This is a genomic window from Streptomyces sp. NPDC039736 (genome assembly GCF_055596485.1).
In genome coordinates this window covers 57,459-168,324 of the sequence record NZ_JBVIUQ010000013.1, presented here as the reverse complement: position 1 = coordinate 168,324, position 110,866 = coordinate 57,459, and the positions used below count along the sequence as shown (strand labels likewise).

Below are 110,866 nucleotides of genomic sequence, written 5' to 3'. Positions count from 1 at the left end.
CGTGGCGACCGTCGTCACGCTGGGGGCGGGGCCCGTCTTCATCGCGCTGGGGGCGCGGGTGCTCCTCGGGGAGCGGCTCGGCGGCGGCGGGATCTGCGCCGTCGTGGGGGCGCTGGCCGGGCTCGGCGTGCTGACGCTGGGCGGCGACAGCGGGGCGGTGCGGCCCGGCGGCGTGCTGCTGGCGCTGCTGTCGGCGGGGGCGTACGCGGTGATGACGCTGCTGACGCGCTGGCTCGGGCGGGACGGGGGCGGCGGCGACCCGGTGGCCATGTGCGCCGGGACCTTCGCCGTCGGAACGGTGTGCCTGCTGCCGTTCGCGCTGGGCGAGGGACTGCTGCCGCACGGCACGGAACTCGGCCTCGTCGTCGGCCTGTTGGTGTACGTCGCCGCCGTGCCGACCGCGCTCGCGTACGCGCTGTACTTCGCCGGGGCGGCGGTCGTGCGGTCGGCGACCGTGTCCGTGGTCATGCTGCTCGAACCGGTCAGCGCCGCGGTCATCGCCGTCGTCCTGCTCGGCGAGGAGCTGACGGCGGCCACCCTGTCCGGTACGTCGCTGCTGCTGGCGTCGGTGCTGGGGCTGGCGTACGCGGAGGTGAGGGCGGCGGCCCGGGCGAAGGGGGCGGTGGGTGCGGAACAGTTCGCGGGGCGGTCGACTGCCGTGCGTGCGAAGGGCTTTGATCGGCGCGCGAGGGGCACTAACGTGCGGGAATGACCATTCTGCCGGAAAGCCCCGCGCAGCGGATCGGCGAGGAAGCCCGTGATGCCGCCGTACGACGGCTCCAGGAGGCGTACGCCGACGGGCACGTGACGCACGAGGAGTTGGACGCGGGACTCGACCGGGTGCTGGCCGCGCGCACGCACGGCGAGGTCGCGTCGGCGCTGGCCGGGCTGCCGGCCCAGGACCCGGGCACCGCGACGACCATCGGCGCCGCCGCCGGGAGCATCCGGCGGCGGGGCCGATGGCGGGTGCCGCGACGGCTCACGGTCGAGTCTGCGCTCGGGAAGGTACGGCTCAACCTCTCCCGGGCCGACTTCGAACAGGATCAGGTCGACATCGAGTTGCGGGTCGGCACGGGCAACGCGACCCTCATCGTGCCGCGCGACGCCGTGGTCGACGTCGGCGCGGTGCGGGCCGGGTGGAAGGACACGCACTACCGGCCCCGGACCCCCACCCGGCCCGGCGGGCCGACGATCCGGATCTCCGGGGTGATGGGGTTCGGGCGGCTGAAGATCCGGCACGCGCGCCGCTGAGGGCCGCTGTGGTCCGCTGTGGTCCGCTGTGGAGCGCTCAGGGCCGGTTCGCGGGGCGGCGGCGTGCGTGATGGGCCGCGGCCTGCGCGTCGCGCGGGCCGCCGCGCTCGGCCAGTCCGGCGGCCGTGCGGTCGAGGACGACGGCGGGCTTGTGGCTGCCGTACTTGAACTTCGCCCGCACCGACGTGACGTCGAGCCGCAGACCCCGGATGCCGGAGAGCATGCGGCCGAACGGGGCCTGCCCGGCGGCGGCCCGGGCGGAGGTGCCGTCCGGCTGGAAGCGGGACATCTGCCGGTTCAACAGCTCCGCCTTGGCGTGCGGATCGTCCACCGGGTGGGCGGTGCAGTGGAGTTGGACGGCCGTGTAGAAGCTGGTGGGGGTGCCGTGTTCCGGCGGGGCGCCGTCGGGGGCCTGCCAGGGGCCGGGGACGAAGACGTAGTCGTCGACGACGCTGAGCAGGACCCGGGGGTTCGCGGCGAGGGTCGCCCAGATCGGGTTGGGGCGGGCGAGGTGGGTCAGCACCTCGCCGTACGGGCCGGCTCCGGGCTCGTACGAGAAGTGCAGCGGCTGGACGAACGGCGGTTCGCCGTCGACGCCGTTGACCGCGAGCTGGCCGAAGGAGTGCTCGGCGAGCCACAGCCGCCACTCGGAGTCGTCGGCGGGGGCGTCCCAGGGGTGGATGAGCATGGCGCGGCCCCCGCTCAGAGGGCGTTGAGGTAGGCGGGGAGGGCGATGGCCGGATCGAGGTCGTCGGCGGGTACGGGACGACCGTGACCGCGGGTGAGCGGGACGACTCCGGTCCAGTGCGGGAGCGTCGCGTCCTCGGGCTCGTCGTTGGGGCCGCCGGTGCGCACCTTCGCCGACACCTCGTCGAGGTCCAGGCGCAGTACGGCGGTCGCGGCGAGCTCCTTGGCGTTCGCGGGGCGGCAGTCGCGGGAGCGGCCCGGGACGACGTGGTCCACCAGGGCGTCGAGGGCGATGCGCCGCTCCTCCTCGTCGAGGACCGGGCGGGCGGTGCCCAGGACGACCACCGAGCGGTAGTTGAGGGAGTGGTGGAAGGCGGAGCGGGCCAGCACCAGGCCGTCGACGTGCGTGACGGTCAGGCAGACCTCGATGCCGGGGGCCTGCGCGGTGCGCCCGGCGGCGCGCAGCGGGCGCGATCCGGTCGAGCCGTGCACGTACAGGCGGTCGCCGATCCGGCCGTAGAGCGTCGGGAGGACGACGGGAGAGCCGTCGCGGACGAAGCCGAGGTGGCAGACGTAGGCGTCGTCCAGTATCGAGTGCACCAGTGCGCGGTCGTAGGAGGCGCGTTCGGGGGAGCGGGTGGGGACGGTGCGGTCGGTGGGGGCGTAGTCGGTCGAGGGCGGGGCTTCGTCGGTGCTGGTGCTGGTGCTGGTGCTGGTGCTGGTGCTGGTGTTGGTTTCGGTGCCGGTCCCTGGGGTGGTGTGCCGCATTGCGCTCTCCATTGCACTAGTGCATACTGCGTTTTGTGCTAGTAGAGTATCGGATCAGTGGCAGGCGCGCAGCAGACATTTCCGCGAGTGTGGAGCGGGGGGTGGGTGAGGGCGCCCTGAAACCGGGCCAACTCCTGCCGCCCATGCGGGAGTTGGCGGCCGAGTTGGGGGTCAATCCCAATACGGTCGCCTCCGCGTACCGGATTCTGCGCGAGCGCGGAGTAATCGAGACGGCGGGGCGACGGGGCAGCCGCATCCGGGAGCGGCCCGCCGTGACGGCGCGCGAGTCGATGCGGGCGGACGTCCCCGAGGGCGTACGGGACCTGAGCAAGGGCAATCCGGACGCGGCCCTGCTGCCCCCGCTGCGCGATGCGCTGCTGTGGGCCGTGGAGCGGGCCGACGCGGCGCCCGTGCTGTACGGGGAGCAGGCCGTCGAGCCCGAGCTGGCGCGGCTCGCGCGGGCGGGTTTCGACGCGGCGGGGGTTCCGGCCGGGCCGGTGGCCGTCGCTTCGGGGTCGCTGGACGCGATCGAGCGGGTGCTCGCCGTGCATCTGAAGCCGGGGGACGCGGTCGCCGTGGAGGACCCCGGCTGGGGGGCCCTGCTCGATCTCGTGCCCGCGCTCGGGCTGCGGGCGGTGCCGGTCGCGGTGGACGACGAGGGCCCGCTGCCGGACGAGGTGGAGCGGGCGCTGCGCGGCGGGGCGCGGGCGGTCGTGGTGACGGCGCGCGCGCAGAATCCGACCGGGGCGGCGGTGGGTGCCGGGCGGGCGGCGGAACTGCGGGAGGTGCTGGCGGCGCACCCCTCGGTGCTGCTGGTCGAGGACGACCACGGGCACGGGATCGTGGATCTGCCGGTGCATCCGCTGGCCGGGGCGGGCGCCGGGCCCTGGGTGTTCGTACGGTCGGTCTCCAAGGGGTACGGGCCGGACCTGCGGGTCGCGGTGCTGACCGGGGACGCGGAGACCGTGGACCGGGTGCGGGGGAGGCAGCGGCTGGGGCCCGGGTGGGTGAGCCGGCTGTTGCAGCAGGCGGTCGTACGGCTGTGGACCTCGGGGGCGGTGGACACCGGGGCGGTGGCGCGGTCGTACGGGGAACGCCGGGACGCGCTGGTCGCGGCGCTGGCGGAGCGGGGGGTGCGGGCGCACGGGCGGAGCGGGATGAACGTGTGGGTGCCGGTGGGGGACGAGACGGGGGTGGTGTCGCGGTTGCTCTACGCGGGGTGGGGGGTGGCGCCGGGGGCGCGGTTCCGGATGAGGGCGGGGGCGGGGGTGCGGGTCACCGTGTCGGCGCTGGGGGTGGGGGAGGTGGGAGTCGTGGCGGATGCGGTGGCGGCGGCGATCGGGGAGGTGGGGGTGGGGAGGCGGTACGGGTGAGGGGGACTGTGCGGGGGGCTTATAGGGGCGCGGGGAACTGCGCGACCGGCCACGACGGATCTGCACGGAACCGTTCCCCTTGGCCGCGCGGCGAGCGCTTTAGGTGGAGGGGCGGGTCCGGGGCCTCTTCTGCCCGAGCCGGGCGGGGTTGACGCGTCCGGTACGGGGCTGGGGTTTCGGCCTTGGCGGAGGAGCGTGCCCGGCGCAGGCGCTCACGCAAGGGGCGGCACCCGGGTGGGCCGGGAGCGGGAGGGGCCGCCCCCTTGCCCGCCCGTCCCGCCCCCTTGGGGCGGCCCCGTCGCCCGAGGGGGTTAAGGGGAGAGGGAGGGCGGCCCCGTCGCCCGAGGGTGTGGGGGAGTCAGGGGCGGGGGGTGCGGCGGGGTTGGGTGAGGAAGGCGCCGGTGAGGATGATCAGGGCGCCCGCGGGCGTGTTCCAGGTGAGGTGTTCGTCCAGGAGGAGCACGCCCGCCCCGGTCGCGATGACCGGAATGAAGTAGGTGACCATCTGGGCCGTGGTGGGGCCGACCTCCCGGACCAGGTCGTACTGGAGCAGCATCGCGAAGCCCGTGCCCAGCGCGCCCAGGGCCACGACGGAGAGGAGCGGGAGCAGGGGCACGCGGGTGGGGAGGGTGGTGAAGAGCGGGGTGACGACGGCCAGTTGGGCGGTGGCCAGCAGGAGCTGGGCGCCGGTCATGGAGAGGGCGGAGTCCTTGGCGCCGCCCAGCGTGCGGCGCAGGTAGATCCAGCCGACCGGGTAACTGAGGGAGGCGAGGAGCGCCATCACCGTGCCCGCCGGGTCGACGTCCGAGAAGCCCTGCCAGGCGCCCAGGACGGTCAGTACGCCGAGGAAGCCGAGCCCCAGGCCCGCCACGCGGCGGCGGGTGGGACGGTCCTCGGAGAGCGCGACCAGCGAGAGGACCATGCCCCAGAGGGGTGAGGTGGCGTTGCAGATGCCCGCGAGCGTGGACGGGATCGTCAGCTCCGAGTAGGCGAAGAGGGAGAACGGGAGCGCGTTCAGGAAGAACGCCGCGACCGTGAGATGACCCCAGGTGCGCAGCGAGCGCGGCAGCCGTTCGCGCTTCAGCGCCAGCGCCGCGAGCAGGACGAGCGCCCCGAACAGCAGCCTGCCGAAGGTGACCTGGAAGGGGGCGAAGCCCTGTGTGCCGACCTTGATGAAGAGAAAGCTGAACCCCCAGATCAGTGCGAGCACCGCGAAGCGGACGCGCCAGTCGAGCACCGGGCGGCGGGAACGGGCGGGAAGAGGGGCGGGCGGCGCGGCTGTGCGGCTCCGGGCCGAGGTCGGAGGGGTCATGAACGCAACCTTGGGCCGATCCCACCTCGTAGCACAAGCAACTTTTCGTGGCGGCACCGCTTAGCATTGCTTACATGTTGAATCTGGAGAGGCTACGCACGCTGGACGCCCTCGCCCGGCACGGTTCGGTCAGCGGGGCGGCGGAGGGGCTGCACGTCACCACCTCGGCGGTGTCGCAGCAGATGGCCAAGCTGGAGCGGGAGATCGGCGAACCACTGCTCGCCAAGAACGGGCGGGGGGTGCGGCTGACGGAAGCCGGGCGGTTGCTCGCCGGGCACGCCGCCGCCATCCTGTCGCAGGCGGAGCGCGCGCAGGCCGACATCGAGGCGCAGCGGGGGCGGGTGGTCGGCGAGCTGTCGGTGGCCGCGTTCCCGACCGCGGCCCGCGGGCTCCTGCCGCCCGCGCTGGCCGCGCTGCGCGACCGGCACCCCGGCCTGCGGGTGAAGATGCGGGAGGTGGAGCCGGACGCGGCGGTCCGGGGCGTGGTGCGCGGCGACTACGACGTCGCCGTCGTCCTCGACTGGTACAACAAACCGCTCTCCATGCCGGCCGGGCTGGCCAAGCGTGAACTCCTCGACGACCCGGCGGACGTCGCGATGCCGGTCGGGCATCGGCTTGCCGGGCGTGACGAGGTGGACCTCGCGGAGTTCGCCGGTGACGACTGGGTGACGTGGGCGGAGGGCGAGTTCTGTCACGAGTGGCTGCTGCTGACGCTGCGGGGGGTCGGGGTGGAGCCCCGGCTCGCCCATGTGGCGGAGGAGCACGCCACACAACTCGCGCTGGTGGAGGCGGGGTTGGGGGTGTGCGTCGCGCCCCGCCTCGGACGTGGTCCGGTGCCCGACGGGGTGAGCGTGGTTCCCGTACGGCATGCCATGCGGCGGCATGTGTACGCGGTGTGGCGGGCGGACGCCGACCGGCGGCCCTCGATCAGGGCCGCGGTGGGTGCGCTGGCGGCGGCGGGGGAGCGGGTGGCGAGCTGAGCCCCGGAGCACGGGTCACCGGGCGGCCAGTTTGCGGAAGTCCCAGGAGGCGACGGCGTCCGGGGTCAGGCGCAGCCAGGCGTGGCGGCCGTCGTGCGGCATCTCCGTCAGGCCGAAGTACTTCTGGGTGAACATCCGCTCGGGGGCGTCGAGTTCGGGACAGGGCTCACCCGTGCGGGGGGCCTCGCCGACGAAGACGGCGGTGCCGGAGAGCTCCACGCCGCGCAGGTCCCCGTACTCGACGCCGTCGTCGACGACGACCGCGATGCGGGGGTCCTTGCGGAGCTGGGCCCAGCGGCGGCTGCGGGTGATCGAGTACAGCCACAGCGAGGCGCCGTCCCAGACGAACCACAGGGCGCCGATGTGCGGGGCGCCGTCCGCGGAGACCGTGGCGACCCGGCAGGTGCGCTGCTCGCTGAGGTAGGCGTCGCGTTCGGCGGCGGTCATCATGATGCGGCGGCCGCGGCGCTGGGTGTCGGTGCCGTTGGTCATCGGGGCTCCCTGGGACGGATTCTGATGCGTTGTCAGGTGTGACGTGCGGAAAGCATGCGGGCTCTTCCGCCGGTGCGCAATGGCCGCTAGGGTCGCGCCCCCGCTGCCGGGTGGGGTGCGTCTCGAAGGGGTGCCGTGATGGCGTCGTACGAACAGCTCGTGGCTCAGCTCGGTCCGGGGACGACCGTGCTGCTCACGGTGGAGTGCCAGGAAGGGGTGGTGGGGGAGGGGAGCGCGCTGCCCGAGCTGGCTGTCCAGGCGCGGACGTCAGGGATGCTGGCGAACGTCGCCCGGCTGGTGGACGCGGCGCACGGCGCCGGGGTGCAGGTGGTGCACGCGGTGGCGGAGCGGCGGGCCGACGGGCGGGGGGCGAACCGCAACGCCCGGCTGTTCCGGGCGGCGGAACGGTTGCCGGTGCGGCAGCTCGTGGGGACGCGGGCGGTGCGGGTGGCACGGCCGATCGTGGTCTCGGAGGAGGACCTCGTCGTGCGGCGGCTGCACGGACTGTCGCCGGTCGCGGGGACGGAGGTGGACGCGCTGCTGCGGAACCTGGGGTGCCGGGACGTGGTGGTGGCCGGGGTGTCGGCGAACGTGGCGGTGCCGAACGCCGTCTTCGACCTGGTGAACCTGGGGTACGGGGTGGTGGTGGCGGGGGACGCGGTGGCGGGGGTGCCGGAGGAGTACGTGGAGGCGGTGCTGACGCATTCGGTGGGACTGGTGGCGAGGGTGGTGCGGACGGAGGAGATCTGCGGGGTGTGGGAGGGGCGGTAGGGGTGACGGCGGCAGAGGGAGCTGGGGGCTCCGGCGGAGTCACCCTGGGCGTGCCGCTGTCGTCGGCGTCGCCCTCGCGGCGCTCCCGGCCGGCGTCACAGGGCCGGTCCCGTGTGGTCCGGCGGCTCCGTGGGACGGCCCGGCCACTGCGACGCTCCGCGTGACCGGAGCTGTTGCCAGGGGGAGGGGGTTCCGGCCGGGGGTGCGAGGTGGGCGGTGGCGGTGAGGAACTGCTGCCGGATCTCGCCCAGGTCGGCGGCGGGGCTGTAGACCGTCAGCGCGCCCCGCGACTTCGTCAGCCGCAGCGAGTCCGGGGCGGCGGTCGTCTCGCCGTCGTGGGCGAGCAGGTCGATCTCGGCGAGGCCGTCCAGGGAGAGCTTCTCGACGCGCTGGGTGTGGAAGACGCGGGAGCGGTTCAGCGCCACGCCGAGGGTGGAGATCGCCAGGCGGGTGCGGGCCAGGCGGGCGTCGGCGTCGACCGTACGGATGTCGAGGAGGCCCTCGTCCAGGTGGGGGCGGTGGGAGGGGGCCAGGCCGTCCGGGTAGTAGTGGCCGTTTCCGGCGAACAGGAGCCACAGGGTGCGGGGTTCGCCGTCGATGCGCAGGTGCAGGGGCGTGGCGTCGCGCAGGACGGAGAGCAGGGAGAGCGCGGCCGCCGGCCATTTGCCGATGCGGCCCTCCAGCTTCTCGCGGCGGCGCACCAGCTCCGGGTAGAGGCCGATGCTGAAGGTGTTCACGAAGTCGGTGACCGCGGCGCCCTCGCCGTCGGTGACGTGGGCGAGGTCCACCCGTACCGCCTCGCCGTGCTGGACCGCGTGCGCCGTGTCCTCGAAGGTGGCCGCGCCCGCGTCCAGGGCGAAGTGGTTGAGGGTGCCGGCGGGGAAGACGGCGAGCGCGAGGCCCGCCCCGGCCGCGCGGGAGGCTGCCGCGCTGACCGTGCCGTCGCCGCCGCACACGCCGAGGACACCGGCCGAGCCCTGGGCCCGTACGACGGCCTTGTCGAGGACCTCCATCAGGTCCTCGCCCTGCTCGCGGACGAGGACCTCCGCCTCGGGCAGCAGGATGCGCAGGTGTTCGTCGACGGGGAGGCGACCCGGAACTCCCTTGCCCGAACCGGAGTTGACGACGACGACCAGTCCTGCGCCGCGCGGCAGCGCGGGGGCTTCGACGCGGGTCCGCCCGTCGCGTACGAACGGGGGGCGCGGCGGCCACCAGTAGCAGGTGACGGCCGCGGCGGCCAGTCCCAGCGCGCAGCCCGCCAGGACGTCGCCGGGGTAGTGCACGCCGACGTACACCCGGGAGAAGGCGACGGCTGCGGCGACCGGGGCGAGGATCGCGCCGTAGCGGGGGGCCTCCAGGGCGACTCCGGCGACGAACGCGGCGGCCGACGCGGAGTGGCCGGAGGGGAACGACGAGGTCCAGGGGGCCTTGGTGGGGCGGCGTACGAAGGGGACGAGGTCGTTGGAGGGGCGGTGGCGGCGCACGGCGTACTTGGCGACGACGTTGGTGGTGAGCGAGGCGAGGGCGAGGGAGCCGAGGCCGCGGCGGGCGGCGCGGCGGGCCTTGGGGCCGCCCAGTGCGGTGAGGGCGGCGGCGGCGCCGAGCCAGAGGCGGCTGTGGTCGGCGGCCCTGGAGAGGGCCGGGAGGGCCTGGTCGGCGCCGGGGATGTGGGCGGCGGCGACCCTTTCGAACCAGGCGTGGTCGAGGCGGCTGAGGCGTGAGCGGGGGTGCATGGGCTCCTCTCGGGGGTGGGGGACTGTGCGGATCTGCACGTTTCCCACCGGGGGTGGTGCCCCGTCAGGGGCGCGGGGAACTGCGCGCTCAGCCACGATGCTCCTGCACGGAACCGTGCACTTGGCCGCGCGGCGAGCGCTTTAGGGAAAGGGGCGGGTCCGGGGCCTCTCCTGCCCGAGCCGGGCGGGGCTGAGCGTCCGGTACCGGGGCTGAGCTCACGGCCTTGGCGGAGACCCTTGCCCAGCGCAGGCGCTTGCCCAGGGGCGGCACCCGGGTGGGCCGGGAGCGGGAGGGGCCGCCCCCTTGCCCGCCCTCCCCCAAGCTCTCGGCTTCGCTCGAGCAGGGGGTGCCCCCCTCGCCCCCTTGGGGCGGCCCCGTCGCCCAAGGGGGCTGGGGAAGTGGGAGGGCGGCCCCGTCGCCCGAGGAGGCTAAGGGGAGGGGGAGGGCGGCCCCGCCGCCCAGGGGGACGGGGCGGAGGAAGGAGGCTGCGACGCCCAAGGTCGACGGGGGGAATGCAGCCCCGTCGCCCAAGGAGACGGAGGCGTGGGCCGTTGGGACCCGGGGGGGTCAGGGTTTCGGGGTTCCGCCCGCGGATTGCCATTCCGCGATGTAGTCGTCGAAGATCTTGCGCAGATGGTGCCCGATCTGCAAGTAGTCGAGATCGTCCAGATTGGCGAGCGAGGCCCGCACGGACCATTCCGGTCCGTCGAACCCGCCGCCGTTGAGCAGGACGACGGAGGTCTGCTCCGCCAGCCGGAACAGCGGATCGACCGGCTCGTAGTTCTGCACCAGGAAGTCCGCGAACTCCTTGCCCTGGACGCGCTCCGCCTCCGCGAGCAGGTCCAGCTCGATGTAGTACGCCGCCCGCTTCGGGTCCTCCGCGATCTTCATCTGCGCGCCTTCGAGGAGGAGTTCGAGGCGGCGCCGCACGATCGCGCGGATCCGGTGCTTGTACTCCTGGCCCTCCTCCAGCATGTCGAAGAGCGAGAAGAGGACCATCATCACCTGCTGCGGCAGGGATAGGCCCGCGGTGTGATTGAGCGCGACCTGCCGCGAGTCCGCCACCAGGCGGTCGATGAAGCGGATCTTCTCGGGCTCCAGCGTGAGCGTGCCGTACCGCGCGTGCAGCCGGTCCTTCTGGTCCTGCGGCAGCGCGGCGATCATGTCGTCGATGACGTTGTCGTCGTGCAGGCCGATCACGCCGACGCGCCAGCCCGTCGCCCCGTAGTGCTTTGAGTACGAGTAGACCAGCAGCGTGTTGCGGGGCAGGTCGGCGGCGATCGAGCGGAAGCCCTCGACGAACGTGCCGTACACGTCGTCGGTGACGATGACCAGGTTCGGGTTCGAGGTGGCGACGATCTCCTTGATCTGGTCGGTGACCCGCTGCGAGAGCGCGAGCGACGGCGGGTTGCTCGGGTTCACCAGGCAGACCATCTTGATGGAAGGATCGGCGAGCTTGGCGACCTCCTCGGTCGGGTAGCGCCACTCGCGCACGCCGTTCTCGGCGAAGCTGCTCGCCTCGACGTAGACCACGTCGAAGTCGTACGTGTCCAGCTCGGGGATCTCCAGGTACGGGGTGAACACCGGCACCATCAGCGCGATCCGGTCGCCCTTCTTCAGCACCCCGTTCTTCATCAGGGAGTCGAAGAGGTAGCACATGGCCGCCGTGCCGCCCTCGGTGGCGAAGAGGCTCAGGTTGTCGGCGGGCGGCTCGCCGCCGAACATCTCGTCCTGGAGGTAGCCGCGCACGACCTGCTCGCAGTGCACCAGCATCCGGTCCGGGCTCGGGTAGTTGTCGCCGATCATCGAGTCGGCCATCTCGTGCACGAAGTCGTCCCGCACGAACCCGAAGCGCTCCACCGCCAGGTCGAAGCTCGCCTTGAGCATCTCGACGCCGGGCAGGTCCGGATGCGTACGCACGAAACGCTCGAAGCGTTCGGCGGCGCCCGCCTGCTCCGGCATGCCGCCCAGGTTGTCGGCCGTCCACACCCGGCGGGACTCGCTCAGGGCGAAGTAGCCGAGGGCGTGGAACGCCTCGCGCGGTCCGGTGGCGACCCAGTTGGGGTTGCCGCGGCCCGCGTTGAGCATGGCGCGGGCGGCCTGCCCCTTCTGGCCGGGCTTGTCGGCCTGTTCGGCCTCGGCCAGCTTGATGAACTCGGCCTTCAGCTCGAAGGGACTCAAGGAGGAGAGGCGCTTCATCTCCTCGCGGCTGTACGTGGCCTTGGGCATGGTGCAACTCCTTTGTGGGGAAAGCGCGTTCAGTGGTGGAGGAGGACGACGACCGCGCCCCAGATGGTCAGCAGCACGTTTCCGACGGCGTAGGGAATGGTGTAGCCGAGCGTGGGGATCTGGGACTTGGCGTTCTCGTTGAGGGCGCCGATCGCGGCGGTGGTGGTCTGGCCGCCCGCCAGCACGCCCATCAGGATCGGGAAGCGGATCCGCTGTACGTAATGGCCGAAGAGGAAGCCGACGACCAGCGGGACGACGGTGGCGACCGCGCCGAAGACCAGCAGGCCCCAGCCGGCCGTGGAGAGCCCGCTGGTGAAGCTGGGGCCCGCGTTGATGCCGACGATCGCGACGAACATGCACAGCCCGAGCGTGTCCATCAGCCACTGCGCACCCGGCGGGACGTTGCCGAACGTCGGGTACTTGCCGCGCAGGTAGCCGAAGACCAGGCCCATGATCAGGCCGCCGCCCGAGGTGGAGAGCGAGATCGGCACCCCGCCCGCGGTGAGCGCCGGGATGCCGATGCAGCCGCCGAGGAAGATGCCGAGGCCGACCCAGACCATGTCGGTGGCGAAGGACGTCGGGACCGGCTTGCCGATCTGCCTGCCCGCGGGGTCCACGAGCCGCTTGGGGCCGGTGAGGACCAGGGTGTCGCCCCGCTCCAGCCGCGTGGAGAGGCGGTAGGGGAACTCCGCGCCCGACCGGTACAGCTTGTCGACGTACACGCCGACCATGAACGGCTCGCGGCGCAGGTCCGCGACGGTCTTGCCGAGCTGCGCCTTCTCGGAGGCGACGACGTGCAGGTGCTCGGTCTGGTAGCCGAGGAGTTCCACGTCGTCGGCCTCGCCGCCGATGTGGGTGCGCGCGTCGTACGCCACCAGGTCGCCGCGCAGTGCGCTGACCGCGACGACGTCCCCCTCGGCGAGGACGGTCGACTGGGACTGCGGGAGGATCGCGCCGCCGCGTCTGACCTGGGTGATGTAGACGCGGCGGCCGTTTTCCTTCTGCTGGTTCTCGAAGTCCTCGACGGTGCGGCCCACCAGGTCGGGGCGCTCCACGGTGTACGCCCGCAGCACCACCTCGTAGTAGCCCGCGCCCAGGTCCGGGTTGTCGCTCGGGGCGTCCATCTCCTTGGCGAGCGCGGCGCTCTCGGCGGCCAGGTCGCGGCGGTAGAGGCGGGGGAGGACGTTGGCGAGCAGCATCGCGCACAGGATGGTGCCGAGCGGGTACGTCACCGCGTAGCCGACCGCGACGAGGTTCTCCTCGGTCCTCGCGTCGCCGCCGCTCAGTCCCGGCAGGGTGCCGATGGCGCCCTGGGCGACGCCGATCGCGGCGGACTGGGTGAGCGAGCCGCTCATCAGACCGGCGGTGAGCCCGGGCCCGTACCCCAGCATGGCCGCGAATCCCCAGGCGACCAGCAGGCCGGTCACGCAGACGACGACCGCGTTGAGGACCTGGGGGAGCCCGTCCTTCTTCAGGCCCCGGAAGAACTGGGGGCCGACCTTGTAGCCGAGGGCGAAGAGGAACATGATGAAGAACAGGTCCTTCACCGTGCCGTTCACCGGCACCTTCAACTGCGCGCCGAAGAGCAGGCCCATCACCAGGCAGCCGGTGACGGCGCCCAGCGCGATGGTCTTGTAGTGGATCTTCCCGACCAGGAAACCGAGAGCGACGACCAGGAAGACGAGCAACTCGGGGTGCGGCTTGAAGATGTCCCGCACCAGGAAGTCGATCATGGTTCAGGCCCCCAGGACGCCGACGAGGACGGGCCCCGTGAGCGGGAGAAGGAAGTTGGACAGGGTGTACGTGATCGTGTAGCCCAGCATCGGAACCGAGCTCCGGGCCGTCTGGGTGATGGCGGTGATCGCGGGGGTGGAGCACTGCTGGCCCGCGATGGCGCCGACCAGCAGGGGTTTCTCGATCTTCAGGAGCTTGCGGCCGACGAACAGGGAGAGCGTCGCGGGCACCAGCACCATGGCGATCCCGGCGAAGGGGAGCAGCGCCCCGTACTCCTTGAGCAGCGGCCAGGCCTGCGGGCCCGAGACCAGGCCCGTACAGGCGATGAACAGGGCCAGGCCCATGTCCTTGAGGGTGGTCGCGGCCTGCGGCGGGAACGCGCCGAAGGTCTGCGAGCGGGAGCGGAACCAGCCGAAGAGCAGGCCCGAGATCAGGCAGCCGCCGCCGGTGCCCAGGGAGAGCGGGATGTCGCCGAGCCTGACCACGAGCTGGCCGATGAGTGAGCCGACGACGATGCCCAGGCCCAGGTAGATGAAGTCGGTGGCGTCGTTCTTGACCACCGCGCCGATCTTGGCGACCACCTTGGAGAGCCCGGAGCGCGCGCCGACCAGGGTGAGGACGTCGCCCCGGTGGACGACGGTGTCGCCGTTGGCGGGGAGCTGCTGGTCGCCGCGCAGGACGTCGGTGATGTAGACGCCGTCCTTGATGAACTCCGGGTGCTGGGCCTGGAGCCGGTCGATGGTCAGGCCGTCGGTGGCCTTGTCGGTGAGCGCGATCTGACGGGAGGTGAGCGGGGTGTCGAGGCCGGGGATGCCGGGGGTCTCCGGCCCGACGAGCCGGCCCGCCTCGATGATGTTCGCCCGTCGGCCCACCATCAGGACCAGGTCGGAGAGGGAGAGCCGGAAGTCCGGGGCGGCCGGGTGCACCTTGCTGCCGCGCTTGACGGCTTCGACGGTGACCCGGCCGCCGAGGGCCGACTCCAGGTCGCCGATGGTGCGGCCGTCGGCCTGCGTCACCAGGTACGTACGGCCGACCAGGCCGGGGAGGGCGGCGCGTTCGTCGGCCTCCAGGGAGCCCTTGCCGCTGCCGCCGCGCATCTTCTCCCACAGCTCGCGGGAGGCGTCGGCCAGGTTGATGCGCATCAGCATCGGCATGATCTGACTGGTGTAGAGCACGATCGTGATCAGGCCGAAGAGGTAGCAGACGGTGTACGCGGTCGCCACGTGCCCCTGGTACTGGGTGATCTGGTCCGGCGTCAGGTCGCCCAGCTTGCCGATCGCCTCGGTCGCCGTGCCGACCACCGCGGACTCGGTGGCCGCGCCCGCCAGGATGCCGGAGGCGGTGCCGACGTCGAGGTCGAAGACCTTGGCCAGGCCGTACGCGATGCCCAGCACGCTGACCAGTTCGATGAAGCAGAGCACGAAGAAGCGCAGGCTCTTGCGGTTGAGGTTCGCGAAGAACTGGGGGCCGGCCAGGTAGCCCAGCGAGAAGATGAAGAGGGCGAAGAAGACGTTCTTCACGTCGCCCGACACCTGCACCTCCGCCCACGCGCCCAGCAGCAGGGACACGATCAGGGTGCCGCAGATGCCGCCCAGCGTGATGGGCCCCACCCGGAGCTTGCCGACCAGGTAACCGAGGGCCAGGCAGAGGAAGAGCGCGAGCTCGGGATGGTCCTTGAGAACGCCCATAGTCGTCGAATCCCGTAGGTGAGGGAGAAAACGGAACAAAGCATGACTGGTGACTCAACGTAGCAACGGGGCTGCGGATCGGCATGTCCGGCGGTGCGGTGGGGCTCGCGGACGGTTCTGCCGCACCGGTCCTGGATGTTCCGCGCTCGGCCGGCCGGGTGACGCCCTGGTCGCCGGCGCGGTGCTCCCCGGCGTCCGCCCGGCGGGCGGCGGCGTGCCGCGGCCGGTGTCCACTCGGCGCTCGGCGGCGCGCACGGGCCGGCGGCCGTTCGGTGTTCGCCGGCGTGCCGCGACTGGTCGTCAGGACGGGATTCGGGACAGGTGTTTTCGGCCAAGTTTAGGTTAGGCTAACCTTCAGTCTGTGAATGCCGGTGAAGAACTTCCCCAGGCCGCGGCACTCCGTGGCCACACCCTCAACGCCACGGACGTCACCGTGGCGTACGACGGTGTCGACGTCGTGCACGAGGCGTCCCTGGAGCTTTCGCCGGGCCGCGTCACCGTGCTCGTCGGGCCGAACGGCAGTGGCAAGTCGACACTGCTGCGCACCGTCGCCCGCCTCCAGCAGCCGCGGCACGCGGCGCTCACGCTGGACGCCGGCACCGACGGTTTCGCCCTCAGCCCCCGCGAGTTCTCCCGGTACGTCGCCCTGCTCACCCAGGGGCGGCCCACGCCCAGCGGTCTGTCCGTACGGGATGTCGTGGAGTTCGGGCGCTACCCCTACCGGGGCCGCTGGGGCAAGGCCGACCCGGACGGCCGCGCGGCCGTGGACCGGGCGCTCGCGCTGACCGGCGTCACCGAACTCGCCGAGCGCGGCGTCGAGCACCTGTCCGGCGGCCAGCTCCAGCGGGTGTGGCTCGCCGGGTGCCTGGCGCAGGAGACGGGCGTACTGCTCCTGGACGAGCCGACGACGTATCTCGACCTGCGCTACCAGGTCGAACTGCTCGACCTGATCCGGGACCTGGCCGACGACCACGGCATCGCCGTCGGCGTCGTCCTGCACGACCTCGACCAGACGGCCGCCGTCGCCGACCGCATCGTCCTGCTCAAGGCGGGCCGCGTGATCGCGGACGGCACGCCCGAGGAGGTCCTCACCCCGGAGCGCCTGACCGACACGTACGGCATCCGCATCGAGGTCTCCACCGACCCGCTGACCGGAAGGCTGCGCACCCGCGCCCTCGGCCGGCACCACACCCGGCGCACCCCCGACGGCGTACGCATGCTGGACGGGGACACCGCGCAGCCGGGCGCCGTCACGGCCCAACGGGACGGCGACGCGGCGCAGATCGACGCGCGCGTCTAGTCCTCGGCCCGCCCGTCCGCCGCCCGCCGTTCCGGCCCCCAAGACTTTTCCACCCCGTTCCACTCTCCGCTCGACGCGCACCCCCGCGCACTCCGAAAGGCCAAGTCCCCGTCATGAAGCGACACCTCCTCCTCGCCGCCGCGGCCACCACCACGGCCGTCCTCGCCCTCAGCGCCTGCGGCACCACCGAGCCCGCCGCGGACAAGAAGAAGGAGACGAAGGCCTCCGAGGCCATCACGCTCACCGACGCCGACGGCAAGACGGTCAAGCTCGACGCCCCCGCCAAGAAGGTCGTGGGCACCGAGTGGGACGTCGTCGAGCACCTCGTCTCGCTCGGCGTCGAGCCGGTCGGCGTCGCCGACGTCAAGGGCTACTCCCAGTGGGACAAGTCCGCCCCGCTGACCAAGTCCCCCAAGGACATCGGCACCCGCGGCGAGCCCAGCATGGACACCATCGCCGCCCTCGCGCCCGACCTCATCGTCGCCACCACCGACCTTCCCAAGGCCGCCGTCAAGCAGCTCGAGAAGTACGCCCCGGTCCTGAACCTGAAGTCGGCCGACGCCAAGGACCCGGTCGGCAACATGACCAAGAACCTGGGCCTGATCGGCCAGGCCACCGGCACCAAGGCCAAGGCCGACGAGCTCACCAAGGGCTTCGAGACCAAGCTGGCCGCCGCGAAGGCGGACCTGGAGAAGGCCGGTCACAAGGGCACCAAGTTCGCCTTCGCGGACGGCTACGCCCAGGGCAGCCAGGTCGGCATCCGCCCCTTCACCAGCGGTTCGCTGATCGGCGCGGTCAACGACAGGCTCGGCCTGGCCAACCCGTGGAAGGTCGAGGGCGACCCGGCCTACGGCCTGGGCAAGACCGACGTCGAGGGCCTCACCAAGCTCGACAAGGACACCGAGTTCGCCTACATCTCCAACGACGAGGACAAGAGCAGCACCGTCTTCGACGGCGTCCTCAAGGACGACGCCGTCTACAAGAACCTGCCCTTCGTCAAGGCCGGCAAGACGCACCGCCTGCCCGACGGCGTGTGGATGTTCGGCGGCACCGCTTCGATGGAGAAGTACGTCGACTCCGTCGTCACCGCGCTGAAGAAGTAACGACGGGACGCAAGCGATCACCATGGCCGTCACCACCACCGCATCCGCCGCCCCTCCGGCGGCGGCCTCCCGGAAGGGCGGCGCGGCAGCGGTGACGGCCGGGCTCGTCCTGCTGGTCGCCGTACTCGCCGTCGTCGACATCACCCAGGGCACCGCCCACGTCGGCCCCGCCGACGTCTTCAAGGCGCTCACCGGGCAGGCCGACACCACGGACTCCTCCGTGGTGCTGTCCTCCCGGCTGCCGCGCATGGTGGCCGGAATCCTCGTCGGCGCGGTCCTCGGCATGGCGGGCACCGCCCTGCAGGCCGTCAGCCGCAACGTCCTGGCCTCGCCCGACACCCTCGCCGTCAACGCCGGTTCCTACCTGGCGCTCGGACTCGTCGCCGCGACCGGCGTCACGCTGCCGGTCTTCGCCTCCTCCGGCGTCGCCTTCGTCGGCGGACTCGCCGCCGCGGCGATCGTCCTCGGCATGTCGGGGCTCGGCGCGGGAACCGTCCGCCTGGTCCTCGCCGGCACCGCGCTCACCCTGGGCCTGACCGCCGTCACCGAAGGGCTGCTGCTGCTCTTCCCGCTGGAGACGGACGGCATCCACCAGTGGAACCAGGGCAGCATCGCCCAGCACGGCTTCGGCGGAGTGGTGGCCATGCTGCCGCTGCTGGCCGTCGGACTCCTCGGGCTGATGCTCGTCGCCCGCCGGGTGGACGCCCTCGCGCTCGGCGACGACGCCGCCCGGGGGCTCGGCGTCAACGTGCGCAGCACGCGCGTGGTCACCGTCGTCCTCGCCACGCTGCTGTCCGCCGCCGCCGTCACCCTCGCCGGACCCATCGGCTTCGTCGGCCTGGTCGCCCCGGCCGTCGTGCGCGTGCTGGCCCGCCGCTACCGGGCCTTCACCAAGGTCCGCGGCAGCGTCCTGGCCGCCGCCCTCACCGGCGTCGTCCTGGTGCTCGGCTCGGACGTGCTGCTGCGCACCCTGGTCTCGGCGGACGCCTCGGTGGCCGTGCCGACCGGCGTGGTCACCAGCCTCGTCGGCGCGTTCTTCCTGGTCGGCCTCGCCACCCGGGGCCGCGACCTGGGCGCCGCCTCGCCGCCGGACAAGCTGCGCATCCGCAGCCGTACGGTCTTCCTCACCGTGACCGCCGTGCTGGTCGCGGTCCTCGTCGGCCTGGTCATCGCCTCCGTGCTCCTCGGCGACACCATGCTGCTGCTCGGCGACGTCGTGAACTGGCTGGGGAACAACGCGGGCCGGGCCACCACCTTCGTCCTGGACACCCGGGTCCCGCGCGTTCTGGCCGCCCTCCTCGCGGGCGCGGCCCTGGCCCTGGCGGGCACCCTCATCCAGGCCGTCACCCGCAACCCGCTCGCCGAACCCGGCATCATGGGCGTCTCCGGCGGCGCGGCGCTCGGCGCGGTGATCCTGGTGACCACCGTGCCGCTGGCCGGCCCCGCCGACATGGCGCTCGCCGCCTTCGCGGGCGCGGCGGTCGCCGCCGTCATCGTCTTCGGACTCTCCGCGCGCGGCGGCTTCCAGCAGAACCGCCTGGTCCTGGTCGGCATGGGCGTGGCCACCGCCACCACCGCGCTGATCAGCCTGCTCATCGTCCTGACCGACCCGTTCAACGCCACCAAGGCACTGACCTGGCTGTCCGGTTCGACGTACGGGAGGGGCTTCCCCGACCTGATCCCGCTCGGCCTGATGCTGCTGGTGGGCCTCGGTGTGGCGGTGTTCCGGCGCACCGAGCTGGACCTCGTCTCGCTCGACGAGGACACCCCGCGCCTGCTGGGCCTCGGCCTCTCCCGCTCCCGGCTGGTCCTGCTGGGCGTCGGCGTGCTGCTGAGCGCCGCGGCCGTCGCGGCCGCCGGAACCATCGCCTTCGTCGGCCTGGTCGCGCCGCACGCGGCCCGCGCGCTGGTGGGCCGCAGGCACGTACGGGTGGTGCCGGTGGCGGTGCTGCTGGGCGCGGCGCTGGTGGGTCTGGCCGATGTGATCGGCCGTACGGTCATCGCGCCGGCCCAGATCGGCGCGGGCATCGTCACGGCGGTCATCGGCACGCCGTACTTCCTGTGGCTCCTGGTACGGAGCCGGGGCGCGGCGCGCTGACCGCGGCGGGGCGGGAGGCCGGGCGCCCGGCACGGCGAAGGGGTGGACCGGAGTCTTCCGGTCCACCCCTTCCGGCTGCCTCAGGGCTGGGTCGCGAGCTGCACCAGGTTGCCGCAGGTGTCGTCCAGGACGGCGATCGTGACCGGGCCCGCCTCCATCGGTTCCACGGTGAAGGCGACCCCGAGCGCGCTCAGCCGCTCGAACTCCGCCTGCACGTCGTCCACCGCGAACTGCACGGCCGGAATGCCGTCCGCGACCAGGGCCTTCTTGTAGGCGCGCGCGGCAGGGTGCTGGTCCGGCTCCAGCAGCAGTTCGGTGCCCTCGGGGTCCTCCGCCGACACCACGGTCAGCCAGCGGGCCCCGCCCGCCGGCACGTCGTGCTTCTTCACGAAGCCCAGCGTGTCCGTGTAGAAGCTCAACGCCTTGGCCTGGTCGTCGACGAAGACGCTGGTGATGCTGATCCTCATGGGGAGCCCTTCGGGGGATGCGGCTTGGGCCATCGCAGGGCGATCTGCTCAAGGGGTTCGGTGTTCAGGTCGTGGAACTTGTAGCGGCCCTCGCGTCGCGGGCGCACCAGCCCGGCGCCCTCCAGCACGGCGAGGTGCTGGCTGACGCCCTGCCGGGACAGCCCGAGGCCGTGCACGGTCAGCAGGCGCGCGCATATCTCGTAGAGGGTCTGGCCGTCACGCCGTACGAGCTCGTCCAGAATGAGCCGCCTGGTGGGATCGGCCAGGGCCTTGAACACATCGTCCGCCATGTCCCCACCATAGGCAAGTGTGGACTTGCCTATCAAGTGCGGGGAGCCCGGCCCGGGCCGTACGCGACGACGGCCCGCCGCGGCGTCCGTCGCCTTCGAACGGATTTGCTTTCGCTACGTATGAATCCGGCCATACGAGGAAGTCGCCCACGACACCCGGAAGAAACAACCGGGCGACCGGACGACCGAAGGAGAACCGTTGCGCAGCCCGAACAGCCCGAACAGCCCGAACAGCCCGAACAGCCCGAACAGCCCGGCCGCTCCCCAGAACATCTTCGTGATCGGTCTCGACGAGGCGAACCTCCCCACCCTGCGCGCCGTCCCGCACGCCGCCGAGTACGTCTTCCACCCGCTGCTGACCATCGGGGAACTCCAGTCCGGCGAGGTGTCCGTACCGGACCTGATCGACCGGGCGACGCGCGTCCTGGACGCCTTCGAGGGCAGCGTCGACGCGATCGTCGGCTACTGGGACTTCCCCGTCAGCACCCTCGTCCCGATCCTCGCCGAGCGCTACGGCACCCGCTCCACCAGCCTCGAATCCGTGGTCAAGTGCGAGCACAAGTACTGGTCCCGCCTGGAGCAGGAGAAGGTCGTCCAGGAGCACCCGAAGTTCGGGCGGGTCGACCTCTCCGCCGACGAACCGGCCGTGCCGGAGGGCATGAGCTTCCCGATGTGGGTCAAGCCCGCTCTCTCGTACTCCTCGGAACTGGCCTTCGGGGTCAAGGACCAGCAGGAGTTCCGCGAGGCCGTCGGCGCGATACGCGAGGGGGTCTCCCGCGTCGGCCGCCCCTTCGAGTACGTGCTCGACCAGTTGGACCTGCCCGAGGAGATGGCCGGTGTCGGCGGCCAGGTCTGCCTCGCCGAGGAGTCCCTCACCGGGGTCCAGGTCGCCGTCGAGGGCTACGTCCACGAGGGCGAGGTCGTCGTCTACGGCGTCCTCGACTCCATCAACTACCCCGGCTCCTCCAGCTTCCTGCGCCACCAGTACCCCTCCGCGCTGCCGGAACCGGTGATCCGCCGCCTGCACGACGTGTCGAAGAAGGTGATGCGCCAGATCGGCATGGACGCCGCGACCTTCAGCATCGAGTACTTCTACGACCCGCAGACGGAGGCGCTCAACCTGCTGGAGATCAACCCCCGGCACTCGCAGTCCCACGCGGAACTCTTCGAGTACGTCGACGGAGTGCCCAACCACCACTGCATGCTCAGCCTCGCGCTGGGCCGCGACCCCCGGCTCCCGCACCGGCAGGGCCCCTACCGGGTCGCCGCCAAGTGGTACTACCGCTGGTTCGCCGACGGCACCGTGCGCCAGACGCCCGGACCCGAGGACATCGCGCGCATCGAACGCGAGATCCCCGGCGTGCGCATCGACGTCGTGCCCGGCGAGGGGCAGCGGCTCTCCGACACCGAACAGCAGGACAGCTACAGCTACGAGATCGCCCACATCTTCACCGGCGGCGACAGCGAGGACGACATCCGCGCCAAGTACGACCGCGCGGTCGCGGCACTCGGCCTGGACTTCACCCAGACCACGCCCGGTGCCCGCGACGAGAAGAACGTCTGACCGGGCACCGGGCACCTGAGAGAACCCGAGCCGGCACCGGAGAAGCGCCTGCACGAGCGCCTATGGAGCCCTCGCCCGAGCCCCCGCCCGGCGTCTGGACGAACCCTCGCGGAGTCCTTGCCCGAGCACCGGCAGGGCCCACGCCCGGCACCTGGACGAGCACCCGCGAAGCTCCCGCCCAGGCATGCGCCCGGCACCTGGACGAGCACCCGCGGAATCCCCGCCCGAGCGCCCGCGCCGCGTCCGGGCCGGTGCACCCGTCCCCTCCCGAAAGGAGCGGCCCCCACCCCATGCGTTACGTCAGCAACCTGCCCCACGCCATCAAGGAGGAGGAGCACGTCGTCGTCCCCGCCCGGGACGGCACCCGGCTCTCCGCCCGTGTCTGGCGGCCCGTCTCCTCGGACACCGAGCCGGTCCCCGGCGTGTTGGAGTACATCCCGTACCGCAAGCGCGACCTGTCCGCCGTACGGGACTCCATCCACCACCCGTACCTCGCCGGGCACGGCTACGCCTGCGTACGCGTCGACCTGCGCGGCACCGGCGAGTCCGAGGGCGTCCTCGCCGACGAGTACCTGGAACAGGAGCAGACGGACGCCGAGGACGTCCTGGCCTGGCTTGCCGAACAGCCCTGGTGCGACGGGAACACCGGCATGATGGGCATCTCCTGGGGCGCCTTCGCCGCGCTCCAGACCGCCGCCCGCCGTCCGCCGAGCCTGCGTGCCGTCGTCCTGGCCTCCTTCACCGACGACCGCTACGCCGACGACATGCACTACATGGGCGGCGCCATGCTCTCCGACAACCTCGCCGAGGCGGGCACCATGTTCGCCTACGCCACCTGCCCTCCGGACCCGGCCCTCGTCGGGGAGCGCTGGCGCGACATGTGGCACGAGCGCATGGAGAACACTCGGCCCTGGATCCTCAACTGGCTGCGCCACCAGCGCCGCGACGACTACTGGCGGCACGCTTCGGTGTGCGAGGACTACTCCGCCGTACAGGTCCCGGTGCTCGCCTCCAGCGGCTGGGCCGACGGCTACTCCAACGCCGTCACCCGCGTCCTGGAACACCTGGACGTACCGCGCAAGGGCCTGGTCGGACCCTGGTCCCACAAGTACCCGCACCTCGGCGAGCCCGGGCCCGCCATCGGCTACCTCCAGGAAGTCGTCCGCTGGTGGGACCACTGGCTCAAGGGCGTCGACAACGGCGTCATGGACGGCCCCATGCTCCAGGCCTGGATGCAGGACAGCGTCCCGCCGTCCACCTCGTACGAGGAACGCCCGGGCCGCTGGGTGGGCGAGCCCTCCTGGCCCTCGCCGCACATCACCCCGGTCAGCCGCGCGCTGCTGCGCCACCGGATCGCCGCGACGGGCCCGGCGCCGACCGCGGGCGAGCCCATGACCGTGCAGTCGCCGCTGTCCGTGGGCCAGTTCGCGGGGAAGTGGGCGTCCTACAACGCGCCGCCCGACCTGCCGTACGACCAGCGGGAAGAGGACGGCGGCTCCCTCGTCTTCGACACCGAGCCGCTCACCGAGCCGGTGGAGATCCTCGGCAGCCCGAGCGTCGAACTCGACCTCACCGTCAGCGAACCCGTCGCCACGGTCGCCGCCCGGATCTCGGACGTCGCCCCCGACGGCAGCGCCACCCGGGTCACCTACGGCGTCCTCAACCTCACCCACCGCGCGGGCACCGGCGAGCCCGAACTCCTGGAACCGGGCAGGCGCTACCGGGCCACCGTCCAGCTCAACGGAGTGGCGCAGGCCTTCCCGCCGGGCCACCGGATCCGGCTCTCGCTGTCGACCTCGTACTGGCCCCTGGTCTGGCCCGCCCCGCGCCCGGCCCGCCTGAGCGTGTACGAGGGCACCAGCACCCTCACCCTGCCGGTGCGCCCCACCGCCGAACCGGACGAACTCCCGCAGCAGCCCTTCGGCGAGCCCGAGGGCTGCCCGCCCCTGGCCTCGACCCAGGTGACGGCCCCGGAGGAGCGCTGGGAGGTCCGCCGGGACCTCATCGGGTACCGCTCCGCGCTGGAGATCGTCAAGGACCGGGGCACCGTGCGCATCGACGACATCGGCCTCGACACCGGGCTGCGCGCCGAGGAGCGCTACACCGCCACCGCCGACGACTTCACCTCCGTCGCCGGCGAGACGGCCTGGACCATGCGCTTCACCCGGGACGACTGGGACGTCCGCGTGGAGACCCGCACCCGGATGCGCTGCTCGGAGGAGGAGTTCCACGTCGACGCGACCCTCGACGGCTACGAGGGCGGCCGCCGGGTCTTCTCCCGCACCTGGAACGAGACGGTGCCGCGCGACGCCCTGTGACTCCGCGGGCGCACTCGCCCCCCCCCGGGCGGGAGGAGCTGGTTCCCGGATGTCGCGGCTCCGAGGGTGGGGCGGAGGTTTCAGTGCCTCCGCCCCAGATCTCTTCCTTCACCGCGGCAGCGGTCTGTGCCGGGGCCCGCTGCGGGGGGAAGGCCCTGCCTACGGCATCCGGAACGGCGCTGCCGTTCTGCTCCCGGCCTTCCTCGCCGCCGCAAGCACCTTCGGCCTCGTGCAACCCGCCCTGCTCGCCGCCCCCACCCGGACAGCCGGCCGAGCCGGCAAGTCGGCCTCAGCCGATGTCCTCCCCGGGATCGCGGAGCTCGCGCGACAGGCCCTTCTCGGCATCCGCAGCGTGTCACGTGACGAAACCAGATTGCAGTTGCGAGCAGAGTGCGAGCAGAACTGAGAGGAGCGGGCAGCCCCTCGGCAGGCTCGGGCCGGCGAGGGCGGCTCGTGGGTAGCCGTGGATGTGGGGGAGCGGCGGGCCGATAGCCTGGGAAAATGCTGACCGAAGTCATCGCGACCCGCTACGTCACGCCCCTGCGTGAGGGCGGCTCGCTCCCGGGAATCGTCGAGGCCGACGATCTCGGCACGTACGTCATGAAATTCACCGGTGCCGGACAGGGCCGCAAGACGCTGGTCGCCGAAGTGATCTGCGGGGAGCTCGGGCGGAGGCTGGGGCTGCGGGTGCCCCGGCTGGTCGCCATGGACCTCGACCCCGTCATCGGCCTCGGCGAGCCCGACCAGGAGGTGCAGGAGCTGCTCAAGGCGAGCGGCGGGCTGAACCTCGGGATGGACTTCCTGCCGGGGTCGATCGGCTTCGATCCGCTGGCGTACGAGGTCGGGCCCGCCGAGGCGGGCGAGGTGGTGTGGTTCGACGCGCTCATCAACAACGTCGACCGCTCCTGGCGCAACCCCAACATGATGGTCTGGCACGGCGACCTGTGGCTCATCGACCACGGCGCCACCATGATCTGGCACCACAACTGGCCCACCGCCGCCTCCGCGTCGGCCAAGCCCTACAACGCCTCCGACCACGCGCTGGCCCGGTTCCGGCCGGACCTCGCGGCCGCCGCCGCGAAGCTGGCGCCGCTGGTGACGGAGGAGCTGCTGACCGAGGTCGCCGCCCAGGTGCCCGACGTGTGGCTGGCCGACGAGCCCGGCTTCGACAGCACCGACGCACTGCGCAGGGCGTACGTGGACGCGCTGCTGCCGCGTGCCGCGACCGTGCACGAGCGGATCGTGCTGGAGGCCCCGACCGAGGACCGGCCGTCGCAGGCGCCGGGCTGGCTGAAGGAGCGCCTGAAGCCGGCGCCGCACGCCACGCCGCCTGCCACGCCGTCCGGCGCGAAGAAGGACCAGCAGCAGGACGGCGGCGCGAAGTGAGCGGGCACCAGAGCGCCGGGGCCCCGGTCCAGCGGCACGTCTTCGAGTACGCGCTGCTGCGGGTCGTGCCCCGCGTCGAGCGCGGCGAGATGTTCAACGCGGGGGTGCTGGTGTACTGCCGGGCGAAGTCGTACGCGGCCGCCCTCACCCACCTCGACGAGGACAAGCTCCGGGTGCTCGACCCGGGGGCCGACGTCGTGGGCGTACGGGCCGCGCTGCGCGCGGTGGAGGGCCTCTGCGGGGGCGGCGAGGCGGCGGGACAGGCGGCCGGCGACGACCCGGGGCGGCGGTTCCGCTGGCTGAGCGCGCCGCGCTCCGGCGTCGTACAGCCCGGCCCCGTGCACACCGGACTCACGGCCGACCCCGAGGCGGAGCTGGAACGGCTGCTGGAGTTGCTGGTCCGGTGACGGGAGCCGACGCCGTGTGACCTTCGTTCGGGTGGCGGGGCGGCCGTTGACACCGGGTGCCGTGGCTTCTAGCGTCACGACTGCTGAAGCTACTAAGCGGTTGCTCAGCTGTTGAGCGGCCCCCGGGGGCCGGTTCCCAAGGGCGAGGAGAACAGGGATGTCCACCACCGAGCAGCGCGTGGCGATCGTGACCGGGGCGGCGCGCGGCATTGGCGCCGCCACCGCACTGCGGCTCGCGGCCGACGGCCGTGCCGTCGCCGTCCTCGACCTCGACGAGGCGGCCTGCGCGGACACCGTCGAGCAGATCACCAAGGCGGGCGGCCGGGCCCTCGCGGTCGGCTGCGACGTGTCCGACGAGGCGCAGGTGGAGGCCGCCGTGGCGCGCGTCGCCGCCGAACTGGGCGCGCCGACCGTCCTGGTCAACAACGCGGGCGTGCTCCGCGACAACCTGCTCTTCAAGATGAGCGCCCTGGACTGGGACACCGTCATGGGCGTCCACCTCAAGGGCGCGTTCCTCATGTCGCGTGCCGTCCAGAAGCACATGGTGGACGCGAAGTTCGGCCGTATCGTCAACCTGTCGTCGTCCTCGGCGCTCGGCAACCGCGGCCAGGCCAACTACGCCGCCGCCAAGGCCGGCCTCCAGGGCTTCACCAAGACCCTGGCCAAGGAGCTCGGCAAGTTCGGCGTCACCGCCAACGCCGTCGCCCCCGGCTTCGTCGTCACCGAGATGACCGCGCAGACCGCCGAGCGGGTCGGCATGGGCTTCGAGGACTTCCAGGCCGCGGCGGCCTCCCAGATCCCGGTGCAGCGCGTCGGCAGGCCCGAGGACATCGCCAACGCCATCGCCTTCTTCACCGGCGAGGCGGCGGGCTTCGTCTCCGGACAGGTCCTGTACGTCGCCGGCGGACCCCTCAACTGACCCGGCGAGCAAAGGGACTACGAACTCATGACGGAAGCAGTGCAGGACAGCGGGGCGCCGGACAGCGGCCGGGTCGCCCTCATCACCGGAGCCAGCCGCGGCATCGGCTACGGCGTCGCGGAGGCCCTGGTGGCCCGCGGCGACCGGGTGTGCATCACCGGACGCAACGAGGACGCCCTGAAGGAGGCCGTCGAGAAGCTCGGCGCCGACCGGGCGATCGGAGTGGCGGGCAAGGCGGCCGACGAGGAGCACCAGGCCGTCGCCGTCGCGCGCACCATGGAGGCGTTCGGCCGGGTCGACTTCCTGGTCAACAACGCCGGCACCAATCCCGTGTTCGGCCCGATGGCCGACCTGGACCTGAACGTCGCCCGCAAGGTCTACGAGACCAACGTCATCTCGGCGCTCGGCTTCGCCCAGCAGACCTGGAAGGCGTGGCAGAGCGCCAACGGCGGGGCCATCGTCAACATCGCGTCGGTCGCGGGAGTCTCGGCCTCGCCGTTCGTCGGCGCGTACGGCATGAGCAAGGCCGCGATGATCAACCTCACCCTCCAGTTGGCGCACGAGTTCGCCCCGCTGGTGCGGGTCAACGCCATCGCGCCCGCCGTGGTGAAGACGAAGTTCGCGCGGGCGCTCTACGAGGGCCGCGAGGAGGAAGTCACCTCGGCGTACCCGCTGGGGCGGCTCGGCGCGCCCTCCGACGTCGGCGGCGCGGCGGCGTTCCTGACCTCCGCGCAGTCGGACTGGATCACCGGTCAGACGCTCGTCGTGGACGGCGGGATCTTCCTCAACGCCGGGGTCGGCTGAGGGAGATCGGCGCGGACCGGGGTGCGGTAGTTCCTCTTGTATCCGGGATGGGCGGAATTTGCCCTTCCTTTACCGCGGCGGCCCGCTGGACAACTTCGTTGCTCCGGTGGGCCGTTGCGGTATCGTCTGCCGATCCCACGGCTGAACGAGGAGCGTGCACGTGTTTGACCGGGCCAGATGTCTGCGGGTTGCCGCAGCCCTCACCTCCCTATCCCTGCTGCCCGGCTGCGGGGCGCTGACCGAGGAAGGTTCCGATCCGGAACACCGGCTGAGCGTGGGCACCACGAGCAAGCCGAGCAAGCTGGACCCCGCCGGCGCGTGGGACGGCTCCTGGGAGCTGTACCGCAACGTCTTCCAGACCCTGCTGAGCTACCAGACCGGCACCGTGACCCCGACCCCGGACGCGGCCGAGTCGTGCGCCTTCGACGACACCGCCCACCGCGTGTACTCCTGCACCCTGAAGGCGGGGCTGACCTTCTCCGACGGCGCCGCGCTCGACGCCGAGGCCGTCCGGCACTCCATCGAGCGCATCGTGCGGATCAACGCCGAGGGCGGCCCCGCGGGCCTGCTCAGCAGCCTCCAGAAGGTCGAGACGCAGGGCAAGCAGAAGGTCGTCTTCCGGCTCAACAAGCCCGATGCCACCTTCCCGTTCGTCCTGGCCACCCCCGGCATGTCGCTGGTCAGCCCCACCGCGTACCCGGCCGGACGGCTGCGCACCGACAACTCGCTGGTCGGCTCCGGTCCGTACGTCCTGAAGGCCTACCGCCCCAAGGGCGCCGACTCCGGCGCCGACCTGGAGCGCAACTCCACCTACAAGGGCTTCGCCAAGCGCAAGAACGCCGCGGTGACCATCCGCTACTTCGACGACTCCGCGAAGATGGTCAAGGCGCTCAAGAACAAGGAGATCGACGCGACCTTCCGCGGCCTGACAGCCGAGCAGATCGTGGCCCTCCAGGACGAGACGGACGGCCCGATCCACGTCACCGAGTCGCCCGGCTCCGAGATCCACTACCTGGTCTTCAACCCGAAGGACAAGTACGCCGCCAAGCCGGCCGTCCGCCGGGCGATAGCCCAGCTCGTCGACCGGCCGGCCCTCGTGGAGAAGGTCTACCGGGGCACCGCCGAACCGCTGTACTCGATGGTGCCGGCCGGCATCGCCGGGCACACCACCGACTTCTTCGACACCTACGGCAGGGCGGACGTCGCCGAGGCCAAGCGCATCCTGCGCGCCGGCGGCATCACCACGCCGGTACCGCTGGCCTTCTGGTACCCGACCGACCGCTACGGCTCCTCGACCGCCCTGGAGTTCGCCGAACTCAAGCGGCAGCTGGAGGCCTCGGGGCTGTTCCGGATCACCGTCAAGGGGCTGCCCTGGGACGAGTTCTCCCAGGGCGTGCAGAAGGGCTCCTACCCCGTCTTCGGCCGTGGCTGGGCGCCGGACTACCCGGACCCCGACAGCTTCGTGTCGCCGTTCGTCGGCGAGCGCAACGCCATCTCCACGCCGTACGTCGTCCCCAGGATCACCGGCGAGCTGCTGCCGAAGTCGCGTCGCGAGGTCAAGCGGGACAAGGCCACCGACTACTTCGTCGAGGCCCAGGACGTGCTGATGCGCGACGTGCGGCTGCTGCCGCTGTGGCAGGGCAAGTTGTACGTCGCCGCCCTGGAGGACGTCGGCGGCACCGAGCTGACGCTGGACCCGCAGACGATCATGCAGGTGTGGGAGCTGTACCGGAAGACCAGCTGGGACTAGGGGCACGCAGCGGGCCCGGACGGCGTTGTCAGTGGTGGCCGGTAGGTTCTCCGACAGAGAACGAATCGCTCACCGGAGGTTGTTGACGTGACGGACATCCAGATGCTGCCCGAGTCCTGGCGCGGGGTCCTCGGCGAGGAGCTGGAGAAGCCCTACTTCAAGGAGCTCCTGGAGTTCGTCGAGGAGGAACGGGCCGCCGGCCCGGTCTACCCCCCGCGCGAGCAGGTCTTCGCCGCCCTGGAGGCCACCCCGTACGACAAGGTGAAGGTCCTGGTCCTCGGCCAGGACCCGTACCACGGCGAGGGCCAGGGGCACGGGCTGTGCTTCTCGGTGCGGCCCGGCGTGAAGACGCCGCCCTCCCTGCGCAACATCTACAAGGAGATGCACGAGGAGCTGGGCACCCCCATCCCGGACAACGGCTACCTCATGCCGTGGGCCGAGCAGGGCGTGCTGCTGCTCAACGCGGTGCTCACCGTCCGCAAGGGCGAGGCGAACTCGCACAAGGGCAAGGGCTGGGAGAAGTTCACCGACGCCGTCATCCGCGCGGTGGCCGACCGCCCCGACCCGGCGGTCTTCGTGCTGTGGGGCAACTACGCCCAGAAGAAGCTCCCGCTGATCGACACCGAGCGGCACGCGGTGGTCAAGGGCGCGCACCCCTCCCCGCTGTCCGCGAAGAAGTGGTTCGGCTCGCGCCCCTTCACCCAGATCAACGCCGCCGTCGCCGAGCAGGGCCACGAGGCGATCGACTGGACCCTGCCGAACCTGGGCTGAGCCTGAGCCCGATCGCCCCCGCCTGCGGCTAGCGTCACCGGGAGAGTCGAGCGACCGGGCACGCAGCGGAGGCCGCAGTGGTGGAGCAGCAGGAGACGTCGGAGGAGGCCGTGATGACCCGGATCGGGCAGACGGCGATCCTGTTGCACGCCGGTGACCGGGAGGAGGCCCGCAGCAGGTTCGGGGCGCTGTGGGAGGAGCTGGGCCCGCAGGGCGACCCGTGGCACCGCTGCATGGCCGCGCACTACCTGGCCGACGCCCAGGACGCCCCCCGGGACCGGCTGCTCTGGGACCTGCGGGCCCTGGCCGCCGCCGACGGGCGCGACGGCGGCCGGGGAGGCCGCCGCCCGCCGGCGGAACTGCGCGGCTTCCACCCCCGCCTGCATCTGGACCTGGCCGCCGACTACCTGGAGCTGGGCCGCCCGGAGGCCGCCCGCGTCCATCTGCGCAGGGCCCGCGCCCTGGCCGAAGCGCTCGGGGAGCGGGAGCGCCCGGCGCTGGGCGTGCGGGAGGCGATCGGACGGCTGGAGGCGCGCCTGGCCGGGCCGTGAGGCGCGCCGGGCCGGGCGTTGAGGCCGGGCGTCAACGCCCGTATGCCTCACGGCAGATGCGGGCCTGCGGGCTGTCCGGCTGCCAGCCGCCGTAGTCGGCGCCCAGCGCGCACACGTCCGCCGCCGAGGTGGGGAGCTTCGGCAGGGCGGGCCGCCCCCGCTCCGGCTCGCGGCGGGGCACGGGCTCCGGGGGCGCGGTGGGGGTCTTCGGGGCGGCCGCCCGGCGCGCGGGCGGCCGCGGCTCGTCGTCCGCCGCCCGGGGGCGGGGTTCGCGGGAGGCCGGTGGGGCGGCGGCCGGTTCGGGGGCGCGCTCGGAGGGCAGCAGAGCCGCTTCGAGCACCTCGTGGACGGGCGCCTCGACCAGCTCGCCGGGGCTGCCGCCGTTCCCGATCATGTGGGGCAGTTGGGGCGGGCGGGGCTGCTGGGCGGCGGGGGACCGGGCTGCGGGCGGTCCGGGCCGGTCCGCGTCGGCGGCCACACAGCCCGACACGGCCGACACGGCGACCCCGACCAGGAGCGTCGCAGCGGTTCTCGTCACGGTTCTCGTCACGGTTTTCGTTCGGTGCACCCGCGCCACTCTGTAGAGCCCGCCGCCCGTGGGGGAAGCCGGGAGGCCGATATTGCTCCACACGAGTGAAGCGCGGGCCAGGTGCTCACGTACCGTACGAAACGGGCCTACCCGCCGAGCATGCCGCGCAGCAGCTCGCCGAAGCCGGTGCGCAGCTCCGCCCGCGTCGGCACGGACGCGTGGTAGGAGCCCGCGGCACAGGAGTACATCAGCCCCTCCACCCACGCGACCAGCGACAGCGTGTGCCGTTCGGGCTCCCGCGAGCCGGCCGCCGTCATCAGCGCGATCAGCGGCCCCTGGAAGCCGGCCCGCCCCGTGGCGTCGTAGAACTCGCGGAGTTCGGGCCTGCGGGTGGCTTCGAGGCCCAGTTCGTAGCGGGCGATCAGCAGGGAGCGGTGCTCGGTGAGGTACCGGTGCAGGGTGTCGGCGAGCAGGTCCACCAACTGGTCGAGACCGGGTCCGGGTCCGGGGCCCGGTCCGTCGCCGGGCCCGGAGCCCGGGAGCGAGCGCACCCCCAGTGCCTCGCTCTCCACCACGGCCAGCCTGCGCACCGCGAGTTCCAGCAGGGCCTGGCGGGTGCGGGCGCAGTTGGAGGTCGAACCCTGCGGCAGGCCCGCCGCCTCGTCCACGGCCCGGTGGGTCAGCCCGCGCATTCCCCGCTCGACCAGGAGCTTCAGGGCGGCGTCGGCGACGCGGTCCGCTCGGTGGGCGGGGGTCTCACGGAAGCCGGGGGAGGTGCGTGCGGTCATGGGACCAGCCTACCTCCGCTCACTACATGTGTAGTAGCGTGCGAGATGTCACTACAGGTGTAGTCACCCAGGAGGCGTCATGTCCCCGCACGTGCCCCGGAACTCGCAGCACCGGCCCCGCCGCGCCCTCGTCGTCGGCAGCGGCATCGGCGGCCTCACCGCCGCCGCCACCCTTCTCCAGCGCGGCTGGCAGGTCACCGTCCTGGAACGGGCCGCCTCCCTGGCCCCGGTCGGCGCCGGCATCGGCCTCGCTCCCAACTCCCTGCGCGCCCTGGACGTCATCGGCCTCGGCGACACCGTCCGCGACCTCGCCGCCTGGCAGGGCGAAGGCGGGATACGCGCACCGGGCGGCCGCTGGCTGTCCCGTACCGACAGTGCCGCCGCCGCCGAGCGCTTCGGCGGACCGCTCGTCCTGCTGCACCGCGCCACCCTCGTGGACGTCCTGTCCGCCGCGCTCCCCGAGGGCACCGTCCGCACCGGCGCCGCCGCCTCCCTCGTGGACGCGGGCGAGCCCGGCGGACGGCCCGCCGTGGTCCGTACCGGCGCGGGCGACATCGAGGCCGACGTCGTCGTCGGGGCCGACGGCGTGCGCTCGGGAGTCCGGAACGTCCTCTTCCCCGAGCACCCCGGAGCCGGCTACGCCGGGTTCACCACCTGGCGGGTCGTCGTCCCCGCGCCCGCCGGCCCCTTCGCCCCGCACGAGACCTGGGGGCGCGGCATGCTCTGGGGCACCCAGCCCCTCAAGGACGGCCGGGTCTACGCCTACGCCGCCGCCCGCACCCCCGTCGGAGGCCGCTCGGCCGACGGCGAGAAGGCCGAGCTGCTGCGCCGCTTCGGCGACTGGCACCACCCCGTGCCGCAGATCGTCGCCGCCGCCACCGACGACCAGGTCCTGCGGCACGACGTCTTCCACCTGGACACCCCGCTCGACACCTTCCACCGCGGCCGCACCGTCCTCATCGGCGACGCCGCGCACGCCATGTGCCCGACCATGGGCCAGGGCGGCAACCAGTCCATCGAGGACGGCGTCGTCCTCGGCCACCACCTGGACCCGGACGGGGACCTCGGAGCGGGGCTCGCCGCCTTCACCGCGGACCGGCTGCCCCGTACGACCGGCATCGTCGCCAAGTCCGCGAAGATCGCCCGGCTGGCCATGCCGGCCGGCGCACCGGGCGCGGCCCTCCGCGACACCGTGCTCCGCCTGGCGGGCCTGGGCCCCTCCGCGCTGGCCCTGCGGGCCTTCGACGGAGTCTGCGACTGGCGGCCCCCGCAGCGCACGTATGCTGCCCGGACACCTGTTCACCAGGCACGACAGGCCCAGCAGTCCTAGCAGCACAGAGGGAGACCCCCGTGAAGATCGGCGTCATCGGCCTCGGCGACATCGCGCAGAAGGCGTACCTGCCCGTCCTCGCGTCCCTTCCGGGGGTCGAGATCCACCTCCAGACCCGCACCCTCGGCACACTGGCCCGCATCGCCGAGACCCACCGCATCCCGTCCGCCCGGACCCACACCACGCTCGACGGGCTCCTCGCGCAGGGCCTGGACGCGGCCTTCGTGCACGCGTCGACCTCCGCGCACCCGAAGCTGGTCACCGCCCTCCTGGAGGCGGGCGTCCCGACGTACGTGGACAAGCCCCTCGCGTACGACCTGGCCGACTCCGTGCGGCTGGTGGAGCTCGCCGAGGAGCGCGGGGTCAGCCTCGCCGTCGGCTTCAACCGCCGGCTGGCCCCCGGTTACGCGCAGTGCGCCGACCACCCGCGCGACCTGATCCTGATGCAGAAGAACCGCGTCGGCCTGCCCGAGGAGCCCCGCACCTTCGTCCTGGACGACTTCATCCACGTCGTCGACACCCTGCGCTTCCTGGCGCCCGGCGAGATCGACCACGTCGACGTGCGGGGGCGCGTGGTGGAGGGGCTGCTGCACCACGTCGTGCTCCAGCTCTCCGGCGACGGCTTCACCGCGATCGGCACCATGAACCACGTGTCGGGCTCCACCGAGGAGATCCTGGAAGTCTCCGGCCAGGACAGCAAGCGGCAGGTCGTCAACCTCGCCGAGATCATCGACCACAAGGGGCAGCCGACCGTCCGCCGCCGCGGCGACTGGGTGCCCGTCGCCCGCCAGCGCGGCATCGAGCAGGCCGTCACCGGGTTCCTGGACTCCGTACGGGCGCAGAGGCTGCTCGGTGCCCGCGACGCGCTCGCCACGCACGAGCTGTGCGAGCGCGTGGTACGGACGGTCCTGGGACAGGCTTCCTGAGGCGGCGCACCCCCTCCCCGGCGAGCAGCAGCGCCAGTGCGGCCAGCGCCAGGTGCACCGCCCAGTCGCCGTACCGCGCGTACGGGGTCAGACCGGCCGCCAGCGGTACCTCGTAGACCGCGGCGGCGCTCCGGTCGGTGCCCAGCGGCCGCCCGATCCGGCGGCCGTCGGGCCCGTACACACTGCTCACCCCGGTGAGCGTGGCGTGCACCATCGGCCGCCCCGACTCGGCGGCCCGCAGCGCGGCGAGCGTCGCGTGCTGCTCGGGGGCCCAGCTGTGCTGGAAGGTGGACGTCGCGGACTGCGCGATCAGCAGGTCCGCGCCGTCCCTGACCAGGCGGCGGCTCATGTCGGGGAACGCCGACTCGAAGCAGACCAGCGGGCCGGGACGCAGCCCGTTCGGCAGCGCCATCACCACCGGGGCCGTGCCCCGCATCCGGTCCTCGCCGGCCGCCTTGCCGACCGAGGTGGCCCAGCCGAGCAGGGCGCGCGCCGGGACGTACTCACCGAACGGGACGAGCCGCATCTTGTCGTACCGCGCCCCCGTCGGCCCCTCGGGCCCCACCAGCACCGACGACTTGAAGATGCCGGGCCGGTCGGAGCGCCGGGCGTCCACGTTCACCAGGAGATACGTGTCGAGGGCCCAGGACAGTGCGGTGATCCGGGCCGCCACGTCGGGCCGGGCCACCAGGTCCTCGCCGACGCTGCTCTCGCCCCACACCACCAGGTCCACCCGCTCTCCCGCGAGCGTACGGGTCAACTCCTCGCCCCGGGCCAGACGTTGTCCGGCACTGCCGTCGCCGTCGAAGACCCCGGGCTGGACGACGGCGACCCTGGCGGTGCGCTCGGCAGCCGGAAGCGGGGCCAGGAACCATCCCGTCCCGGCCAGGACGGCGCAGGCCAGGAGGGCGCAGAGGGCCGCGGTGCGGGCGTGCCGCAGCGTCAGCAGCACCACGACGGCGGTGTTCACGGCCACCACCAGCAGCGTCACCAGCCACACCCCGCCCAACGAGGCCAGCCGCAGCGCGGCCGTCACGTCCCACTGCGACGAGCCGAGCAGCCCCCAGGGACCGCCCAGCGCCTCCCAGGAACGGGCCAGTTCCACCATCAGCCACCCGGACGGCAGCACGGCGACGGCGGCCGCGGCGCGCCGTGCGGTCGGTCTGCCGCCGAGCAGGAAACGTACGAGCACACCCCACGGCAGCCACAGCAGCCCCAGCAGGGCCGCCAGCACCACGATGAACACATGCAGGCTCGGCATCAGCCAGTGGTGCACCGCCACCACGAACCCGACCCCGCCCAGCCACCCCTCCAGCGCGGCCCGCCGGCCGGTCGGGGCCGACCGGAGCAGCAGCATCCAGGGCACCAGGGCGACATACGCGAACCACCACAGCCCCGGCGCGGGGAACGCGAACACCGGCAGGGCCCCGGCGAGGAGCGCGGCGAGGGCACGCCGGGGACGGGTGGCGAGCACGCGGCGCCGGGGCGGCGCCGGTGTTCGGACGAGGTCCCCGGCGGGTGCCTCCCGGCCGTCGTCCGGTCGCAGGCGGTCCGGGCGCCCGCTCGACACCCACTGCTTCGGCATGCCGCGCCTCCTCACCACCGCCGTGATGATCCCAGTGTGGGGGAGCGGGGCACGGCGGGACAGTGGGCGTTCAGAGCGCGTGCGGGTCCGTGCGCCGCCACTTCTCGTGCACGGTCACCCGGCGCACCCGCCAGGCGCCCTCCTCGGAGCGCAGCAGCTCGAAGGCGTAGCGGCCGCCGGTGACGAAGTTCGGGGCCGGGGCGCCGGCCGGGCGGCCCGGCTGCTCCAGGAACATCGGGTTGAGGTAGTCGGCCTGGAGTTCCGCCCGGTCGCCCGTGTCCCCGTTGAGGTCCTCCAGCCGCAGCCGCCGGTTGACGATCAGGTGCTGACGTACGGGAAAGACCGTGAGCGTCTCCGCGAGCCACCCGGCGACCTGCCCCGCCGGGCCCTCGATGCCGCCGGCCGAGCGGTAGTCGGCGCGGCCGTCGGGGGTGAACAGGGCCTCGTACGCGGTCCAGTCGGCGTCGTCGACGGCCACGGCGTAACCGGTGATCACCGCGTCGACGGCCAGCCGGTCCATAACGGTCGCGAGTTCCACACGCTGGGTCATCGCCACAGTCTCGACCAGCGCGGTCGCGCCGCCAAGGGCCCGTGGGGCACGAGTGTGCGCCGCCCCGGCCCGTGGCGCGCCCCGGCCGGCGGCTCAGCCCGCCGACTCGCCCGCGTGCGGGCTCAGCACGCCCATGCCCACCAGCACGAACAGCAGCACCCCGAGCGCGATCCGGTAGTACACGAACGGCATGAAGCTCTTCGTCGTGATGAAGCGCATGAACCAGGCGATGACGGCATAGCCGACGCCGAACGCCACCACGGTCGCCAGGAGCGTCGGCCCCCACGACACGTGCCCCTCGCCCACGTCCTTCAGCTCGTAGAGCCCGGACGCCAGTACCGCCGGAATCGCCAGCAGGAACGAGTACCGGGCCGCCGACTCCCGGGTGTAGCCCATCAGCAGGCCGCCGCTGATCGTCGCCCCGGACCGGGAGACGCCCGGGATCAGAGCCATCGCCTGGCAGAGGCCGTAGACCAGACCGTCCTTGACGCCCAGGTCCTTCAGCGTCTTGCGGTGGTTGCCCGCCGTGTGCCGACCGGTCTCCCGCTCGGCGCGCGCCGCCAGCCGGTCCGCGACGCCCAGCACCACGCCCATCACGATCAGCGTGGTGGCGATCAGGCGCAGGTCGCGGAACGGGCCCTCGATCTGGTCCTTGAGCGTCACGCCCAGCACCCCGATCGGGATCGAACCCACGATCACCAGCCAGCCCAGTTGCGCGTCGTGGTCGCTCCGCATCGACTTGTCCCGCAGCGAGCGGAACCACGCGCCGACGATCGTCGCGATGTCCTTGCGGAAGTAGATCAGGACCGCCGTCTCCGTGCCGATCTGGGTGATCGCGGTGAACGCCGCCCCCGGGTCGTGCCAGCCCGCGAACGCCGCCGTCAGCCGCAGGTGGGCGCTGGAGGAGACGGGCAGGAACTCGGTCAGGCCCTGGACCAGGCCGAGGATGAAGGATTCGAACCAGCTCATGAGGGGTGGCGCCGTCCCGAGAGGGCGCGCGGCGGAGCGCCGCCGCGCGGAGGGTGGGGTGAGTGGTGCGCAGCGTACCCGCGGAAGGTGGCCGGAGGGTGATCAGCGGGCGTCGGGCGTGGCCCGGTGCCGCCGCCGGGAGTTCACTTGTGCGAGAGGGGGAGCGCGGGGGCCTTCGCCCGTTCGGGAGCCGGGTCCGACGGGGCGTCGGCGGACGCCGGCACCGCGGACCGGCCGATCGAGTGCCGCTTGCACCAGGCCACCACCACCCCGGCGATGCTCGACACCACGATGAACCCCGTCGAGATCAGGAACGCCGGGGAGGTCGGTGAGGAGGCCTCGCTGCCCGCTATGACGTACGCCAGGGTGTTGGGGATCGAGCCGAGGCCGGTGGCCGTCAGGAAGGACAGGTACCGCATGCGGGAGACCGCCGCGCAGTAGTTCGCGGCGGCGAACGGCACCCCGGGGAAGAGCCGGATCGCCAGCATCGACCGGAACCCGTGCCGGCTCAGCACCCCGTCCGCCGCCAGCAGCACCCGCCCGCGCAGCATGGGCCGCAGCGCGTCCTGGCCCAGCAGCCGGCCCAGCCCGAAGGAGATGCCGGCGCCCAGCACGGTACCGCCGATGGACGTGGTGAGACCGAGCGCGGTGCCGAAGAGGGCGCCCGCCGCCAGGTTGAGGATCGGGCGCGGTACGAAGGCCACGGTGCACAGTCCGTACGCGACCCCGAAGAGGACGGCGGCCATGGCCCCGCCCCACTGCGGCGGCCAGCCGTCGGCCAGCATCTTCTGCGGCTCGTAGAGCAGGACCGCGGTCGCCGCGGAGGCGAGGACGACCAGGAGCAGCGCGAGACGCGCCCAGGGCGACAGCAGCACGCGCGCGAAGCGCACGGCGGCGGGAGCGCCGGAACGGGTGGTGCGGGTGCGGGTGCCGGTGGCGTCCGGGCGGGGGGCGTCCGTGCCGGAACCGTGCGTGCCGGTGCCGCTCGTGCCTGTGCCGTCCGGGCTGAGGCTCTCCGTGCCGGGACCGTCCGTGTCATGGCCGACCGTGCCGGGGGCGTCCGTGCCGGTGTCGCCCGGGCTCGGGCTCTCCGTGTCGGTGTCGGCCGTGTCGGGGTCCTCCCCGGCGGCGGTGCCCGTGACTCTGCCCGTGCGGGGTCCGTCCGCGTCGGAGCGGTCCGTGCACGGGGGGGCCGTGTGCGGTGCGTCCGTGCGGGGCGTGGCCCCAGAGGCGTGGTCGAACATCCCGGGAGACTAACTGACATACGCGTGTGATCGCCGTAATGTGCACCGCATGACCGGCTTGACCCGTACGGGCGACGGCGGCCCCGACGGCGCGCTCGCCGACACCGTCATGGCGCGGCTCACCATCGAGTACTCGGCCGCCGCGGACCCGGCACGGGCGGCGCAGGCGGCGGCGTACATGAAGCACATCGCCCCCTTCCTCGGCATTCCCACCCCCGAGCGCCGCGCCCTCTCCCGCACCGTCCTCGCCGGCACGCCGCGCCCCGACGAGGCCGACTGCACGGAGATCGCCCTGCGCTGCTGGGCCCTGCCGGAGCGCGAATACCACTACTTCGCCGTCGACTATGTGCGCGAGCACGCCGGACGCCTCTCCTCCGGTTTCCTTCCGACGGCCCGGCACCTGATCACGACCACCTCCTGGTGGGACACGGTCGACCTGCTCGCCGCGCACGTCGTCGGCGCGCTGGTCGCGGCGGACCCCGGGCTGAAGCGCGTGATGGACGACTGGATCGGCGACGACGACCCGTGGGTCGCCCGCACCGCCCTCCTCCACCAACTGCGCTTCCGGGCCGCCACCGACAGCGGCCGCCTCTTCGCCTACTGCGAACGCCGAGCGACCCACCCCGACTTCTTCCTCCGCAAGGCCATCGGCTGGTGCCTGCGGGAGTACGCGAAGACCGACCCGGCGGCCGTCCGCGCCTTCGTCGACGCCCACCGCGACACGCTCTCCCCGCTGTCGGTGCGCGAAGCCCTGCGGAACCTCTGACCACGGCACGGCACAGCGCGGCAGAAGGGGCCGTAAGGACCCGCGCGGACGCGGACCGTACAGCCCCTCCCGGACCCCCTACCCGAGCACCTCGCTCACGGTGCCCGCGCCGACCGTGCGGCCGCCCTCGCGGACCGCGAAGCCGAGGCCCGCCTCCAGCGGCACGTCACGGCCGAGTTCGACCGTCATGGTGACGGTCTCGCCGGGACGCGCGACGGCGGCCTCGCCCAGGTCCACGTCACCGACCACGTCCGCGGTGCGGAGGTAGAACTGCGGCCGGTAACCGGAGGTCAGCGGCGTCGTCCGCCCGCCGTCCCCGGCCGACAGGACGTGCACCCGCGCAACGAAGCGGCGCGCGGGCGTCACGCTGCCCGGCGCGGCCACCACGTGCCCCCGGCGCACCCCGTCGCGGGGCACTCCGCGCAGCAGCAGTGCGACGTTGTCCCCGGCCTGCGCGGAGTCCATCGGCTTGCCGAAGGTCTCCAGACCGGTCACCACCGTCTCGATGTCCGCGCCCAGCACCTCCACCCGGTCCCCGATCCGCACCGTGCCGCGCTCCACGGCACCGGTCACGACCGTGCCGCGCCCGGTGATGGTGAGGACGTTCTCCACCGGGAGCAGGAACGGCGCGTCCACGTACCGCTCGGGCATCGGCACATAGGTGTCGACCGCGTCGAGCAGCGCCTCGACGGACGCCTCCCAACGCGGGTCGCCCGCGAGGGCCTTGAGGCCGGAGACGCGGACGACCGGGACGGCGTCGCCGCCGTAGCCGTGCGCGGTGAGCAGTTCGCGGACCTCCAGCTCGACCAGGTCGGTCAGCTCGTCGTCCCCGGCGTCGGCCTTGTTGAGGGCGACGACGATGTGGTTCACGCCGACCTGGCGGGCGAGCAGGACGTGCTCGGCGGTCTGCGGCATGATGCCGTCGAGCGCGGACACCACCAGGATCGCGCCGTCCAGTTGGGCGGCGCCGGTGACCATGTTCTTGACGTAGTCGGCGTGGCCGGGCATGTCGACGTGGGCGTAGTGGCGGGTGTCGGTCTCGTACTCGACGTGACTGATGTTGATGGTGATGCCGCGCAGCGCCTCCTCCGGCGCCCGGTCGATGCGGTCGAACGGGACGAAGGTGGCGGCCCCCCGCTCGGCGAGGACCTTGGTGATGGCGGCGGTGAGCGTGGTCTTGCCGTGGTCGACGTGACCCATGGTGCCGATGTTGAGGTGCGGCTTGGTGCGGACGTATGCCGTCTTGGGCATGGCTGTTTCCCTCTGCGAAGTGACGCGAAGCGTGAGTGGACCCCCTGGGCCTGCCGACCCTCCCCGTACGGGGTCCGCCGGACGCGCTCCGGGAAGGGTCAGCTTCGGGCGCCGTCGAGGGGCGCTGCGGCAGCAGTTGCGACTGCTGCGGGGACGGCGACCGCGGCCTGTGCCGCGACGGCGTGATCGGCCGCGAGGTGTGCGAGGACGGCAGCCTTCGGCGCGTCCGCGACTGCGGACGGCGCTGCGAGGAAGGCATACCGGAACATGAGCCAGATCATTGCCGATCCGCCCGCGTCCGGCGAATGGTTTTCCGGCAGGCGCCGGTAGGGCGGGGACCCCGGCGGGTCCGGGGGAGAATGTACGGATGAAGGAATCCGTGCCCGTCGTACGCGAGGTGGACGGCGGCGTCGCCAGGTTGCTCCCCGACGTCGACCGGCCCCGGGCCTGGCTGCTCACCGTCGACGGGGCGCCGCAGTCGTACGTCGACCTGGACGACCCCGCCCACCTGGAGTTCGAGTACGCGCGCCGGCTCGCGTACGTCGTGGACGGGGTGGGCGGGGCCGGGGAGGCGCTCGACGTGCTGCACCTCGGCGGGGGCGGGCTGTCGTTGCCGCGCTACGTCGCCGTCACGCGGCCCGGGTCGCGGCAGGAGGTCGTCGAGGCCGACCGGGGGCTGCTCCGGCTCGTCACCGAGCACCTGCCGCTGCCGGACGGGGGCGCGGGAATCACCGTGCACGGGGCGGACGGGCGGCGCTGGCTGGAAGGGGCGGCGGACGCCTCCGCCGATGTGCTGATCGCGGATGTCTTCGGCGGCTCCCGGGTGCCCGCCGCCTTCACGTCGGTGGGGTACGCGCGGGAGGCGGCCCGGGTGCTGCGGGCGGACGGCGTGTACGTGGCGAACCTCGCGGACGGGGCGCCGTTCGACTTTCTGCGGTCCCAACTCGCCACGTTCCGCGGCGAGTTCACCGAGCTGGCGCTGATCGCCGAGCCGGGGGTGCTGCGCGGGCGGCGGTTCGGCAACGCGGTCCTGGTCGCCTCGCGCGCCCCCCTGGACACCGCCGCCCTCGCGCGGCGCGCCGCCGCCGACGCCTTCCCCGCCCGGGTCGAGCACGGGGACTCCCTGGTGCGCTTCGTCAAGGGCGCGGCCCCGGTGCCCGACGCTGAGGCGGTGGCCTCGCCCGAGCCGCCGGCCGGGGCGTTCGGCATCGGGTGAGGCCCGGGCACGTACCGGATCGTCGGGTGAGGCCCCCGGGAACGCACCGGAAAAGGCGGACGGGCGTCCGGCACCTCCGTGGTGCCGGACGCCCGTTCAGCGGGGCCGGGGGAGCGGGTCGCGTCACCGGGCGGAGCGGATCACTTCACCAGCCGGAGCGTGCCCAGGATCTTCATGACGGTCGCGTCCGGAACCTCGTCCTTGACGCCCTTGGCGCTGTGGAAGACCCAGGTCTTGAAGTCGCCCTTCGCGTTCTTGAAGCCGAAGGCGTACGACTTGCCGTCCGACGCGCACTTGTTGGCCTTCTTCACGCCGACCGCCGTACCGACGGAGATGCTGCCCGCCACACCGGCCGTGGTGGTGAAGGGCCTGCCCTTCGTCACGTTGATCTTGCCGGTGCGCTTCTGGTCGTAACCGCCGAAGACCCAGTTGCCGGCCTGGCCCTGGGCGACCTCCGCGGTGTCCTTCGCACCCTTGATGCTGCCGGTCGTGCCCACGTGGGAGAGGGCGCTCTTGTCCTGGTCGCCGTCGTTGTCCTCGTCGGTGACGCACCACTGCTCCTTGAGCGTGGCGGGCGCGGACATGATTGCGATCGGCGGGCCGGTCGGGTTCTTGGCGTCCTCGAAGCCGATGTACGTGTCGGTCGACTGGACGTCCCACTCCGGCGGCACGTCGAAGATCGAGCCGTGCTTGGGGTTGATGACGACCTTCCAGCCGGGGACGGTCGGCTTGGCGTCGATGCCCGCGCGCGGGTTGCCCGTGCCGCCCGCGCCCGGCGCGGGTGCGCTCGGGGCGGCGGTGGCGGGCTTGGAGTCCCCGTCGGCGCCGGACTGCGAGGCCTTCGGAGCGGCCGCCGGCGGCTTCTCCTCCTTGTCGCCGCCCAGGACGAAGACGCCGGTCACCGCGAGGGCGGCGACGACCACCACGCCCGCGACCACCGCGGTGATGACCGTCTTCTTGCGGTCGTCACCCGGACCGCCGGGTCCGGGCGGACCCGCCTGCATCGGTACCGTGTACGGCTCCTGGTGACCGAAGCCACCGGGCGGGGGCGTCGGCGCGGCGGCGGGGTAGCCGTATCCGGGCTGGGTCGGCGGCTGGTGGTAACCCGGCTGCTGGTACCCGCCCGGCGGCTGCCCCGGCGGAGGGGGCGGCGTCGGCGGCCCCCCGGCGGGAGGCGTCGACTGGTACCCCGGCTGCTGGTACGGGTTCTGGTTCTGGTCCTGCGGGTTCTGCTCGCCCCCGGGCGGCTGCTGTCCTGGCCACATGGCCAGTAACCATAGAGGTGTGCGAGGGCGGGAGCCACCGTCGCCCCTGGAGGGACGGTGAAGGCTTCGCAGGAGGTGCGGGCGGAGGGGATGGCCAAGTCTGACTACTCGTGGGTAACATCACGGCCATGAGCGCAGATCAGATGTCCGTCGGCGAGATGCTCGCCGCCACCGTGCCGATGGCCCGCACCTTGGGGCTGGAGTTCCTGGAGACCACCCCCGAGCGGGCCGTCGTCCGCCTGCCGGACCGGGCCGACTACCACAACCACGTCGGCGGACCGCACGCCGGAGCGATGTTCACCCTCGCCGAGTCGGCGAGCGGCGCGATCGTGATCGCCGCGTTCGGCGACCAGCTCACGCGTGCCGTGCCGCTGGCCGTCAAGGCGGAGATCGGCTACAAGAAGCTGGCCATGGGCGTGGTCACGGCGACCGCCACCCTCGGCCGCCCGGTCGCCGACGTCGTCGCGGAGCTGGACGCGGGCGAGCGCCCGGAGTTCCCGGTCGAGATCGCGATCACCCGTGAGGACGGCGCGGTCACGGGCGAGATGACGGTCGTCTGGACGCTGCGGCCCAACAAGTGACCTGCCGGGCCCCCTTGACCCTGGGCCCTTCGGAAGGGCGGTGTTCCCCCTCGGCGGAGGGGGAACACCGCCCTTCCGCGTCCTGCCGTCCGCCGTCGGTGCGAGACCGCGGCCGCCGGCGGTGACGTCCTCGACGGCCGGATTCGACCATGAGTGCGGCCTCCGGGACGCAGCCGCCGCGGCCCGGCCAGGGAGGTAGGCTGCCCGGCGTGCGCCTTCGGGGCGCGGGCCGGGCAGTTCGCTTGAGCGCCAGAGATCCACGTACGACGGAGGAACCGGCTTTGCACGTCCAGGAATGGCTGGAGACCGTGCCTGCGGTCAGCATCTACATCCTGGTGGGGGTGGTCATCGGTCTGGAGAGCCTCGGCATTCCGCTGCCCGGTGAGATCGTCCTCGTCAGTTCGGCCCTGCTCGCCTCCCAGCACGGTGAGATCGACCCGTACGTCCTGGGCGCGTGCGCCACGGCGGGCGCGATCATCGGCGACTCGATCGGGTACGCGATCGGCCGCCGGGGCGGAAGGCCGCTGCTCGCCTGGATGGCCGGGAAGTTCCCCAAGCACTTCGGGGACGCGCAGATCGCGATGGCGGAACGGTCGTTCCAGAAGTGGGGCATGTGGGCGGTCTTCTTCGGCCGCTTCGTCGCGCTGCTGAGGATCTTCGCGGGGCCGCTGGCGGGTGTGCTGCGCATGCCGTACTGGAAGTTCCTGATCGCCAACGTGCTGGGCGGCATTCTGTGGGCGGGCGGCACGACGGCGGTCGTCTACTCGGTGGGCGTGGTCGCGGAGGCGTGGCTGAAGAGGTTCTCGTGGCTGGGTCTGCTGCTGGCCGTGGCCTTCGGCATCGGGTCCATGCTGGTGCTGAAGAGCCGGGCGAAGAAGGCCGCGGCGAAGACGGAGGCGGAGCAGGCGGGCCAGGCAGGGCAGGGGGACCGGGCGGAGCAGGCGTCGGAGTCCCCGTCGTCGGCCGCCGCGCGCCCCGGGGCCCCGGCCCAGTCGGCGGCCGAGCGGGAGAAGATTTCCGCCAGCGCCGACTGACCCCCCGCGAGTTGCGTTCTCCCGCCCACGCCCCCGCGCCGACCACGGCGACGGGGGCGTGGCGCATTTCGTGCGCCTCGCCCAGCGCCGACGACGCGCACGCGGCGGGCACGGTGGCGGCCACGTCCCGGCCCGCGCGCGTCCACCGCCGGAACACCCCCAGTGCTTCGCGGAGCTGGTCGCTGCCGCGCGACGCCCGTGTTTCGGGGCACGGGCGGTGCTCCCGGGGAGGGACGACCGAGCGGAGGTACGCGGACCACCTGTGCGCGGCGTTCCGGCCGACCACCGCGCAGGGGGGGGGCGGCGGCACGGACCGGGCGGGACGCAGCCCGGGGCGGTCACGCGCCACCCCGCTCCGTCGTGCCCGGGCGGCGTCGTCTACGGTGCCGGGCAAGGACAGCGGCGCGGCAGAACCCGACAACGTACGCACAAGGACCCCATCATGACGGAAACAGCAGGCCGGCCCTTGATCATGGGCATCGGCGGCAAGCAGCCGAAGCTCGCGGACGACGCCTTCGCCGCCCCCACGTCGGTGGTCGTCGGCGACGTGACGCTCGCCGCGGGGGCCGGCGTCTGGTACCACGCGGTGCTGCGCGGCGACTGCGGGCCCATCGTGCTGGGCGCCGACTCCAACATCCAGGACAACTGCACCGTCCACGTCGACCCCGGCTTCCCGGTGACCGTCGGCGAGCGCGTCTCGGTCGGCCACAACGCGGTGCTGCACGGCTGCATCGTCGAGGACGACGTACTGGTCGGCATGGGCGCGACCGTGCTCAACGGGGCGGTGATCGGCGCGGGCTCGCTGGTGGCCGCCCAGGCGCTGGTGCCGCAGGGAATGGTGGTGCCGCCGGGGTCCCTGGTCGCGGGCGTGCCGGCGAAGGTGCGGCGCATGCTGACCGAGGAGGAGCGCGAGGGCATCAAGGTCAACGCCCTGATGTACCGGGACCTGGCGGCGCAGCACGCGGCGGCGGTGCGGGAACGGGACGCGTCCGGGGCCTGACGCACACCCCCGGTCGCCGCCGCGCAAGCCGCACGGGTCCGAACGGCCGCACTACGGGTCCGAACGGGCGTAACCCGTCCAGCCCTGTCATACGACGAATGGCGCACGGTATGCCTGAATGTGTCCCATTCCTCCTCACCTAGGAGATCAGTATGCGCGCCATAATCGGACGAGCGGTGGCGGCTTCGGCCCTGGCAGCCATCGCGATCGCGCCCCTCGCAGGCACTGCCTCGGCGAGCACGGCGGACCAGTCGGCCAGGGCGACCGCGGCGGCCGACCGCTGCTGGCACCACCACGGGGGCTGGCACTGTGACCACCACTGGCACGGTCATGACCACAATCTGCTGGACCTGGACCTGGGCCTCGGGCTCCTCTGACCCCGAGGGCCTGACCCAGAGGGTCTGACCTCACGCGTCCGGCCCTTCGCAGTACCCGGAGCAGTACGCAGGGCCGTACGGAGCACCGTCCCAGTGCTCCGTACGGCCCTCGCGCGCAGGCCGGGCGTGGGGTGAAGATCACAGGTCACGGCGGTGACCGGCTTCCGCGCCGCCGACTACCGTGTGCGGGTGCCGAAGAACAGAAACACGTTCTCTTTTCCCGCCCTCCCGGCCCCGGTCGCGGGAGCCCTCGCCGCGGCCTCGCACTGGCGGCGGCGCGCGACGACGCGGGCCGTGCACGAGGGCTGGCGGCTGGTCCAGCAGGCCGGAGCGGTGAGCGCGCAACGGCCGGGGAAGCTGCGCTTCGGCTCCCTCGGCCACGGCAGCAAGCTGGCCTTCCCGCAGGGCACGGTCTTCGGCGAACCCTGGATCCACCTCGGGGACCACTGCATCATCGGGGAGAACGTCACGCTGACGGCCGGCCTGATGCCGGGCCTGGACCTCGGCCCCGACCCCATCCTCACCCTGGGCAACGGCGTCGTCCTCGGCCGGGGCAGCCACATCATCGCGGACACCACCGTCACCATCGCCGACGACGTCTACTTCGGGCCGCACGTCTACGTGACGACCACCAACCACAGTTACGACGACCCCGGGACGCCCGTCGGCAAGCAGTGGCCGCGCATGGCACCCGTGTCGATCGGGCCGGGCTGCTGGATCGGCACCAACGCGGTGATCCTGCCCGGCGCGAAGCTCGGCCGCAACGTCGTCGTCGCCGCCGGGTCGGTCGTCCGGAGCGAGGTCCCCGACCACGCGGTGGTCGCGGGCGCACCGGCCAAGGTCGTACGCACCTGGGACGAGGAGAAGGGCTGGCAGCCGCCGCTGCGCACGCCCGCGCCCGTGCCGATACCGGCGGACATCACGCCGGAACAGCTCGTCGCGCTGGCCGAGTTGGCGGAGGGGGAGGCCTCCTGAGGCGATCCCGGACCCGCACGGGCGTTCCCGTCGGTCCAGTGGATTCCAGTAAAGTGGACCAGCCGTCCAACGCATTGCACGGCCTGGCCACTTCTGGGACGGAACGGTACGTGTCGGACCTCGACCAGCTCACGCAGTCGCTCGCCCGCAACCTCAGGCGGTGGCGCGGTGAACGGGGCTTCACCCTCGACGCGCTGGCCGCCCGCGCGGGTGTCAGCCGCGGCATGATCATCCAGATCGAGCAGGCCCGCACCAACCCCAGCGTCGGCACCACCGTCAAACTGGCGGACGCCCTGGGCATCAGCATCACCACCCTCCTCGACGAGGAACAGACCACCCGTGTCCGCCTGGTGACGCCGGAGCAGGCCGTACGGATGTGGTCCACCGGAGCGGGCGGCCACGCCACCCTCCACGTCGGCACCGAGAGCGCGGGCCCCCTCGAACTCTGGTCCTGGCTCCTGATGCCGGGCGACTCCCGCGCCTCCGACCCGCACCCCCCGGGCACCGTCGAACTCCTGCGCGTGACGCGCGGGGAGCTGACCCTGCTGGTGGACGGCACGGCCCACCGGGTGCCCGCGGGCACCTCGGTGACGTTCGAGGGGGACGTACGGCACGCGTACGCCAACGAGGGCACGGAGCCCATGGAGATGACCATGGCGGTCTCGGTGCCGCCGGCCAGACCGGTGCCGCACGCCCGGTAGAAGACGTCGACTGCCGGGCCCGGGGAGTCCTACGATGTCGTGCGTCGACCGGAACGGGGAAGCGCAGTGAACGACCACACTTTGCCGGTGCAGGCACACGGCCAGGGGCAGCCGCCCTGGGGCCCGTTGGACGACCACCTCCTCTACACCTGCGGTGTCGTCCACGACCTCACCCGGGGCCTGCTGTGCAACCGGCCCCCGCTGCCCACCACCACCCGCCTCGCCCCCGGCGAACTCTCGCTGGCCGCGGGCCCCGCCGCCCGCTCCACCTGGCGGCCGCTCGGCGACGGCTCGTACACCCAGACCAGCACCATGGCGATGGGCTCCACCGGCTTCGTCGTCGGGGCGCTCGCCGTCAACGCCATGAGCAACGCCAGCCGCAGGAACCAGGCGATGGCCGCCGCCCAGCCCCGCTGGGTGATGGAGAACGGCCTCGGCGAACTCACCGTCACCGACCGGCGCGCCATCTACTCCCACCCCGAGACCTGGCTCGACCTGGGCTGGCCCGGCCTGGCCACCATGGACCTGGCCGCCCCGGACACCTTCGAGTGCGCCTTCCACGACATCAACGGCCGCGGCTACACCACCGTCCGCCTGCACAGCCTCTGGGCTTCCCTGATCTTCGTCCTCGCCGCCCACGCCGCCTTCCCGGCCCACCCCCGCCTGCTCTCCCACGGCTGGCTGCCCCCGGGCTTCGAGGCGCGGGCGGCGGCCCACGGACGGCCCTGCCCGCCCGTGCGCTGAGCGGCGCTCCGCGGCCTGCCGGTCGCGGCGTCCGCTCCTGATCGCCCAGCCTCAGCCCAGGCGCGGAATCTCGATGGCAGGGCAGCGGTTCATGACCATGTCGAGGCCGGCGGCGCGGGTGCGCTCGTACGCGGCGTCGTCGACGACGCCGAGCTGGAACCAGACGGCCTTCGCACCGATGGCGGCGGCCTCGTCCGCGACCGCTCCGGCGAGGTCGCTGTTGACGAAGACGTCCACCACGTCGACGGGGAACGGAATGGCGCCGAGGGACGCGTACCCCTGCTCGCCGTGCACGGTTTCCGCCTTGGGATGAACGGGGACGACGCGCTTGCCGAACTGCTGAAGGACTCGGGCGACCCCGTAGGCGGCGCGCTCCTGGTTCGACGAAAGACCCACGACGGCCCAGGTGTTCCCGGACTCCGTGAGGATCTTGCGGATCAGTCGCTGTTCCTCGTGCATGTGTTTCTCCTCAGTGCTGTGGTCCGTCGAGTTGAACATGGCCGGCGAGCCCGACTGACTCCGTATGCGTGGAAGGCTCCCACATCCGCGCGGAAGAGAGGACGGGGAGTGCGCGCAGCCCAGGACGGCCGGACAGCGCCGCGACCTGGGCTGCGGCCCGTGGCACTCGCTGCCATGTCGTGCAGGAGCGCGCCGTCTTCGGCGTCCCCGCCGAGAACGGACTCGGGCAGCGCCCGGTCGCCGTCGTACGGCTCCGGCCCGGCACCGCCGAGCCCTCCGCCGACGAACTGCGCGAGCAGGTTCGCGAGGAACTCGCCGCCGCCGGACCCACCCCGTCGGCCGCCGTCCTCGTCGTTCACGACGCGGCCGACTCCCCGACCGGCGTCACCCGCAAGGTCCTCGAGCGGGCGACGCGCACCCGTGGGGCCCCCTCCTCACCGGCGCCGGCCGGGGCTGACTCCCACCGGCACCCGCGATCAGTCAGGAACTCCGAGGGGAGCCCTCCCACGTGCCGCCGTCCGCCCTGCCCGCCCAGCAGCCCTCCGCGTACGAGCGCATCGTCCCCGGGGAACCGGACTGGCGCCGCCTTCCCGGCCGGTACGACGCCACCACCGCCCAACGGCGCGAAGCCCAGTGGCGGCGCGCGCACTGCGTCAAGACGCCCCGGCAGCCCAGGCCGTGGTCGGCCCCCCCCTCCAGGGACTCGTCGCGGACCTGCAAGCCCCCGGCCGGGGCGCCAGGGCCCGAGAACGCCTCGGCGGGCGCGCGTATCCGCAGGCCGCATAGGGTGGGCGGATGCAGGAGCAGTACCGGACCGTCGCCCAGGAGGGCGTGCACGAGACCGAGATCAACCGATCCCGGTTCCTGTGCGCCCTCGCGCCCGCCGCCACCGAGCAGGAGGCGCAGGACTTCGTCGCCCGCGTCCGCAAGGAGCACCCCACCGCCTCGCACAACTGCTACGCCTACGTCGTCGGGGCCGACGCCGGTGTCCAGAAGGCCAGCGATGACGGCGAGCCCGGCGGCACCGCCGGGGTGCCGATGCTCCAGATGCTGATGCGCCGCGAGGTGCGGTACGTCGTCGCCGTCGTCACCCGGTACTACGGCGGCGTCAAGCTCGGCGCGGGCGGCCTGATCAGGGCGTACGGGGGAGCGGTCGGCGAGGCGCTCGACACGCTCGGGACGATCACCCGGCAGCGCTTCCGGCTGGCCACCGTCACCGTCGACCACCAGCGCGCGGGTAAGCTGGAGAACGACCTGCGGGCCACCGGGCGCTCCGTGCGCGAGGTGCGGTACGCGGAGGCCGTCACCATCGAGATCGGGCTGCCGGACGCCGATGTCGACGCCTTCCGCGGCTGGCTCGCGGACGCGACGGCCGGAACGGCCTCCCTCGCGCTCGGCGGAGAGGCGTACGGCGATGCCTGAGGGCCGTGGAGCAGGGGGCACAGCGGGTCACGAGGCCCGTGGGGCGGCGGATTCCCCCGTTGCCGCCTTGATCGTCGGACCCTCCCTTTACTCTCGTGAACCATGAGGCTTCTGCATACGTCCGACTGGCACCTCGGCCGGTCCTTCCACCGGGTGGGACTGCTCGACGCCCAGGCCGCGTACCTCGACCACCTGGTGGCGACGGTCCGCGAGCACGAGGTGGACGCCGTCCTGGTCGCCGGGGACGTGTACGACCGCGCGGTGCCGCCGCTCGCCGCCGTGCAGCTCTTCGACCAGGCCCTGCACCGCCTCGCCGCCGAGAACGTGCCGACGGTCATGATCTCCGGCAACCACGACTCCGCCCGCCGCCTGGGCGTGGGCGCCGGCCTCATCGAGCGGGCGGGAATCCACCTGCGGACCGATCCCGCCGGCTGCGCCACCCCGGTCGTGCTGTCCGACGGCCACGGCGACGTCGCGTTCTACGGGCTGCCCTATCTGGAGCCCGCTCTCGTACGCGACCAGCTCGGGGCCGCGAAGGCCCGGCACGAGGACGTGCTCGCCGCCGCCATGGACCAGGTGCGCGCCGACCTCGCCGCCCGCCCCGCCGGAACGCGGTCCGTCGTCCTCGCCCACGCCTTCGTCGCGGGCGGCGAGCCCAGCGACAGCGAACGCGACATCACGGTCGGCGGAGTCGCCGCCGTCCCCGCCGGGGTGTTCGCGGGCGTCGACTACGTGGCGCTGGGCCACCTGCACGGCGCGCAGACGGTCTCCGAACGCGTCCGGTACTCCGGCTCGCCGCTCGCCTACTCCTTCTCCGAGGTCAACCACCGCAAGACCATGTGGCTGATCGACCTCGGGCCGGGCGGCGAGATCGCCGCCGAGCGGCTCGACTGCCCGGTGCCCCGGCCGCTCGCCCGGCTGCGGGGCCAGTTGGAGGACCTGCTGGACGACCCCGCGCTCGACCGCCACGAGGGCTCCTGGGTCGAGGCGACCCTCACCGACCCGGTGCGGCCCCTGGACCCGATGGCCCGCCTGTGCGCCCGCTTCCCGCACACGGTGAGCCTCGTCTTCGCCCCCGAGCGCGGGCCCGAGGGCGAGCACCTCTCGTACGCCCAGCGGCTCAAGGGCCGGGACGACCAGCAGATCGCGGAGGACTTCGTGGCGCACGTGCGCGGCGGCAGCGGACCCGACGGACGGGAACGGGCCGTTCTGCGGGGCGCGTTCGACGCCGTGCGGGTCGAGGAGACGGTGCGCGAGGTGGCCCGGTGAGACTCCACTCCCTGCGCGTCACCGCCTTCGGGCCCTTCGGCGCCCCCCAGCGCGTCGACTTCGACGCGCTCAACGCCGCCGGACTGTTCCTGCTGCACGGGCCCACCGGCGCGGGCAAGACCTCCGTCCTGGACGCCGTGTGCTTCGCGCTCTACGGATCGGTCCCCGGCGTGCGCGACGGGCGCGGCCTCACCCTGCGCAGCGACCACGCCGCGCCCGGCGTGCCCACCGAGGTCGTCCTCGACCTCACCGTCGGCGGCCGACGGCTCGAAATCACCCGCCGTCCCGCCCAGTTGCGCCCCAAGAAGGGCAACCGGGCCGGCTTCATCACCGACAAGGCGCAGAGCTGGCTGCGCGAGCGCGACCCCGGGACGGGCCAGTGGCAGGCCCTGAGCCGCTCGCACCGGGAGATCGGCGAGGAGATCACCCAGCTCGTCGGGATGAACCGCGAGCAGTTCTGCCAGGTGGTCCTGCTGCCGCAGGGCGACTTCGCCCGCTTCCTGCGCGCCGACGCCGAAGCCCGCGGCAAACTCCTCGGCAAGCTCTTCGACACCCGCCGCTTCGCCGCCGTCGAAGAGCGCCTCGCCGAACTGCGCCGCACCGCCGAACAGCAGGTCAAGCAGGGCGACGACCGCCTCCTCGCGCTCGCCGAACGCACCGCCGAGGCCGCCGGGCCCGCCGCCCGCGACCTGCCCCGCCCCGAGCAGCGGCCCGGCGACCCCGGACTCGCCGCCGCCGTCCTCGCCTGGGCCGCCGTCGCCCGCAGCGGAGCCGTGGAGCGCCGCGACCTGGCCGCCTGCGCCGTCACCGCCGCCGACGGCAGGCGGGCCGCCGCCCGGCACGTACTGGAGGAGCAGCGGGAACTGCTGCGGCTCCAGGAGCGGTACGCCGAGACCCGCCGCCGCGCCGCCGCGCTGGACGAGCGCCGGGCACAGTTCGAGGACCTCTGCGCCCGCCAGGACCTGGCCAGGGCCGCCGACCGGGTCGCCCCCGCCCTGACCCTGCGGGACACCGCCGAACGCGAACACCGTGACGCCGCCAGCCTCTACGAGCAGGCCCGCACCCGCCTCCCGGCCTCCCTCGCGGACGCCGGGGCCGACCAGCTCGCCGAGCGGGAGCGGGGGATACGGCAGGAACTGGGCGGCCTCGACGCCGCCCGCCGGGCCGAGCGGCGCAGCGCCGAGATCGCCGCCGAGCGTGCCGCCCTGGACCGGGAGGCCCGCGCGGACGAGGACGTGCGCCAGGACGCCGAGGACTGGCTCGCCGGATGGGACACCGTACGACAGCGGCTCCAGGAGCGGATCGAGACCGCGCAGGCGGCCGCGACGCGTGCCGGGCAACTGGAGTCGCAGCTCGCTCCGGCCGCCGCCCGGCTGGCCGCCGCCCGCCGCCGCGACGCGCTCGGCCGGCAGTCGGACGGTGCCGACCGGCACCTCCGGGACACCAGGGACGCGGCGGGCGACGCCCGCCAGCACTGGCTCGACCTGCGGGAACGCAGGCTCAGCGGCATCGCGGCCGAACTCGCCGCCGGACTCCGCGACGGCGAGGCCTGCAAGGTGTGCGGGGCCACCGCCCACCCCGCCCCCGCCCGCGCCGGCGCCGGACACGTCGACCGGGACGCCGAACAGCGCGCCGAGGACGCCTACGGGCGGGCCGACGAGGCCAGGGCGCAGGCCGAGAGCGCCCTGTCGCAGCTCCGGCAGGACCACGCGGCCGCCCGGGCGGAGGCCGGAGACGCGAGCGTCGAGGAACTCGCCGAGCTGGAAGGGGAGTTGCGCCGGGACCACGCGGACGCTCACGCCGGCGCGGGCGACATGCACGCCGCCCGGGAGGAGCTCGCCCGCGCGGAGCAGGAGCACGCCCGCCGTCTCGACGCCCGCGAGCAGGCGGACCGGCGCAGCGCCGCCCGCACCTCCCACCGCGAGGCCATCGAACGCGAACTGGCCGTAATCGAGGAGGAGTTGACGAGGGCGCGCGGCAGTGCGGGCAGCGTCGAGGAGCAGTTCGCCACCCTCACCCGCCGGGCCGCCTTGCTGGCGGAGGCGGCGCAGGCGGTCCGGGCGTACGAGGACACCGCCGAGCGCCTCAAGAGCGCCGACGGGGCCCTCGCGGACGCCGCGTTCAGGGCCGGGTTCGCCACCCCCGGAGACGCGGCGCGGGCCCTGCTCGACCACCGCGAGCAGAACGCCCTCCAGGACCGCATCGACGCCTGGCAGGCCGAACGGGCCGCCGTCGCCGAGCGGTTGCGCGAGACGGACGCCGCCGAGGCCGCCGCCGGGCCCGCCGCCGTTCCCGGGCGGGCGCAGGCCGCGCTGGACGCCGCCGAGCGCGTCCAGCGGGACGCCACCTCGGCGTACGACGCCGCCCGCGACCGGTGTGCCGCACTGGCCCGCCTGGGCAGGCAGGCCGAGGAGGAGGCCCGTCGGCTGGGCCCGCTGCGCGCCGACTACGAGCGGGTCGCCCGCCTCGCCGGACTCGCCGCCGGAACCTCCGCCGACAACGAACGCAAGATGCGCCTGGAGTCCTACGTCCTGGCCGCCCGCCTCGAACAGGTCGCCGCCGCCGCGACCACCCGCCTGCACCGGATGTCCGCCGGCCGCTACACCCTTGTCCACTCCGACGAACGCTCGGGCGGAACGGGCAGCAGGCGGGCCGGACTCGGCCTGCACGTCGTCGACTCCTGGACCGGCCGCGAGCGCGACACCTCCACCCTGTCCGGCGGCGAGACCTTCTTCGCCTCCCTCGCGCTGGCCCTCGGTCTCGCGGACGTGGTCACCGACGAGGCGGGCGGAGTGCGCCTGGACACCCTGTTCATCGACGAGGGCTTCGGCAGTCTCGACGAGGCGACCCTCGACGAGGTGATCGACGTGCTGGACGCGCTGCGCGAACGCAACCGCAGCGTCGGCATCGTCAGCCACGTCGGTGACCTGCGCCGCCGCATCCCGGTCCAGTTGGAGGTGCTCAAGGGGCGTTCGGGCTCGACCGTACGCCGCAGAGGGGCGGAGGGCTGAGAGCGCGGATCAGGGGCTGATCGCCCGGCGCGGCAGCGGCGAGGAGTACACCACGCTGGTCGTCACCGAACCGAGCGCCCCGATCCGTCCGGCCACCTCCTCCAGGTGCCGCATCGACCGGGCGGCGACCTTCAGCACGAAGCAGTCGTCGCCGGTGACGTGGTGCGCCTCCAACACCTCCCGCGTCACGTCGAGGAGGTCGTGGAAGGGCTTGTAGTTGCCGTGCGGGTAGCGCAGCCGGACGAAGGCGAGGATCGGCATGCCGATCCGCTCCGGCTCGACCACGGCGGCGTACCCCGAGATCACGCCCGCCTCCTCCAGGCGGCGCACGCGCTCGGTCACCGCGCTGGACGACATCGAGACGGTCCGCGCCAACTCCGCGAACGTGGCGCGGCCTTCGGCTTGCAGGGCTTCCAGGATGCGCCAGTCCGTGGCGTCCGGGGAATATCCGGTCATGCGCACAGACAACAGGGGAATCCCCGGCAGATCAAGAGGGGCGCCGGGGGAATCCACTTCAGCGGACGGGTCGCCGACCGTAGATTTCTGGTCATGACCGACACCACGACGCACCCCGTCGCCTCCACAGCCACCGTCACACTCACTCCCGCCGCACCCGCCGCCAACCCCGTGCTCCAGACCCCGCCCGCGGCCCCCGCCGACGCCGCCGCGTTCTTCGCCGCCGACCTCGCCTTCCACGCGGACGTCTCCGACGTCGCCACCACCCTGGCCGCTGCCGCCGCCACCGGCGCGGACCCCGGCTTCGTCGTCGTCGACACCCGCAGCACCGCCTCCTGGGACCAGGGCCGCGTCCCCGGCGCCCTGCACCTGCCGAACGCCCTCATCCCCGAGCAGGCCGAACGGCTCCTCGACCGGAGCGTCCCCGTCGTCACCTACTGCTGGGGGCCCGGCTGCAACGGCGCCACCCGCGCCGCCCTCGCCCTGGCCCGACTCGGTTACCCGGTGAAGGAGATGCTCGGCGGCATGGAGTACTGGATCCGCGAGGGCTTCACGTACGAGACCGGGGCAGGCCCGGTGACCCCCGCCGCCGACCCGCTGACCGCCCCGGCCGGCCCGGACGACTGCGGCTGCTGACGCCTCCGGGACCGCCGGACACCCCGCGGCGGCCGGGAATCCGGTGGCGCGGAGGTGCCCGCTTCGAGAGGATCCGGGCCATGCCCGAGATCCAGCACCCCGCCGCCGAAGACCTCCGACGCGACCCGCGCCCCCTCCTGGGCCGTACCGCACTCGTCACCGGTGCCAGCCGGCGCGGCGGCATCGGCTGCGCGGTGGCCCGGCGGCTCGCCGCGTACGGGGCGAGCGTCTATCTGCACCACCACGTCCCGCACGACGCCGCCCAGCCGTGGGGCGCGGACCCCGAGGGCCCCGAAGGAGTGGCCGCCGACGTCCGCGAGGCCCGCAGCGACCCCGACGCGGTCGTCGCCCACGGCCCGGGCGACCTGAGCGCCCCCGAGGCCCCCGCCGCCCTGGTCGCCACCGCCGCCGAAGCCCTCGGCGGGCGCTTGGACGTCCTGGTCGCCAACCACGCCCTCAGCGGCTCGGACGGCACCCTCGACGAGATCGACGCGGACATGCTCGACGCCCACTGGGCCACCGACACCCGCTCGGTGATCCTGCTCGCCCAGGCCTACGCCCGACTGCGCGCCGCCCGGCCGGCGCGGGCCCCGGGCGGACGCCTGCTCCTGATGACCTCGGGCCAGGACCACGGCGGCGGCATGCCCGGGGAACTGGCCTACGCCCTCGCCAAGGGCGCCCTCGCCTCCGTGACCCGCAGCCTGGCCACGGCCTTCGCCGACCTCCGGGTCACCGTGAACGCGGTCAACCCGGGCCCGGTCGACACGGGCTACCTGTCCGGCGGGCCGCACGCCGCCGTCGCGTCGATGTTCCCGGCGGGCCGCTGGGGCCTGCCCGACGACCCGGCCCGGCTGCTCGCCTGGCTGGCCACCGACGAAGCGGCCTGGGTGACCGGCCAGGTCATCGACTCGGAGGGCGGTTTCCGGCGCGGTTGAGACCCGCGCCGGAAACCTCCTCGGCCGGCCGCCCCCGCCCCCATTCGACGGCTCAGAGCTTCGACAGCTCGTCCACCAGGTCGTCCAGCCCCAGCGATCCCTGCGACAGCGCCGCCATGTGCCACGCCTTCAGGTCGAAGGACTCCCCGTGCGCGGCCCGCGCGTTCTCACGGCCCTTCAGCCAGGCCCGCTCGCCCAGCTTGTAGCCGATCGCCTGGCCCGGCATCGACAGGTACCGGGTCAGCTCGCTCTCCACGAAGTCCGCGGGCCGCCCGCTGTGCATCCCGAAGAACTCCTGGGCCAGGTCCGGCGTCCACCGCTCGCCCGGGTGGAACGGCGAGTCCGCCGGGATCTCCAGCTCCAGGTGCATGCCGATGTCCACGATGATCCGCGTCGAGCGCATCATCTGGGCGTCCAGGTAGCCGAGCCGCTGCTCGGCGTCCTTCAGGAAGCCCAGCTCGTCCATCAGCCGCTCCGCGTACAGCGCCCACCCCTCGGCGTTGGCGCTCACCAGACCGACCGACGCCTGGTAGCGCGACAACTGGTCGGCGACGTGCGCCCACTGGGCGAGCTGGAGGTGGTGGCCCGGCACGCCCTCGTGGTACCAGGTCGACACCAGGTCGTACACCGGGAACCGCGTCTCGCCCATGGTGGGCAGCCAGGTGATGCCCGGGCGGGAGAAGTCCTCGGAGGGGCTGGTGTAGTACGGGGCCGCCGCGCCGCCCGCGGGGGCGATCCGGGACTCCACCCTGCGCACCCGCTCGGCGAGGTCGAAGTGGGTGCCGTCGAGGGAGTCGATCGCCTCGTCCATCAGCGCCTGGAGCCAGACCCGCACCTCCTCGACGCCCTCGATGTGCGTGCCGTGCTCGTCCAGCCAGGCCAGAGCGGCCCACGGGGTCCCGGCTCCGGGCAGGACCTTCTCGGCCTCGGTCCGCATCTCGGCGAGCAGGCGGTGGTACTCCGCCCAGCCGTACGCGTACGCCTCGTCCAGGTCCAGGTCGGCGCCGTTGAAGGCGCGCGCCCACACCGCGTACCGCTCACGGCCCACGGCGTCGGGCGCGTCCTGCACGGCGGGGGCGTACACGTCCCGCATCCAGTCGCGCAGCGCCACCACCGACGCCGTCGCCGCACGGGCCGCCTCGTCCAGCTCCGCGCGCAGCGAAGCGGGGCCGTCGGCCGCGAACTCCTCGAACCAGCCGCGCTCCCGGCCCGCCCACTCGGTGAGCTGCTCGACGAACGTGGCGGTGGGGCGCGGGCCGCCCAGCAGGCCCTGCTCCAGGCCGAGTTCCAGGCACTGCCGGTAGCCCTCGAAGGCGGCCGGGACGCCGCGCAGGCGCTCGGCGATGTCCGCCCAGTCCTCGTCGGTCTCGGTCGGGTTGAGGGTGAAGACCTCGCGGACGGTGTGCGCGGGGGAGTGGATGTTGCTGACCGCGCGCAGGTCCTCCCGCGCCGCGTGCACCGCGAGCTCGGCGGTCAGCCGCTCGCGCAGCAGCCGTCCGCAGCGCCGTTCGGCCTCGGTGTCCGCCTCCGGCCGCTGCTCCGCCTCGTCCAGGACGGCGAGGGTGTGCCGGGCCAGTTCCGCGACGGCCTGGCGGCCCTCGGGGGAGTAGTCGGGCAGTGAGCGGTTGCTCGCCCGGACCCCGAGGCTGGTGCCGAGAACCGGGTCGAGGGCGATCAGGGCGTCGACGTACGCGTCGGCGACCTCGCGCGGGAGCGGGGTGCGAAGGGTGCTGTTGTCTGACATGCGGACATCCTCGTACGAGAAGGGGGTCCGCGTCACTAGTGTTCCGCGACTGCCCCCGGCCGCCCCGTGACCTGCGCGGACGCCGGGGGCAGCAGGGGCCCGCAGTCCCACTGCTGGAAGATCAGCCGGGTCTCCACCCGGGCGACCTCGCGCCGGGAGGTGAACTCGTCCAGGACGAGGCGCTGGAGGTCGGCGGTGTCCGCCACCGCCACCTGCACCAGGTAGTCGTCCGGCCCCGTCAGGTGGAACAGCGCGCGCGACTCGGGCAGCGCCCTGATCCGTTCCACGAACGGGCCGATCAGCTCCCGCCGGTGCGGGCGTACCTGTACCAGCAGCAGCGCCTCGATGCCGCGCCCCAGCTTCGCCGGGTCGAGCCGCAGCTGGTGGCCCAGGATCACACCGGAGCGGCGCAGCCGGGCCACCCGGTCCAGGCAGGTGGAGGGGGCGACGCCGACCTCGGCGGCGAGGTCGCGGTACGTCGTCCGGGCGTCGTTCTGCAGCAGGCGCAGAATGTGCAGGTCGACCGTGTCCAGTACGACGGAATCAGCCATCCGCCGAACGTAGCACGGGAGTTCGACGCATTGGCCCGTCAGGTGTTCAGACTGCGACCTATGACCGCAGCCTCCTCGCCCGCACCCCGGGCCGCCGCGTCCGAGCGTCCGGCACCCCGGACCTCTGCCCCCTCGCCCGCACCCCGGGCCCTCGCCACCCAGGCGGTTCACGCCGGCCGCGAAGACCTCGCCGCGCTGGGCGTGCACGCCGTGCCGCTCGACCTCTCCACGACGTACCCCTCCCACGACAGCCGGGCGGAGGCCGCCCGCATCGACGCCTTCGCCACGACCGGCGAACTGCCCGAAGGGCCGCCGGTCTACGCCCGTCTCGACAACCCGACGACCGCCCGCTTCGAGGAGGCGCTCGCCCGGCTCGAAGGCACCGACGCCTCCGTCGCGTTCGCCAGCGGCATGGCCGCGCTGACCGCCGTCCTGCTGGTGCGGGCGTCGGCGGGACTGCGGCACGTGGTGGCGGTGCGCCCGCTCTACGGATGCAGCGACCACCTCCTCACGGCCGGGCTGCTGGGCACCGAGGTCACCTGGGTCGACCGCACCGACCCGGCGGGCATCGCGGAGGCGATCCGCCCCGACACGGGCCTGGTGATGGTCGAGACCCCGGCCAACCCGACGCTCGCGGAGATCGACATCGCGGCGGTCGCCGCGGCCTGCGGCTCGGTTCCGCTGCTGGTCGACAGCACCTTCGCGACGCCGGTGCTGCAACGCCCGGTCGAGCACGGGGCGCACCTGGTCCTGCACAGCGCCACCAAGTACCTGGGCGGGCACGGTGACGTGCTGGCCGGGGTGGTGGCCTGCGACGAGGAGTTCGCGCGGCGGTTGCGCCAGGTGCGGTTCGCCACCGGCGGGGTGCTGCACCCGCTCGCCGGCTACCTCTTGCTGCGCGGTCTGTCCACGCTCCCGGTGCGGATGCGGGCCGCCTCCGCGAACGCCTCCGAGCTGGCCCGCCGCCTCGCCGCCGACCCGCGCGTCGCCCGCGTCCACTACCCCGAGCTGGGCGGCGCGATGGTCGCCTTCGAGGTGTACGGGGACCCGCACGCGGTGATCGCGGGCGTCCGCCTGATCACCCCGGCCGTCAGCCTCGGCAGCGTCGACACCCTGATCCAGCACCCGGCCTCCATCAGCCACCGGATCGTGGCCGAACCGGACCGGCGCTCGGCGGGCGTCAGCGACCGGCTGCTGCGTATGTCGGTCGGGCTGGAGGACGTCGAGGACCTGTGGCGCGATCTGTGCGAGGCCCTGGCGGCGGCCGGTTCCGCACCGGCCGCCCGCCAGGGCCTCGACTCCCCGCTCCCCGCCGGCCTCAGCCCCGATCGGGGCCGGGGACGTACGGGAGGCCTTCCCCCGGCGCGAGCCGAAGGCGTTCCGGCGTGACGGGGGAGCCGAGCCGGGCCGTCACCACCAGCGTGCCTTCCTCGATCTGGTAGTCCAGCGGCAGTTCGAGACCGCGCATCGCGGCGACCATGCCGGTGTTGGAGGCCTGGGTGACGGCGTACACGCTCTCGCAGTCCGCCTCGGCGGCCAGTCCCACCAGCCGCCCGAGCAGCTCGGAGCCGATGCCCCTGCGCTGCCAGGCGTCCTCGACGAGCAGGGCCACCTCGGTCTCGTCGCCGTCCCACAGCAGATGGCCGAGGGCGACGAGCCGCCCGGACGCGGTCTGCACGGCCAGGGTGCGGCCGTAGCGGGGGCTGAGCAGGTGGGTGAGGTAGCGGTCCGCGTCGCCGACCGGGCCGTGGTAGCGGAGGTTCAGGGTCCGCTCGGAGCAGCGCCCGTGCAGGGCGAGCGCCGCTTCGAGGTCGTCGGGTCCGGCCCGCCGGACGGTGATGGCGTTGCCCGCGGGCAGCGTCAGCACGTCCTGGCTGCGCGGCACCCGCGGCCCGAGCCGGGCGTCCAGCTCCACCAGCGCCCTGGCCCGCGCGAACTCGGTGGGCGTGAACGGCAGGTACGGCCGCTCCACGGTGATCCCCCCGCCGGACGGGTCCCCGAACCGCATCACGGTTCCTTCGAGCACGCCCTCCACGGGAGCGGTGTGCCCCAACGGCCGGCCGGTGAGGGTGGTGGCGGGCAGCGAGTGGATGGTGCACCGGCCGAGCAACTGGCGCAGCGCGAGCGGCAGTTCGGCGGCGTCGAGCGCGGTCCGGGTGGCGAGCCCGAGCACCCGGGCCGGCGCGTCCACGAGGTCGTGCGCATCGGCCCGCTCCAGCCAGGTGTCGCGCCCCCCGGCGGCCGCGACCTCCCGGGACAGGTCCCGGATCTGCACCTCGGCGGGCGCCCTGAGCAGCAGCTCGTCCACCGTGCCGGCGCCCAGCGGATGGGCCTGGAGGGTGAGGATGTCGACCTCCAGCCGCGCGAGGACCGTGCACAGCGCGGCCAGCGACCCCGGCTCGTCCTTGACCGTGGTGCGCATCCGCCACAGCGCGGTCTCGCCCCGCTCCGGGGCGTCGCCGGTTCCCGTGGCCGCGACGGCTGCGGCGCTTTTGGCGGTTCCCGTGCTTCCGGCGGCTTCGGCGGCCGGAGCCGCGGCCGCCCCGGGATCGGTCGGCGGCGTCGGCGGGGGCGCGTGCCCGTGCTTCCTGGCCCACCAGGTGTGGAACCCGGCGGTGCCGGCGAGCGCCACCGCCGACGCCACGAGCAGCACGGGACCGTCGGGACCGTGCACGATCATGTTCGCGATCGAGTCGGCGACCGCCACCGCCGTGAAGAGCGCGGCCAGCTCCACGAGATCGCGCCGCCAGTGGTGGCGGTGCCGGGTCTTGGCGGGCCGGGAAGAGGATGCCGTGCGGCACTGCGTGTGTGTCATGGCAGCACTCTCGCTCAGCGGTGTTGCGCGATCACGAACGGTTTGTGACTGATGGGTTAAGTGTGCTTCTGGTCGTTTCGCCGCCCTTTTCGGCGACGGTCGGCCGAAGCTGACCGATCCCGTGGCGGGACACGTTCACCCAGGTCAGGTGGGGGTGTCAAGCCCCTGTCCGCCCGCAATGGCCCGGAGGGCGGCCAAGTGACGTCCGTACACCGCCCGCCCCTCCGCCGTGAGCGCGAGCCACGTCCGGGCCCGGCGCTCGACGCGCCCCTTGGCCACGGTCACCCACCCGGCCTCCTCCAGCGCCGCCACCTGCTTGGAGAGCACGGAGTCGGACACCTCCACCAGGTCGCGCACGAAGGCGAAGTCGGCCTTGTCGAGCGGAACGAGCGCCGCCACCACGGACAGCCGCACCGGTGAGGTCAACAGCGGTGCCAGCGCGTGCCGGGGGTGCGCCCCGGCCTGCTGCCCGCTCACGCCGTCCGCCGCAGTTCGTACGCCGCCCCCGCCAGCAGGGGCAGTGCGCAGGCCAGGGCGCCCCCGACGGCGAGCGGCACGCTGTCCGCCCACCCGTCCTGGCCGTGCAGCACGATCGTCGCCGCGTAGAGCAGTGCCCAGGAGCCGATCAGCAGCCCGTGCCGGAGGCCGAAATGACGCCGCGCCGTCCGCTGCCCGGCCGCGTACACGCTCAGCAGGACGATCATCACCGCGTACCCGGTCATGGTGACGGCGGTGGCCAGCGCGCCGTGCCACAGGACGACCAGGGGGACGAAGCCGAACTGGGCGACGCCGAAGACCAGGAGGTAGCGCGCGTACCAGTTGCTGCCGCGCCGGGCGGCGCCCTCCATCTTCCGCGCCCGTCCCAATGCCGTGACCGCGTCCGTGTATTCGCTGTATTCGCTCATGACTCCCCCAACGTCCCGTGCGACCGGTGTTGTTGTCAGAGTGTCATCTGTTTTCCACTTTGGAAAGTAGCCGGTCGCCGGAGACCGCCGGAAGCCGCCGGAAGCCGCGGGGCCTCAGCGGCTCGTGTCGAGGACGACCCTCGCCACCGCCGCCGGGTCGTCGTTCATCGGCACGTGCCCGCACCCCGGCAGCCGCACCAGCCGCGCCCCGGGCATGACCCCCTTGGCCCGCACCCCCTGCCGGCGCACCAGCAGCCGGTCCTTCGTCCCCCACGCCACCGTCACCGGCACCTCCCGCACGTCGTCCCGGAACTGCACGCTCAGCCCCGCCGCCAGCGTCGGTTCGAAGGCGGTCGCCCGCCGCAGCGCCAGGGTCTCCGCGACGACCGCGTCCGGCGTGCGGCGGCCGGGCTTGGCGTAGATCGTGCTGGTCAGCGCGAACCGGCCCGCCTCGCTCCGCGCCAGCCGCTCGATCATCGGCAGCGGCATGGCCTTCGCGGCCGCCCGCATCCCGCGCAGGGCGGTGAAGGCGTACCGGCGCTCGGGCGGCGTCCAGAAGCCCGCGGGCGACAGGGCCGTCACCGACCGCGCCAGCTTCTTCCGTCCCATCTCCAGGGCGAGCAGGCCGCCGAGCGAGTTGCCGGCGACGTGCGGCCGGTCCACCCCCAGCTCCCGGCAGAACGCGCCCAGTACCGGCACGACCGCCTCCAGGCCGTACGACAGACCCTCGGGGAGGGACGGCGATGCCCCGAACCCCGGCAGGTCCACGGCGATCACGTCACGCTCCGCCGCCAGCGCGCCCAGCACCGGCTCCCAGGCCTGCCAGTGGTGTCCGATGCCGTGCAGCAGGAGCAGCGGCTCGCCCCGCCCGCGGCGCTCGTACGTCACGGACGCGGTGCGCGGGCCGCCCGGGGACTCGACGGCGAAGGCGACGGTGGCGGTCATGGGGTGACTCCTGAGGGTGGGGAACGGGCTGCCGGGGGAGCGGCCTTAGACACTCTGTCAGCAACAACTACTCTCCAGTAGCCCGGAGTTCAAGAGTGTGGCGCACACCGCTCGCGCCGTGCTGGACACCGCGCGGCCCGTGGGCTGGGATGGCACGATGACCTCCGAAACGGCCACCGGCGCCGCCGCCCTCTTCGAGGAGCACCGTCCCGTCCTGACCGGCGTCGCCTACCGGATGCTGGGCCGCGTCGCCGACGCCGAGGACGTCGTGCAGGAGGCGTGGCTGCGCTGGTCGGCGGAGGACCGCGAGGAGGTCCGCGCGCCGCGCGCCTATCTCGTACGGATCACCACCCGCCTGGCCATCGACCGCCTGCGGCAGGTGCAGTCGCGGCGCGAGGCGTACGTGGGCCCCTGGCTCCCGGAGCCGCTGGCCACCGACTTCGCCGCGGACGTCCCCGACACCGCCGAACGCGCCGTGCTCGCCGAGTCCGTCTCCCTCGCCGTCCTGGTCGTCCTCGAATCGCTCTCGCCGCTGGAGCGCGCGGTGTTCGTCCTGCGCGAGGCCTTCGGATTCCCGTACGGGGAGATCGCCGCCGCCCTGGACAAGTCGGACGCCGCGGTGCGCCAGCTCGCGGGCCGCGCGCGCAAGCACGTGGAGGAGCGCAGGCCGCGCTTCGCCGTGGACCCGGCCGAACGCCGCGATCTCACCGAGCGCTTCCTCGCCGCCGCGACCGGCGGCGACCTCGGCGAGCTGCTCGCGCTGCTGGCCCCCGGGGCGCGGCTGGTCGGCGACGGCGGCGGCAAGGCACGGCTCTCGCTGCGGGTCATGGAGAGCGCGGACAAGGTGGCGCGCTTCCTGCTGGGCGTGGCGAAGAAGACGGTCCCGGGCACGGAGTTCCGCTTCGCCGAGCTCAACGGCGGACCCGCGCTGCTGATCGTGGTGGACGGGGAGGTGGACGGGGTGGTGCAGATCGACACGGCCGAGGGACTCATTCAGACGGTTTACATCATGCGCAATCCCGACAAACTCTCCGCAGTGCTCCCGGAATAGCAACTTCCGGATTTCTCGCGCCGACCGCCGCCCCTGCCGCCGTCGCTGTCGCTGCCCCGTGTCCGGCCGCCGGGTGCGGGGCAGTTTGCGGCTTCATGAACGGTCCGTGGCCTACGCGCATTTCGCTCCCCGCCTTCCATAACCTCCGTAAAGGAAAGCGGATTGGTCTTGACCAAGTAGGGGGGCCGACCTATGGTCGCAGAGTTAGTGCAAGGACCTTTAATAAACAAGGGCGCGGAACGGCGTCTTGGTGGACGTCTCGGAATGCCGCGGGGGTCGCGGCGATTGCGGAGGATCAGGGTGGGGACCACGCAGCTCGAAACGGTGCCGGAGCCGAAGTACTGGCACCTCAAGACCGTGCTCAGCGAGGCACTCGACTCCGACTTCTCGGTCGGCGAGATCCTCCCCAACGAACGGGAGCTCGCGGCCCGCTTCGGCGTCGCCCGGGCCACGCTCCGCCAGGCCCTCGAACAGCTTGAGCTGGAGGGCCGTCTGCAGCGCCGTCGGGGCGTGGGCACCACGGTCGCGCCGCCCCGCATGGGTGTCGACGTGTCGACCTCGCAGCACACCTGGCCGGGGACGGCCGACGACGCCTGGGTGGCCGTCGACTCCGCGCTCGGCGCGGCGCCCGCCGCGGTCAGCCGCATGCTCGGGACCCCCGTGGGGGACGAGCTGCACGTGGTGCGGCGGACGCGGATGACGCACGGGCAGCCGGTCGCGGCCGAACTGCTCTACGTGCCCGGCGCCTCCGTGCCCGAGCTGCCCGCCATCGAGGCCCCGTCGGGGCAGGTCCGGGCCCGTTCGGTGCTGCGCGAGCTCCAGCGGCTCGGTCTTGAGGGACAGGACCGGGCGGTCGAGCTGGGGTCCGCGCGGGCGGACGACGCCAAGCAGTTGGACCGGTTGCCGGGGGCTCCGGTGCTGGTGGTCACGACCCGGTACTTCGCGGCGGGGCGCACGGCGGCGGTGTCCGTGGCCACTTACCGGGCCGACACGTGCCGGTTGACCTTCGGTGACTCGGGTGACCTGGAAATAAGCCACCACGACACCCCGACCGCCCACGCCTCCTGACCTACCGGCCGGGCCCGGAGCACCTCCCTGATCCGCTCAGATGCCGGGCCCGCCCCGCTCCCTTGGGCGACGGGGCGCCTTCCCCTCCCCCCTTCCCCAGCCCCCTTGGGCGACGGGGCCGCCCCAAGGGGGGCGGGACGGGCGGGCAAGGGGGCGGCCCCTCCCGCTCCCGGCCCACCCGGGTGCCGCCCCTGCCTCAGCGCCTGTACCGGGCACGCTCCTCCGCCAGGGCCGTGAGTTCAGCCCCGGCACCGGACGCGTCAGCCCCGTTCTGCTCACGCAGGAGAGGCCCCGGGCCCGCCCCTTTCCCTAAAGCGCTCGCCGCGCGGCCAGTGCACGGTTCCGTGCAGGAGCGTCGTGGCTGGTCGCGCAGTTCCCCGCGCCCCTGACGGGGCACGGAGTAGCGGTCCGGCGTGGGATGGGTGCGCACGCGCTCAGCGGCGGGCCGTCACCGTCGTCTCCACCGCGAAGAGCTGCTCCTCCACATGGTCCAGCGCCAGCCGCAACGCCCCCGTCGCCACCGACGCCTCGCCGAGCAGCGAGAGGGCCACCCGGGGCGGGCGCAGGCAAAACCGTTCCAGCTCCGAGCGCAGCGGGTCCAGGACGCCGTCCAGGCCGGCCGCCCACCCCCCGACCACCACCAGCTCCGGGTCCAGCGCCAGCACCAGCGCCGCCACGTCGTGCACCAGCCGCTGCAGGAACCGGTCCATGGCCGCCCGCGCCTGCGCGTCCCCGCGCTTGGCCTGCGCGAAGACCGCCGCCACCGCGTGCTCGTCCAGCGGGTGCAGGGGCTTGTCCGTCGTCGAGAGCAGGCTCTCGGGCCTGGCCTCCCGGCCCAGCAGGTGCAGGGCCCCGATCTCGCCCGCCGCCCCGCCGTACCCCCGGTGCAGCCGTCCGCCGATCAGCGAACCGGCCCCGGGGCTCAGCCCGGCCAGCACGAAGACCAGGTCGTCGGTGTCCTGTCCGACGCCCTTCCAGTGCTCGGCCACCGCCGCCGCGTTCGCGTCGTTCTCCACCAGCACCGGGCAGCGGAAGGACCGCCGCAGCCGTTCGCCCAGCGGCAGTCCGGTCCAGCCGGGAAGCGCCGTGCCGAGCCGTACCGTGCCGTCCGCCTCGACGATTCCGGGGCTGCCCACGCCGACCGCCCGCAGCGAGCTGCGCGCCACCCCGGCCCGGCGCAGCACGTCGGCCACCACGGTCCGCACCCGCTCCAGCCGGTCGTCCGCGCTCGCCGACTCGTCCACCTCGCGCGATCCCGCGCCGACGATCCGCCCGTCCAGCCCGGAGATCAGCACCGACACCCGGTGCGGGCCGATCTCGATGCCCAGCAGGTGCCCCGCCTCGGCCCGGAAGCGGAACCGCCGCGCGGGCCGCCCCTGCCGCTTGGCCCCGCCCTCCTCCGCCTCGGCCTCGACGGCGAGCCCGGTCTCGATGAGGCCCTCGACGACGCCCTCGACGGTCGGCCGGGAGAGCCCGGTGACCCGGGTCAGGTCGGTCAGGGTGGGGGAGGCGGCCGCGTCCGCGCCGCGCAGCGCGTGCAGCACCACCGCGGAGTTGATCCGCCGCAACAGAGAGGGGTCCCCGCCGGTCAGCCGCCCCAACGTGTCCTCCCGCCTCGTACGTTTGTCTGGCTGCTGGATCGTATCCGCAGGCCACGCGCGGGGCGAGCCGCACCGTGCAAAGCGGAACCGGATCGTTGCCGGGCGCTAGCCGCCCGTGACGTCCTCGGCCGCCGCGCGCAGGCGCCCGTACTCCTCGGCCATCGTCTCCAGGCTCCAGTGCGCGTTGAGTCCGCTGGGGTTGGGCAGCACCCACACCCGCGCCCCGCCGATGGTCCGCTCCTGCGGGCCGATGCGCGCCTTCTTGTCGTCGAACGCCGTGCGGTACGCGGTCACGCCGACCACCGCCAGCCACGTCGGCCCCAGCCGTTCCACCTTCTCGGTGAGCAGCCGCCCGCCCTCGACGAACTCCTCCGCGCTCACCTCGTCCGCCCGGGCGCTGGCCCGCGCCACGACGTTGGTGATGCCGAGACCGTACGAGAGCAACTCCTCCTGCTCGGACGGCTTCAACTGGCGCGGGGTGAAGCCCGACCGGTGCAGCACCGGCCAGAAGCGGTTGCCGGGGCGGGCGAAGTGGTGGCCGGTGGCCGCCGACATCAGCCCGGGGTTGATGCCGCAGAACAGCACGCGCAGGCCGCCCGCGACCACGTCGGGAATGACGCGGTCACTGGCGGCCCGCAGCTCCTCGGGAGTCACCGGGACCTCACAGGATCGAGCCGGGGGTGTACGCCGCGGCCTCGGGGTGCTGCTTGACGATCTCGTCGATGCGCGCGACCAGCACGCCGACCTGCTGGCCGGCGGCCCCCGTGAAGGACAGCTTGTCCGCCATCAGCTCGTCCAGCTGCGCGCGGTCCAGCGGCATCCGGTCGTCGGCGGCGAGCTTGTCCAGCAGCTCGTTGCGCTCGGCGCCCTGCTCGCGCATGGCCAGTGCGGCGGCCACCGCGTGCTCCTTGATGACCTCGTGCGCGGCCTCCCGGCCGACGCCCGCCCGTACCGCGGCCATCAGGACCTTCGTCGTGGCCAGGAAGGGGAGGTAGCGGTCCAGCTCGCGCGCGACGACGGCCGGGAACGCGCCGAACTCGTCCAGGACGGTCAGGAAGGTCTCCAGCAGGCCGTCGAAGGCGAAGAACGCGTCGGGAAGCGCGACCCGGCGGACCACGGAACAGGACACGTCGCCCTCGTTCCACTGGTCGCCCGCCAGCTCGCCGGTCATCGACGCGTAACCGCGCAGGACGACCATGAGGCCGTTGACGCGCTCGCAGGAGCGGGTGTTCATCTTGTGCGGCATCGCCGACGAGCCGACCTGGCCGGGCTTGAAGCCCTCGGTGACCAGCTCGTGGCCCGCCATCAGACGGATCGTCCTGGCGACGGAGGAGGGCGCGCCGGCGAGCTGCACCAGCGCGGTCACCACCTCGTAGTCCAGCGAGCGCGGGTAGACCTGGCCGACCGAGGTGAAGGCGTGCGCGAAGCCGAGGTGGCCGGCGATGCGCTGCTCCAGCTCCGCCAGCTTCTGCGTGTCACCGCCCAGCAGGTCGAGCATGTCCTGCGCGGTGCCGACCGGGCCCTTGATGCCGCGCAGCGGATAGCGGCCGAGCAGCTCCTCCAGGCGGCCGTACGCGACGAGCAGTTCGTCGGCGGCGGTCGCGAAGCGCTTGCCGAGGGTGGTGGCCTGGGCGGCGACGTTGTGCGAGCGACCGGCCATGACCAGCTCGGCGTACTCCGCCGACAGCTTGCCCAGCCGCGCGAGCACGGCGACCGTGCGGTCCCGCATCAGCTCCAGGGAGAGCCGGATCTGGAGCTGCTCGACGTTCTCGGTGAGGTCGCGCGAGGTCATGCCCTTGTGGACCTGCTCGTGCCCGGCGAGCGCGTTGAACTCCTCGATCCGGGCCTTCACGTCGTGGCGCGTGACCTTCTCGCGCTCCGCGATGGAGGCCAGGTCGACCTGGTCGAGCACGCGCTCGTAGTCGGCGAGCGCCTGGTCCGGAACCTCGATCCCGAGGTCCTTCTGCGCACGCAGCACGGCCAGCCACAGCCGGCGCTCCAGCTCGACCTTCTGCTCGGGGGACCACAGGACGGCGAGCTCCGCGGAGGCGTAGCGGCCGGCCAGGACGTTGGGGATGCGAGGCTTCGCACTTGCAGCAGTCACGTGAACAGATTCTACTGGCGGTTCGTGCAGGCCAGGGCCGCGGGGCGGTTCGTGCGTTGCTACGAGAGCAGGGGCGTGCGCCGCGGGTCCGTGCCGGGAGCGGGGGCGTGCCTGCCGGGCGCGGGCGGCGCGACCCGGCTCAGCGGACCGGCCCCTCCTCCGTCACCTCGCGCATGCTCTCGTACGGCAGCAGCTCGGGGCGCTTCGCCGGGCGGCCGTCCCCCGACGAGCGGCCCGTGAGCCTGCGTCCGATCCACGGCACCAGGTGCTCGCGCGCGAACTGCGCGTCGCTCACCCGGCGCGCGAGCCACTTCGGCGGGACGGCGGCGGGCAGCGGGCACAGCCAGTCGTCCTCCGCCGTCAGGCCGAGCGCCTGCCAGACCGCCTCGGCGACCCGGCGGTGCCCCTCGGCGGTGAGGTGGAGGCGGTCCACGTCCCACATCCGCTGGTCGCCGAGTACGGCCGCCCCGTACAGGTCGACGACGATCGCGTCGTGCTTCGCGGCGAGCTCCTCGACGACCGCGAACAGCTCCTCCACCCGGGGGCGGAACCGTTCGAAGACCGGGCCCCGGCGGCCCGGGCTGCGCATCAGCACGAGCTGCCGGCACGAAGGGGCCAGGGTCTCGACGGCCTCGGTCAGCTTCGCGCGGACGTGGCCCATGTCGACCTTGGGGCGCAGGGTGTCGTTCAGGCCGCCCACCAGCGTCACCACGTCCGCCTTCATCGCTGCGGCGAGCGGCGCCTGCTCGTCGGCGATCTGGCCGATCAGCTTGCCGCGCACGGCCAGGTTCGCGTACCGGAAGCCGGGCGTGCGCGCGGCCATCCGGGCGGCCAGCAGGTCGGCCCAGCCGCGGTAGGAACCGTCGGGCAGGAGGTCGGACATTCCCTCGGTGAAGGAGTCGCCGACCGCGACAAGACTGGTGTAGGTGGCATTCATTTCCATGGCGGAGCGATCGTACCCAATCACCTGCGCACACGTGCGGTCGGGAAACGACAACTGCCGGGCGCCCTCCGACCGAGGGGCCCGGCAGTTCTCGCTCAGCCGCGGATCACGCCTGCTGCGGCGGACCCACCAGCTCCCGCAGCACGTCCTCCATGGTGACGAGGCCGGCCGGACGGCCGTCCTCGTCGGCCACGGCGGCCAGGTGCGTACGGCTGCGGCGCATGGCCGTCAGCACGTCGTCCAGCGGCGTCTCGGCCCGTACCCGGGCGATCGGCCGCATCGCGGAGACCGGGAACGGCAGGTCCCGCGGCATCGCGTCCAAGGCGTCCTTGACGTGCAGGTAGCCCAGGATGCGCCGGGTCGAGTCGAGCACCGGGAAGCGCGAGAACCCGGACTCGGCCGCGAGGCGCTCCAGCTCCTCCGGCGTCGTCCCGACCGCCGCGTACACCACGCGCTCGACCGGCATCACCACGTCCCGCACCGGGCGCCGGCCCAGCTCCAGGGCGTCCCGCAGCCGTTCGGCGGCCCGGTCGTCCAGCAGCCCGGCGTCCTCGGTGTCCTTCACCAGCCGTGCCAGCTCGTCGTCCGAGAACGTCGCCGACACCTCGTCCTTCGCCTCCACCCGCAGCAGCTTCAGCAGCAGGTTGGCGAAGGAGTTGATCGCGAAGATCACCGGGCGCAGCGCCCGTGCCAGCGCCACCAGCGGCGGGCCCAGCAGCAGCGCGGTCTTCGTCGGCTCGGCCAGCGCGATGTTCTTCGGCACCATCTCGCCGAGCAGCATGTGCAGGTACGTCGCCAGCGCCAGCGCGATCACGAACGAGATCGGGTGCGTCAGCGCGTCCGGCACGCCCACCGCGTGGAACATCGGCTCCAGCAGGTGCGCGATGGCGGGCTCGGCGACGATGCCGAGCACCAGGGTGCACAGCGTGATGCCGAGCTGCGCGGCGGCCAGCAGCGCGGAGACGTGCTCCAGGCCCCAGATGACGCTGCGCGCCCTGCGGTTCCCGGCCTCGGCCTCCGGCTCGATCTGCGAACGCCGTACCGAGATCAGCGCGAATTCCGCGCCGACGAAGAAGGCGTTGACGACCAGCGTGAGCAGGCCGATGAGGAGCTGTATCGCGATCATCGCCGGGTCCCCGCCGTCTCGTCCTGCGCGGCCGCGGCGGCGAGCGGCGCGTGCATCAGCACCCGCGCCGCCCGGCGTCCGCCCGCGTCCACCACGTCCAACTGCCAGCCGGAGAGCTCCACGCGGTCGCCCACCTCGGGGATGCGGCCCAGCTCATTGGCGATCAGCCCGGCCAGGGTCTCGTACGGGCCGTCGGGCACGCGCATCCCGATCCGTTCCAACTGGTCGCAGCGGGCGGCGCCGTCGGCCGACCACAGGGCGTGGCCCTCGGTGTCCTCGCCCGCACGGGCCAGGTCGGGGGTCTCGTGCGGGTCGTGCTCGTCGCGCACCTCGCCGACGACCTCCTCGACGATGTCCTCCAGCGTGACCACCCCGGCCGTGCCGCCGTACTCGTCGATGACCACGGCCATCGTGCGCTTGCCGGACAGCCGGTCCAGCAGCTTGTCCACGGTCAGCGTCTCCGGTACGAGCAGCGGCTCGCGGACCAGTTCGGTGACCGGGTGGCGGGGCCTGCGGTCGGCGGGGACGGCCAGGACGTCCTTGATGTGGACCAGGCCCACGACGGAGTCCAGGCTGCCCCGGTAGACCGGGAAGCGGGACAGGCCGGTCGCCCGGGTCGCGTTCGCGACGTCCTCGGCGGTGGCCTGCACGTCGAGCGCGGTGACCTGCACGCGCGGGGTCATCACGTTCTCCGCGGTCAGTTCCGCCAGGTTGAGCGTACGGACGAACAGCTCGGCGGTGTCGGCCTCCAGCGCGCCCTCCTTCGCGGAGTGGCGGGCCAGCGCGACCAGCTCCTGAGGGCTGCGCGCGGACGCCAGCTCCTCGGCGGGCTCCATGCCGAAGCGGCGCAGGATGCGGTTGGCGGTGTTGTTGAGATGGCTGATCAGCGGCTTGAACGCGGCCGTGAACCAGCGCTGCGGCGTCGCCACGACCTTCGCGACGGCCAGCGGCGAGGAGATCGCCCAGTTCTTGGGGACCAGCTCGCCGACGACCATCAGGACGACCGTGGACAGCGCCGTGCCGATCACGAGGGCCACCGAGGACGCCACGGCCGGGGACAGCCCGACCGCCTCGACCGGGCCCTTGAGCAGTGCGGAGATCGACGGCTCGGCGAGCATGCCGACGAGGAGGTTGGTGACGGTGATGCCGAGCTGGGCGCCGGAGAGCTGGAAGGTCAGGCCGCGCACGGCCTTCAGGGCGCTCTCCGCGCCCCGCTCGCCCCGCTCGACGGCCCGCTCCAGCTCGCCGCGCTCCACCGTCGTCAGCGAGAACTCCGCCGCGACGAAGGCGCCGCAGATCAGCGAGAGCAGTACCGCCACGAGGAGCAGAAGCACTTCAATCATCGGTTCACCTCCGTCCCATGATCGTTCAGGGTGGGGAGGATCGCGCGATGTCGGCTACTGGGAGGCTCGCCCATGGGCGGACGCTCACACCTTTCGAGGAGTGCGATGAGGCGGGGCACGGCGGACGCCTGCCCCGTCGATTCATCGGAGTGAGCCACCCATGGTAAACGACCGGCAAAATTACCGGGCGGGCGTGGGGCGGCGGGCTCAACGGGTGAGCGGCTTGACCCAACGCGTCCACTGGGGCTCGGGCGCGTACCCCGCCGACCGCCAGGCGGGGTGGGCGCCCTCGTTCGCGTCCAGCACCATCGCGTCCCCGCGCCGCCCGCCGAGCGCCGCGAACCGCTCCTCCGCGGCCGCCAGGAGAGCCCGGGAGACGCCCTGCCGCCGGTGGTCCGGGTGGACGGCCAGCCGGTACAGCGAGCACCGCCAGCCGTCGAACCCGGCGATCACGGTGCCGATCAGTCCGCCGTCGCGCTCCGCGAGGATCAGGGCCCCGGGATCGCGGGACACCAGGCGCTCGACGCCTTCCCGGTCGTCGCTGATGCTGGTGCCCTCGGCGGCGGTCTTCCAGAAGGCGAGGACGGCGTCGAGGTCGGCGGGGGCCGCGTGGCGCAGGCGGGTGCTCTCAAGATCGTTCATATGGGCATCCCACCACCGGGCCGCGCCCGGGGACGAGCGGGTTTCTCACGATGCGGTCAGGTGCCGCGCAGTTCCTCGACGACCGGGGCGAAGGCCTCCATGTACGGCTCCAGGACGCTGAAGTAGGAGAACCCGTACCGTTCCCGGGTGGCCCGGAACTGGGCCGCGATCTCCTCGACCGTGCCGACCGCGAGAACGGGCAGCCCCAGCACCTCCTCCTCCGTCAGGTACGGTGCGAAGGCGCAGTACTCCCGGAGCGCGGCCCTGCGGTCGTCGGTGATCACGACCAGTTGGATCAGCAGGTTCAGCTCCGCCTCCGTCGTCCGCCCGGCCGCGAACTCCCGGTAGCGGGCGACCCGCTCGTCCAGTCCTTCGGCGCTGAGCACCCGCAGCTCTCCCGGCGTGACCTGGAGGCCGCCCGCGAACGCCACCACGTCCGCCCGCTCGGCCGCCAGCTTCAGTACCCGGTCGCCGCCGCCGGCGATCAGCAGCGGCGGGCGGGGCCGCTGCGACGGCTTCGGCACGTGCTTCTCGTCCCGCAGGAACCGGTCCAACTCCTCGACCGTGCGCGCCAGGTGATCGACCCGGCCGCCGGGGGAGCGGTAGGGGATACCGGCCGTCTCGTGCTCCTCCCTGACGTATCCCGCACCGATGCCCACCTCGAGACGTCCGCCGATCAGGCTGTCCACGGTCGCGACCTCACGGGCCAGCAGCGCGGGGTTCCAGAACGCCGCGTTGAGCACGAAGGTGCCGATCCGGGGCCGCTCGGTGGCGGCCGCCGCGGCGACCATCGCCGGGAACGGGGCGGGCATGCCGAGGTGGTCGGCCACCTGGATCACGTCGTACCCGATGTCCTCGGCCCGGCGGCACCGGGCGGCCCACTCGGCGCCGTCGGACAGCGTGACCATGTTGACCGAGAAGCGGAACAGCTTGACCACGAAGTCTCCTCCGGTGCTGGGCGGATGACGAGGGTTCAGCAAACGGCGGACTCGAACCTAGCCGCCGTCCGGGCGCCTCGCCACCCCCAGCACGCAGGCCGACGACGGCAGCCGGGGTCCCTTGCCGGGGATGTCCAGCCGCCGGTGCGCGCCCAGCTCCAGCCCCGCCGCGCGGATCGCGGCGAGGGGGTCCCGGGAGGTGTGGCAGTTGCCGAACAGCAGGGGCCACACGGTCCTGTCCAGGCCGCGCTGGAGGAGCGCCATGGCGCGCCGTTCGTCCCGCCCGTGCTCGAAGAAGCGCAGCTCACCGCCGGGACGCAGGACCCGCTTCGCCTCCGCGAGGGCCCGCTCCACGTTCCGTACGCTGCACAGCACCAGGGAGAGCACCACCGCGTCGTACGCCTCGCTCTTGACCGGCAGCGCCTCCGCCGCACCGGGCACCACGTCCACCGGAACGTCCGCCCGCCGCGCCTCCTCCAGGGCCAACCGCCGCAGGGAGCGCTCCGGTTCGACGGCGACGACCTCGGCGACCGCGGGCGGGTAGTGCGCGAAGTTCAGCCCGTTGCCCGCGCCGATCTCCAGTACCCGCCCGGACAGCCCGGCCAGCAGCTCCGCCCGGTGCGCCGCGATGCCGCCGCGCGCGTCGGCGCAGACGCTGAACCGGGCGTAGCACCGGGCGAACAGGGGGTGGTGGACGGCGTCGTGCGGGACCTTTCGGGCCCGGCCCGTGAGGCTCCCCGGGAGCCGGGTGCTCCGCCGGCTCCGGGTGTGCCGGGCGGGACGTCGGCGTTCGGCCATCGCGGACCTCCTTCGCGGAGTCCGGGGACTCCGGGACGCGGGCGGACACCTCCGATTGTCCTCCCGGGCGGGCCCGGTGGCAGCCCGTCAGCAGCTCACGAACCGCTCACGAAGCAGAACTCGTTGTCCTCGGGGTCCAGCAGGACCTGGAAGGACCCCACGTCCTGCGTCACGATGCCGCCGGACAGCTTCGCCCCGAGCCGCACCGCCTCGGCGCTGAACTTCTCGATGTCGTCGGCCAGCAGGTCGATGTGCAGCCGGTTCTTGGCCGTCTTGCCCTCCGGGACCCGCTGGAAGGCGAGGCGGGTGAAGTCGGGGACGTCGATGTACGACCAGTCCGGGCTGCGGTCGTGGGGCTCGCCGCCGACCAGGTTCGCCCAGAAGCGGACGAGGGCGGCGGGGTCGGCGCAGTCGAAGACGATTTCGTCGATACGTGCTCGCATGGCCCCAGCCTACGCACGGCCCGCGGCGGGCTGCCCGGCATTCCGGGCGAGCCGCCCGGCGTCCCACGTGCCGCCCAGTTCCGGCGCCAGCCACCCCGTCGCCGCGGCCGCGAACCGCTCGGGTGCGAGACCGCCCGCGCCCTGCGGGACGGCGCCGAGCAGCGGCGCGCCCGCCATCTCGGCCAGCTCCTCGACGTTGCAGCGTTCGGCGAGGCCGGGTGTGTGCGGCCAGGCGCCGATGACGACCCCGCGCGGAGTCAGCCCCCGGGCCCGCAGGGCCTCCCCGGTCAGTCGGACCAGGTTGAGCGTGCCGAGGGCGGGGGCCGCGACGGTCAGCACGGGGGCGCCCAGCAGCCCGGCGACGTCGGCCAGGGTGCCGCCCTCGCCGTCCATGCGGACGAGGAGGCCGCCCGCTCCCTCCACGAGGACCAGGTCGTACGTGTCCGCCAGCTCGCGGGCGGCGTCCGCGGCCTCCTGCGGGGTGACGGGGCGCATGCCCGCCCGTCTGGCCGACGTCGCCGGCGCCAGGGGCTCCGGGAACCGGGCGAGCTCGAAGGCGTCGACGCCCTCACCCGCCAGGCGGGCGGCGACGTGCGCGTCACCGGGCTCGCCGGGGGCGAGGCCGGTCTGCGCGGGCTTGAGCACGGCGACCCGCTGTCCGGCGGCGCGGGCGAGGGCGGCGATCGCGCCGGTGACGACGGTCTTGCCGATGTCGGTGTTGGTCCCGGTGACGACGAGAGTGGGCATGGCTGCTCCTTGTTTCTGCTTTCTTCCGCGAGGTGAGTGGTTTCTTCCGCGAGGTGAGTGGCTCCCGCCGTCCTGACACGGGGAGATCGCGCGGCTCGTGGCGGGTCGCTCGCGCGGTTCCCCGCTGCCCCGCCGGACGCGCCCGCCCGGGGAGGCGTCCGCCCCTACCCCGCCCGGGCCGCCGCGCAGACCCCCCGCGTCACCCGCTCCAGGTCCTCGTCCCCCGTGACGTACGGCGGCATCACGTACACCAGGTCCCGGAACGGCCGCACCCACACGCCCTCGCGCACCGCGGCCTCCGTCGCGGCCGCCATCGACACCTTGTGGTCGAGCTGCACCACGCCGATGCCGCCCAGCACCCGTACCTCCCGCACCCCCGGCAGCTCGCCCGCCGGCGCGAGGCCCTCCCGCAGCCCCGCCTCCAGGCGCTTGACCTCCGCCTGCCAGTCCTGCGACAGCAGCACGTCGATCGACGCGCACGCCACCGCCGCGGCCAGCGGGTTCGCCATGAACGTCGGCCCGTGCGCCAGCACCGGCACCTCGCCCCGCGAGATGCCCTCGGCCACCCCCGCCGTGCACAGCGTCGCCGCCATGGTCAGATAACCGCCGGTCAGCGCCTTGCCCAGGCACATCACGTCCGGTGAGACCGACGCCTGTCCGGCCGCGAAAAGCGTGCCCGTGCGGCCGAAGCCCGTCGCGATCTCGTCGAAGACGAGCAGGACGTCGTGCGCGTCGCACGCCTCGCGCAGCACCCGCAGGTACTCCGGCGCGTGGAAGCGCATCCCGCCGGCCCCCTGCACCACCGGCTCCACGATCACCGCCGCCAGCTCGTCCGCGTGCCGGGCGATCGTGTCGCGCAGCAACTGCGCGTACGTCTCCTCGTACGCGACGGGAGGTTCCGGCACGAAGAGCTGACGCGTCAGCAGGCCCTGCCACAGCTCGTGCATCCCGCCCTCGGGGTCGCACACCGACATCGGCTGCCAGGTGTCCCCGTGGTAGCCGCCCCGCCAGGTCAGCAGGCGCTGCTTGGCCGGGCGGCCCACCGAACGCCAGTGCTGGAGGCACATCTTGACCGCGACCTCGACCGACACCGAACCGGAGTCGCAGAGGAAGACATGGCGCAGGGGCTCCGGGGTGATCTCGACGAGCTTCGCGGCCAGCCGCACGCCCGGCTCATGGGTGAGGCCGCCGAACATCACGTGGCTCATCCGGTCGAGCTGCTCGCGGGCCGCCTCGTTGAGGACGGGGTGGTTGTAGCCGTGGATCGCCGACCACCAGGACGACATCCCGTCGATCAGCTCGGTCCGGCCGAACGCCGGCCGGGCCAGGCGCAGGCGCACGCCCGACGCCGACTCCACGAGGAGGGGCTCGGTGCGGCCGGGCATCGGACCGTACGGGTGCCAGACGTGCTCCCGGTCCAGGCGGAGGAGGTCGGCGGGGGAGAGGGGCAGGTCAGGCATTGGGGGCGAGGTCCGTTCCCGCGCCACGGCGGCGTACCGCGACCAGGTCCGTACGGGCCTCCTCGCGCGCGGCGGGCACGGCGGGCTCCTCGGACGCCGTCGTACCGCACACCGAACCGCACCCCTCCTCCGCGGTGGCGGCAGTGGAACCACAGCCGCCGCCCGCGCGGTGCCCCGGCAGCGTCGTCGTGTCCGTGCCCTCCACCTCGAAGCCCGCGTCCGCGATCATGTCCAGGTCCGCCTGGCCCGCCTGGCCCTCACTGGTCAGGTAGTCGCCCAGGAAGATCGAGTTGACCAGGTGCAGGGCGAGCGGCTGCATGGTGCGCAGGTGCACCTCGCGCCCGCCCGCGAGCCGTACCTCCACGTCCGGGCAGACGAAGCGGACCATCGCCAGGACGCGCAGCGCGCGCTGCGGCGTCAGGTTCCACTCCTTGGCCAGCGGGGTGCCCTCGAAGGGGATGAGGAAGTTCACCGGCACCGAGTCCGGGTCCAGTGCGCGCAGGGCGAAGACCACGTCGACGAGGTCGGCGTCCGACTCGCCCATGCCCGCGATCAGCCCCGAGCAGGCGGACAGGCCCGCCGCCTGCGCCTGCTGGACCGTCTCCACCCGGTCCGCGTAGGTGTGCGTCGTGGTGATGTCGCCGTACGTCGACTCGGAGGTGTTGAGATTGTGGTTGTACGCGTCCGCGCCCGCCGCGCGCAGGCGCTCGGCCTGGCCGTCGGAGAGCAGGCCGAGGCAGGCGCACACCTCGACGCCCTCGTTCTGCTCCTTGATCGTCTCGATGGTCTTCGAGACGCGGTCCACGTCCTTGTCGGTCGGGCCGCGCCCGCTCGCCACCAGACAGACCCGCTTCGCGCCGCCCGCCACGCCCGCCGCCGCCGCCTTCGACGCCTCGTCGGCCTTCAGCCAGGTGTACTTGAGGATCTCCGCCTTGGAACCGAGCCGCTGCGAGCAGTACGAGCAGTCCTCCGGGCACAGCCCCGACTTCAGGTTGACGAGGTAGTTGAGCTTCACCCGACGCCCGAACCACTGGCGGCGCACCTTGCCGGCGGCGGCCACCACGTCGAGCAGTTCGTCGTCCGTCGTCGCCAGTACGGCGAGCGCTTCTTCGCGGGTCGGCAGCTCGCGCCGCAGCCCCTTCTCCACCAGTGTGTTCAGCAGGTCCATGCGCATGATCCTGAACCATGGCCCCGCTCCGGGCCAAGGAGGATTCGTACAACGGTGCCTGTTCGGGGTGTGGGTATTGCCACACCCTGACAGCGGATCGGGGCGGCTAGTGTCTGTGGGCTGCCTACAAAAGCGGTCCGCGCCCGTGTGCGCGCCCGCCGCCACGGGGCGCATCCCGTCCCCGGCTCCACGGAGGGTCCACTCATGCTTGAGCGCGTCACCGCCCCGACCCCCTTCGGACGGCTCGCGGCGGAGGCCGCGCGCCGGGAGCGCGCCGGGCTCGTCCGGACGCTGCGGCCGCGCGCCGCCGACAGCCCCCTGCTGGACCTCGCGAGCAACGACTACCTCGGGCTGACCCGGCACCCGGAGGTCACCGCCGCCGCGGCCGACGCCGTCCACCGGTGGGGCGCGGGGGCCACCGGGTCGCGGCTCGTCACCGGGAGCACCGAGCTGCACGCCGAACTGGAGCGCGAACTCGCCGAGTTCACCGGGTTCGAGGCCGCGCTCGTCCTGTCCTCCGGGTACGCGGCCAACCTCGCGGCGCTCACCGCGCTGACCGCGCCCGGCTCCCTGATCGTCTCGGACGCGGGCAACCACGCCTCCATCGTGGACGGTTGCCGTCTCTCGCGGGCCGAGACCGCCGTCGCCGCGCACACCGACCCCGCCGCCGTGCGCAAGTGCCTCGACGGGCACACCGGGGAGGCCGTCGTGGTCACCGACTCCGTGTTCTCGGTGGACGGGGACGCCGCCCCGTTGGCCGAGACGGCCGCTGTGGTGAGGGAGTTCGGGGCCGGTCTCGTCGTCGACGACGCACACGGGCTCGGCGTGCTCGGCACCGGCGGGCGCGGCGCGCCGAACGCGGCAGGACTCGCCGGGGCTCCGGACGTCGTCGCCACCGTCACGCTCTCGAAGTCGCTCGGCAGCCAGGGCGGAGCGGTGCTCGGGCCGGCGCACGTCATCGACCACCTGGTCAACGCCGCCCGCACCTTCATCTTCGACACCGGGCTCGCCCCGGCCGCCGCCGGCGGGGCGCTCGCCGCGCTGCGGCTGCTGCGCCGGGAGCCCGGCCGGGCCGCGCGGGCGCGCGAGGTCGCGTCCTCGCTGCACCGCCGGCTGACCGGCGCCGGTCTCGTCGCGGCCGTGCCGGACGCGGCCGTGGTCTCGGTGCGGGCGCCGTCCGCCGGGGCGGCGCTGCGGTGGGCGGCGGACTGCCGCGCGGCGGGACTCGGGGTGGGGTGCTTCCGGCCGCCGTCCGTGCCCGACGGGATCTCCCGGCTGCGGCTGACCGCGCGGGCCGATCTGGACGACACGCAGATCGCGGGTGCGGTGGACACCGTCGTCCGTACCGCACCCGCGAGTTGAGGGGCGTCAGTCGCAGGTCAGAGCGCCTCTTCGCGCACCGCGCCGAGGAAGCGCTCCCATGCGTGCGGGGTGAAGAGGAGGGCGGGCAGCAGCACGCGCTTGGAGTCCCGGACGGCCCGCAGGCCGTCGGGGGCAGCAGCGGTTTCCACGCAGTTGTTCATGCCGGTGCTGCGACTGCTGCGACGCCACGCTGCGTCGGGCAGAAGCGAGCTGGAAGGTACGACTCCGAAGTGTGGGGACATGGCGTCTCCCTGCGCGTCGTCACCGGTTACGGGGATGTGTCAGGCGCCGCTTTCGATGTCGTCGATCAGGTGCAGCGACTCCTGCGGGGACAGGGCCTGTTCCTGGATCCTGCGGAATGCCGCGGAGTATTCCGCGAGGTCTTCTTTCCGCTCCAGGGAGAGGCTACTCGCCAAGTGGTCGATAACAACCACATCCAGATCTGAAATGGCCGGAAAGGAGAAGATGACGAAAGCACCGGCGAGGCCCGTGTGCGCGCCCGCCGCGAAGGGGAGCACCTGTAACCGGACGTGCGGCAATTCCATTGCCGCCCGCACATGCCGCAGTTGTTCCTTCATGACGGGCCCGCCGCCCACCCGCCGGCGCAGCACCGCCTCGTCCAGCACCGCGCTCAGCGCCAACGGGTCCCGTGAGCGCAGTACTTCCTGCCGGGCCAGCCGCACTTCGACCAGGGTGTCGATCTTCCCCGCCGGCAGTCCCGGCAGCATCGCCCGCGTCACCTCACGCGCGTAGTCCGGCGTCTGGAGGAGTCCCGGCATCACCGAGGTCTCCAGCGTGCGGGCCCGGGACGCCTGCGACTCCAGGGAGATGAAGTCCCGGTACTGGCTGGGCAGCAGCCCCCGGTAGGCGTGCCACCACTGGGTCCCCGACTCGCCGGACGTCTGCGCCAACGCCTCCAGGAGCAGCCTGAGTTGCGGGTCCTGGAGGTCGTACACCTCCAGCAGCCTGGCCACGTCCTCGGTCTTGACCCCACTGCGGCCGGTCTCGATCCGGCTCACCTTCGACTGGTGCCAGCCGACGAGGCGCGCGGCCTCCGGGCTGGTGAGCCCCGCCCTGTCGCGCAGCTTGCGCAATTCCTCCCCAAGTTTGCGGCGGCGTACCGCGGGACCGTGGCGCATTGCGGCTCCTTCCGGTGGTGCATCCCATCCCCGCCGGAAGTCAGTCTGAGGTCACATACGGTCTTGCGTCGTAGAGTTCACTACTTTGAGTGGCAGATATATGTATGCCTGGGAGGAACACCGCCCGCGCGCACACCATGAGTGACACTCTGGCGCGGAACAGGTCCGGGGCCGGCCCCGCACCATTCCGCGTACGACACAGAGTCCGGCCCCGGTGGGAAAGGGACAGCGTCGCCATGGCAGATCACCAGGAAGTATCCGTCACCCTGCCGAGCGATCCCGCTTCGGTGTCCACGGCCCGGAAACACGTCGCGGAAGTCCTCGCCGCATGGGGCCTGCCGGCGGATTCCGAGACCGCCGACACGGTCCGGCTGATCGTCTCCGAACTGGCCACCAACGCCGTGCAGCACACCTTCGGCCAGTCGCCGACCTTCACCGTGGACGTCCAGCTCGACCGGGACGAGCGGCTGCGCGTCGGCGTCACCGACAGTCATCCGCGCTGGCCCCAGCGGCTGCCCGCCGCCGTCCAGCAGGACAACGGCCGGGGCATGGTCATCATCCGCTCGCTCGTCGCCGAGTGCGGCGGCCGACTCTCGGTCACGCCGACCGCCGAGGGCGGCAAGACGGTGTGGATCGCGGTGCCGTGGACCGTGTCCGTGCAGCGGTGACGGCTTCCGCGCGCAGCGAAGGACGCGAAGGGCCGGGAAGGGCGACGGCGCGCCGGGGAGCGTGTCCCCGGCGCGCCGGACGGTGGCCGGACCCCGGGCTCGGGCCCGCCGTCCCGTCACCCGGCCGTCACTTCACCCGGCCGTACCAGACGCTCTTGGTCCAGATCCGCTCCAGCCGCACCACCGTGCCGCGCCGCGGCGAGTGCCACATCTTGTTCGACCCGGCGTAGATGCCGACGTGGTAGACGCTGCGCCCGCGGTGGAAGAACACCAGGTCGCCGCGCTGGCGTTGGGAGGCGGAGATGTGCCGGGTCTTGTTGTACTGCGACTGCGCCGTGCGCGGCAGGGTCTTCCCGGCCCGCTTGAACGAGTACAGCGTCAGCCCCGAGCAGTCGAACCTCGACGGGCCGGCGGCACCGTACTTGTAGGGGGCGCCGCGCTTGGAGGCGGCGATGTTGAGCGCCTTCGTCGCGAGCGTGGCCGCCTCGGCCTCCGCGGAGGCTCCGGGGACCAGCAGCCCGCCGCCCACCACGGCGAAGGTGAGGGCGGACGCGGTGGAGGCCCTGGCCAGCAGCGACGGGCCGCTCTGCGCGGGCCGGGGGCCGTTCTTCGCGTGCCGGCCGCCGCCGCGCGCCGGACGCTCCGCGGGCGGACCGCTGTGTGCCCGGTGACGTCCCGTGGGGCCGTTGTTCGCCGGGCGGCCCCTCCCCGGTCCGTCCTTCGCCGGACGGTGCGTTCCCGGGCCGTTCCTCGCCGGGTCGTCGTTCTCCGTAATGCGGCAGTTGACGTGCGCAGTCATGCGCAACCCTTCGTCGACCAGACGTCCCGGCCGGCGCCCGAAGTTCGTGCGACGCCCGCCAGGACCGCCCCGCCACGACGGCGGGGGCTTGTCGTCCCACGGATCTTGACCCGGTCGACGGCCGGTTTCCGAGCGGGAGCAGGGGTTTGTGAGGCTCCTCACCCCTCGGCCGTTCGGGTGGACAAGTGGCGCACCGATCTTGCGCGTCGACCCCCGGGGAGCCCCGCACCAGCACCGGAACAGCTCATTCCGTGCAGGCGCCCGCCGTACGGCGCAACTCGATCAGTACGGACGCCGTAGACCCGGGTGGGCCGAACGGGGGAGGCGTACTGGTCCTCGTACGACACCCCGCACACCGACGGCAGTGATCAACTGGCGTGTTCCGGCGGCACCGTGAGGCGTCCGGCCCGCCGCTCGCCGTCCAGGACGCGCAGCGCCCGCCCCAAGGTCACCGGATGCAGTCCGCTCTCCCCCCTGTCGTGCATGAGGGTGAGCGCCTCGCGCAGTGCGGCGGCCCGCCCGACGAGGGCCTGCGCGGCGCGCACCGCGCCGTAAGTGTCCGTGGAGCGGGCCGGGTTGATCCGGCCGAGCAGATCGACGACCTCCAGGTAGGCGTCCACCACCGCGCACTCGGCACGGGTCAGCGCGGGCAGCGGGGGCAGTTCGGGCGGCAGCACGCCCCGCTCACCGCCCGGTGGGGGTCATCGCCGCCCGGCGGCTCGCGACGATGCGGTCGACCAGGCCGTACTCCTGCGCGGCCGGCGCGTCCAGGACCTTCGTACGGTCGAAGTCCGCCTCGATCTGCTCGGTGGGCCTGCCCGTGTGCCGGGCCAGCATCCCGGCGGTCATCGCGCGCAGCCGCACCAGCTCCGCCGCGTGGATCTCCAGGTCCGAGGGCTGCCCCTGGGCGGGCTCGTCCAGGGCGGGCTGGCTGAGCGTGACACGCGCCCCGGGCAGGGCGCAGCGCTTGCCGGGGGTCCCGGCCGCCAGCAGCACGGCGGCGGCGTCCAGCGCCTGCCCCAGGCAGACGGTCTCCACGTCGCAGGCGACGAACTGGATCGTGTCGTAGATGGCGGACATGGCGGTGTACGAGCCGCCGGGGGAGTTGATGTAGAGCGAGATGTCCTGATCGGGGGCGTCGTGCTCCAGATACATGAACTGGGCGGCGATGTCGTTGGCCGCGGCGTCGTCGACCGGGGTGCCGAGGAAGACGATCCGCTCGCCGAGCATCTTCGAGTACGGGTCGAGGGTGCGGGTTCCGGTGCTGGTGCGCTCGGTGAAGGACGGCAGCACGTACCGGGCGGAGGGCCGGAGCAGGTGCGGCGGGGTCATCGCGGAACGGTTCATGGCGCGCTCTCTTTCGGCTGAAGTGCGGCGTGCGCCTGCCTCTGTAAAAAATGTACAGGACGTACGTTCAGTACGATGGGGAGCATGACCTACGAGATTCCGGTGACGCAAGCCCGGGCCGAGCTCGCCGACCTGATCAACCGCGTCGTCTACGGCGGCGAACGGGTGGTCGTGACGCGGCACGGGAAGCCACTCGTGGCCCTCGTCTCGGCCGCTGACCTGGAGCGATTGGAGAACGAGCCGGAGGCGGCGGCCGAGGAGCAGGTGATCAGCTCGGTCTCCGCGCTGGGCGGCTCGCTGTCCGCTCCGGGCGAACGCCACCGCTTCGGCATCGCGGCCGAGCACCGGGGCGAGGAACGGCGCTGAGGAACCGCGCCGACCGGGGGTCCGGTTGATCATGGGCTGGCAAAGCATCAGTTAACGCGTTGGAAAAACTCGGGCTCTAACGTGCAATTCCTGGCCCGGTGGCCGGGGTTGACGACTCAACGACCTGTTGAATTCGGATATGGTCCCGCTGCGCCGAGGCGGGTGCCCTTTACACCTTTCTGGTGCCCCCGCCGCGTACCTGCGCAGGGTGTTTGACAACCAGGAGGTGGGAAGCGTGCAGCTGTCCCCGCACGAGCAGGAACGCCTGCTCATCCATGTGGCCGCCGACGTGGCCGAGAAGCGCAGGGCGCGCGGGGTGAAGCTCAACCACCCCGAGGCGGTCGCTCTCATCACCTCGCACATCCTCGAAGGCGCCCGCGACGGCCACACCGTCGCCCAGCTCATGTCCTCCGGGCGCAAGGTGCTGCACCGCGACGAAGTCATGGACGGCATCCCGGAGATGATCCACGACGTGCAGGTCGAGGCCACCTTCCCGGACGGCACCAAGCTCGTCACCGTGCACGAGCCGATCCAATGACCCCCTCGCCCCGGCCGGTCGTACCCGGCGAGATCCTGTACGGCGACGGGCCCGTCCTCTTCAACGAGGGCCGCCCCGTCACCCGCCTCACCGTCCTCAACGCGGCCGACCGGCCCGTGCAGGTCGGCTCCCACTACCACTTCGCCGAGGCCAACCCGGGCCTCGACTTCGACCGTGCCGCCGCCCGCGGACAGCGGCTGAACATCGCCGCCGGGACGGCCGTGCGCTTCGAGCCCGGCGTCCCCGTCGACGTGGAACTCGTACCCCTGGGCGGACGGCGGATCGTCGCCGGTCTGCGCGGGGAGATCGGCGGTGCCCTCGATGTCTGACCGTACGCCCCCGGGCTCGACCCACCCCGGGATCTCCCGGCCGGTCTACGCCGACCTGTTCGGCCCGACCACCGGCGACCGCATCCGGCTCGCCGACACCGACCTGCTGATCGAGATCGAGGAGGACCGCTCCGGCGGCCCCGGACGCGCGGGCGACGAGGCGGTGTTCGGCGGCGGCAAGGTCGTCCGCGAGTCGATGGGCCAGGCCCGCACCACCCGGGCCGAGGGCGCCCCGGACACCGTCGTCACCGGCGTCGTGATCCTCGACCACTGGGGCGTCGTCAAGGCCGACGTCGGCATCCGGGACGGCCGCATCACCGGCATCGGCAAGGCCGGAAACCCCGACACCATGGACGGCGTCCACCCCGACCTGGTCATCGGCCCCGAGACCGAGATCATCGCGGGCAACGGCCGCATCGTCACCGCGGGCGCCATCGACGCCCACGTCCACTTCATCTCCCCGACCGTCGTCGAGGCGGCCCTGTCCTCCGGCATCACCACCCTCGTCGGCGGCGGCACGGGCCCGGCCGAGGGCTCCAAGGCGACCACGGTCACCCCCGGCGGCTGGCACCTGGCCCGGATGTTCGCGGGGCTGGAGCACTGCCCGGTCAACATCGGCCTGCTCGGCAAGGGCAACACGATGTCCCGCGAGGCCATGCACGCCCAACTGCGGGGCGGCGCGCTCGGCTTCAAGATCCACGAGGACTGGGGCGCGACCCCCGCCGTGATCGACGCCTGCCTGTCCGTCTGCGACGAGACCGGCGCCCAGCTCGCCATCCACACCGACACCCTGAACGAGGCCGGATTCGTCGGCGACACCCTCGCCGCCATCGCGGGCCGCACCATCCACGCGTACCACACCGAGGGCGCCGGCGGCGGTCACGCGCCCGACATCATCACGGTGGTCTCCGAGCCGCACGTGCTGCCCAGCTCCACCAACCCCACCCGCCCGCACACCCTCAACACGCTCGACGAACACCTCGACATGCTGATGGTCTGCCACCACCTCAACCCGGCGGTCCCCGAGGACCTGGCCTTCGCCGAGTCCCGCATCCGCCCCTCCACCATCGCGGCGGAGGACATCCTGCACGACCTGGGCGCGATCTCGATCATCTCCTCGGACTCGCAGGCGATGGGCCGCGTCGGCGAGGTGATCCTGCGTACGTGGCAGACGGCGCACGTGATGAAGAAGCGCCGCGGCGCCCTTCCCGGCGACGGCCGCGCGGACAACCACCGGGCCCGCCGCTACGTCGCCAAGTACACCATCAACCCCGCCGTGGCCCAGGGCCTCGGCCACGAGATCGGCTCCGTCGAACCCGGCAAGCTCGCCGACCTCGTCCTGTGGGAACCGGCCTTCTTCGGCGTCAAGCCCCTCCTCGTCATCAAGGGCGGCCAGATCGCGTACGCGCAGATGGGCGACGCCAACGCCTCCATCCCCACCCCGCAGCCCGTCCTGCCGCGCCCGATGTACGGGGCGACCGGCGTGGCCCCCGCCGCGAACTCCTTCAACTTCGTCGCGGAAGCCGCCGTCGAGGACGGCATCGCCGAACGCCTCGGCGACCGCTACGGCATCCGCAAGACCTTCGCCCCGATCACCAGCACACGCGGGGTCACCAAGGCGGACATGCGGGAGAACGACGCGATGCCGAGGGTCGAGGTCGACGCGGACACCTTCACGGTGACCATCGACGGCGACCCCGTCGACCCGGCCCCGGCCGCCGAACTGCCCATGGCCCAGCGCTACTTCCTCTTCTGAGAGCCCGGACCATGGACTTCCAAGGCCCTGCCGCGCACACCGGACCGCCAGACGCACCGGCTGCGCCCTCACGGGCGCGGGGCGGCGCACCTGCCGCGCCCCCAGGGGGGCGTGGCGGTGCATCGCCACGGCCCGTCGCCCCCGATGCCTCCTGTGCCCCCGACACCTCCGTCCCCTCCGTCCCGTCCGTCGCTCCGGAAGCCTCCCGGGCGAGTGGTGGCACCCGTACGACCGTCACGCACAGGGCGCGCCGCCGCGAGGACGCGGGCCCGAGCCGTCCTGCCTCGGCTGCGGGCGTTCCGCCGGGGCGGTCCGCGCCGGCCGCCCCGGGCGGCGGCCCCGCGGTGACGGCGCCCGACGCCGCGTCCGCCGGACCGTCACCGGTACGCCCCGCAGGACGGCGTCCGCTGCCGGGCAGGCCCCCGTCGGGCCGCCCGGGAGCACGCCTCGCCCCGCTGGGGGAGCGGCTCGCGGCGGTCACCCGCCCGGCACCGGGCAGCCGACACGACGGACCGCCGCCCGCCGCGCGCCCCCCGGCCGCCGACATGCGTCCCGCCCCGGGAGACACCGCCCCGGTGCGTTCCGCCCCCGCCAGGCCGGCCCCTCCGCCGCCGTCGCCCGTCCCGGGCGGTGCCGACGGAGCTGAGCCGTCCTCCTCGGGCGGCAACGGCGATCCCGGCACCCCCGGCAGGGCGGACGCCGCGCCCGCCGCCCTCGCGCCCGCAGGGAGCACCCCCTCCCCGCCTGCGGAAGCCGACAGGGCCGACGGGATCGGTCGGCGGGCCGAGGCCGTGGCCCACGCGGGTGCGACGCCCGCCGGGACCACCTCGCGGGCCGCCCTGCTCGTCCTCGCCGACGGCCGGTTTCCGGCCGGGGGGCATGCGCACTCCGGGGGAGCCGAGGCCGCCGTCAAGGCCGGACGGATCACCGATCACCGCGATCTCGCCGCGTTCTGCCGGGGACGCCTGCACACCGCCGGGCTCACCGCCGCCGGACTCGCGGCGGGCGCGGCGGCCGGACTCGATCCGCTGGAACTGGACACGGCGGCCGACGCCCGCACCCCCTCGCCCGCCCTGCGCGCCACCGCCCGCAGGCTCGGGCGGCAGATGATGCGCGCCGCCCGCGCCACCTGGCCCTCCCCGGAGCTGGACGCGCTCGCCGCCGCCCGGCCGCGCGGGGCGCACCAGCCCGTCGTGCTCGGGCTCGCCGCCCGGGCCGCCGGGCTCGGGCCCGAGGACGCCGCGCACTGTGCCGTGTACGAGTGCGTCAGCGGGCCCGCGACCGCGGCCGTCCGGCTGCTGAGCCTCGACCCGTTCCAGGCCACCGGCGTCCTCGCCCGCCTCGCCCCCGAGATGGACGAAGTCGCCCAACGCGCGGCCGAAGCCGCCCGCCGGGGCGTCGACGCCCTGCCCGCCGCCTCCGCCCCGCTGCTCGACATCACGGCGGAGGCCCACGCCGCCTGGCCCGTACGCCTCTTCGCCTCCTAGACCCACCCCCGCAAGCCAAGGAGCCCGCACCATGCACCTCGACCACGGCCCCCACGCCACCGCCGTCAGCGCCGACGCCCACCGCCCCGACGGCACCCGCCGCGCCCTGCGCATCGGGCTCGGCGGCCCGGTCGGTTCCGGCAAGACCGCCACCGTCGCCGCGCTCTGCCGCGAACTGCGCGACACCCTCTCCCTCGCGGTCGTGACCAACGACATCTACACCCGCGAGGACGCCGAATTCCTGCTCCGCCAGGCCGTGCTGCCGCCCGAGCGCATCCAGGCCGTCGAGACCGGCGCCTGCCCGCACACCGCCATCCGCGACGACATCTCCGCGAACCTGGAAGCGGTGGAGGACCTGGAGGAGGCGGTCGGTCCGCTCGACCTGATCCTGGTCGAGTCCGGCGGCGACAACCTCACCGCCACCTTCTCCAAGGGACTCGTCGACGCCCAGATCTTCGTCATCGACGTGGCGGGCGGCGACGACATCCCGCGCAAGGGCGGTCCCGGCGTCACCACCGCCGACCTCCTCGTCATCAACAAGACCGACCTCGCCCCGCACGTCGGCTCCGACCTGGCGCGGATGGCCCGCGACGCCAAGGAGCAGCGCGGCGAACTCCCCGTCGCCTTCACGTCGTTGACCACCGGCGAGCAGGTCAAGCCGATCGCCGACTGGGTGCGCGCGCAGCTCGCCGCCTGGACCGCGCCCGCCGTGCCCGCCGCGTGAGTCTCACCGCCACCGCCCGCGTCGTCGCCGCCCCGGGCGGCAGGCTCCCCGTCCTGGTGGGCGAAGGACCGCTCGCCCTGCGGCGTACGCGATCGGCGGACGGCCCCGACCGCAGCCGGGTCACCGTCGTCGGCGCGATGAGCGCACCCCTCGGCGGCGACCGGCTCGCCGTCGAGGTGGAGGTCCTGGAGGGGGCGGCGCTCACGGTGGACGCGGCGGCGGCCACCGTCGCGCTGCCGGGCCGGCTCGCCCGACGCGCGCACTACGACGTGCGCCTGACGGTGGGTCAGGACGCCGAGCTGCACTGGCTTCCCGAGCAGCTCATCTCCGCCCGGGGCAGCGACCTGCGCATGACCACCACCGTCGACCTCGCCCCCTCCGCCCGCCTCGTGCTGCGCGAGGAACAGGTCCTGGGCCGCCACGGCGAGGAGACCGGCACCCTCTTCACCCGCCTCACCGTGCGCCGCGCCGGACGCCCGCTCCTCGACCAGGAACTGGCGTACGGTCCGGGCGCGCCCGGCGGCTGGGACGGCGGCGCGGTGCTGGGCGGCCATCGCGCGACCGGTCAGCTCCTCGTCGTGCAGGAAGGGGCGGCACACAGCGAACCGCGGCCCCGCCTGCTCGGCGAGACCGCGGTTCTGACCCCGTTGGGGGGTGGGGCGGTACTGGTGACGGCGGTGGCCCCTGATGCCAGGGCGCTGCGGATCGTCCTCGACGAAGCGTTGAGCGGCCTCGCGGACGACGTGTCGGCGGGGTGCCGCGTCACCCGCCGATGAAGAAGCTGAACCCGCCGCTGATCAGCAGGATGATGCCGAACACGGTGTCCACGATGCCCAGGACGAGGGCGGCGACGGCCAGCCCCTTGCCGCCCTTGCTCGCCTGCCGCAGGGCCAGCGCGCCGAGCAGGATGGCCACCGGGCCGAAGACGATGGCCAGGAGGATCAGTCCGATGATGCCGCTGGCGAGTCCGCCGATGGCCAGCCAGTTGGTCTCCGTGCGGGTGTGCCCATGCGTGCCGCTCATGCCGGTAGCCATCTGAACTACCTTGTCGCGAAGGTGTGTTGAGGACATCCACTTGTCCCGCCCTGACAGGTTCATGCATGGACCCACACAAAGGATCTTGTGCGGAGATTCCGCCGGTACCGCTGAGCGGACCCCGCGCACCGGCTATTGGTTCGGTAAAGAAACACCCGTACGGTCTGGTCCCGGTGTCCCTGCAACCGCAAGGATGCCGCCGGGGCCCGGTTCAGGGCTCCCGCAACTCTGAGGGGGAGGTCCCACGTGCGACGCACCGCCGTGCTCGGCTCTGCCGGCACCCTGCTCGCGGGCACACTCATAGCCGGAGCGGTGGCCGCACCGGCCGCCACCGCCGACGCCGTACAGCAGAACAAGGGCTCCAGCAGCCTCCAGGACCGGGGAGGCGCCGAGGCGTACGGCGTGAAGGTCGCCGCCGACCGGGCCGCCCGCGCGGGCGTCGACTGGGCGGACTGCCCGGCCGACTGGGGCCTGGCCAAGCCCATCCAGTGCGGCTGGGTCACCGTCCCGCTGGACTACCGCAAGCCCCACGGCAAGCAGATCAAGCTGGCCGTCGACCGCGTCGGCAACACCGGCACCCGGCAGGAGCGCCAGGGCTCGCTCATCTACAACCCCGGCGGCCCCGGCGGCTCGGGAATGCGCTTCCCGGCCCGCGTCACCGGCAAGAACGCCATCTGGGCGGGCGCGGCCAAGGCGTACGACTTCGTGGGCTTCGACCCGCGCGGCGTCGGCCACTCCACTCCGATCTCCTGCGTCGACCCGCAGGAGTACGTCAAGGCGCCCAAGGCCGACCCGGTGCCCGACAGCGAGGCCGACAAGCGCGCCCAGCGCAAGCTGGCCGCCGAGTACGCGGACGGCTGCGCCGAGAAGAGCGGCTGGATGCTGCCGCACATGACCACCCCGAACACCGCCCGCGACCTGGACGTCATCCGGGCCGCGCTCGGCGACAAGAAGCTCAACTTCGTGGGCGTCTCCTACGGCACCTACCTGGGCGCGGTCTACGGCACGCTCTTCCCGTCGCACGTGCGCCGCATGGTCGTCGACAGCGTCGTCGACCCCTCGCGCGACAACATCTGGTACCAGGCCAACCTCAACCAGGACATCGCCTTCCAGACGCGCTGGAACGACTGGCAGGACTGGGTCGCCAAGAACGACGCGGTCTTCCACCTGGGCACCACCCGGGGACAGGTCGAGGCCCAGTGGCAAAAGCTGCGCGCGGACGCCAAGAAGAAGCCGCTCGGCGGGGTCGTCGGACCGGCCGAGCTGATCGGCTTCTTCCAGAGCGCCCCGTACTACGACTCCTCGTGGGTGCCGGTCGCCAAGGCGCTCAGCGCGTACGCGGCGGGCGACCCTAAGCCGGTCGTCGAGGCGGCCTCGCCCGACCTGACCGACATCCGGGGCAACATCGCCAGCGAGAACGGCAACGCGGTCTACACGGCCGTGGAGTGCGCCGACGCCAAGTGGCCCACCAACTGGCAGAAGTGGGACCGGGACAACTCCCGGCTGCACGAGAAGTACCCGTTCCTGACCTGGTCCAACGCCTGGATGAACCTGCCGTGCGCCACCTGGTCCACCAAGCAGAACACCCCGGTGGAGGTCAGGACCGGGCGCGGACTGCCGCCGGTCCTGATCGTGCAGGCCACGCGGGACGCCGCCACCCCGTTCAAGGGCGCCGTCGAGCTGCACAAGCGCTTCAAGGGCTCCAGCCTTCTCATCGAGAAGGACGCCGGATCGCACGGCGTGACCAACCTGGTCAACCCGTGCATCAACCCGCGCGTCGAGGGCTACCTCCTCACCGGCAAGGCCGGCCCGAAGGAGTCGACGTGCGCCCCGCACGCGACCCCCAAGCCGTAACGGCCCGTCAGCGACACTGATCCGACGGCCCGTTACGCACAGCGGGGCGGCCGGTGCTCTCCCACCGGCCGCCCCTGCGCTGTGCCGCGCGACCCGCGACCCGCGACCCGCGTCCCGCGCTTCACGACCCGCGCGCCTCAACGCCGGATCCGGGGGAACTTCCTTCCCTGTTCCGCCTGTTCGGCCTTCACGTCGGCGGCGTAGCGGTCCACGTACTCCTGTCCGGACAGTGCCAGGACGGCGTACATGATCTCGTCGGTGACGGCCCGCAGAGCGGTCTTCTCGTCCTCCATCCCGGCGTACCGGGAGAAGTCCAGCGGCTCCCCGAACTTGATGGTCACCCGCTTCACCTTGGGGATCTTCCGCCCGGGCGGCTGGATCTCGAAGGTCCCCACCATCGCGCACGGCACCACGGGCACGCCCGCCCGGATCGCCATCACCGCGACCCCCACCTTGCCCTTGTAGAGCCGCCCGTCGTGCGAGCGCGTCCCCTCGGGATAGATCCCCAGCAGCTCGCCCTTGGAGAGCACCCCGAGCCCCTCCCGCACGGCCGCTTTACCGGCCTCCTTGCCCGACCGGTCCACCGGGATCTGCCCCGCGCTGCGGAAGAACGCCGCCGTCAGCCGCCCCTTCAGGCCGGGCCCGGTGAAGTACTCGGCCTTGGCGAGGAAGGTGATCCGCCGCTTGAGCACGGCGGGCATCAGGAAGTGGTCGGAGAACGACAGGTGATTTCCCGCGACGATCGCCGCCCCGCTCTCGGGAACGTGCTCCAGCCCTTCGATCCGCGGCCGGAAGAGAATCCTCAACAGCGGTCCGAGAACGACATATTTGAGCACGTAATAGAACACCCGGTGGCTCCCTACGGTGACGGACTGCCTTGTGGGCTGTCTTCCTGCTGGTCAGGGCTATTTTCGGGGGCGCTCAGTGTATGTCCGGGTAGCGCGTCCCGAAACCGTTCGCGGTCACGCGGGTTCCCGGGGGAGGGCCGGGCGGCGTCTCACAGTTCCGCGGCGCGGTGTGTCGGGGCGCCGTCCACCACCGTCAGCAGCACCGGCACGTCGGCCAGTTCCGTCGCCGGGACCGTCAGCGGGTCGGCGGCCAGGACCGTCAGGTCGGCGCGGTGGCCGACGGCGAGCCGGCCCGCCGCGTCCTCCTCACCGGCCGCGTACGCCGCGTTGACGGTCATTCCGCGCAGCGCCTCCAGGGCGGTGAGCGCCTGCTCCGGGCCGTGCGGGGCCTGGGTGAGGTCACGGGACGGGCGGCGGTGGACCGCGCCCGCCATGACGCCCAGCGGCGGGAAGGGGGCGATGGGCCAGTCGGAGCCGAGGGCCACCACCGCGCCCGAGTCGTGCAGGTCGCGGCAGCGCCAGGCGTGCGAGGCACGCGGCTCGCCCAGGCGGCGGGACCAGTTGTCGGTGTGGTCGGCGCGGGTGAAGTCGCAGCAGTGGGTGGGCTGCATGGAGGCCACCACGCCCAGTTCGGCGAAGCGGCGCAGCGTGTCGTCCGGGACGGTCTCGATGTGCTCCACCCGGTGCCGCGGCCCGGGCCCGAACTCGGCCTGCGCCTTCTCGACGGCGTCCAGCACGTGACGTACGGCGGCGTCACCGATGGCGTGGGTGGCGGTGGGGACGCCCGCCCGGTGCAGGGTGGCCACGATGCGGGTGTACTCCTCGGGGTCCGGCCAGAAGGCGTGCCGGGACTCGCCGTGGCAGTCCGGCTGCTCCAGCCAGGCGGTGCCGTTGTCGATGGTCCCGTCCATGAAGATCTTGACCCCGGCGACCTCCCACAGCCGGCCGCCCGTGCCCTGCTGCTCGATCAGGGCGCGCACTCCGTCGGCGTCGGTGCCGGGCTGGCACCAGGGGGCGATCCGCAGCCGCAGCGGCAGCTCTCCCGCCTCGGCCAGCTCCGCGACGAGTTCGAGGCTGTCGCCGTTGGCGTCCATGGCGTGACCGCCGGTGAGCCCGGCGGCGGCCATGGCGCGCAGGGCCGCCGCGAGCCGGTCGCGCCGCTCCTCGCGGGTGGGCTGCGGGGCGACGCGCTCGACGAGTTCGCAGGCGGCGTCCTCCAGGAGCAGGCCGGTGGGCCGGCCGTCGGCGTCGCACACCACGTCGGCGGTGGCCTGGTCGAAGGTACGGGGCCCGTCCACCCCGGCGAGTTCCAGCGCGCGGCGGCTGGCCAGCGCGGAGTGCGCGTCGAAGAGCAGCAGGAACGCGGGGACGTCGCCCAGCACCTGGTCGAACGGGGCCGTGTCGACGGGGAGTTCGCCGAAGACGTTCGGGTCGAGCCCCCAGGCGTGCAGCCACGCCCCGGGCGCCAGGTCGCGTACCGCGCGGGCGAGGGCCTGCCGGGTCTGCTCCAGGTCGGTGCAGCCGGACAGGTCGAGGCCGCTGGTGAGTTCGGAGCCGTGGACCGGGTGGATGTGGCCGTCGACCAGACCGGGGGTGACGACCGCGCCCTTCAGGTCGATCACCGTGGTCGTGCCGTCCGCCAGCGCGCGGATCTCCCGGTCGTCGCCGAGAGCGGTGATGCGCCCGTCCGCCGCGGCGAGCGCGGTGTGCGGCAGGAAGCCGCCCGTCGCCGGGTCGAGCAGACGGGCCGAGAGGAGGATCAGGGTGGTGCGCACGAGGGCTCCTTGGGAGGCGGGCGGTTCGAAGGGGGGTGAGGTGTTCGAGGTGGCGTCCGTCGCCGGAAGCCACCGGCGGAACGGAGCCGGCGGGGCCCCGAGGTCCGGGTCCGCTTGCGGGCGGGCGGGCCGGGTGCCGTCAACTCCGTTCGAGTCCGGGGTTGCTTGCGGGCGGGCCGGGTGCCGTCAGTTCGTTCAAGTCACGGTTGTCTGCGGGCGGGCCGGGCACCGTCGGTCCGTTTGCGTCCGGGGGACGCTCGCGGGCGGGGGCGCCGTCAGTCCGTGACCTCCACGGCCGACAGCGCGCCGACGGGCAGGCCCAGCACCCGCTCCGCGGTGGTCAGCGGCAGGCGTTTGATCTCCGGCGGGTCCTCGGCCGGGGAGATGCCGTTGACGAGCATGCCGAGGCCGTCGAGGACGACCATGATCTGGATCGCGGACACCAGAGGGTCCTCCGTGCGGAACTCGCCGATGGCCACCCCGTCGCGGATCAGCGCCACCAGCCGGTCGCGCCAGGCGTTCTCCTGCTCGGCGACCCGCTCGCGCAGCGCCGGCCGGTAGCGGCTGAGGTGACGGGCGTTCAGCCAGAGCCGGCTGACGTCGTCGTACGCCTCCCCGGCGGCCCGCCGGAGGAAGCGCGCCAGGTGCTCCGTCGGGGTCGCGCCCGCCCGGCCGGCGGGCAGCAGCTCTTCGATTTCCGCGTCGGCCGCGCTGCCGTACGCCTCCGCCACCAGATCCTCCACCGCGGGGAAGTAATGGCTGATCAGGCCCGGTCGCACGGACAGCTCGTCGGCGATCCGCCGCAGCGTGATCCGCTCCAGTCCCTCGGCCAGTGCGACGACAGAGGCCGCCGCAACGATTTCCGCACGTCGGGAGGCCGGAGATTTGCGGATTCGCTTGTTCTGAATGCTTGACGGCATGGAATCGATGCTATTGAGTGTGCGACCAACAAGCAAGCAGGGGTGAACAGCACACTGGAGGGGCCCCATGGCGTCCACGATTCCCGAACCGAAGTCAGACGCCCACGCGAAGGGCGCGGAGCCCCGGCCACCCTCCGAACGCGCGGTCCGCGTCGAAGCCCACGGCATCGACCACATCGCGGACGGCGAACGCCACGGCCACCCCCGGCGGCTCTTCTCCGTCTGGGCGGCCGCCAACGTCTCCTACCTGAACCTGGTGACCGGCGGCGCCCTGATCCTCATGGGCCTCTCCCTCGGGCAGGCCCTCGCCGTGATCGTGGCGGGCAACCTGCTCTGGCTGCTCACCGGACTGCTCGCGACATCCGGTCCCGCGGCGGGCACGCCGAGCGAAGTCATCACCCGCGCCATCTACGGAGTCCTCGGCAACCGCGTGAACAACGCGATCGTCGGCTGGCTGATCTCCGTCTGCTACTTCGCCATCAACCTGGCCGCCGCCGCCTCGGCCGCCTTCGCCCTGGTCGAGATGGCCGGCGTCACCGCCAACACCTTCGTCAAGGTCGTCGTGGTGATCGTCATCGCGGCGCTCACGCTGACCATCGGCGTCTACGGCCACGCCATGATCATGAAGCTGTACCTGCCGATCACGCTCGCCCTGGCCGCCGTCTTCGCCGTCGTCGCCGTCGCCGTGTTCCAGCACACCGACTACGCCTACACACCGGCCGAACCCCTCTCCGGGGCCGCGCTGTGGGCCGTCCTGATCGGCGGCTTCACCCTCATCGGGTCCGGCCCGCTCTCCTACACCACCAGCGCCGACTTCTCCCGCTACCTGCCCCGCACCACCTCCCCCCGGGCCGTCGTCGGCTGGACCGCGCTCGGCGGCTTCCTGCCCGGAGCGGCCGTCGGCTGCCTCGGCGCGCTCGCCGCGACCACCGTCGACATGGCGGACCCGCAGGCGGGCCTGCGGCAGATCCTGCCCGGCTGGTTCGGCCCGGTCCTGCTGCTCGCCCTGGTCCTGGGCACCATCGCCATCAACGCCCTGACCTCGTACAGCGCGGGCCTCGCCCTGCAGGCCGTCGGCATCCGCATCCGCCGCTCCCGCAGCGTGGTCGTGGACGGCCTGGCGGCGGTGGCCCTGACGCTGTACGGGCTGCTCACCGCGGGTTTCCTGGACACCGTCAACCACATGCTGGAACTCACCGTCGTCATCGTCGGCCCCGCGATGGCCGTGTACGCCACGGACATCGTGCTGCGCCGCAACCGCTACGACGGCCGCGCCCTGCTGGACGAGTCACCCGGCGGTCCCTACTGGTTCACCGGCGGCTTCAACCCGGCCGGCACGGTGGCCCTCGCCGCCGGCGTCGTCGTGGCGGCCCTCTGCGTCAACAACCTCTACACCGGCCCGATCGCCCGCGCCCTGGGCGGCATCGACCTCGCCCTGCCCGCGGGCCTGGTCGTCTCCGCGCTGCTGTACGCGGTCCTGGCCCGCGACCTCAGGTCACAGGCGCCCGCCTCCTGACGCCGCGCCCGGCCCCGCCGCCCGCCCCGGTGCGGGCGGCGTCGCGGCCCGCACCCGGTGACGGCCCGGCCGGTCACACCAGTCCGGTCACACCAGTCCGGTCAGCGCGCCCGTGAACGCCAGCAGCGCGCACATCCCGAAGTTGATCACCTTGTGCTGCATGAAGACCGCCGCGAACTCCCGGATGATCGCGCTCGGCCAGAAGTACCGGGCCGTCCGCGAACCCACGACCTGTCCGTTGATGCCGGTCTTGCGGGCCATCAGGGCGGCGCGGAAGGCGTGGTAATTGTTCGTGACGACCACGCACCGGTAGCCCGGGTCCACGTCCCGCATCAGGGCGCCGCTGAAGGCGAGGTTCTCCTCGGTGGTCCGCGACTGCGTCTCCTGGATGATCCGGTCTCCCGGCACGCCCGCCGCGATCAGGTACTCGGCCATCGCCTGCCCCTCCGGCCGGTCCTCGTCCGGACCCTGCCCGCCCGAGGTCACCAGCATCGGGCTGCCCCCGGCGGCGAGCTGGGACTCGTACACCTTCAGGCCCTTGTCGAGGCGGCCCGCGAGCAGCGGCGGCACCTGGTTGCGGATCAGCCCGGCGCCCAGCACCACCACGAAGTCGATGCGGCCGCGCGGCTTGAACCAGCCGTACAGCAGTGCGTACAGCAGGAAACAGGTGAAGAGGAAGGACACGTAACCGACCACCAGCACCGCGACCACCGTCACCGTGCTGAGCGCCCGCGAACCCGTCGCGAGCGAGGCGACCAGCATCGCACCGAGGCCGATCATGCCCAGGCCCGCCAGCAGCGAGAGCAGATTGCCCAGGCTGCGCCCCTCCTTGCGGAGCATCGTCAGTCCGTTGCGCACCAGGAACCACGCCAGCACCAGCGCGGAGAGCAATGCCAGCACCAGGAGCACCCCGGCGAAGGCCACCGCGAGACGCGGATGCGTCTGCCCGGTCTTCAGCATCACCCCCACCAGCGTGAAGAACAGGGCGAAGACCAGATAGAAACCGTTGCGCAGCCGGCGTCGGTCGCGCAGCATGCCGACCACCAGCGCCAGGAGGAAGATCCCGGCCGGAACAAAGACGATCATGGGATTACGGTACGTCACCGCCGGACGTCCCGGACCCGAATCCGTGCGGCCGGACGGCCCAAGGACATCCTCCGGGCGGGCGACCCGCACGGCGTGGCCCGTTGCGGCCGGGGCGGTACGGCGGGTGCGCTCGTGCGGACACCCCGCCCCCGTCCTCCGGAGAGACACATGCACCCCCTCCGCACCACCGCGCTCGCGGCAGCCGCCCTGCTCGCCCTGGCCCCCGCGGCCACCGCCGTCGCCGAAGCCCACCCGGCCCCCCGGCACGGCCTGCTGCTCACCGTCAGCGGCGCCGGGAACACCTGGATCAGGGGCGTCGGCCTGCACTGCTCGTCCCCGGTCGGCGGCGGTCACCCGGCCGCCCGGGCGGCCTGCGACGACCTCACCTGGGCGCGCGGCGACTTCGACGCGCTGCCCGGCGACCCGCACCCGTGCTCCAAGCAGTACGACCCGGTGACCGCCACGGCGGACGGCACCTGGCGCGGACGCACCGCGCACTGGAAGAAGACCTTCCCCAACGCGTGCGAACTCGACGCGGCGACGGGGCCGGTCTTCCGCTTCTGAGTCCGTCACCGGGCGGGGCCGCCGGGATCAGCGGCCCCGCCCGGTCGCGATCGTCCCCACGGTGGCCAGCAGCAGCACCACCCAGCCGAACCACAGCCAGCCGTTGCTGCCCAGCGCCGCCGTGTACGCGGTCACCACGACCAGCATCCCGACGGTCAGCGCCCCCATCGACTTCGGCGAATTGTTCACGCACGCCCCCTCACCTCGGAGTGGAGGGTCATCGTCGCCCGCCGGGGCGCGCCGCCGCTACAGCCGTGCGGTCACCGGTGTGTCGCGCTAGGACTGGCTGCCGCGCGCCCGGAGCGAGGCCAGGTACGCGTTGTACTCCGCCAGCTCCTTGTCGCCGTCCCGGTCCGCCGCCCGGTCCGAGCGCCGCGCCACGCGCTGCTCGGAGCGGTACCACTGGAAGACCAGCGCGATCAGCACCAGCACGGACGGGATCTCGCTGAACGCCCAGGCGATGCCGCCCGCCGCGTTCTGGTCGGCGAGCGCGTCGATGCCCAGCGAGGCGGGCGGATTCTTGTACGCCTCCACCATCGGCTGCGAGGCCATCATCAGCGCGATGCCGAAGAACGCGTGGAAGGGCATCCCCGCGAACAGCTCCAGCATCCGCATTACGTAACCGGGCCGGTGCGGCCCCGGGTCGACGCCCATGATCGGCCAGAAGAAGACCAGACCCACGGCCAGGAAGTGCACCATCATCACCACGTGCCCGACCGGGTTGCCCATGAGCATGTCGAACAGCGGGGTGAAGTAGAAGCCGTACAGGCTCGCGATGAACAGCGGGATGGTGAAGGCCGGGTGCGTGATGATCTTCATGTAGCGGCTGTGCAGGAGCGCGAGCAGCAGCTCGCGCGGCCCCTTGCGCCCCTTGCGGCCGCGCCCCGACACCGGCAGCGCGCGCAGCGCGAGTGTGACCGGCGCGCCGAGCAGCAGCAGGATCGGCGAGAGCATGCTGACGATCATGTGCTGCACCATGTGCACGCTGAACATGACCATGCCGTAGTCGTTGAGCTTGGTGCACATCACCAGGAGCACGGTGAGCACGCCGGTCACGAAGAAGACGGTGCGGCCGGCCGGCCAGTCGTCGCCGCGCCCGCGCAGCCGCGCCACGCCCCACCCGTACAGGGCGAGCGCCGCGAGGCAGCCGACCAGGAAGAAGGGATCGGGGGAGAGCTCCAGGCCCCGTCCCAGCGTGAACGGCGGCAGGTCCATGTTCATGCCGTGCCCGCTGTGGTCCATCCGCTGACTCCTGATTCGTGCCGGTTGTCCGGTCCAGAGTAGAGCCGCCCCCGGCCGCGACCGCGACCGGGGGCGGCTCTCAGGAGCGCAGCGTCGTCACAGCACGCACTCGGCTTCCCCGTAGCGCGCCGCCGGCACGGTCTTGAGCTCCTCGACGGCGCCGGCCAGCGGCACCATCTGGATCTCCGTGCCGCGCAGCGCCGTCATCATGCCGAACTCGCCGCGGTGCGCCGCCTCCACCGCGTGCCAGCCGAAGCGGGTGGCGAGCACGCGGTCGTACGCGGTCGGGGTGCCGCCGCGCTGGACGTGGCCGAGGATCACCGGGCGGGCCTCCTTGCCCAGGCGCTCCTCCAGCTCGATGGCGAGCTGGTTGGCGACCCCGGCGAAGCGCTCGTGCCCGTACTGGTCCTTCTTGCCGACGTTGAACTCCATCGACCCCTCGCGCGGCTTCGCGCCCTCCGCGACGACCACGATCGCGAACTTCTTGCCCGCCGAGAACCGCTTGCCGACCAGCTCCGTCAGCTCGCCGATGTCGAAGGGCCGCTCGGGCACGACGATGGCGTGCGCGCCGGCCGCCATGCCCGAGTGCAGGGCGATCCAGCCGGTGTGCCGGCCCATGACCTCGACGATCAGCACGCGCTGGTGGGACTCGGCGGTGGTCTTGAGCCGGTCCAGGGCCTCGGTGGCGACGCCGACGGCGGTGTCGAAGCCGAAGGTGACGTCGGTGGAGGCGATGTCGTTGTCGATCGTCTTCGGCACGCCGACGATGGGCAGGCCCGCCTCGGAGAGCAGGTGGGCGGCCTTGAGGGTGCCTTCGCCGCCGATCGGGATGATCGCGTCGAGGCCGAGGTCGGCGACGTGGCCGCGGGCCTGCTCGATGCCGCCGCGCAGGTGCGCGGGCTGGACGCGGGAGGAGCCGAGGATGGTGCCGCCGCGGGCCAGGATGCCGTTCACGGCTTCGAGGTCCAGGGTGCGGTAGTCGCAGTCGAGCAGGCCCCGCCAGCCGTCGTGGAAACCGATGACCTCGTCGCCGTGGTCGACGACGGCACGGTGGACGACGGAGCGGATGACGGCGTTCAGGCCGGGGCAGTCGCCGCCGGAGGTGAGGACACCAATGCGCATGGCGCGAAAACCTTTGCAACGTGGGCCGAATGACCGGACCACGTCGTCCGGGCGGGGTCCCGTCACCCTACAAGCGTTGGGTGACGGGACCGAACCGGACGTCCGACAGTTGGACGTTCGTACCGTTGCCCGCTGAGCCCGTGTCAGGCGGGCTGCGTGGCGCTGGCGATGCGCTCGGCGCGCAGCGCCTCGTACCAGCGGTCGTCGGTGGGCGGCAGCGCGTTCACGTCCAGGGCCAGCTTCAGCAGCAGGTCCGCGATCTGCGGATTGCGGGCGAGCACCGGGCCGTGCATGTACGTGCCGAACACCGTGTCGTTGTACGCGCCCTCGGTGCCGTCGCCGGTGCCGTTGCCCTTGCCGAGGCGGGTGCGGGCGAAGGGGCGGGCGGTGGGGCCGAGGTGGGTGATGCCCTGGTGGTTCTCGAAGCCGGTGAGCTGCGGGAGGTTCAGCGGGGCGTCGATGTCCGCGAGCACGTCGCCGACGCACCGCTCGCCCTCGCCGCGGGTGGAGATGACGTCGAGCAGGCCGAGGCCCTGCTCGCGCTGGCCGAGGTCGTTGATGAACTCGTGGCCCAGGATCTGGTACCCGGCGCACACCGAGAAGACGATCGCGCCGTTGGACACGGCGCGGCTGAGCCCGCCGTCCTTGCGCAGCCGTTCGGCCGCCAGGCGCTGCGGACGGTCCTCACCGCCGCCGATCAGGTAGATGTCGCCCGAGGTGGGCACCGGCTGGTCGCTGCGTACGTCGACCCGCTGCACGTCGAGGCCGCGCTGGCGGGCCCGGCGCTCGACGACGAGGGCGTTGCCCTGGTCGCCGTACGTGCTGAGGAGGTCCGGGTAGATCCAGACCAGCCGCAGACTGCTGTCGTTCATTCGAGTCATGGTCCCTGCGGTTTCTGTCAGTTGCGGCGCGGGTCAGTTGCCGACGCGGCGGCGGAGGTCCTGGAACGCGGTGTAGTTGGCGATCGTCTCGATCAGCCCGGGCGGCGCCGACTGCACGGCCTCGTCCAGCGTCTCGCAGACCCGGAACTGGAGGTTCGCCACTTCCAGGCGCACCGCGAGGTCCAGCTTGCGGTCGCCGAGCACGAAGATCGGGTGACCGGCGAGCCGGGTGTAGTCGACGTCCCACAGCCAGGAGGTGTCGGTGCCGTCCGCGCCGCGGGCGTTGACGGACAGGATCACCGGCGTCGGCGGCTGGTTGATCAGCGAGAACGTCTCCAGCCAGCCGGCCGGGTTCTTCGCCAGCAGCAGCCGCAGCTCACGGCCCTGGAACTGGACCACGTCGTAGCGTCCGGCCACCGCCTGCACCTGGTACATGCGCTCCAGCGCCACCTGCGGCGGCACCCCGAAGGTCGCCGCGACGGCGGCCGAGGTGGCCGCGTTCGCCTTGTTGGCGCGGCCCGGCAACTGGAGGTGGATCGGCCAGGCGGAGCCGTGCGGGTCCAGGACGTGGTCGCCGGAGAGCACCCAGCTCGGCGTCGGGCGGCGGAAGCCGCACTCGCCGCAGAACCAGTCGTCGCCCGGACGCTGCATCACACCGCCGCAGGAGGGGCACGACCAGGCGTCGTCCTTCCACTCCTGGCCGGCCGCCACCCACACCACGTTCGGCGACGAGGACGCCGCCCACACGATCAGCGGGTCGTCGGCGTTGGCGATGACGACGGCCTTGGAACCGGCCAGGCCCTCGCGCCACTTCTCGGCGAGCATGCGGGTCTCGGCGGCGCGGTCGAGCTGGTCGCGCGAGAGGTTCAGCAGCGCGATCACCTTGGGCGTCACGTCACGGGCCACCCCGGCGAGGTACTTCTCGTCGACCTCGATGACGCCGTACTTGGCGTCCGAGCCGCCGGCGAGGGCGGAGGTGATGCCCGCGGGCATGTTCGCGCCGAGCGCGTTGGACACGACCGGACCGCTGGCCCGCAGGGCCTCCGCGATCAGGCGGGTCGTCGTCGTCTTGCCGTTGGTCGCCGAGACCAGCACCACGTCCAGGTGGTTCGCCAGTCGTCCCAGCAGGTCCGGGTCGAGCCTGAGCGCGACCTTTCCGCCGATCACCGAACCGCTGCCGCGTCCCGCGGCGCGGGACACCGCCGCCGCGGCCTTGCCTGCCGTCACGGCCAGCTTGGCCCGCGGCGACAACGGCTCCGTGTTGCCTGCCATCGTCACTGATCCTCCTTGCATCCGGCGCCGCACTTGCCCCAGGTCCACCGGTCAACAGTCCGGGCTCAGCCTATCGAGGTCCCGCCGTACGCCCGAACCGCGGCACCCGTGGGCGAGGGCGCGGACCAGCCTCGACGGTACGGGACGCGCGGCGGAACGTACGCTTACGGCCATGCGACACCGCCCCATTCCCGGCAGTTCCGGCACCGTACGCCCGATGACGCTGCTCGGCGACCCCGTCCTGCACGCGCCGTGCGAGCCCGTCACCGCCTTCGACGCGGCGCTCGCGCGCCTGGTCGAGGACATGTTCGCGACGATGTACGCGGCCGAGGGCGTCGGCCTCGCCGCCAACCAGGTGGGGGAGTCCCTGCGGGTCTTCGTCTACGACTGCCCGGACGACGAGGAGGTGCGCCACCTCGGCCACGTGGTCAACCCGCGTCTGGTGGAGGCGGACGGCTTGGTCGTACGGGGGTCCGAGGGCTGCCTGTCCCTCCCCGGCCTGGAGGCGGGCACCCCGCGCCACGACCATGCGGTGGTCGAGGGCTTCACGGTGACGGGCGCGCCGGTGACGGTCACCGGCACCGGGTTCTTCGCCCGTTGCCTCCAGCACGAGTGCGACCACCTGGACGGCATGGTCTACCCGGACCGCCTCACCGGATGGCGCAGGGCGAAGGTGCTGCGCCGGGCGGGCAGGGCGAAGTGGGGGCGTACGCCGTAGGGCTTCGGCGGGCGGGCGCGGGTCCGTGCGGGGGCGGCGCGGCCGGCCGCGTGGTTCCCGGGACGCGGCTCCGGCCGGCCTAGAAGCCCGGTCCGCCCGGGCGGTCGCCCGCGGCGGCGAGCCGGCCCCACAGGAGGTCGGCGAGGCTGCTCACCAACTCCGCCCGGGAGCAGGGGCGTTCGCCGAGCCACCAGTCGCCCGCCGCATGCATCATCCCGACGATCCCGTGCCCCCAGACCCGGGCGAGCTGCTCGCTGTCGGGCCCGAGGTCCACCCGCTCGGCGATCACCTCGGCCAACTCCTCGCCCATCCGCCGCAGCAGCGGCGCCGAGTGCCGCCCCACGTCGAAACCCTGCTCGGGGGCCGGGGCGGCGGCGTCCTCCGCCGGATGCATCAGGAAGCGGTAGACCTGCGGGCGGGACTCGATCGCCGCGAGGTAGGTGTCGAGGGTCCGCTCCACGCGTTCGCGCCGTCCGGCGGGGGCGTCCAGGGCGGCGCGCAGCGCGGCCAGCAGGGCGTCGGTGTGCCGCTTGGCGAGGGCCCGGTAGAGGCCGCCCTTGTCGCCGAAGTGCCGGTAGAGGATCGGCTTGGTGATGCCGGCCTCGGCGGCTATGGCGTTCATGGAGGCCTGCGGACCGTCCCGCAGGACCACCCGGTCCGCGGCTTCGAGCAGCTCGCGCCGCCGGGCCTCGGCACTCGACCGCTGCGCTGACGCCTGCTGTGTGGACTCCATCGGTGCTCTCCCCGCCCAGGTGATTCCGTTCCGTGACCCCCGCGCAACGTAACACTGCCCGGTGACAGCCGACTGTTGACAGGGGCTACCCGTGGGTAACACACTCGGGGTTACCGCAAGTAACGTGCAGGTGCTGGAGGGGACATGGCCGAGTTCACGCTCGATCTCAACGATGACCAGAAGCAGGTCCGCGACTGGATCCACGGCTTCGCCGCGGACGTGATCCGTCCGGCCGCCGCGGAGTGGGACGAGCGCGAGGAGACGCCCTGGCCCGTCATCCAGGAGGCCGCCAAGGTCGGAATCTACTCGCTCGACTTCTACGCACAGCAGTACTTCGACCCTACGGGCCTGGGCATCCCCATGGCTATGGAAGAGCTCTTCTGGGGTGACGCGGGCATCGCGCTGTCCATCGTCGGCACCGGACTGGCCGCCGTCGGCGTCCTGGCCAACGGCACCGAGGAGCAAATCGGCACCTGGATACCGCAGATGTACGGCGACGCGAACGACGTGAAGGTCGCCGCCTTCTGCTCGTCCGAGCCGGACGCGGGCTCCGACGTGGCCGCCCTGCGCACCCGCGCCGTCTACGACGAGGCCAAGGACGAGTGGGTGCTCAACGGCACCAAGACGTGGGCCACCAACGGCGGCATCGCGAGCGTCCACGTCGTCGTCGCCTGCGTCGACCCCTCCCTCGGCTCCAAGGGGCACGCCTCCTTCATCGTCCCGCCCGCCACCCCGGGGCTCTCCCAGGGCCAGAAGTTCAAGAAGCACGGCATCCGCGCCTCGCACACGGCGGAGGTCGTCCTCGAAGACGTACGCGTCCCCGGCTCCTGCCTGCTCGGCGGCAAGGAGAAGCTGGACGAGCGGCTGGCCCGGGCCCGCGAGCGGGCGGCCAACGGCGGCGGCGAACGCGTCAAGAACGCCGCGATGGCGACTTTCGAGGCCTCCCGCCCGGCGGTGGGCGCGATGGCCGTCGGCACGGCCCGCGCCGCGTACGAGGTCGCCCTCGACTACGCCAAGACGCGCGAGCAGTTCGGGCGCCCGATCATCGACAACCAGGGCATCGCCTTCCAGCTCGCCGACATGCGCACCCAGATCGACGCCGCCCGGCTGCTGGTCTGGCGGGCCTCCTGGATGGCCGTGTCGGGGAAGCCGTTCACGGCGGCGGAGGGCTCGATGTCGAAGCTCTACGCGAGCGAGGTCGCCAAGAAGGTCACGGCCCAGGCCGTGCAGATCCTCGGCGGCAACGGCTTCACCCGCGAGTACCCGGTGGAGCGGATGCACAGGGACGCCGCGATCTACACGATCTTCGAGGGCACGAGCGAGATCCAGCGCCTGGTCATCGCCCGGACGCTGTCGGGCATGCCGATCCGTTAGGGTGCGGGGCCGGCGGGGGCAGGGTGTGCTTCGCTCGGGCGGGGGAGGGGTAGTCCTGCGGCGAGCGGGCACTTGCGGATGCGGTGCGTGAATCCGTACGGCCCCCGCCGCCCCCGAGCAGAAGTGAGTGCACGTCATGCAGGACTGGATCTATTGCGTGAATCCCACCCTGGCGAGCGCGGGCGGCGAACCGGAGACCAAGGAGTACGTGCGTGAACTCGCCGCGACGCGGCCGGAGATGGTGCTGTGCCTGGCCGCGCGCCGCTACCTGGAGCCGGGGGACCGCATCTGGATCTACTTCGCCACACCGGTGAAGGAGATCGCCGCCCTGACAGTGGTGGCGGCCGTCCCGAAGGAGGAGCCGGGGGACGCCCGCTACCCCTGGAAGGTCAGCACCGTACTGAATGCGAAGGCGACCGAGGCCCTCTACGACCGCCCGGTTCCCCTCGCCGCCCTGGCCAACCAGCACCCCCAGGGGGTCATCCGTGCGAAGCCGGCCGACGTGCCGCTGCTCGAAGCGCACGCGGAGCTTCTGAGGGAGCCGGGACAGCGTGGCCCGGCGGGAGCCGAGCGCGGACGGCATGGGCGCCTGTCTCCGTGAAGAAGGCGCCCATGCCGGGGCTCCGGGCCGTGGGCCACTGAGCCGTCGAGCCACTGAGCCGTCGGGGTCAGGCGGGCAGATGGGCTTCGATGGCCGACACGAGCACGGTGTCACCCGGCTCGGTACGCGGGCGGAAGCGGGCCACGGGTGCGCCGTCCGTGCCGATGAGGAACTTCTCGAAGTTCCACTGCACGTCCCCGGCCTCGCCCTCCGCGTCCGCGGTCTTCGTCAGTTCGACGTAGAGCGGGTGGCGGTGCTCGCCGTTGACCTCGGTCTTCTCCAGGAGCGGGAAGGTGACGCCGTAGCTCGCGGAGCAGAAGGCGGCGATGTCCTCCGCGCTGCCGGGCTCCTGGCCCGCGAACTGGTTGCACGGGACGCCGAGGACCGTGAAGCCGCGGTCGGCGTAGGTCTTCTGGAGCTCCTCCAGGCCCGTGTACTGCGGGGTGAGGCCGCACTTCGACGCGACGTTGACGATCAGGACGGCCTTGCCCCGGTGGGCGGACAGGCTCGTCGGCGTGCCGTCCAGTGCGTGCAGCGGGATGTCGTACAGGCTCATGAGCCGCTCCTCCTGTTGCGTCCGGCGGGAATCGTCGGAGACCAGCCGCAGGCTAACCCCCGCGGTGCCCGGGCCGGGCGTCGCCCCCCGGGAGCCCCGAGGCTCCGGGGGCTGCCGAGAGCCCCGGGAGCCCCGGCGGGGAGAGGCCGGGCCCCGCCCCTCGTGCTCCGGGCGTCCTGGTCACCCCGAACGGCACGGGAGCGACGGGCGCCGAGGTGCGGCCGGCGGGGGAGGCCCGGAGGTCCCTCGCGCGAGGCAGGCGAGGGGCGTTGTCAGTGGTGCGTCCTACGCTCGTTCCATGAGTACGGATGTGCGTGATCCGCGCCTGCGCCGGGAGCCGACGGCCGAGTTCGAGCGGCTCGCCGCCGAGGGCCGCCTGCCCGCGCTCGCGCACGCGGTCCTGCGCTCCGCCTGCCGCAACGGGACGGCGACCGGACCCGGCCCGCCCGCCATGGCACTGCTGCGCCCGCTGCCCGACGCCGACCGGCCGGCCCTCGGCCGGACCTGGGCGCACTGGCTGCCGAGGGTCCCACCGCACGGCCCGTACGCCTTCGCGGAGTTCGGCCGCACCCCCGCCCAGGTGCGCTGCGGACTCCTCACCCTGGTCGGCGGCGTCGTCCGCGGCCTGGACGGCGACCTCCTCCGTCGCCCCGGGGCCGGGCGTCACCGTCGGCAACGGCGTCGGCGACGCGGGCATGACGCTCCCCTCCTGCCTATACCGGCACCGGGACCGGGTCCTCGCCGAACACCCACGGGGCGAGGACGACGAGCCAGCCGTCCGGGTCGGCGAAGAGCACCGAACCCCGTGCCGGCCAGTACGGGTTGGCCGCCGGCACGGGCTCGTGCCCGCGCTCGCGCAGCCTGGCCGAGGCCGCGGCGACGGCCTCCGGTCCGCGCAGGTACAGCACGAGCTGGTTCTCCGGGTGGGGCTCCGGTATGCGCGGGGGACTGCCGTGCTGGGTGATCTCCATGTGGACGGGGGCGCCGGGCAGCCCGAACACCACCCCGTCGTGTCCGGAGTGGTCCCGCCAGTCGGCCAGGACCGGAAGCTGGAGGTCGTCCCGGTAGAAGGCAAGGATCGCGTCGTACCGGGCGGTGGGACGGGCGAAGCGGACGGCGCCGACGTCCAGGTGCGAGGGCCAGGTCTCTGTCATGGGGCTGATTGTGCGCGAGGGGCACGCGGTTCGGGATCATCCTCCGGATCCGGTACGGCTCGGCCTTTGGGCCCAGGACCTGCGGGGCGGGGGCGGCCAAGTCCTCCTGATCGGCCCGGCCGTCCGGCGTACCGGCGGCGGCAGGAGTGCCGCCGCCGGTCGCTTCCGGCCTGCCCGGCACCGCTCAGCCGTCGGAGCCCTGGGGTGCTTCGTAGGTGCGGAACAGCCCTTCCTGGACGACCGAGACGAGCAGCCTGCCCTCCCGGTCGTAGATCCGGCCCCGCGCCAGGCCCCGGCCGCCCGTGGCGATCGGGGACTCCTGGTCGTACAGGAACCACTCGTCCGCCCGGAACGGCCGGTGGAACCACATCGCGTGGTCCAGCGACGCGATGTCGAAGTTCCGCGAGCCCCACAGCGGCTCGACCGGCAGGCGCACCGCGTCCAGCAGCGTGGTGTCGCTCGCGTACGCCAGCGCGCACGTGTGGACGAGCTGGTCGTCGCCCAGCGGGCCCACCGCCCGCATCCACACCGCGCTGCGCGGCTCCGCCCCCTCGATCTCCTCGCGCGTCCAGCGCAGGCCGTCCACGTAGCGGATGTCGAAGGGCTGGCGGCGGGCGATGCGCTCCAGCGCGTCCGGGAGCGAGCCCAGGTGGGCGCGGATCTCCTCGGCCACCGACGGCAGCGACTCCGGCGGCGGCACCTCGCGGCGCGGCGGGAGCTGGTGCTCGATGCCGCCCTCCTCCGGCTTGTGGAAGGAGGCCGTCAGGTTGAAGATCGTCCGGCCCTGCTGGACGGCCGTCACCCGGCGGGTGGTGAAGGAACGCCCGTCGCGCACCCGTTCCACCTGGTAGACGATCGGCACCCCGGGGCGGCCCGGGCGCAGGAAGTACGCGTGCAGCGAGTGCACCGGGCGGTCGCCGTCGGTGGTGCGGCCCGCGGCGACCAGCGCCTGGCCCGCGACCTGCCCGCCGAACACCCGCTGGAGGTGCTCCTGCGGGCTGTGGCCGCGGAAGATGTTGACCTCGATCTGCTCCAGGTCGAGCAGATCGACGAGTCTCTCGGCCGGATTCGTCATCGTGAGTTCCTTCGCTGGGTAGGGCTAGAGCTGGCCGACGGACGTGACGCGCACGACCGCGCGCGCCTCCTCGTCCGACGCCGCGAGGTCGACCTCGGCACTGATGCCCCAGTCGTGGTCGCCCGCCGGGTCGGCGAAGATCTGGCGGACCTTCCACAGCCCGTGCGCCGCGTCCTCCTCGATGATCAGCAGCTTGGGGCCGCGCGCGTCCGGGCCCGTGCCCAGGTCGTCGTGCTCGTCCCAGTACGCGTCCATGGCCTCCCCCCACGCGTCCTCGTCCCAGCCGGACTCCGCGTCCAGCTCGCCGAGCGCGTGCACGTTGTCCAGCGCCGCCAGCTCCACCCGGCGGAACATGGCGTTGCGCACGAGGACCCGGAAGGCGCGGGCGTTCGACGTGACCGGCTTGACCTGGTCGGCCCGCTCCTGCGCCTGTTCGGCGGTCTCCACCTCGGGGTTCGCGAGCTGCTCCCACTCGTCGAGCAGCGAGGAGTCCACCTGGCGCACCAGCTCGCCGAGCCACGCGATGAGGTCTTCGAGGTCCTCCGACTTCAGGTCGTCGGGGATGGTGTGCTCCAGGGCCTTGTACGCGCTCGCCAGGTAGCGCAGCACGATGCCCTCGGTGCGCGCCAGCTCGTAGTGCGAGGTGAACTCGGCGAAGGTCATGGCCCGTTCGTACATGTCACGGATGACCGACTTCGGCGAGACCGGGTGGTCGCCGACCCACGGGTGGCTCTTGCGGTACACGTTGTACGCGTGCCACAGGAGCTCCTCCAGGGGCTTGGGGTACGACACCTCCTGGAGGCGCTCCATCCGCTCCTCGTACTCGACGCCGTCCGCCTTCATCTGGCCGACGGCCTCGCCGCGCGC

General features: G+C 73.0%; 110 protein-coding genes and 1 pseudogene (2 of these 111 only partly in view). 52 read left to right on the top strand and 59 right to left on the bottom strand.

The window, feature by feature from the left end; genetic code table 11:
* On the top strand, positions 1-712 hold the 3' portion of the coding sequence (locus ACZ56L_RS31815) for a DMT family transporter (RefSeq protein WP_345225169.1). The gene continues 347 nt to the left of window position 1, outside the view; 712 of the gene's 1,059 nt are visible here — the last part of the coding sequence; its start codon lies beyond the left edge, outside the window; it ends in the stop codon at positions 710-712.
* Positions 709-1,251 carry a DUF1707 SHOCT-like domain-containing protein gene (locus ACZ56L_RS31810; protein ID WP_471068005.1) on the top strand — a complete coding sequence of 181 codons (543 nt, stop codon included), beginning with the start codon at positions 709-711 and terminating at the stop codon, positions 1,249-1,251. The genes ACZ56L_RS31815 and ACZ56L_RS31810 overlap by 4 nt, the downstream gene beginning before the upstream one ends.
* A 37-nt stretch (positions 1,252-1,288) precedes the next feature.
* Here ACZ56L_RS31810 and ACZ56L_RS31805 read toward each other — a convergent pair whose 3' ends face one another.
* Together ACZ56L_RS31805 and ACZ56L_RS31800 are read right to left on the bottom strand one after the other, a co-directional pair.
* Positions 1,289-1,939 carry an FMN-binding negative transcriptional regulator gene (locus ACZ56L_RS31805; protein WP_345225173.1) on the bottom strand — a complete coding sequence of 217 codons (651 nt, stop codon included), beginning with the start codon at positions 1,937-1,939 and terminating at the stop codon, positions 1,289-1,291.
* Positions 1,940-1,953: 14 nt separating this feature from the next.
* Positions 1,954-2,706, bottom strand: a complete 753-nt coding sequence (locus ACZ56L_RS31800) for a pyridoxamine 5'-phosphate oxidase family protein (RefSeq protein WP_471068001.1) — start codon at positions 2,704-2,706, stop codon at positions 1,954-1,956.
* A 35-nt stretch (positions 2,707-2,741) separates the two neighbouring features.
* On the opposite strand from ACZ56L_RS31800, the gene ACZ56L_RS31795 reads away from it, so the two are divergent.
* Complete coding sequence (locus tag ACZ56L_RS31795) at positions 2,742-4,079, top strand: aminotransferase class I/II-fold pyridoxal phosphate-dependent enzyme (protein WP_471067998.1); 1,338 nt, start codon at positions 2,742-2,744, stop codon at positions 4,077-4,079.
* A 358-nt stretch (positions 4,080-4,437) separates the two neighbouring features.
* Here the strand turns inward: ACZ56L_RS31795 and ACZ56L_RS31790 are convergent, their stop codons facing one another.
* Positions 4,438-5,391, bottom strand: coding sequence for a DMT family transporter (locus ACZ56L_RS31790; protein ID WP_471067996.1), 954 nt, complete (start codon positions 5,389-5,391; stop codon positions 4,438-4,440).
* A gap of 74 nt (positions 5,392-5,465) precedes the next feature.
* Here ACZ56L_RS31790 and ACZ56L_RS31785 point away from each other — a divergent pair, with 74 nt between their 5' ends.
* The gene (locus ACZ56L_RS31785; RefSeq protein WP_468688835.1) at positions 5,466-6,371 is read left to right on the top strand and encodes a LysR family transcriptional regulator; all 906 of its coding nucleotides are present in this window, start codon (positions 5,466-5,468) and stop codon (positions 6,369-6,371) included.
* A gap of 15 nt (positions 6,372-6,386) precedes the next feature.
* Here the strand turns inward: ACZ56L_RS31785 and ACZ56L_RS31780 are convergent, their stop codons facing one another.
* Positions 6,387-6,863 carry a pyridoxamine 5'-phosphate oxidase family protein gene (locus ACZ56L_RS31780; protein WP_471067993.1) on the bottom strand — a complete coding sequence of 159 codons (477 nt, stop codon included), beginning with the start codon at positions 6,861-6,863 and terminating at the stop codon, positions 6,387-6,389.
* Between the two features lie 138 nt (positions 6,864-7,001).
* Between ACZ56L_RS31780 and ACZ56L_RS31775 the strand changes: the two genes are divergently transcribed.
* On the top strand, positions 7,002-7,634 hold the full coding sequence (locus ACZ56L_RS31775; RefSeq protein ID WP_471067990.1) for a cysteine hydrolase family protein: 633 nt from the start codon (positions 7,002-7,004) through the stop codon (positions 7,632-7,634).
* A 95-nt stretch (positions 7,635-7,729) separates the two neighbouring features.
* Here ACZ56L_RS31775 and ACZ56L_RS31770 read toward each other — a convergent pair whose 3' ends face one another.
* From ACZ56L_RS31770 to aspT (ACZ56L_RS31755), 4 genes are all read right to left on the bottom strand, one after another.
* A complete protein-coding gene (locus ACZ56L_RS31770; protein WP_345225184.1) occupies positions 7,730-9,367 on the bottom strand; it encodes a bifunctional phosphatase PAP2/diacylglycerol kinase family protein in 1,638 nt (545 codons plus the stop codon).
* A 568-nt stretch (positions 9,368-9,935) separates the two neighbouring features.
* Positions 9,936-11,597, bottom strand: a complete 1,662-nt coding sequence (locus ACZ56L_RS31765; RefSeq protein WP_345225185.1) for a bifunctional aspartate transaminase/aspartate 4-decarboxylase — start codon at positions 11,595-11,597, stop codon at positions 9,936-9,938.
* Between the two features lie 29 nt (positions 11,598-11,626).
* Positions 11,627-13,330: an aspartate-alanine antiporter gene (gene aspT, locus ACZ56L_RS31760; protein WP_471067986.1), complete on the bottom strand. Its 1,704-nt coding sequence runs from the start codon at positions 13,328-13,330 to the stop codon at positions 11,627-11,629.
* A gap of 3 nt (positions 13,331-13,333) precedes the next feature.
* Positions 13,334-15,019, bottom strand: a complete 1,686-nt coding sequence (gene aspT, locus ACZ56L_RS31755) for an aspartate-alanine antiporter (protein ID WP_468688847.1) — start codon at positions 15,017-15,019, stop codon at positions 13,334-13,336.
* Positions 15,020-15,380: 361 nt separating this feature from the next.
* Between aspT (ACZ56L_RS31755) and ACZ56L_RS31750 the strand changes: the two genes are divergently transcribed.
* From ACZ56L_RS31750 to ACZ56L_RS31740, 3 genes are all read left to right on the top strand, one after another.
* Positions 15,381-16,319: an ABC transporter ATP-binding protein gene (locus ACZ56L_RS31750; RefSeq protein WP_345225188.1), complete on the top strand. Its 939-nt coding sequence runs from the start codon at positions 15,381-15,383 to the stop codon at positions 16,317-16,319.
* Positions 16,320-16,432: 113 nt separating this feature from the next.
* On the top strand, positions 16,433-17,422 hold the full coding sequence (locus ACZ56L_RS31745) for an iron-siderophore ABC transporter substrate-binding protein (protein WP_345225189.1): 990 nt from the start codon (positions 16,433-16,435) through the stop codon (positions 17,420-17,422).
* Between the two features lie 22 nt (positions 17,423-17,444).
* Positions 17,445-19,520, top strand: a complete 2,076-nt coding sequence (locus ACZ56L_RS31740) for an iron ABC transporter permease (RefSeq protein WP_468688851.1) — start codon at positions 17,445-17,447, stop codon at positions 19,518-19,520.
* 80 nt (positions 19,521-19,600) lie between these two features.
* On the opposite strand, the gene ACZ56L_RS31735 is transcribed toward ACZ56L_RS31740, so the two are convergent.
* Both ACZ56L_RS31735 and ACZ56L_RS31730 read right to left on the bottom strand, forming a co-directional pair.
* Positions 19,601-19,987: a VOC family protein gene (locus tag ACZ56L_RS31735; protein ID WP_345225191.1), complete on the bottom strand. Its 387-nt coding sequence runs from the start codon at positions 19,985-19,987 to the stop codon at positions 19,601-19,603.
* Positions 19,984-20,277 (bottom strand): ArsR/SmtB family transcription factor, encoded by a 294-nt coding sequence (locus tag ACZ56L_RS31730; protein WP_345225192.1) that lies wholly within the window; start codon positions 20,275-20,277, stop codon positions 19,984-19,986. The genes ACZ56L_RS31735 and ACZ56L_RS31730 overlap by 4 nt, the downstream gene beginning before the upstream one ends.
* A 271-nt stretch (positions 20,278-20,548) precedes the next feature.
* Here ACZ56L_RS31730 and ACZ56L_RS31725 point away from each other — a divergent pair, with 271 nt between their 5' ends.
* The 9 genes from ACZ56L_RS31725 (at position 20,549) to ACZ56L_RS31685 (ending at position 30,747) form a co-directional block, all read left to right on the top strand.
* Entirely contained in the window at positions 20,549-21,841 is a 1,293-nt protein-coding gene (locus ACZ56L_RS31725) for an ATP-grasp domain-containing protein (protein WP_471068046.1), read from the top strand.
* Positions 21,842-22,131: 290 nt separating this feature from the next.
* Positions 22,132-24,159 (top strand): CocE/NonD family hydrolase, encoded by a 2,028-nt coding sequence (locus tag ACZ56L_RS31720; RefSeq protein ID WP_471067980.1) that lies wholly within the window; start codon positions 22,132-22,134, stop codon positions 24,157-24,159.
* Between the two features lie 501 nt (positions 24,160-24,660).
* Positions 24,661-25,545 (top strand): HipA family kinase, encoded by an 885-nt coding sequence (locus tag ACZ56L_RS31715; RefSeq protein WP_471067977.1) that lies wholly within the window; start codon positions 24,661-24,663, stop codon positions 25,543-25,545.
* Positions 25,542-25,952: a DUF3037 domain-containing protein gene (locus ACZ56L_RS31710; RefSeq protein ID WP_471067974.1), complete on the top strand. Its 411-nt coding sequence runs from the start codon at positions 25,542-25,544 to the stop codon at positions 25,950-25,952. Before ACZ56L_RS31715 ends, ACZ56L_RS31710 begins: the two co-directional genes overlap by 4 nt.
* 157 nt (positions 25,953-26,109) lie before the next feature.
* Positions 26,110-26,871 (top strand): 3-oxoacyl-ACP reductase FabG, encoded by a 762-nt coding sequence (fabG, locus tag ACZ56L_RS31705; protein ID WP_345225200.1) that lies wholly within the window; start codon positions 26,110-26,112, stop codon positions 26,869-26,871.
* Between the two features lie 27 nt (positions 26,872-26,898).
* Positions 26,899-27,675: an SDR family oxidoreductase gene (locus ACZ56L_RS31700; protein ID WP_345225202.1), complete on the top strand. Its 777-nt coding sequence runs from the start codon at positions 26,899-26,901 to the stop codon at positions 27,673-27,675.
* A gap of 160 nt (positions 27,676-27,835) precedes the next feature.
* Complete coding sequence (locus ACZ56L_RS31695) at positions 27,836-29,425, top strand: ABC transporter substrate-binding protein (RefSeq protein ID WP_401763430.1); 1,590 nt, start codon at positions 27,836-27,838, stop codon at positions 29,423-29,425.
* Between the two features lie 87 nt (positions 29,426-29,512).
* Positions 29,513-30,196: a uracil-DNA glycosylase gene (locus tag ACZ56L_RS31690; RefSeq protein WP_345225205.1), complete on the top strand. Its 684-nt coding sequence runs from the start codon at positions 29,513-29,515 to the stop codon at positions 30,194-30,196.
* A gap of 77 nt (positions 30,197-30,273) precedes the next feature.
* Positions 30,274-30,747 (top strand): hypothetical protein, encoded by a 474-nt coding sequence (locus tag ACZ56L_RS31685; RefSeq protein ID WP_380837584.1) that lies wholly within the window; start codon positions 30,274-30,276, stop codon positions 30,745-30,747.
* Between the two features lie 31 nt (positions 30,748-30,778).
* On the opposite strand, the gene ACZ56L_RS31680 is transcribed toward ACZ56L_RS31685, so the two are convergent.
* Together ACZ56L_RS31680 and ACZ56L_RS31675 are read right to left on the bottom strand one after the other, a co-directional pair.
* Positions 30,779-31,285: a hypothetical protein gene (locus ACZ56L_RS31680; protein ID WP_401763438.1), complete on the bottom strand. Its 507-nt coding sequence runs from the start codon at positions 31,283-31,285 to the stop codon at positions 30,779-30,781.
* Positions 31,286-31,422: 137 nt separating this feature from the next.
* Positions 31,423-32,064: a TetR/AcrR family transcriptional regulator gene (locus ACZ56L_RS31675; RefSeq protein ID WP_345225210.1), complete on the bottom strand. Its 642-nt coding sequence runs from the start codon at positions 32,062-32,064 to the stop codon at positions 31,423-31,425.
* Positions 32,065-32,143: 79 nt separating this feature from the next.
* Here ACZ56L_RS31675 and ACZ56L_RS31670 point away from each other — a divergent pair, with 79 nt between their 5' ends.
* Together ACZ56L_RS31670 and ACZ56L_RS31665 are read left to right on the top strand one after the other, a co-directional pair.
* Positions 32,144-33,394, top strand: coding sequence for an FAD-dependent monooxygenase (locus ACZ56L_RS31670; protein ID WP_471067968.1), 1,251 nt, complete (start codon positions 32,144-32,146; stop codon positions 33,392-33,394).
* 20 nt (positions 33,395-33,414) lie between these two features.
* Positions 33,415-34,320, top strand: coding sequence for a Gfo/Idh/MocA family protein (locus tag ACZ56L_RS31665; RefSeq protein WP_471067965.1), 906 nt, complete (start codon positions 33,415-33,417; stop codon positions 34,318-34,320).
* Here the strand turns inward: ACZ56L_RS31665 and lnt are convergent.
* The 4 genes from lnt to ACZ56L_RS31645 all read right to left on the bottom strand — a co-directional run bounded on the left by lnt (position 34,205) and on the right by ACZ56L_RS31645 (position 38,314).
* Positions 34,205-35,905: an apolipoprotein N-acyltransferase gene (gene lnt / locus ACZ56L_RS31660; RefSeq protein ID WP_471067963.1), complete on the bottom strand. Its 1,701-nt coding sequence runs from the start codon at positions 35,903-35,905 to the stop codon at positions 34,205-34,207. The genes ACZ56L_RS31665 and lnt overlap by 116 nt on opposite strands.
* 70 nt (positions 35,906-35,975) lie before the next feature.
* On the bottom strand, positions 35,976-36,455 hold the full coding sequence (locus ACZ56L_RS31655; RefSeq protein WP_471067960.1) for a nuclear transport factor 2 family protein: 480 nt from the start codon (positions 36,453-36,455) through the stop codon (positions 35,976-35,978).
* A 93-nt stretch (positions 36,456-36,548) separates the two neighbouring features.
* Entirely contained in the window at positions 36,549-37,424 is an 876-nt protein-coding gene (locus tag ACZ56L_RS31650; RefSeq protein ID WP_468688869.1) for an undecaprenyl-diphosphate phosphatase, read from the bottom strand.
* A 143-nt stretch (positions 37,425-37,567) separates the two neighbouring features.
* Entirely contained in the window at positions 37,568-38,314 is a 747-nt protein-coding gene (locus ACZ56L_RS31645; protein WP_401763689.1) for a TVP38/TMEM64 family protein, read from the bottom strand.
* 403 nt (positions 38,315-38,717) lie between these two features.
* Between ACZ56L_RS31645 and ACZ56L_RS31640 the strand changes: the two genes are divergently transcribed.
* Positions 38,718-39,434, top strand: coding sequence for a DNA alkylation repair protein (locus ACZ56L_RS31640; RefSeq protein ID WP_471067957.1), 717 nt, complete (start codon positions 38,718-38,720; stop codon positions 39,432-39,434).
* Between the two features lie 78 nt (positions 39,435-39,512).
* Here ACZ56L_RS31640 and tuf read toward each other — a convergent pair whose 3' ends face one another.
* On the bottom strand, positions 39,513-40,685 hold the full coding sequence (gene tuf, locus ACZ56L_RS31635) for an elongation factor Tu (protein ID WP_471067954.1): 1,173 nt from the start codon (positions 40,683-40,685) through the stop codon (positions 39,513-39,515).
* Between the two features lie 367 nt (positions 40,686-41,052).
* On the opposite strand from tuf, the gene ACZ56L_RS31630 reads away from it, so the two are divergent.
* The gene (locus ACZ56L_RS31630) at positions 41,053-41,901 is read left to right on the top strand and encodes a spermidine synthase (RefSeq protein ID WP_471067951.1); all 849 of its coding nucleotides are present in this window, start codon (positions 41,053-41,055) and stop codon (positions 41,899-41,901) included.
* A gap of 140 nt (positions 41,902-42,041) precedes the next feature.
* Here ACZ56L_RS31630 and ACZ56L_RS31625 read toward each other — a convergent pair whose 3' ends face one another.
* Positions 42,042-43,166 (bottom strand): DUF8017 domain-containing protein, encoded by a 1,125-nt coding sequence (locus ACZ56L_RS31625; RefSeq protein WP_471067948.1) that lies wholly within the window; start codon positions 43,164-43,166, stop codon positions 42,042-42,044.
* Between the two features lie 143 nt (positions 43,167-43,309).
* On the opposite strand from ACZ56L_RS31625, the gene ACZ56L_RS31620 reads away from it, so the two are divergent.
* The 7 genes from ACZ56L_RS31620 to ACZ56L_RS31590 all read left to right on the top strand — a co-directional run bounded on the left by ACZ56L_RS31620 (position 43,310) and on the right by ACZ56L_RS31590 (position 48,578).
* Positions 43,310-43,747, top strand: coding sequence for a DUF4442 domain-containing protein (locus ACZ56L_RS31620; RefSeq protein ID WP_345226688.1), 438 nt, complete (start codon positions 43,310-43,312; stop codon positions 43,745-43,747).
* Positions 43,748-44,028: 281 nt separating this feature from the next.
* Positions 44,029-44,781 carry a DedA family protein gene (locus ACZ56L_RS31615; protein WP_468688877.1) on the top strand — a complete coding sequence of 251 codons (753 nt, stop codon included), beginning with the start codon at positions 44,029-44,031 and terminating at the stop codon, positions 44,779-44,781.
* Between the two features lie 442 nt (positions 44,782-45,223).
* Entirely contained in the window at positions 45,224-45,781 is a 558-nt protein-coding gene (locus tag ACZ56L_RS31610) for a gamma carbonic anhydrase family protein (RefSeq protein ID WP_471067945.1), read from the top strand.
* A gap of 152 nt (positions 45,782-45,933) precedes the next feature.
* Positions 45,934-46,158 (top strand): hypothetical protein, encoded by a 225-nt coding sequence (locus tag ACZ56L_RS31605; RefSeq protein ID WP_345225235.1) that lies wholly within the window; start codon positions 45,934-45,936, stop codon positions 46,156-46,158.
* A gap of 189 nt (positions 46,159-46,347) precedes the next feature.
* Positions 46,348-47,133: an acyltransferase gene (locus tag ACZ56L_RS31600; RefSeq protein WP_468688880.1), complete on the top strand. Its 786-nt coding sequence runs from the start codon at positions 46,348-46,350 to the stop codon at positions 47,131-47,133.
* A gap of 110 nt (positions 47,134-47,243) precedes the next feature.
* Positions 47,244-47,834 (top strand): XRE family transcriptional regulator, encoded by a 591-nt coding sequence (locus ACZ56L_RS31595; protein ID WP_345226691.1) that lies wholly within the window; start codon positions 47,244-47,246, stop codon positions 47,832-47,834.
* A gap of 66 nt (positions 47,835-47,900) precedes the next feature.
* Positions 47,901-48,578 (top strand): hypothetical protein, encoded by a 678-nt coding sequence (locus ACZ56L_RS31590; protein ID WP_345225239.1) that lies wholly within the window; start codon positions 47,901-47,903, stop codon positions 48,576-48,578.
* Between the two features lie 51 nt (positions 48,579-48,629).
* Here ACZ56L_RS31590 and ACZ56L_RS31585 read toward each other — a convergent pair whose 3' ends face one another.
* Positions 48,630-49,037: a CoA-binding protein gene (locus ACZ56L_RS31585; RefSeq protein ID WP_468688882.1), complete on the bottom strand. Its 408-nt coding sequence runs from the start codon at positions 49,035-49,037 to the stop codon at positions 48,630-48,632.
* A gap of 68 nt (positions 49,038-49,105) precedes the next feature.
* On the opposite strand from ACZ56L_RS31585, the pseudogene ACZ56L_RS31580 reads away from it, so the two are divergent.
* From ACZ56L_RS31580 to ACZ56L_RS31565, 4 genes and pseudogenes are all read left to right on the top strand, one after another.
* A pseudogene (locus ACZ56L_RS31580) lies at positions 49,106-49,378 on the top strand (AMP-binding enzyme); the annotation flags it as partial.
* Between the two features lie 454 nt (positions 49,379-49,832).
* Positions 49,833-50,459: a YigZ family protein gene (locus ACZ56L_RS31575; protein WP_471067940.1), complete on the top strand. Its 627-nt coding sequence runs from the start codon at positions 49,833-49,835 to the stop codon at positions 50,457-50,459.
* Between the two features lie 102 nt (positions 50,460-50,561).
* A complete protein-coding gene (locus ACZ56L_RS31570; protein WP_345225245.1) occupies positions 50,562-51,728 on the top strand; it encodes an exonuclease SbcCD subunit D in 1,167 nt (388 codons plus the stop codon).
* Positions 51,725-54,739 carry an AAA family ATPase gene (locus ACZ56L_RS31565; protein ID WP_471067937.1) on the top strand — a complete coding sequence of 1,005 codons (3,015 nt, stop codon included), beginning with the start codon at positions 51,725-51,727 and terminating at the stop codon, positions 54,737-54,739. Before ACZ56L_RS31570 ends, ACZ56L_RS31565 begins: the two co-directional genes overlap by 4 nt.
* Before the next feature lie 9 nt (positions 54,740-54,748).
* Here ACZ56L_RS31565 and ACZ56L_RS31560 read toward each other — a convergent pair whose 3' ends face one another.
* Positions 54,749-55,195 (bottom strand): Lrp/AsnC family transcriptional regulator, encoded by a 447-nt coding sequence (locus ACZ56L_RS31560; RefSeq protein WP_345225250.1) that lies wholly within the window; start codon positions 55,193-55,195, stop codon positions 54,749-54,751.
* A 93-nt stretch (positions 55,196-55,288) separates the two neighbouring features.
* On the opposite strand from ACZ56L_RS31560, the gene ACZ56L_RS31555 reads away from it, so the two are divergent.
* Both ACZ56L_RS31555 and ACZ56L_RS31550 read left to right on the top strand, forming a co-directional pair.
* The gene (locus ACZ56L_RS31555; protein ID WP_471067933.1) at positions 55,289-55,831 is read left to right on the top strand and encodes a rhodanese-like domain-containing protein; all 543 of its coding nucleotides are present in this window, start codon (positions 55,289-55,291) and stop codon (positions 55,829-55,831) included.
* Between the two features lie 80 nt (positions 55,832-55,911).
* Positions 55,912-56,766, top strand: a complete 855-nt coding sequence (locus tag ACZ56L_RS31550; protein ID WP_471067930.1) for an SDR family oxidoreductase — start codon at positions 55,912-55,914, stop codon at positions 56,764-56,766.
* 52 nt (positions 56,767-56,818) lie between these two features.
* On the opposite strand, the gene ACZ56L_RS31545 is transcribed toward ACZ56L_RS31550, so the two are convergent.
* Together ACZ56L_RS31545 and ACZ56L_RS31540 are read right to left on the bottom strand one after the other, a co-directional pair.
* Entirely contained in the window at positions 56,819-58,510 is a 1,692-nt protein-coding gene (locus tag ACZ56L_RS31545) for a DUF885 domain-containing protein (protein ID WP_345225255.1), read from the bottom strand.
* 35 nt (positions 58,511-58,545) lie between these two features.
* Positions 58,546-59,061 carry an Lrp/AsnC family transcriptional regulator gene (locus ACZ56L_RS31540; RefSeq protein ID WP_471067927.1) on the bottom strand — a complete coding sequence of 172 codons (516 nt, stop codon included), beginning with the start codon at positions 59,059-59,061 and terminating at the stop codon, positions 58,546-58,548.
* A 60-nt stretch (positions 59,062-59,121) separates the two neighbouring features.
* On the opposite strand from ACZ56L_RS31540, the gene ACZ56L_RS31535 reads away from it, so the two are divergent.
* The gene (locus ACZ56L_RS31535; RefSeq protein WP_471067924.1) at positions 59,122-60,450 is read left to right on the top strand and encodes a trans-sulfuration enzyme family protein; all 1,329 of its coding nucleotides are present in this window, start codon (positions 59,122-59,124) and stop codon (positions 60,448-60,450) included.
* Here the strand turns inward: ACZ56L_RS31535 and ACZ56L_RS31530 are convergent.
* The 4 genes from ACZ56L_RS31530 to ACZ56L_RS31515 all read right to left on the bottom strand — a co-directional run bounded on the left by ACZ56L_RS31530 (position 60,380) and on the right by ACZ56L_RS31515 (position 63,726).
* Positions 60,380-61,876 (bottom strand): GNAT family N-acetyltransferase, encoded by a 1,497-nt coding sequence (locus ACZ56L_RS31530; RefSeq protein WP_471067921.1) that lies wholly within the window; start codon positions 61,874-61,876, stop codon positions 60,380-60,382. The genes ACZ56L_RS31535 and ACZ56L_RS31530 overlap by 71 nt on opposite strands.
* Positions 61,877-62,020: 144 nt before the next feature.
* Complete coding sequence (locus tag ACZ56L_RS31525; protein ID WP_471067918.1) at positions 62,021-62,353, bottom strand: transcriptional regulator; 333 nt, start codon at positions 62,351-62,353, stop codon at positions 62,021-62,023.
* Positions 62,350-62,781, bottom strand: a complete 432-nt coding sequence (locus ACZ56L_RS31520; RefSeq protein WP_471067916.1) for a hypothetical protein — start codon at positions 62,779-62,781, stop codon at positions 62,350-62,352. The genes ACZ56L_RS31525 and ACZ56L_RS31520 overlap by 4 nt, the downstream gene beginning before the upstream one ends.
* Positions 62,782-62,895: 114 nt before the next feature.
* Positions 62,896-63,726 carry an alpha/beta fold hydrolase gene (locus ACZ56L_RS31515; RefSeq protein WP_345225269.1) on the bottom strand — a complete coding sequence of 277 codons (831 nt, stop codon included), beginning with the start codon at positions 63,724-63,726 and terminating at the stop codon, positions 62,896-62,898.
* 157 nt (positions 63,727-63,883) lie between these two features.
* On the opposite strand from ACZ56L_RS31515, the gene ACZ56L_RS31510 reads away from it, so the two are divergent.
* Together ACZ56L_RS31510 and ACZ56L_RS31505 are read left to right on the top strand one after the other, a co-directional pair.
* On the top strand, positions 63,884-64,777 hold the full coding sequence (locus ACZ56L_RS31510) for an RNA polymerase sigma-70 factor (protein WP_468688903.1): 894 nt from the start codon (positions 63,884-63,886) through the stop codon (positions 64,775-64,777).
* 300 nt (positions 64,778-65,077) lie between these two features.
* On the top strand, positions 65,078-65,845 hold the full coding sequence (locus tag ACZ56L_RS31505; RefSeq protein ID WP_468688905.1) for a GntR family transcriptional regulator: 768 nt from the start codon (positions 65,078-65,080) through the stop codon (positions 65,843-65,845).
* 434 nt (positions 65,846-66,279) lie between these two features.
* On the opposite strand, the gene ACZ56L_RS31500 is transcribed toward ACZ56L_RS31505, so the two are convergent.
* The 13 genes from ACZ56L_RS31500 to bioB all read right to left on the bottom strand — a co-directional run bounded on the left by ACZ56L_RS31500 (position 66,280) and on the right by bioB (position 79,158).
* Positions 66,280-67,446, bottom strand: coding sequence for an ROK family protein (locus ACZ56L_RS31500; RefSeq protein WP_345225275.1), 1,167 nt, complete (start codon positions 67,444-67,446; stop codon positions 66,280-66,282).
* A gap of 105 nt (positions 67,447-67,551) precedes the next feature.
* Complete coding sequence (gene mug / locus ACZ56L_RS31495; protein ID WP_345225283.1) at positions 67,552-68,100, bottom strand: G/U mismatch-specific DNA glycosylase; 549 nt, start codon at positions 68,098-68,100, stop codon at positions 67,552-67,554.
* A 7-nt stretch (positions 68,101-68,107) separates the two neighbouring features.
* Positions 68,108-69,550 carry an adenylosuccinate lyase gene (purB, locus tag ACZ56L_RS31490; RefSeq protein WP_345225286.1) on the bottom strand — a complete coding sequence of 481 codons (1,443 nt, stop codon included), beginning with the start codon at positions 69,548-69,550 and terminating at the stop codon, positions 68,108-68,110.
* Between the two features lie 139 nt (positions 69,551-69,689).
* Positions 69,690-70,493 (bottom strand): SGNH/GDSL hydrolase family protein, encoded by an 804-nt coding sequence (locus ACZ56L_RS31485; protein ID WP_468688908.1) that lies wholly within the window; start codon positions 70,491-70,493, stop codon positions 69,690-69,692.
* A 106-nt stretch (positions 70,494-70,599) separates the two neighbouring features.
* Positions 70,600-71,619 (bottom strand): hemolysin family protein, encoded by a 1,020-nt coding sequence (locus tag ACZ56L_RS31480; protein WP_345225290.1) that lies wholly within the window; start codon positions 71,617-71,619, stop codon positions 70,600-70,602.
* On the bottom strand, positions 71,616-72,962 hold the full coding sequence (locus ACZ56L_RS31475) for a hemolysin family protein (protein ID WP_345225293.1): 1,347 nt from the start codon (positions 72,960-72,962) through the stop codon (positions 71,616-71,618). Before ACZ56L_RS31475 ends, ACZ56L_RS31480 begins: the two co-directional genes overlap by 4 nt.
* Before the next feature lie 207 nt (positions 72,963-73,169).
* Positions 73,170-73,604, bottom strand: a complete 435-nt coding sequence (locus ACZ56L_RS31470) for a GNAT family N-acetyltransferase (RefSeq protein ID WP_345225297.1) — start codon at positions 73,602-73,604, stop codon at positions 73,170-73,172.
* A 56-nt stretch (positions 73,605-73,660) separates the two neighbouring features.
* Positions 73,661-74,542 carry a TIGR03621 family F420-dependent LLM class oxidoreductase gene (locus ACZ56L_RS31465; protein WP_471067911.1) on the bottom strand — a complete coding sequence of 294 codons (882 nt, stop codon included), beginning with the start codon at positions 74,540-74,542 and terminating at the stop codon, positions 73,661-73,663.
* A gap of 57 nt (positions 74,543-74,599) precedes the next feature.
* The gene (locus tag ACZ56L_RS31460) at positions 74,600-75,340 is read right to left on the bottom strand and encodes a class I SAM-dependent methyltransferase (protein WP_345225304.1); all 741 of its coding nucleotides are present in this window, start codon (positions 75,338-75,340) and stop codon (positions 74,600-74,602) included.
* Between the two features lie 95 nt (positions 75,341-75,435).
* Positions 75,436-75,783, bottom strand: a complete 348-nt coding sequence (locus ACZ56L_RS31455) for a VOC family protein (protein WP_345225307.1) — start codon at positions 75,781-75,783, stop codon at positions 75,436-75,438.
* Between the two features lie 9 nt (positions 75,784-75,792).
* Positions 75,793-76,530, bottom strand: coding sequence for a dethiobiotin synthase (bioD, locus tag ACZ56L_RS31450; protein WP_471067908.1), 738 nt, complete (start codon positions 76,528-76,530; stop codon positions 75,793-75,795).
* Positions 76,531-76,694: 164 nt separating this feature from the next.
* Positions 76,695-77,990: an adenosylmethionine--8-amino-7-oxononanoate transaminase gene (locus ACZ56L_RS31445; protein ID WP_471067905.1), complete on the bottom strand. Its 1,296-nt coding sequence runs from the start codon at positions 77,988-77,990 to the stop codon at positions 76,695-76,697.
* Positions 77,983-79,158 carry a biotin synthase BioB gene (bioB, locus tag ACZ56L_RS31440; RefSeq protein ID WP_471067902.1) on the bottom strand — a complete coding sequence of 392 codons (1,176 nt, stop codon included), beginning with the start codon at positions 79,156-79,158 and terminating at the stop codon, positions 77,983-77,985. Before bioB ends, ACZ56L_RS31445 begins: the two co-directional genes overlap by 8 nt.
* Positions 79,159-79,362: 204 nt before the next feature.
* Here bioB and ACZ56L_RS31435 point away from each other — a divergent pair, with 204 nt between their 5' ends.
* Positions 79,363-80,520, top strand: coding sequence for an 8-amino-7-oxononanoate synthase (locus ACZ56L_RS31435; protein WP_471067899.1), 1,158 nt, complete (start codon positions 79,363-79,365; stop codon positions 80,518-80,520).
* Positions 80,521-80,537: 17 nt separating this feature from the next.
* Here the strand turns inward: ACZ56L_RS31435 and ACZ56L_RS31430 are convergent, their stop codons facing one another.
* A complete protein-coding gene (locus ACZ56L_RS31430; protein WP_345225318.1) occupies positions 80,538-80,762 on the bottom strand; it encodes a DUF397 domain-containing protein in 225 nt (74 codons plus the stop codon).
* 39 nt (positions 80,763-80,801) lie between these two features.
* Positions 80,802-81,659: a helix-turn-helix domain-containing protein gene (locus tag ACZ56L_RS31425; RefSeq protein ID WP_471067896.1), complete on the bottom strand. Its 858-nt coding sequence runs from the start codon at positions 81,657-81,659 to the stop codon at positions 80,802-80,804.
* Positions 81,660-81,895: 236 nt separating this feature from the next.
* Between ACZ56L_RS31425 and ACZ56L_RS31420 the strand changes: the two genes are divergently transcribed.
* Positions 81,896-82,327, top strand: coding sequence for an ATP-binding protein (locus ACZ56L_RS31420; protein ID WP_401763583.1), 432 nt, complete (start codon positions 81,896-81,898; stop codon positions 82,325-82,327).
* 127 nt (positions 82,328-82,454) lie between these two features.
* On the opposite strand, the gene ACZ56L_RS31415 is transcribed toward ACZ56L_RS31420, so the two are convergent.
* The 3 genes from ACZ56L_RS31415 to ACZ56L_RS31405 form a co-directional block, all read right to left on the bottom strand.
* Complete coding sequence (locus tag ACZ56L_RS31415) at positions 82,455-82,901, bottom strand: C40 family peptidase (protein ID WP_345226692.1); 447 nt, start codon at positions 82,899-82,901, stop codon at positions 82,455-82,457.
* Between the two features lie 593 nt (positions 82,902-83,494).
* Positions 83,495-83,803, bottom strand: coding sequence for a hypothetical protein (locus ACZ56L_RS31410; RefSeq protein WP_345225324.1), 309 nt, complete (start codon positions 83,801-83,803; stop codon positions 83,495-83,497).
* A gap of 7 nt (positions 83,804-83,810) precedes the next feature.
* Positions 83,811-84,443 carry an ATP-dependent Clp protease proteolytic subunit gene (locus ACZ56L_RS31405; RefSeq protein ID WP_471068041.1) on the bottom strand — a complete coding sequence of 211 codons (633 nt, stop codon included), beginning with the start codon at positions 84,441-84,443 and terminating at the stop codon, positions 83,811-83,813.
* Between the two features lie 114 nt (positions 84,444-84,557).
* On the opposite strand from ACZ56L_RS31405, the gene ACZ56L_RS31400 reads away from it, so the two are divergent.
* The 7 genes from ACZ56L_RS31400 (at position 84,558) to ACZ56L_RS31370 (ending at position 90,449) form a co-directional block, all read left to right on the top strand.
* Positions 84,558-84,839, top strand: a complete 282-nt coding sequence (locus ACZ56L_RS31400) for a type II toxin-antitoxin system Phd/YefM family antitoxin (protein WP_345225331.1) — start codon at positions 84,558-84,560, stop codon at positions 84,837-84,839.
* Positions 84,840-85,074: 235 nt separating this feature from the next.
* Positions 85,075-85,377, top strand: a complete 303-nt coding sequence (locus ACZ56L_RS31395) for an urease subunit gamma (RefSeq protein WP_189826297.1) — start codon at positions 85,075-85,077, stop codon at positions 85,375-85,377.
* Positions 85,374-85,706 carry an urease subunit beta gene (locus ACZ56L_RS31390; protein ID WP_345225339.1) on the top strand — a complete coding sequence of 111 codons (333 nt, stop codon included), beginning with the start codon at positions 85,374-85,376 and terminating at the stop codon, positions 85,704-85,706. Before ACZ56L_RS31395 ends, ACZ56L_RS31390 begins: the two co-directional genes overlap by 4 nt.
* Complete coding sequence (locus tag ACZ56L_RS31385; protein WP_401763585.1) at positions 85,699-87,462, top strand: urease subunit alpha; 1,764 nt, start codon at positions 85,699-85,701, stop codon at positions 87,460-87,462. Before ACZ56L_RS31390 ends, ACZ56L_RS31385 begins: the two co-directional genes overlap by 8 nt.
* 791 nt (positions 87,463-88,253) lie before the next feature.
* Positions 88,254-88,949 (top strand): urease accessory protein UreF, encoded by a 696-nt coding sequence (locus tag ACZ56L_RS31380; RefSeq protein ID WP_471068037.1) that lies wholly within the window; start codon positions 88,254-88,256, stop codon positions 88,947-88,949.
* A gap of 31 nt (positions 88,950-88,980) precedes the next feature.
* Complete coding sequence (gene ureG, locus ACZ56L_RS31375) at positions 88,981-89,673, top strand: urease accessory protein UreG (RefSeq protein ID WP_468688932.1); 693 nt, start codon at positions 88,981-88,983, stop codon at positions 89,671-89,673.
* Positions 89,670-90,449 (top strand): urease accessory protein UreD, encoded by a 780-nt coding sequence (locus ACZ56L_RS31370; protein WP_471067889.1) that lies wholly within the window; start codon positions 89,670-89,672, stop codon positions 90,447-90,449. Before ureG ends, ACZ56L_RS31370 begins: the two co-directional genes overlap by 4 nt.
* Here the strand turns inward: ACZ56L_RS31370 and ACZ56L_RS31365 are convergent.
* Complete coding sequence (locus ACZ56L_RS31365) at positions 90,436-90,708, bottom strand: DUF4190 domain-containing protein (protein ID WP_471067886.1); 273 nt, start codon at positions 90,706-90,708, stop codon at positions 90,436-90,438. The two genes, ACZ56L_RS31370 and ACZ56L_RS31365, sit on opposite strands and share 14 nt — an antisense overlap.
* Before the next feature lie 246 nt (positions 90,709-90,954).
* Between ACZ56L_RS31365 and ACZ56L_RS31360 the strand changes: the two genes are divergently transcribed.
* Complete coding sequence (locus tag ACZ56L_RS31360) at positions 90,955-92,562, top strand: alpha/beta hydrolase (protein ID WP_471067883.1); 1,608 nt, start codon at positions 90,955-90,957, stop codon at positions 92,560-92,562.
* A gap of 137 nt (positions 92,563-92,699) precedes the next feature.
* Here ACZ56L_RS31360 and ACZ56L_RS31355 read toward each other — a convergent pair whose 3' ends face one another.
* From ACZ56L_RS31355 to ACZ56L_RS31345, 3 genes are all read right to left on the bottom strand, one after another.
* Positions 92,700-93,410, bottom strand: coding sequence for a lysophospholipid acyltransferase family protein (locus tag ACZ56L_RS31355; protein ID WP_345225354.1), 711 nt, complete (start codon positions 93,408-93,410; stop codon positions 92,700-92,702).
* 149 nt (positions 93,411-93,559) lie between these two features.
* Positions 93,560-95,185: an amidohydrolase gene (locus ACZ56L_RS31350; protein WP_345225364.1), complete on the bottom strand. Its 1,626-nt coding sequence runs from the start codon at positions 95,183-95,185 to the stop codon at positions 93,560-93,562.
* A 275-nt stretch (positions 95,186-95,460) separates the two neighbouring features.
* On the bottom strand, positions 95,461-96,105 hold the full coding sequence (locus ACZ56L_RS31345; protein WP_345225366.1) for a TetR/AcrR family transcriptional regulator: 645 nt from the start codon (positions 96,103-96,105) through the stop codon (positions 95,461-95,463).
* Positions 96,106-96,172: 67 nt separating this feature from the next.
* Between ACZ56L_RS31345 and ACZ56L_RS31340 the strand changes: the two genes are divergently transcribed.
* Positions 96,173-97,621 carry a purine-cytosine permease family protein gene (locus ACZ56L_RS31340; protein ID WP_401763622.1) on the top strand — a complete coding sequence of 483 codons (1,449 nt, stop codon included), beginning with the start codon at positions 96,173-96,175 and terminating at the stop codon, positions 97,619-97,621.
* An 87-nt stretch (positions 97,622-97,708) separates the two neighbouring features.
* Here ACZ56L_RS31340 and ACZ56L_RS31335 read toward each other — a convergent pair whose 3' ends face one another.
* Entirely contained in the window at positions 97,709-98,707 is a 999-nt protein-coding gene (locus tag ACZ56L_RS31335; protein ID WP_380837592.1) for a YdcF family protein, read from the bottom strand.
* A gap of 168 nt (positions 98,708-98,875) precedes the next feature.
* Between ACZ56L_RS31335 and ACZ56L_RS31330 the strand changes: the two genes are divergently transcribed.
* On the top strand, positions 98,876-99,271 hold the full coding sequence (locus ACZ56L_RS31330; RefSeq protein WP_401763628.1) for an SSI family serine proteinase inhibitor: 396 nt from the start codon (positions 98,876-98,878) through the stop codon (positions 99,269-99,271).
* Between the two features lie 27 nt (positions 99,272-99,298).
* On the opposite strand, the gene ACZ56L_RS31325 is transcribed toward ACZ56L_RS31330, so the two are convergent.
* The 5 genes from ACZ56L_RS31325 to ACZ56L_RS31305 all read right to left on the bottom strand — a co-directional run bounded on the left by ACZ56L_RS31325 (position 99,299) and on the right by ACZ56L_RS31305 (position 103,788).
* Positions 99,299-99,460, bottom strand: a complete 162-nt coding sequence (locus tag ACZ56L_RS31325; RefSeq protein ID WP_345225374.1) for a hypothetical protein — start codon at positions 99,458-99,460, stop codon at positions 99,299-99,301.
* Positions 99,461-99,547: 87 nt separating this feature from the next.
* Entirely contained in the window at positions 99,548-100,513 is a 966-nt protein-coding gene (locus tag ACZ56L_RS31320; protein WP_345225377.1) for a cytochrome c oxidase assembly protein, read from the bottom strand.
* A 96-nt stretch (positions 100,514-100,609) separates the two neighbouring features.
* Entirely contained in the window at positions 100,610-101,635 is a 1,026-nt protein-coding gene (locus ACZ56L_RS31315) for a 6-phosphofructokinase (protein ID WP_345225379.1), read from the bottom strand.
* 143 nt (positions 101,636-101,778) lie between these two features.
* The gene (locus tag ACZ56L_RS31310; RefSeq protein WP_345225381.1) at positions 101,779-102,507 is read right to left on the bottom strand and encodes a type 1 glutamine amidotransferase; all 729 of its coding nucleotides are present in this window, start codon (positions 102,505-102,507) and stop codon (positions 101,779-101,781) included.
* 42 nt (positions 102,508-102,549) lie between these two features.
* Positions 102,550-103,788, bottom strand: coding sequence for a MurT ligase domain-containing protein (locus ACZ56L_RS31305; protein ID WP_345225383.1), 1,239 nt, complete (start codon positions 103,786-103,788; stop codon positions 102,550-102,552).
* A gap of 172 nt (positions 103,789-103,960) precedes the next feature.
* Between ACZ56L_RS31305 and def the strand changes: the two genes are divergently transcribed.
* A complete protein-coding gene (gene def, locus ACZ56L_RS31300; protein WP_345225386.1) occupies positions 103,961-104,506 on the top strand; it encodes a peptide deformylase in 546 nt (181 codons plus the stop codon).
* Between the two features lie 79 nt (positions 104,507-104,585).
* Here def and ACZ56L_RS31295 read toward each other — a convergent pair whose 3' ends face one another.
* A complete protein-coding gene (locus ACZ56L_RS31295) occupies positions 104,586-105,239 on the bottom strand; it encodes a TetR/AcrR family transcriptional regulator (protein ID WP_345225388.1) in 654 nt (217 codons plus the stop codon).
* 144 nt (positions 105,240-105,383) lie between these two features.
* On the opposite strand from ACZ56L_RS31295, the gene ACZ56L_RS31290 reads away from it, so the two are divergent.
* Both ACZ56L_RS31290 and ACZ56L_RS31285 read left to right on the top strand, forming a co-directional pair.
* Positions 105,384-106,613: an acyl-CoA dehydrogenase family protein gene (locus ACZ56L_RS31290; RefSeq protein WP_345225391.1), complete on the top strand. Its 1,230-nt coding sequence runs from the start codon at positions 105,384-105,386 to the stop codon at positions 106,611-106,613.
* A 157-nt stretch (positions 106,614-106,770) separates the two neighbouring features.
* Complete coding sequence (locus ACZ56L_RS31285) at positions 106,771-107,214, top strand: hypothetical protein (protein WP_468688960.1); 444 nt, start codon at positions 106,771-106,773, stop codon at positions 107,212-107,214.
* 67 nt (positions 107,215-107,281) lie between these two features.
* Here ACZ56L_RS31285 and ACZ56L_RS31280 read toward each other — a convergent pair whose 3' ends face one another.
* The 4 genes from ACZ56L_RS31280 to ACZ56L_RS31265 all read right to left on the bottom strand — a co-directional run.
* Entirely contained in the window at positions 107,282-107,770 is a 489-nt protein-coding gene (locus ACZ56L_RS31280; protein WP_345225395.1) for a glutathione peroxidase, read from the bottom strand.
* Positions 107,771-108,483: 713 nt separating this feature from the next.
* Complete coding sequence (locus ACZ56L_RS31275) at positions 108,484-108,924, bottom strand: VOC family protein (RefSeq protein ID WP_468688963.1); 441 nt, start codon at positions 108,922-108,924, stop codon at positions 108,484-108,486.
* Positions 108,925-109,108: 184 nt separating this feature from the next.
* A complete protein-coding gene (locus ACZ56L_RS31270) occupies positions 109,109-109,999 on the bottom strand; it encodes an acyl-CoA thioesterase (protein WP_345225397.1) in 891 nt (296 codons plus the stop codon).
* Positions 110,000-110,023: 24 nt separating this feature from the next.
* Positions 110,024-110,866, bottom strand: partial view of a DEAD/DEAH box helicase gene (locus tag ACZ56L_RS31265; protein ID WP_345225399.1) — the 3' end only. The gene runs 1,671 nt beyond the window's last position; the window shows 843 of its 2,514 coding nt (coding positions 1,672-2,514); its start codon lies off the right edge, out of view — the gene reads right to left on this strand; its stop codon occupies positions 110,024-110,026.

Coding starts and splice junctions, on each gene's coding strand:
- ACZ56L_RS31810 (WP_471068005.1), top strand. CDS start 709: ATGACCATTCTGCCGGAAAGCCCCGCGCAGCGGATCGGCGAGGAAGCC.
- ACZ56L_RS31805 (WP_345225173.1), bottom strand. CDS start 1,939: ATGCTCATCCACCCCTGGGACGCCCCCGCCGACGACTCCGAGTGGCGG.
- ACZ56L_RS31800 (WP_471068001.1), bottom strand. CDS start 2,706: ATGCGGCACACCACCCCAGGGACCGGCACCGAAACCAACACCAGCACC.
- ACZ56L_RS31790 (WP_471067996.1), bottom strand. CDS start 5,391: ATGACCCCTCCGACCTCGGCCCGGAGCCGCACAGCCGCGCCGCCCGCC.
- ACZ56L_RS31785 (WP_468688835.1), top strand. CDS start 5,466: ATGTTGAATCTGGAGAGGCTACGCACGCTGGACGCCCTCGCCCGGCAC.
- ACZ56L_RS31780 (WP_471067993.1), bottom strand. CDS start 6,863: ATGACCAACGGCACCGACACCCAGCGCCGCGGCCGCCGCATCATGATG.
- ACZ56L_RS31775 (WP_471067990.1), top strand. CDS start 7,002: ATGGCGTCGTACGAACAGCTCGTGGCTCAGCTCGGTCCGGGGACGACC.
- ACZ56L_RS31770 (WP_345225184.1), bottom strand. CDS start 9,367: ATGCACCCCCGCTCACGCCTCAGCCGCCTCGACCACGCCTGGTTCGAA.
- ACZ56L_RS31765 (WP_345225185.1), bottom strand. CDS start 11,597: ATGCCCAAGGCCACGTACAGCCGCGAGGAGATGAAGCGCCTCTCCTCC.
- aspT (WP_471067986.1), bottom strand. CDS start 13,330: ATGATCGACTTCCTGGTGCGGGACATCTTCAAGCCGCACCCCGAGTTG.
- aspT (WP_468688847.1), bottom strand. CDS start 15,019: ATGGGCGTTCTCAAGGACCATCCCGAGCTCGCGCTCTTCCTCTGCCTG.
- ACZ56L_RS31745 (WP_345225189.1), top strand. CDS start 16,433: ATGAAGCGACACCTCCTCCTCGCCGCCGCGGCCACCACCACGGCCGTC.
- ACZ56L_RS31740 (WP_468688851.1), top strand. CDS start 17,445: ATGGCCGTCACCACCACCGCATCCGCCGCCCCTCCGGCGGCGGCCTCC.
- ACZ56L_RS31735 (WP_345225191.1), bottom strand. CDS start 19,987: ATGAGGATCAGCATCACCAGCGTCTTCGTCGACGACCAGGCCAAGGCG.
- ACZ56L_RS31730 (WP_345225192.1), bottom strand. CDS start 20,277: ATGGCGGACGATGTGTTCAAGGCCCTGGCCGATCCCACCAGGCGGCTC.
- ACZ56L_RS31720 (WP_471067980.1), top strand. CDS start 22,132: ATGCGTTACGTCAGCAACCTGCCCCACGCCATCAAGGAGGAGGAGCAC.
- ACZ56L_RS31715 (WP_471067977.1), top strand. CDS start 24,661: ATGCTGACCGAAGTCATCGCGACCCGCTACGTCACGCCCCTGCGTGAG.
- fabG (WP_345225200.1), top strand. CDS start 26,110: ATGTCCACCACCGAGCAGCGCGTGGCGATCGTGACCGGGGCGGCGCGC.
- ACZ56L_RS31700 (WP_345225202.1), top strand. CDS start 26,899: ATGACGGAAGCAGTGCAGGACAGCGGGGCGCCGGACAGCGGCCGGGTC.
- ACZ56L_RS31675 (WP_345225210.1), bottom strand. CDS start 32,064: ATGACCGCACGCACCTCCCCCGGCTTCCGTGAGACCCCCGCCCACCGA.
- ACZ56L_RS31670 (WP_471067968.1), top strand. CDS start 32,144: ATGTCCCCGCACGTGCCCCGGAACTCGCAGCACCGGCCCCGCCGCGCC.
- lnt (WP_471067963.1), bottom strand. CDS start 35,905: ATGCCGAAGCAGTGGGTGTCGAGCGGGCGCCCGGACCGCCTGCGACCG.
- ACZ56L_RS31655 (WP_471067960.1), bottom strand. CDS start 36,455: ATGACCCAGCGTGTGGAACTCGCGACCGTTATGGACCGGCTGGCCGTC.
- ACZ56L_RS31650 (WP_468688869.1), bottom strand. CDS start 37,424: ATGAGCTGGTTCGAATCCTTCATCCTCGGCCTGGTCCAGGGCCTGACC.
- ACZ56L_RS31640 (WP_471067957.1), top strand. CDS start 38,718: ATGACCGGCTTGACCCGTACGGGCGACGGCGGCCCCGACGGCGCGCTC.
- tuf (WP_471067954.1), bottom strand. CDS start 40,685: ATGCCCAAGACGGCATACGTCCGCACCAAGCCGCACCTCAACATCGGC.
- ACZ56L_RS31630 (WP_471067951.1), top strand. CDS start 41,053: ATGAAGGAATCCGTGCCCGTCGTACGCGAGGTGGACGGCGGCGTCGCC.
- ACZ56L_RS31625 (WP_471067948.1), bottom strand. CDS start 43,166: ATGTGGCCAGGACAGCAGCCGCCCGGGGGCGAGCAGAACCCGCAGGAC.
- ACZ56L_RS31620 (WP_345226688.1), top strand. CDS start 43,310: ATGTCCGTCGGCGAGATGCTCGCCGCCACCGTGCCGATGGCCCGCACC.
- ACZ56L_RS31610 (WP_471067945.1), top strand. CDS start 45,224: ATGACGGAAACAGCAGGCCGGCCCTTGATCATGGGCATCGGCGGCAAG.
- ACZ56L_RS31605 (WP_345225235.1), top strand. CDS start 45,934: ATGCGCGCCATAATCGGACGAGCGGTGGCGGCTTCGGCCCTGGCAGCC.
- ACZ56L_RS31585 (WP_468688882.1), bottom strand. CDS start 49,037: ATGCACGAGGAACAGCGACTGATCCGCAAGATCCTCACGGAGTCCGGG.
- ACZ56L_RS31575 (WP_471067940.1), top strand. CDS start 49,833: ATGCAGGAGCAGTACCGGACCGTCGCCCAGGAGGGCGTGCACGAGACC.
- ACZ56L_RS31570 (WP_345225245.1), top strand. CDS start 50,562: ATGAGGCTTCTGCATACGTCCGACTGGCACCTCGGCCGGTCCTTCCAC.
- ACZ56L_RS31560 (WP_345225250.1), bottom strand. CDS start 55,195: ATGACCGGATATTCCCCGGACGCCACGGACTGGCGCATCCTGGAAGCC.
- ACZ56L_RS31555 (WP_471067933.1), top strand. CDS start 55,289: ATGACCGACACCACGACGCACCCCGTCGCCTCCACAGCCACCGTCACA.
- ACZ56L_RS31550 (WP_471067930.1), top strand. CDS start 55,912: ATGCCCGAGATCCAGCACCCCGCCGCCGAAGACCTCCGACGCGACCCG.
- ACZ56L_RS31545 (WP_345225255.1), bottom strand. CDS start 58,510: ATGTCAGACAACAGCACCCTTCGCACCCCGCTCCCGCGCGAGGTCGCC.
- ACZ56L_RS31540 (WP_471067927.1), bottom strand. CDS start 59,061: ATGGCTGATTCCGTCGTACTGGACACGGTCGACCTGCACATTCTGCGC.
- ACZ56L_RS31535 (WP_471067924.1), top strand. CDS start 59,122: ATGACCGCAGCCTCCTCGCCCGCACCCCGGGCCGCCGCGTCCGAGCGT.
- ACZ56L_RS31530 (WP_471067921.1), bottom strand. CDS start 61,876: ATGACACACACGCAGTGCCGCACGGCATCCTCTTCCCGGCCCGCCAAG.
- ACZ56L_RS31520 (WP_471067916.1), bottom strand. CDS start 62,781: ATGAGCGAATACAGCGAATACACGGACGCGGTCACGGCATTGGGACGG.
- ACZ56L_RS31515 (WP_345225269.1), bottom strand. CDS start 63,726: ATGACCGCCACCGTCGCCTTCGCCGTCGAGTCCCCGGGCGGCCCGCGC.
- ACZ56L_RS31510 (WP_468688903.1), top strand. CDS start 63,884: ATGACCTCCGAAACGGCCACCGGCGCCGCCGCCCTCTTCGAGGAGCAC.
- ACZ56L_RS31485 (WP_468688908.1), bottom strand. CDS start 70,493: ATGGAAATGAATGCCACCTACACCAGTCTTGTCGCGGTCGGCGACTCC.
- ACZ56L_RS31480 (WP_345225290.1), bottom strand. CDS start 71,619: ATGATCGCGATACAGCTCCTCATCGGCCTGCTCACGCTGGTCGTCAAC.
- ACZ56L_RS31475 (WP_345225293.1), bottom strand. CDS start 72,962: ATGATTGAAGTGCTTCTGCTCCTCGTGGCGGTACTGCTCTCGCTGATC.
- ACZ56L_RS31470 (WP_345225297.1), bottom strand. CDS start 73,604: ATGAACGATCTTGAGAGCACCCGCCTGCGCCACGCGGCCCCCGCCGAC.
- ACZ56L_RS31460 (WP_345225304.1), bottom strand. CDS start 75,340: ATGGCCGAACGCCGACGTCCCGCCCGGCACACCCGGAGCCGGCGGAGC.
- ACZ56L_RS31455 (WP_345225307.1), bottom strand. CDS start 75,783: ATGCGAGCACGTATCGACGAAATCGTCTTCGACTGCGCCGACCCCGCC.
- bioD (WP_471067908.1), bottom strand. CDS start 76,530: ATGCCCACTCTCGTCGTCACCGGGACCAACACCGACATCGGCAAGACC.
- ACZ56L_RS31445 (WP_471067905.1), bottom strand. CDS start 77,990: ATGCCTGACCTGCCCCTCTCCCCCGCCGACCTCCTCCGCCTGGACCGG.
- bioB (WP_471067902.1), bottom strand. CDS start 79,158: ATGGACCTGCTGAACACACTGGTGGAGAAGGGGCTGCGGCGCGAGCTG.
- ACZ56L_RS31435 (WP_471067899.1), top strand. CDS start 79,363: ATGCTTGAGCGCGTCACCGCCCCGACCCCCTTCGGACGGCTCGCGGCG.
- ACZ56L_RS31430 (WP_345225318.1), bottom strand. CDS start 80,762: ATGTCCCCACACTTCGGAGTCGTACCTTCCAGCTCGCTTCTGCCCGAC.
- ACZ56L_RS31425 (WP_471067896.1), bottom strand. CDS start 81,659: ATGCGCCACGGTCCCGCGGTACGCCGCCGCAAACTTGGGGAGGAATTG.
- ACZ56L_RS31420 (WP_401763583.1), top strand. CDS start 81,896: ATGGCAGATCACCAGGAAGTATCCGTCACCCTGCCGAGCGATCCCGCT.
- ACZ56L_RS31400 (WP_345225331.1), top strand. CDS start 84,558: ATGACCTACGAGATTCCGGTGACGCAAGCCCGGGCCGAGCTCGCCGAC.
- ACZ56L_RS31390 (WP_345225339.1), top strand. CDS start 85,374: ATGACCCCCTCGCCCCGGCCGGTCGTACCCGGCGAGATCCTGTACGGC.
- ACZ56L_RS31385 (WP_401763585.1), top strand. CDS start 85,699: ATGTCTGACCGTACGCCCCCGGGCTCGACCCACCCCGGGATCTCCCGG.
- ureG (WP_468688932.1), top strand. CDS start 88,981: ATGCACCTCGACCACGGCCCCCACGCCACCGCCGTCAGCGCCGACGCC.
- ACZ56L_RS31365 (WP_471067886.1), bottom strand. CDS start 90,708: ATGGCTACCGGCATGAGCGGCACGCATGGGCACACCCGCACGGAGACC.
- ACZ56L_RS31345 (WP_345225366.1), bottom strand. CDS start 96,105: ATGCCGTCAAGCATTCAGAACAAGCGAATCCGCAAATCTCCGGCCTCC.
- ACZ56L_RS31340 (WP_401763622.1), top strand. CDS start 96,173: ATGGCGTCCACGATTCCCGAACCGAAGTCAGACGCCCACGCGAAGGGC.
- ACZ56L_RS31335 (WP_380837592.1), bottom strand. CDS start 98,707: ATGATCGTCTTTGTTCCGGCCGGGATCTTCCTCCTGGCGCTGGTGGTC.
- ACZ56L_RS31330 (WP_401763628.1), top strand. CDS start 98,876: ATGCACCCCCTCCGCACCACCGCGCTCGCGGCAGCCGCCCTGCTCGCC.
- ACZ56L_RS31320 (WP_345225377.1), bottom strand. CDS start 100,513: ATGGACCACAGCGGGCACGGCATGAACATGGACCTGCCGCCGTTCACG.
- ACZ56L_RS31315 (WP_345225379.1), bottom strand. CDS start 101,635: ATGCGCATTGGTGTCCTCACCTCCGGCGGCGACTGCCCCGGCCTGAAC.
- ACZ56L_RS31310 (WP_345225381.1), bottom strand. CDS start 102,507: ATGAACGACAGCAGTCTGCGGCTGGTCTGGATCTACCCGGACCTCCTC.
- ACZ56L_RS31305 (WP_345225383.1), bottom strand. CDS start 103,788: ATGGCAGGCAACACGGAGCCGTTGTCGCCGCGGGCCAAGCTGGCCGTG.
- def (WP_345225386.1), top strand. CDS start 103,961: ATGCGACACCGCCCCATTCCCGGCAGTTCCGGCACCGTACGCCCGATG.
- ACZ56L_RS31295 (WP_345225388.1), bottom strand. CDS start 105,239: ATGGAGTCCACACAGCAGGCGTCAGCGCAGCGGTCGAGTGCCGAGGCC.
- ACZ56L_RS31290 (WP_345225391.1), top strand. CDS start 105,384: ATGGCCGAGTTCACGCTCGATCTCAACGATGACCAGAAGCAGGTCCGC.
- ACZ56L_RS31280 (WP_345225395.1), bottom strand. CDS start 107,770: ATGAGCCTGTACGACATCCCGCTGCACGCACTGGACGGCACGCCGACG.
- ACZ56L_RS31275 (WP_468688963.1), bottom strand. CDS start 108,924: ATGACAGAGACCTGGCCCTCGCACCTGGACGTCGGCGCCGTCCGCTTC.
- ACZ56L_RS31270 (WP_345225397.1), bottom strand. CDS start 109,999: ATGACGAATCCGGCCGAGAGACTCGTCGATCTGCTCGACCTGGAGCAG.